A 114113-nucleotide genomic window follows, 5' to 3' on the forward strand; every position below is an offset into this window, starting at 1 on the left:
GTTTCTATCAAATGACCGATGTCAGCTATTTTTACCCCACTTTTGATAGCGCTTATGGCTTTATACAGGATGTGTTTGGAGGCATCCACAAGAGGTTGATGATTATGAATATCTTTTCCAATTACGAAAGAGCCCCCATTGTCAGCCCAAAACCCATTGAGTTCGGCAGATACATCAATATTGATCAAATCCCCTTCTTTCAGTCGTATTTTCTCTGAGGGAATTCCGTGTGCGGCCACTTCGTTCACACTGATGCAGGAGTAACCCGGAAATCCATAGGTTTCATAAGGGGCTGATTTGGCACCATAACTCTTTAAAATGCCTCCTCCATATTCGTCCAGTTCTTTGGTGGACATCCCCACTTTGGCATATTCTCTCATCAGTTTCAGGGTGGTTCCTACCACTTCACTGATGCGCTTCATTCCGATTAACTCTGATTCTTTGGTGATGGACATATTTTTTTGATTCTACTGATTTTCATTCGAGCTTCCTAAGCTCAATAACGCTGCAATTGATTCCATAAGAACAGTTTTTATTTCTACCAAGTTCTTTATATTTTATTGTCACCCGGTCTCCTGATGTATAGGAGATTACCTCTTTTAAATTGACGATTAATGTATCTCCATTATCTAGGTGTATTTGTTCGGCGCAATAATACAGGCCACCACTAAGCCAGAGTTTACCTTTTTCTGTCTTTATGATATCTTCGCTATCGGAATTGCAGGATAATAGTGCCAAAGATACAGCTAACATCAACATGATATTATTTTTCATAGTCTTCTGATCATTTAGTATCTGCATTTAAGATAGTTTATACTTCTCTTTGAAGTTCAATAAGGTGCTTATTGGCCTCCTTAAAAGATTTATTACTCATCAGTTTTGAAATATTCTCAATCATTATCCAGCTTATAATTAGGCAGGGAAATACGCTTAACGAATATTATTCCATCAAACATTTCTGAGAATTTTTTAGTAACAAGGTATTTCTTTTTAGGGTTATATCCTGGACCTCCAAGACCTAATTGTCTGCTTTCTTTATCGAAAAAGTTTGTTGGGTCGCTGCTTATTGCCTCTTTCATGTCAATAAAGTAAATGTCATTAGCTGCCTTGAAAAGTGTTTCTGCGTATGTTTTTCGATAGGGCCTGGATATAGGATATACATTCCAAACAGCTGGTTTGTTTTTTTTGAAAATATAGCCACCTAGTTCACCTGCTCCAAAATCAAAACCAACAGAATAATAGTCATTTTTAAAATACTCTTTCAAGTGCCTGCCTAGATTTATCCAAGGCATACCGTAGTAATTGAAAGTCAGGTTGTTCACATGATCATTATGAGCCCATATAAAGGCCTTTCCGTTTTTGGTTTCATTACCTACTATCCACTTCACATTCTCAAACATTTTCAAATCTCTTACTTCACTTTTCCGGGTTTTTAAATAAGTTGTGTGCTTGATTAAGTAATTTAGAGATCTTATAATCGATGAGAATTCCTGGTTGGTACTGTTTGCGGTTTTGGTTTGAAAATTTACTATGATCTGTTCAATTTCTTTAAGCTTGGGGATTTGATTTCCTGCCCAATCAGGTGTTGCACTATAGCCAACTGTTGAGCAACTGTCTGCAGTTGCAAGAAGGTTTTCGCTTACTGGGATTTTATAGGTTTTTACAAATTCACGGACTTCCAAATTGATACCATTTCCACTCTGGATATCCATCCCGTAGAATCGGATTTGTTCTGCCGCAGGTTTGTTTAAGTTATAATCCCGCATCCATTTCAAAAGATCAACTACTTCTTTACAATGCCAGGGCATTATAGTAAAATTACCAACAATTGCATTAATATTTCCTTCTCCACCGCCTATCCATTCATTTACGGGAGCTTCGGTTTGATAGGCTTCCTCCATAATAAAGGCTTTAACATCTTGATTTTCTACTAAATACTTGAAGAATTTAGCCTTTATATCAAAGAATTCCTTTCCATGATGTGAAGCTTCCCCAAACCCAAAAATACGTGCTTGAGCAAATTTGACCGGAATATTGTCAGCAAAAATAACTAGCTCACTATCAGGATTTGCATCTTCTATTTTTATAGAATTTTGATTAATCCAGGCTATAGTTTCTTCTTCTTGGGCATGAAGATAAGATGGAATAGAAATGAGAATTGATAGTAAAAGGATTTTCATAGGCATCTGATTAGGTATGATACCAAATTAGAAATCAATTTTACGTAGGCAGTTCTTAAACGGTGAATTTGGGTTACTTTAACAAAAACAATCCTAAGGAGTGGTAGGTCTTACCTTTGCATGTCGACTAGCTACTAGTAGTTTCTATGCACTTTCTTTTTCCACTCAATATATTTCCTCAAAACTTTGGAAGGGGCGTGGGTCTACCAACTATAACCGTTCCTACGTTCAAAGCCTATTTCTTCCAGTGAGTTCTTTTTGATCCCGTCCCGGTCAGAGAAGATGGGTTTTGCTGTTTCCAGGTCATAAAAGCGTGCCCACAGGGGAGGAGCGGCGGGATCAGGAACTACCACGTTGTTCTTTTTCCCATCTTCGTCTATTTCGTTTGCCAGTCTGATTCCTTCGATTTTGTGGGCTTCTAACCAGTGGACGGCACCATCTATGGAGGCAATGACCTCTTCTGAAGGATCGTCCAACTCCATTAACAACATGACAATGCCTGCAGACTCCGAGCCACTGAAAGAGGCAAGCTCATAGGAGCGGGCTTTGGCTGGTGCAAGGGTATTTTCATCATGTTGGGCACACCAGACGGTAGGGGCTCCATTCACGATAATCTGGGTTTGAAGGATACAAGCTATCCCTGCGTCAAATGATCTTTTGGATTTTGCCATAATTTCCGGAGCCAGTTTCAGTGCTGAATAAGTTTTGTCTTCTGAAATATCTCTGAGAAACCTCATGATGTTCACCATAGCATCATCATTGTAGGTGATGTGTCCGGAATAAGCGACAGATCCTGTTCGAACAGGATAGAACTGCGGCCATCCTCCATTGTCATATTGAGAGATAAAGATGTAATCCAAGCCTTTTTCAAAAGCCTCTTTATAGCGGGCATCTGGGGTCTGCCCTAATAGGTTGGCCAGAAATCTCAATTCGGTGATAGTGGCTCCATTATCAAATGTTGCTCCGGTTTTAGATTTAGCGGCTGAAATTTCAGCCTTTTCTGAGTCGGATAAGTTCTGATGATATCCTTTGTTTTTCTCCCATCCACCGATAGCCTTTTTGGCGAGTAGGACATTTTCGGCTACTGCTTTCGCCTCCTTCGAACCATACCATTCTTCAGGCATTTTGGTAGCCACCTCCTTCCAACGCATGCTGTGATAGCCGGAATCTTGTGCATGGACAGTTGAAAGTGTGATTGTTAAAAACAGTACTATAAAGCAGTTGGGCTTCATGGTTTAGGTTGATGTAAGAAATGTTTTATTTTCCTTCAATAATTATCCTACGATAGCTAGTAAGGTTTGGTGAACCATTGTCTGTCACTTCGCAGATCACATGGATAGTTTTTCCGGAGATATCTTTTGGGAGAGTTAATTTTATGGAATCTGAATTGTCATTTGGGATAGAAAAATTGCCTTCATAAGTACCTGCTTCTGGAATAATCCACCATTTAAAACTCAGCTCATCGCCCTGAGAATCATAAGATTTGGAGGCGTCAAGCATTATGTTTTTACGTTTTTTTGCTTTTACTCTGAGCAGTTCTATTCCCTCATTTTTATTTATGATCACAATGGGATTGCGGTTGCCCTTACCTTCCTTTGCCCAGTCCATACGTGCCGCGAAATTATTAAAGGTAGCGGGGTAAAAGTAGTCTGAATACTCCCTGGATTTTTCCTTCACAGGTGAGTGATGGTTATTGAATGCTGTAGTTTCCTTGTCGGCTGTGATACCTTTTGTGAAATATCCTCCCCAACCAACATGGCTTGGTACCATTGGATCATTGAGCCCATTGGGCATAAGGTGCAAAAATGCGGGAGTATCGCCTTCCACTCCAAACTTATACTTGGGATACACATTGCCTAGATTTCCATGGGTTTGGATTTGATTGGCATAGTTCTCCCAATTACTTTTTCCTGCACCGTTTTGGTATAACCAAGCTACTTCGTCCCAGATAAAAAGCAGATCATCCTCAAACTCCCTTCTCATCCATTGATGGGAGCTGATTGAATACTCAGTTTTCTGATCCCGGTCTTGATCAGTGATGGTGTAGGTCGGCAGTTTGTGAAGAAATTCCTTTAGTTGGTTTTCATTTCTATTCTGTTGAACCTGCCAGATCGCCTGTGCCAACGTATTGGCTCCTCCCCAAACAGTTACCCAAACAGGTCTTTTATCCTTTTCATCTGCAAGTTTGATGATCAAATCACTTCCTGCTGAGTCATTTCCCTCACCAATAAATTCATAGCCCCGGTTTTTACTTCCGAACACCGTGATATTTCGCAAGTATTCCGGGCTTGGCCAATAACCGATATCCTGTTGTGATTCATCAGCATGAAACTCTTTTTGAGCCGACCGCTTAAGGAGATTAGGAAGGTCTTTTTCATAGGCATCAATAGCTTTATGGACCAACCCCATAAAATCCTCACGGGTTTGGTCCAGACTCCAGCCTGTAGTGAAAATCAAACCTTCTATTTCATACAGATCCGCATGGACAAGCAGTCTTACAAGGGACTCACTATCGTCTGTTTCCCAAGTAGACACGTCCGTTAATACGACTAATCGAGGTTTTAGCTTGGATTTTTGTTTGTGTTGCTGCGCAGAAAGAGTATAGGAGAAGATTAAGAGTAGTAGGGAGAGTAATTTGATTTTCATGAATTGGAAATTTGAGTTTATGTAAATACCCAATTGTAAATTTATTCTCGTATTTGAGGAAAAACTACCTACATTTCTTTTAAAATCTATCGAAATCCTAGATGTTCAATACGTTTGATGAAAATAGAAACGAATTTAAGCCGTATGGCTTGACTTGTGAACTATGGTCACCAAGCTTGATGAAAAGGCCAGATCGTCATAACGAAATTGAAATAAATTATTTCCCCGAGGTAGGGATTACTTACCTTTTTCAAGGAAGAAAAGTAATTGTTCCACCGAAAAAGCTAACGGTATTCTGGGGACTTGTTCCACATCAGATTATAGATTTCAAGCATGCCAAGCCATATTATGTCTGTACAGTTCCATTCTCCTTGTTTTTAGAATGGCAACTTGCAGGCCCATTTGTAGAGGGTTTGTTGAAAGGGGATATAGTATTCGAAGAGGCGGAAGATCACTCGGGTTACGATGAGTTTTTACTTAAAAACTGGCTGAATGATATAAATGGGAATGGCTCCTCAGAAGTTGCCTTGCTGGAAATTCATGCGCGGATCAGCAGAATGTCTACCAGCATGTTATCATTAGCAAAAAATAAACATTCGAGCATACAAGGCAGTGGAATAAGCCATGTAGAACGTATTGCTATTTTTATAGCCCAGAATTATTCAACTCCAATTAAAGTATCGGATATAGGTCAGGCAGTGGGCCTGCATCCTGACCATGCCAATGCTATTTTTAAGAAAACCTTTGGTAGTACCTTAACTGAATATATCACCGAAGAGAGAATTGCCCACGCCCAGCGGAAATTAGTCGTAACAGATCAGAGCATTACAGATATTGTTTTCGATTGTGGATTTAATTCCATCAGCCGATTTAATGCAGCTTTCCTCAAAATAAACTCCTGTACTCCTAGAGAATACAGGAAGATGTTTAAGTGAAAAATGCCTGAAATTTCGGCGTGGCATTCTCCTAAATGCTTTTTGAAGTCACACACATCACTTCCAGAAATCAGCATTGTCAATACCTGCATCCTTAGCAATGAAAACCGGATCCTTGCCTTCCTTCTTCTGTTTTTTATAATCTGCCCAAGCCAGGAAAGCTGGTTTTCTAAGTAAGATAATGGCAATAATATTCAGCCAGGCCATCAGTCCTACCCCAATATCTCCCATGGTCCAGGCCAACTCGGCAGTTTTGATGGTTCCGTAGAAAGTGGATAACAAAATTGCAAATCTGAGAACCCATATTCCCCATCTGTTTTTGGTCTTTCGGATCAAATAACTAAGGTTGGTCTCAGCTATATAGTAGTAAGCCATAATGGTGGTAAACGCAAAAAACAGTAATGCCACAGCTACGAAGCCAGCTCCGAGAGAAGGGAATTGGGAAGCGATTGCAAACTGGGTGTATTCTGGCCCAAACGCTACGCCTGGAAGGTTTTCGGCTAAGAAGCCCCCTTCGGGATTTAATACATTGAATTGACCGGTGAATAGAATCATCAATGCCGTGGCTGTACACACAAAGAGTGTATCCACATATACAGAAAAGGATTGTACCAGACCTTGTTTTACAGGATGGCTAACCTCAGCGGCTGCGGCTGCATGTGGGGCAGTTCCCTGGCCGGCTTCGTTGGAGTAAATTCCTCTTTTGACCCCCCATGCGATCGCCATTCCAAATACGCCTGAGAAAGCTGCTTCCATATTGAATGCTGATTTGAATATCAAAGCAAACACTGCAGGTACTTCAGTGATATTGAGAGTAATAATCACAACGGCCATTAGAATATAAGCCCCCGCCATAAAAGGAATGACAACTTCGGCTACTTTACTGATTCTTTTTACACCCCCAATAATAATCAGGGCCATTAAAGCGGTGACACTGATCCCTGTCCACATGACCGGAATATCGAATGCGTTTGCCATACTGAGGGCAATACTATTGCTTTGTACACCGGGCATAAAAAGAGCTGTTGCCAGAATAGTCGCAAAGGCAAAGAGCATAGCATACCATTTTTTACCTATTCCCTTTTCGATATAATAAGCCGGGCCACCTCTATACTCCCCGTCGTTCACTTCTTTATAGATTTGTCCCAACGTTGATTCTACAAATGCAGAAGAGGCACCAAGAAATGCGATTACCCACATCCAGAAGATAGCCCCCGGTCCTCCCATGGCGATGGCAGTGGCAACACCTGCTATATTCCCGGTACCTACTCTCCCTGAGATCGCAATAGCGAATGCCTGGAAGGAGGAAACCCCTTTATCGGAAGATTCACCTTTGAATAAGAGCCGGATCATTTCTTTCAGGTAAGTGACCTGAAGAAATTTGGTGGCGAAGGAAAAATAAACTCCGGCCGCCAGGCAAAGAAAAATCAGTGCATTACTCCAAACAACCGCGTTAATAGCATCTACTATCTCTTTCATATGATTATAATTTGTCTTTTAAAAGCCATATGGAATCTTGCATGGTTGATAATCATCCCCGTGTGACTCTGGGGTATGCTCGATTTCATATAATTGGTTTAAAACTTAGAATTCTTGAAAATATGTTTAATCTGGGTTCATAATTAGCCCGAAGAAAGTAAAAATTTAGCGGTTATTGCAGAAGAATCATTTTAAATGGGCTTAATTCCTGATCGGTTGCCTTTGAATATTAGGGTATATTGGAAAAAGCTTACTTTTTATCCATATTATTAAGCCTATGATCTAATCAGTGAATTTTTCCCAACTTAACTATCAATCCCAAATGCCATCTTGCTCTATGATCAGAAAAAACATCCTACTTGTAGCAGTTTTTTTTGTGTTTGTTTTTGAAAGCCATGGACAAAAAACCATTCCTACCCTGTTTGTACCCACCATAGAGAAGCAGGTGAAGAGTGAGCTTCTCCAGGGTTTGGAAAAGAGATTTTTAGCAACTTGTGATCAAATAGCGGAATTGCCACCACCACCCCGCCAACAGGTGGGCCGAAGACTCTTGGAAGTAAGCAGAACGTACTTAAAGCGGATCACTTACCTTGCCTATGCGTATCAATTGACCGGAGATGAAAAATACCTACAGGCATCCGAGAAATATTTGCTGGCGGCAGCTGAATTTTCAGATTGGAATCCATCACATTTTCTTGATGTAGCAGAGATGACTATGGCTATGGGCCTGGGATATGATTGGACGAAGGATGATTTATCGCCTGAATCCGCTCTTAAGATTAGAGAGGCTATAGTAGAAAAGGGATTAAAGCCATCAATTGATGAGAAGATAAATTGGTGGATTAACACGACTAATAACTGGAACCAAGTCTGTCATGCATCTATGGCAGTAGGCGCTTGGGCGGTTGAAAGGGAAAACCCGGAATTTTCGAAAATGATAATTGATAGGGCTAAAGAAAAAATCCGAATTCCAGAAGGACAATATGATCCTGATGGAGTTTATCCGGAGGGCACTTCTTATTGGGAATATGGAACAAGCTTTAATGTACTGTTTGTGGATGCCTATCAAAAGAAATATCCAGACAGCATTTTAGAAACTTCCAATGGCTTGATGAAAACAGGGGAGTATTTCTTGCATGCTCATGGGCCTGCTGGCAGTTTCAATTATTCAGATTCCAGACAAAATGAGGTGATTTCTGCGGCCATGTTTTGGTTTGCCTCTAAATCCAAAGACCTCTCGCTCATATACAATCAGGTGCCCCTTGTACAAAAAATAGTTACAGGTGAGGATAGCCTTGATGCAGAAACCAGTGAAGGCCGATTTTATGCATTTTTATTGATTTGGCTTTCAGAATTGAAAAACGTGTCCGCAGTAGCTCCTGAAGTAACTTCATGGGTTGGCGGCGGTGAGAATCCGGTAAGTTTCCTAAGATCAGGCTGGAAAAGAGATGATATTTACCTAGGTAATAAGGCTGGATCCCCAAGTATTAGCCATGGGCACATGGACATAGGAAGCTTTGTGATGGATGCTGCTGGTGTCCGCTGGGCGATAGATCTTGGAATGAATAATTACAATGACCTGGAAACTTCAGGAGTGGACATATGGGATAAATCGCCTAATGGTGACCGATGGAAAGTTTTTCGCTATAATAATTTCTCACACAATACTTTAGTCGTAGATAGCTCATTTCAGGATGTGGATTCAGATGCCAAAATACTAAAAGTAATTGATCGCAAGAAGCTGAAATCGAGCAAAATGGATATCAGTTCTGCCTATAAAACTTCGCTTACCTCAGCCTTGCGTACCACAGAGATCAAAAAGAACAAGGAAGTGGAAATAAGGGATGAAATTCAAAACAATGGGCAGAGATCAAGTGTGCGCTGGGGAATGATGACCTATGACGATATTGTGCTGGTAGACAATTCCACGGCAATTATTTCTCATGATGAAAAGCGGTTGGTTATTAAAATTGTTTCACCTAAGAATTCCAAACTTAAGATTTATCCAGCTACACCAATGATGCCAGGTGAGGAAGCAAATGAGGGGTTTGCGATGATTGGATTTGAAACAGGGCTTCAGCCAAATGAGTCTGCAAAACTCGAAGTAACCATGAATGTGATACAAATTGACCTGAAATATATTCATTGATCGTATTCGATCAACTCAAATCTGTTTCCCCAAGGATCCCGGAAGAAGCAGCGATCACGACCGTCTATTTTTGATGAATAACTGATTTCTATAGTTTCTTTTTCCAAAAACACCTTAGCTTCTTCCAAGTCGGTGACCTCGAAGGCAGCGTGCCTGGCTGAAGTGCTTTGATGTCCTTCTTCTTCACGGACATGTAGTTCTATAGCACCAAGCTGGATCCAGATAGCGCCGTGGGGATGTGTTCCTGGAATTTCCTTGAGCAATAATTTTTCGATATAAAACTGTCTGGCTTCTTTTCGTGAATTGGGAGGGATGGTGATCAGCACATGGTCTAAGCGTTTAATAGCTATCATACATTTTTTTATTTAAAGGTAGGCAAATCGAATGTTCTGGTAAAACTGTTTGGGTAACAGGAAAGATTTTTAAAAATATTTGGCTATAATGACATCTTTAAATTTAATGGGCCTGCTAATGGAGGGAAGCCTGCATTTTCAAGAGCTACCTGAAATAGTGAAAATTAAAATAGGTTTATCAACTCATTTTATTAAATCATATATCCTAGCTTAATCTTTCTCTTGACTAGAACTTTAACATAACATAAACCATAAATACCTAATATCATGAGTAAAGAATCATCTAGAAGGACCTTCATTAAGAAAACGGCTATAGCCGGTTCTGCAGCAATGGTCCTGCCTACTTTTATCCCAGCTTCAGCATTCGGGGCAAATGACAGAATCAACGCGGCTGTTCTAGGCATCAATGGCCGAGGTAAAAGTCATATACAGGGGTTTATGGCACAGAAAGATGTTCAGGTTACCACGCTGTGTGATCCGGATATGAATCTTCTGACTGCAGGACAAAAAGCGTTTAAGGAGAAATACGGAAGCGAGATAGCACTGGAGCAGGATCTTAGAAAAGTATTTGACAATAAAGACATTGATGTGGTAAGTCTGGCCACGCCAAATCACTGGCATGCTTTGGCGACCATTTGGGCATGTCAGGCCGGCAAGGACGTATATGTAGAGAAACCGGGTTCACACAATATATCAGAAGGCCGTAAGATGATAGAGGCGGCGGAGAAATATGACAGAATCGTTCAGCACGGTGTACAGCTTCGCAGCTCTCCTGCAGTTCAGGAGGCAATTCAACTGATGCGGGACGGTTATATAGGAAGAGTATATATGGCTCGGGGTCTGGTGTTTAGAATGAGAGGGGATATTGGCATTAAGGGTACATCTCCCGTGCCAGAGGGATTGGATTACGACTTGTGGACAGGCCCAGCTCCCAAGGTTCCGTTTACCCATGATCTGGTGCATTACAACTGGCATTGGCATTGGGATTATGGCAATGGGGATGTAGGAAACCAGGGTATTCATGAGACAGACCTCTGCATGTGGGGGCTCGACGTGGGATTTCCTACCAAAATCACTTCCATGGGAGGTAAGTACCTGTGGAATGACAGTAAGGAGGTTCCTGAAGTTTTGACATCTATCTATAACTATCCGGAAGAAAATAAAATCATCCAATTTGAGGTGAGACCTTGGTATACCAATGCAGAAGATGGTGCCACCGTGGGTAATATATTCTATGGGGACAAGGGATACCTGGTCGTAGATGGTTATGACAAGTACAAGACCTTTTTGGGAAATGACCGTACACCTGGCAAATCAGGGGATGATGGTGGTGAAGCTGCTTCTGGCATGGACAGGGGAGCCGGCGGAACAGATGGCCACTTTACCAACTTTATTGAGGCAGTCAGGAAGCATGACAAATCCATCCTTAATGGACCTGTGGAGACAGCTCATTTATCTTCAGGATTGGCCCATCTTGGAAACATAGCCTATAGGCTTGGAAGAGTTTTGGATTTTGATCCGAAATCAGAAACTTTTGTCAATGACTCCGAAGCTGACGCGATGCTGACCCGTGACTATAGAGCGGGATTTGAGGTTCCGAAAGTGGTGTAGATAGCGGCATCCAGCAAGAAAGAGATGGTAGTAAAATTGAAAATAAACAGCTGGTCATTTCTCAATAAGAGGGACTGGATAAAATTAGATGGCATCGGGTTTCTGCCCGATGCTGTTTTTTTTAAGTTCTTGCTGACAGGGTTGTTTTTAGAACAGGTTGAGAGGCTGACTAATCGAGAAGCTTTCTTCTAAAAAGATGTCTGTTCTCCACATATTGAGTAATTTTTGACACTGATTTTTTCAGGAAAAATCTGATGTACCAGCTTAATTACAAATGTAAGCTGGTTTTTAATTTGGCGAATTTTTTGAAACTGTACCAGTATAGACTACACAAAAGGTAAGTTTTGCAAGTTCTTAAATCCAAAATTTTTGCATCAATGAAACTAGATCCAATCTCCTCAGAAACTTCTGTTTTAAAACCCGCATCGAAAAAGATCATGTGGTTTCCTGTAAGGAACAGAAAGGAAGTAAATGCTATAATCGCCAGACTTAAATCCGAACATGTGCAGTCTTTACGGGTTGGTATTGATTGCGCTGAATTTAATACCAAAAAAGGGCAAAAATGGTATGATTGGCTTTTGCCTACGTTGGCTGAGAATTTTGACCTTGAACTTTGCTTTGATAATTACCTGCTGACTCCCGGGCGTCCACTTGCTCAAAAGCATGGTTTACCTGAGATAGTTGAGCATTTTATCCATAAGCACGGGAAGTATTTTACCACGGTGGAATTATGGAGAAATCATTCTGCCAATGTTGAAAAGGAACCCCGTGAAAATATTTTTGCTGAAGACGTGGTTTTTGCAGCCACATGGGCCAAGCATCTGGGCAAAAAAGTTGTGCTTGGAAAAATACAGGTGGTAGATTTTGAATGGATTAATCAATTGGTTTCCTCCCGGTTTCTTAAAACTACTGCCTAGAAAGAAATCGACAAGGAAAGAAGATCTTTGGAACGTAGGTACTGGATTCTTTGAGTGAATCATCTTGCACCGGTTGAAGTAAAAGGGCTGAGGATCCAAGCCCGCTCATGTAATGCCTTAGTCAATTTGCAGATTTCCGACGTAGGGACTGTGTACTATGGGCTACTGCAGAGGAATGAAATAGTGATAGGATGGCGTAAAGGGTATCTCAAAAAAACGATATGATGACTAGAAAATATAAAGTTGCAAATGGGCTAAAGAAGGTCACAAATTTTTCGGAAGGGCTGACATCCTTGCTAGCAGGTTCTTATGTTTTATCACTTGCAGTGACAAAACAAAATATGGCGCTTAGGATAATTCTTGGTGTGGCGGGAGGTTACCTGATTTTAAGAAGTGGTGGCAAGCTGCACATGGGTAGCTTCGAGGATGAGGTAGTGCAGTCCGACCACTAGTACCCCAATAACTTTGAGCAAAGAAGGCATCCGGACCCGGTGAGTATGCTGTGCCCGGGAATTAAGTGAGATGCATTCCCTACTGCCCATTCCCAAAATAACAGGCAGTACGCCAAGTTCGCTACCGGGAATCTTCCGCTTTAAAAAAGGTAAAGTAAATTGTTCTGAGGTTTCCTTAGTGTATATTCCTTTGGGCAAACTTAAAAATATCACCTCTCAAAAGAAAAACAGGCTAAACTGAAAAAGCCCGGTGCGATACCGGGCCCTTGAAGGAAAAACTAATTTTTGGATACCTGTGCAATTTTTTAGGGTCACTCCATACTGACACAGCCGCTGTGTTTTGAAGGGGCCATTGAAGCAAAGTTCAACTCAGGTAACCGAACTTCCCTTCATTAAAATCCTGAAAAGCCTGGATCAATTCCTCTTTGGAATTCATTACAAAAGGGCCATGCGCCGCAATTGGTTCATGAATAGGCTGTCCACTTAGGATAAGAAAAACCGCATCATCTGTAGCCGAAACCTGAAAGTCTTCTCCTTTATTTTCGAAGAGTGCAAAATGATCGGTATCTACCGCCTGGGTAGCGTTGATCTTTACCTTTCCTTCCAGCACCAGTAGTCCCGTGTTGAAATTTTCCGGGAAGGAAAAAGAAGCTGTTCCCCCTGACTTAAGCCTTGTGTTGAATAGGTGAATAGGAGTGAAGGTGGACGCTGCTCCGGCAGCTCCTTCATAAGATCCTGCAATGATCTCAACCTGACCACGGTTAGCCGGTAATTCTACCTTCGAAATAGAATCTTTTGAAATCGCCTGATACTTAGGTGCACTCATTTTGTGTTTGGCAGGAAGATTTACCCAAAGCTGTACCATCTGAAATTCGCCGCCCGTTTTGCTGAATTCCTCTTCATGGTATTCTTTGTGAAGTACTCCGCTTGCTGCGGTCATCCATTGTACATCTCCCTCGCTGATTACACCACCGCCACCACTACTGTCGTGATGGGCTACCTTTCCCTTGTAGGCAATGGTTACCGTTTCAAATCCACGGTGGGGATGTACCCCGACACCTTTTGGGGTAGTAGAAGGGGGGAAGTGAAATTTGGGATTATAATCCATCATGATAAATGGATTCATCCTCTGCATGCTTAATCCGGAGCCACTTGGTATCAGGGTCATTACCCGAAAACCATCTCCGACGAAATGTGGGGTGCTGGGCTTTACGATTAATTCAATATTCCTGGTTGCCATACGTGATCTGTTTTAATTCATCACAAACCTATCACATACCAACTGGTCCTGCATTGACCTAGGTTAAGATCGTTCTAGTGATCGTATCTGCTAGCCATTTCTCTGCGCACCCTACTTAGTCCTTCCGGTGTGATTCCAAGGTAAGAGGCAATCATCCATTGGGGGACTCGCACGAGCAGATCCGGGTAGGTGCTGATGAACTTCAGGTAGCGCTGCTCTGCAGGGTCACTTAAAAGACTGTTGATCCGCTGCTGAAGATGACGGATATGATTATGTAATAACTTATTGTTGAATTCGGCAAAGCCGGGGAAATTATCCATGAGCTGGATAATATGTTGCTCTTCAATTAAAAATATCAAAGAATCCTCCAGTGCTTCAATATAATAGATCGACTCCTGTCCAAAATAAGATGATTCCCGATCTGTCATAAACCATTCCTCTGGCGCAAATTGTAAGACATGTTCTTTGCCTTTGTTATCTAAAGAGTATTGCCTCAAAAGACCCTTTCCCACATAAAAGGTATGTTGGCATTTTTGACCTGGAGAAAGCAATACCTGTCCTTTTGCAAATTCCTGTTGACCACAGGTTTCTAAGAGTTTTTTAATCTCAGCCTTCTCCAAATCCATATTGGAAGTAAGAAATGCCCGAAAAGGAAGGTTGTTCATCTGCTTGGGATTTTGGAGGCTGGATTGATAGGCATAGGAAGATAAGGCTTGACGATGCTGTTGGGCTATCTTATAACCCAATGCAGCACACCTATAATAAGGGCTGAGGTCAGATTTTAAGATCTTCCAGCTTTCTATTGATCTCGGCTATACCTATCCCTATTTGCTGGAGGGTGAGTGTTTCAGTAGGAAACTCTTTGATCATAGAATATTCAAATTTCCATAGCTCGCGTACTTCTTCTGCCCTGACCTGATAGGGTTCATATAATTGATTGATGGATCTGAGCAAGAAACTTCTTTTATCTTCCAGAAAGGTAACCATCTTGAAACTGATCCCTTCATTTTCGGTAATTACTACGCAGGGGGTTTCTTTTTTGAATTTCCAGTCCATCAGATAAGATCCGATGATATAGGATCCGTCAGGGATCGGGAGCATACTGTCTCCTTCTGTCTGGAACATCCTATATTTTTTATCCTTGGGCAAATTAGGTAAGTGGAACGCTGGCAGCATGCTGATAAACTCAGGATCCCCATAACCTCCCAGATACCCTGCTTTTGCTTTTATAGGCACCATTTCAATGTTTTCCTCATTGTTGTTGCTAAGGGTCGTGGCAAGGACGCGAACATTCGACCCCAGCAAAAAAATATCGTTTCCCGCCTCAAGGTCGCGTATTTTGAGCTCGCTTAGTTTGGAAAGATCTATTCTCAGCAGGGTGTCCACGCTCATTCTGAAGTAATCTGCGCAATGGACAAGGTCATCGATTGGAGGGGATTTCGTGTGTCCATTTTCATGGGCATTTAATTTTGCGCGGGTAAAACCCAACTTTGTCGCCAAGTCATCCTGGCTCAGTTTTTTCCTGTTTCTCAAAAATCTGAGATTCGAAGCCCAAAAATATTTTTGATCCCCCATTTACGATACAGTTTGCGAATAGTAATTGATACTAATGATATCAAAAGTAAAGAATGTTCTGATTGCGAAAAAGATATGTTCCCATATTCTTGACTATAAAAGCAAAGAATTTCTGAGAGCTAGTTTGCTTAATGGGATTAATTAGCTGGCCTGCCTTCCACCCAAAAATGGTTCAAAACCAGTTTAAAAAATAAAAGACTTAGACAATTGCCTAAGCCTTAAGTGCACTCGGAAGGATCACTTATCCTCATTGACTTTCAGTTATTTATGATAAAATGTTGAAACGATGTTGAAACGATGTTGAAACTTTAGGCCGTGAGAAGCTTCAAAAGGGCTTCTTTTTTTGCGGCGGGGATTTGGAAAGTCACCGAGACAGTCTCCATGTTTTTTAATTTCCGGTCTGTCGGTGGGGCATTTAGTTGTGGACGGTCATTCTTGGAAATCATAGTATGGGTACCCTCATCCGAATAGGGCGTTCCTTCCCACTCAGCTGCCAATATTTGATAGATATTAATATTAAGAGCCTTGGCGTAAGACTCTAATACAGCCATTTGCAACTCTGATTTTTTGAAATCTCCACGTACCGCCTGAGCTGTTTTGTTGATCATTTCCCCGATGTCAGCAGTACTTAACCGTTGCTTTTCAGCTTCATTTTTAAGAAAAGTGCCTATATGCATACTAATTGTTTGCTAATTGGAATCATTTAATACCGTAAAGTACGGGAGTTAAAAACCTAAACAATCACGTTTATGAGCGTAAAATGTTTGCTTTATAGGTATAAAATATTTCCTTTAGGCAAATAAAATACATATAATAGAAACAAAACATTTGCATTTTAGAAACAAAAAGCATTTCTTTGATTCATAATCAAGCAAACAAAACGTTTCGTTATGAACCGACTCAAAAAAATCCTAGACCAAAAAGGTTTTAAGGGTCTCCACCCAAGCAACTCAGTACTTGAGGAATTGGGAGTGAAGATCCACACTTGGAATAAGTGGGTGGAAGGGACGAAGGATCCCGAACTGGCGCAGCTTCCTGTGATAGCTGAATTTCTCGACTGTGATGTGTGCGATCTGATAGAACGTCCAGTCCCCGTCTCCCATGAAAAGTAATGTAAAAGTTGCGGACACCCTGATTCGCTTTGCCAACGCCCGGGAGCGCGCCTACAAATCAGTAGGTGCGCTGGGCATGGCCGAGCTAAAAGCAATCAATCATGTGAAGACTGTAGGTGGGTATTTCTCCTCCGTCGCACCAGAGAAGCAGATCAAAGCCATTCCACAGCTGGAGGAGGATCTACTGAAGATCCTTCCAAGCGAAAAAAGCAGATTCCAAAAACAGCGGAATCAGATCCTGGACCTAATAGCGAAGAGCCATGATTGAGGCGATAACATCCAAGTGGTACGATCTGGAAATCCTCAGATCCCTGGCAAGGGAGTATTATTTCCAAGCCTGTCATAATACCTGCAAGTTTTCCCGTGGCCGTGCCGGCTGGGATCTGCACAAGACGAATATGACCAAAAGGAAATTTCAGCGCCAGTTCGTCGAGCTCTGCGACATGGCCATGTCTGACAAAGAGCTCTATCAGTTGCTGAAGTCCGAAAACCTTCAAATCCTTATCAAATGACACTTTTCAAATTTTACTGCGCATTTGCGGTACTCACTCCGATAGCTCTCCTCCTGTGCAAATGGATGGGCTTGATCGGAGTCGCTTGGGGCTGGGTGATAGCGCTAGCTATCCTAATTCCTCTCCTCATGGCCTTGGCTCTAGTGGCACTGGCGGTCTACATCATCAAAACCACTCCTATAGAAGAATGGGAAAGCTAGAAGAAAAAGAGATCCGCTACATCGAGCTTCATTGTGGTTTTTTCCGACTGCGTGGTCGGGAAAGCAAGGTGCATAATATCACCATCCTTATTGGATTTGTGGTGTGCATGCTAGCCGGGATTCAGGTGGTCGCCACGGAGATCCTCCCAAACAGTCCCAAAAAAGCCCTTCGAATATTCTGTACAGCCCGTCCAGCCAGACGCAAGGGCAAAGATGCAATCCTAGATTATCAGCTATGCAACTAGAGATCATACAGTACAAAACCGAATCAGACTGGAAAGATCCGCTGATGAAGTATCTGGCCGACTATATCGAACTGATAAGTCAGAGCTATGTAGGCGATGTCTTCCCAACGCTGGATTCCGCCTTTGGATTTATCCAGAGCCGCATGGTCGAGTTCATGGAAGTAAATCCCACTTACCGCAAGCCCATAGGTCTAAGCCTTATCTATAACCGTCCCAGCTGCTGTCCGCATAAGATCCGGCTCAGCTACCTCAATCAATTTATCACGATCAAACAAAAAAGTACTCATGAAAACAACCCTAATCAAACACATCAGCAAGGTATCGGCCATCAAGGCCAAAGCAATCCTACCACTACTGATACTGCTCAGTCTGGCTAATGTCTCGCTGGCGCAAAAGAAAAGCGTAGCCAAAGTGCAGAACCCTGTGGAGTGGCCACACTACGAGCGCACCTGGTTCAAAAAAGCCAAATCCAACCTAAAGGATGCGCTCAGCGATACCCGCAAGTCCAACAAGCGCAAGAAGCGCGGAAACAAAAACGCCGACAAGCTATCCCGTATGCGGGACAAAGTCACGGAGTTGTCAGCTAAAAAAGAGGACTAATGAAATCCTACCAATGGAAAACCGACACACATGTGTTTGAAACACATGTAGAAGATGGGCATGTGATCCTATCCGCCAAGAGCCGGATATCTGACAATCCCTCCTGTAAGTTTCTACTGTCAAAAGATGATGCCGACGGATTAAGGGATATTCTTTCCGAAGCTGTTTTGGATATTCAATTTTCAAGTGCTGAAACGGAATTAGAGGAGGTTCCCAATGTCTAAGCTCAAACCCAACCAATTCGAGATCCGTCCCGGCGTGATCATAACCGAGCGTCCCATCCTCTTCAATACCGAAATGGTCCAGGCTAATCTGGAAGGAAGAAAAACCCAGACTAGGAGAACCAAAGGGCTGGATAAATACCCAGACTACAATTGGCAGAACATATCCAGTGTTAATGGAACAGATATCAAATGCGCGATGGCGGACACCCCGGATAGATTGTTACTAGTAAGATCACCTTACGGCCAGCCCGGTGATCTGATTTGGGTGAGGGAGTCTTTTACCATTTTCTTAGATGGAATTTTATTCAAGTCAAGAGAGTCCATTTTTAAAAACCCTAAATGGAGACCCTCCATCCATATGCCAAAAAGCTATGCTCAAATCTGGGCTATGGTTGAAGATATACGAGTGGAAAAGCTGCTTGATATCAGTCCAAAAGATGCTATTTCGGAAGGAATTGAAGTTTACTATACTAGGAACAAAGTGGCAGGATATAAAAACTATCTCACCACCGACCCCAAGTATTTTTCTTCCCCTCGGTTTTCGTTTTTCAGCCTCATAGACAAGGTTAACAATTGTCAGATGGCATCGATAAACCCTTGGGTTTGGGTAGTCAAATACCGCATCCTCTCAAAGGAAGGGAGACCGACTGATGAGATCATCTGGGATAATTACAGAGATATCCAGTACCGAATTTCCTGCCCGGAAAGCTATAAGGGAAAGGAGGCCTCCAATGTCTGAGATGCACTACGATGATCAGAAAGATCAGGACTATTACGATAGACAATATCAAAAGCAAGTGAAGTCCTGCCTGTTCTCCTTTAAAATGCTGGCCATTCTATTTGTACTATATATAATAGGTGTACTTCTCTTTACTTCCTGCAAAGCCATCGTCCCACCTGTCACCGTGGCCACCGGCACAGTGATCAGCGTGGACGGGGACAATGTCCTAGTAGCCTTCGAAGTCATTAATAAGGCTAAGGGATCCCAAGGCTCCAACTGGTTCTATTGCCCGAAGCACTTCTTCAAAGTTGGCGATACCTATCCCGATTCAGCCAAATACCAACCTATAGATAGATGAAATATTTCGCAGCAATTCTTGGTCTTGCCATATGGGTTATTGCCACCCTGATAATATCTCTATTAATACTCCCTCTGGCAATTATTTCAATGATAGATGAATACTGGCAAATCCCAGTCAAACTCTTAAAAACCTTCGAAAAATGAACGCCGAACCTATCCTAACAGGAATCACCGGGCTTGCCATACTCATTCTGATATGCCTGGTCACAATTCGCCACGTCAAAACGCCCAAAAATGAAAAACGATAAGCAATTACCTCCCGGATTCTCGAAGCTCTATGTGGAGCTTTCCATTATTCACACACTGATCACAGTGCATGCAATAGATCAGAAAGCATATTCCAGAAAGCACGAAATAGCCAAAGGATTCATCACTGATTTACTCTCACAGATCAAGGATGATGGTGTACTCTCCCTACTGCTGGAGAAGTGGCTTAAAGATGGCAGCACGAAACGGCTAAGGGATATTATTCTTCTCTACGTCGATTATCGCAACGATTACATCCCGCACTTCAATGCTATGGTTTTATTGGATGACATCTGCATCCAGTACAGAGAGATCAAAGCCAGAGCTGAAAGAAAGGGGGGTGAAGATGAAGGCTGAAGAAATTCCTGTGATAAGCCATTCTTCACCAGGCATTCCCAGAATTATCAAAGAACACTTCGACCCCGATCATCTGCTCAGCCGGATCGAGATCCAGCAGAGCTATAATAAACTGGAATATGACCGATCTCTCAAGCCTCAGACCAGAGAACTGATTAAGGAGCACATGGAGAAAGTAGAGCAGGATGGGTTTACTTCTATCCGTGAAGTGGGGGAAGAGGAGTGGAACCGGTTTAATTCTCGAAAAGCTGGAGAGGAGGAGGGAAATGGGTAAGAAGATACCCCTCACTATTCAGCGGATGATTGATGCTGGAGCTTTATTCCTTAGCAATGATTCTGGTGGGAAGGATAGCCAGGCCATGCGGATCTATTTGCAATCAATCATTCCTCCCTCAAAACTCATCATCATACATGCTCATTTACCTGAAGTGGAATGGAGCGGAACAATCGATTTTATCAAAATGAATAGTAAAGGCCATCGTGTTGAGGTATGCCAGGCTATCAAGACTTTTTTTGAAATGGTGGAACATAGGCAGATGTTTCCTTCAAAAGATTACCGGCAATGTACTTCTGATCTGAAACGTGGACCATTAGAAAAACTAGGAAGGGCTTTGTCAGCTGAATATGGAAATAAGCTTATAGTGAATTGCATGGGGTTACGTGCGCAGGAATCCAAATTCAGAGCAGGAAAACGGACTGTCAAAAAATCTAAAAGTAATTCAGTTGCCGGCCGTACTTGGATCGAGTGGCTCCCAATCCATAAATGGTCTGAGAAAAAGGTTTTCAAAACCATAGCAGATGCCGGAGAAAAACCTTTCTGGACGTATGCGGAAGGAATGAAGCGCAAAAGCTGCTCTTTCTGCATAATGGGTTGTCAGAATGATCTGCGGATCTCGGCCAGACTGAGGCCAGACCTATTCAAAAAGATAGTGGAGACAGAAAAAAGAATTGGCCATACGCTGATGATGCCTAATAAAGGCCAAGTTCTTACACTGGATCAATACATTGAAATGGAGGTAGCCGATGTCTAAAGACTACAAATACTCCCTCGAAGTAGGAGCTAAAAAACATCACTGTCCAAGCTGTACCAAGAAAACCTTTGTCCGATATGTTTACACCGGTACGCGGGATTATATAGGGGTTGAGTTTGGAAGATGCGATCGGGAGAACAATTGTTCTTATCATCGACTACCGGGGGCAGATACACCCGAACCCCCGCACCCCCAGACTAAAAAGAACCTTCCAGAGCCGACAGTCATTTTTCCCGATTCCGAGTATCTGAAAAATATCAGAAATACTAGGCCGGCGAATTTTTGGGATTTCTGTACCGGGAAACTTGGAATTACGGCTGAGCACTTGCAAACGTGGGGTATAGGAGGACACTGGAAGTTCACTGCTTTCATTATTGCCAATCGGGAACGGGAAATCAACGTGAAATTTGTCGCCTACACGCCCGAAGGCAAGCGGGACAAAACCGAGGGGACAGACGGCGGAGCGAAATTTACGCCTCATTATCTGGGTAGATCTTATCTGAGAAACCAGAAAATCGAAACGGATAATGCCCGACTAGAGGACTGGCAGGATTACTACAAGTTTACCCGATGCTTCTATGGTGAGCACCGTTGGGATGCGGAAAAAAATACCTGCCTGGTAGAGTCGGAGAAAACGGCCGTGATAGCTGCTTTCTTTTTCCCGGATTTCAATTGGCTGGCCACAGGTGGTAACCATGGGATGCTGTACGAGCAGTTTTCACTTTTCAACGGATACAAAGGAAGGATATGGAATATAGTTGATAACGACAGCGCGGGATATACCAAGTCCAAGACTATCCAATGGCTGGACAAACTTGCAGAAATGCGGGACAATCCGGAGGAGATCCTTTCCGTGAATATTCTCGAAGGGCGTCCCGCTGGCTATGATCTGGCGGACGCAATTATCTATGATGGATATCGGGATCCAGTGGTTTTCGCCAAAAAACTAGCCACGGCCATCGACTGCCGAAAGAAGATAGTGATCGAAGAAAGCGGAGAATGGCGCATAGAGGATAAAGTGAAAGTCAGCGAGCCAGACGCCAAGGAGCTTCGCCGAGCCAAGCAGGTAGCGGATAGGATCTATGAGGGAAAAGTGAATTTGATAATGAATTCGGAAATCAATTCCGTGGATCTCTTGGCCTCAATAGCCTATTTTGGGAAAGAGGGATTGGCCATCGCTACCAAAGTTTATGAAGCTGCAGGATCTGATAAAGAGGAGGCGGAAGCGATGTTCAATATCGCATGCCTTAAACCGCATAGTAACGGAAAGTATTTCTTCAAAGTGGCCAAAGAAGCTGGCGTGGAAGTCCGCTACATCAAAACAGCCAGATCGGAATCGGCGGAAGGAGCTGAGGGAATCGACTCGAACGAGTGGTATATCTCATGGCCAGATGGATTGGAAGATGAAGAGGATTTTGACGAGTGGAAATCACGAACACAGATATTTGCCTACAGTTTTATAGAACATAAGAATTGCATCTTTTACGCGGTATTTGATAACAATAAGCGGACTATCGGATTCTTTAAGATTTCAAACTTTGTCATCCGACCGCTCTACCTGATCCGATCCAAGACAGACGCCAAGCGATTATTTGAGATCAAAAATATCTTTGGTGTCAAATACATCATGGACATACCTGCCAAGGCTTTGGTCAGCATGACCGAGTTCCAGGTATTCTGCGAGAGTCAGGGCAACTTCATGTTTGAGGGATCCAAACAGCAATTCACCAAGGTGAAGCGCAAGCTCTACGATAATACCAAGGATGCCGAGGAAGTAAAGATGCTAGGCTGGCAGGATGAGGGATTCTATGCCTTTGCTAATGGCGCCTACGAGGACAAATTCACCAAGGTGGATGAATACGGGATAATCAAGCATGTGATAGGCAAGTCAGACGATGAGGCAGAAGAGAAATATTTCTTTATCCCGGCGATGTCCAGCATCTACAAGGATGAAAAGGATCAGTACGACACGGAAAAGAAATTTGTGTACGTGCCACGGCCGAGCGTAAAATTCTCCGATTGGTCTCAGCTCTTCTATGACACTTATGGAGAAAACGGCGTGATCGGCATGAGCTACTACATTTCGTCACTTTTCCGCGATCTCATCTACAGCCGGTTCAAATTCTTTCCGCATCTCTTCCACTTTGGCCCACCGGGTACTGGTAAGTCCACCATGTGCTGGAGCATCCAATACATGTTTGGACTAGAGCGAAAGCCCTTCATGCTGAATGCCGGAACGCCAGTCGCATTCCACAGGACATTTGCACAGTTCCGAAATGCCGTGGTCTGGTTTGATGAGTATAACAACAGCATCGAATTCAAGCGGGTGCAGGATCTGAAGTCAGCCTATGACGGTGCCGGCCATGTGAAGTCCGAATGGTCGAATACGGGTGGAACCAGCAATCGCACCACTACTACACCGGTGGAGTCTGCCTGTAATATATCCGGGCAGGAACTTCCGATCGCAGACAACGCACTTTTCAAACGCTGTATTCTCCTCCAGTACCATCAGACGAAATTCAGCGAAGCGGAAAAGGAGCGATTAGTCAAACTTCAGAAGCTTCAGGAGAAAGGGTTGAGTCATATTACGGGTGCTTTGACCCGCTTTAGGGCGAAAATGGAAGCGGATTACTTCCAGGTTTTCGATGAGGTAGAGCGGGAGCTGATCAAGGCTCTGAATGATGATACCACCATCGAAAGCCGGATAGTAAAGAACATGGCCGTGATCGCTGCCACCTTCAAAGTACTGAAGGATGATCTCCCTTGGGCGTGGAACTGGACAAAGATGCTGGAAGTGATGGTGAAGAATATCAAGTCCCAAAACGGGCTGATCTCCAATGCCAAGGAAACAAATCAATTCTGGGATGCTGTGGAATACTGCATCGCTGAGGGAGAGCTGAGGGAAGGCACTGACTTCAAGGTGGAGCATCTAAATACCGTAAAGGTGACCATCGACCGCAAGTCGGTGGATAAGAATATGGGCAATATCACCAAGGTGCTATTTATCCGGATATCTACAGCACATCCGAAATACATGGAGGCATTGCGCAAGCAGGGCGAGAAAAAGGGAATGGACAAAGGTTCCCTAGCGCATTACCTCAGCCATGCGCCTGGCTTTATCGGGATGGTGAGTAGTACACGCTGGAAGCAGGGAGAGCGGAGTTTCACGAGTTCTGCCTATGCCTTCGAATACAAATTCCTAGAAGATATGGATTACAACTTCGAGCGGGAAGATCCAGACCTGAAGCCAGAGGAAGCGGTGGAAGATGATTCCGTGGAAAAGGCTATGGTGCAAAGAGCTGGTAAAAAAGATGGGTTTTAAATAAATGGAAATGGAAAAATTAATACTTGATGCCTGCTGTGGAAGCAGGATGTTTTGGTTCGATAAGGAAAATCCCAATGCAGTTTTTATTGATATCAGAAAAGAGGAATTTATTTCCTGTGATGGAAGATCCATTAAGGTCCGACCAGATATGATTGCAGATTTCAGGAATCTCCCTTTCGATAGCCAATCATTCAAAATGGTTGTTTTTGATCCTCCTCATGATATGTATGCCGGAACAAAAAGTTTCACTGCTCAAAAATATGGGAAGCTGGATAAGGATAATTGGAGAGAGGATCTCAAGCTTGGATTTGATGAATGCATGAGAGTTTTACAAGTCCATGGATTTCTGATTTTCAAATGGAATGAGTTGAGAATCCCAGTTACAGAGCTATTAAGAGTTTTTGAAATGGAACCACTATTCGGTCACAAATCAGGAAAGGCAAGCAATACTCACTGGATGATATTTATGAAAAGTACCTGATTGTCCTGTTCGAGCACATCAGAACGAAAGCGGCTAAAAGATAGCCGTTTTTCTTGGGGAAAAAATTAAGTCCCCGCGATATAGGGAAAAGCTGACAAACGGTTCCAACGGTTCAAACAAAATCAAAAAAGTATATATAAATAAAATAAATGTTGATTCTGATTAAGAAAGAAGGCTCAGGCTGTTGGAACGTGTTGGAATCTGTTTGATCATGTTGGAACGGGTGCTAGCTGTCCAACAATGTTTGAATGGCTGTCCTCGCCAAAATCTGCGAATGGAGTCAGGTTGAAGGGATTTAGAGGTTTGTTTGACGTGTTGGAACAGTTTGACTGTAATGTGTGTACCGGAAAATTTAAAATGGAAAAATTGAGAATGTAAAATGGACTCAGAACTCACAATTAAAATAAAGCAAGCTCACAATATCACAGAGCTTCAGGAGCTGGAAGCTGGCGAATATGTGCGCCGGATTGGAATGGTATACTTCCAACTGATGGATGACGGGAAGTATCTCCCACGGTGCGTCACCGCCCACACAAACGGCAAGTGGCTACTCTCAAAACTTAAACAAAAAAGAATCTATGTCCCAGTCGAAGAAATTAGAGCGGAAGTTATTTGATATGAAACCCTCCAAGGGTTTTGAACCCTTTGAGGGTTATACCATCGAATACGACAGCTGCTATCGTGGGAAGATTGAGATCTGGAAGGATGAGAATGGGGTGGTGGTGTGGATGGGGATTATTAGGTGATATTATCCGGGGAACTCTCTCATAAAATTCTTGCTGATTAGGAAAAAAAATCTTTTCACTATTTCAATTGCTTCAAGGCAAAATTTGATATCAATGTAAACGTAATCATCATAAATTTTAATATTTGAATATTTTTTTGAAAGCTCTTTTACAGCCGAAATATTGCTTTCTCTTTGTAGCCAGAGCCTACTACCAGAATGAACAATTATATTTCTTAGAGAGGTCAGTTCCTTGAATTCTTTGTATTCTTTCCCATCGAATTTTGGAATAATCTTCAAGTAGTCTTTTGAATACTTCTTAAATGCGGTTAATACATCATTGTTGGCCGATGTGATTTTTTTTAATTCATCCTCCTCCAAAACATAATCAAAAATTTCTAAGAAGATTTTTAATTTATATTCTGATAGGGATACAAGGGAAATTATAAATTGCTCTGTAAAAATACTTTTATAACCACCTGCAAAAAAATACTCAAAAAAATCCTCTGAGTATATTTTCATGTCATCAAACTTCTTGTCAATTGAATCTAAAAAAATTGAGGAATGTTTTAAATATTCTTCCAACTGAATCAAGCTATCCTTTTTCAACCCGTAATAAAAGAAGCTTATTTCAGATCTGATGTGTCCCGGATCTAATTTTTCTTTCATGTTTTTTCTGCAAAAATACTCAAAAAATAGTTTCCAAATGACTTGATAATCAAGCTATTATTATCTTTCTTGCACATTGTTAAACAATTGAACAACAGAAACTTATGACAACCATCGACGCAGTATTTACCGGAACTCCAGACAATTTAGCTACCGTGAAAGTTTTCGCCATCAAGCATGCCAGCATAAGCCGAATTCTTGGCCACCGGCTTTATGTATCCTGGATCTGCCAGACTGAAAACTACGTGAAAGCCTTTGAAGACTGTATGGATGAAATCAGAATGGATGATCTGGGACCAGTAGAGAAGGATACCAATGGGGTAGTGGTCAAAATTGAGATGATCCGTTGATTTTTTTTAATTCATCACTAATTTTATCAAAGATATCTTTATCCCGTTGTTTTAGTTTTTCCATTTCGTTTTTAAATCTTTCTAGGGTTGATTTCTCTTTCTTGGAAACTTCAGAATATATTGTTTTAAAATCTAGATTGTTAAATTTAATTTTATTGATATCAGATTTTAAGCTTTCTATTTTGGCTAATAATATTTCTTTTTCAGGTTCATCCAAGCTTTTATTCTTTTGTTCTATCTCTTCCACGGAAACGGTTAACCTATTCAGTAACATATCTGATTGATCTTTCAAATTTTCATGAAGCTGACTTATTTCATTTTTTGCAGAATCAAGTAATTTCTTTTGATCTTCCTTAAACTCCTTACTTTGTCTCCATAGTAAATAAGCTGTTACTATTGCCCCAACCGTAAAAAGAATACCTAAAGCCCCAATCATCCAAGCGAGCGGATTTCCCACCAAAGAGAGCTGATCATTACTTCTTTCTAAAAGCTTGATATAAGCTTCATTATAAAGTGGATCCACTCTGTTGATATACAAGGTGTCCACTCTAGAAATCACTTGATTTATAGAGTCTAAATTTTGCATTTAATATGAAAAATATTGGTTGAGGAGCAATTGACAAATTAAAAGCCATTAGAATTATCTCCCACGGCTTAAAAAGTCTATTTTTCTTTTTCTAATCCATCCGCAAATATTTTCACCTCTACCAATTTTCCTTCATTAAAATAAACACAGGAAATATCAGTTCTTCCGTCTCTTTGCGTATCAATATATGCTACGGTCATTTTTGGACTACCTGATTTAAGTTTTACTATATCACCCAATTGAAAATCAGCCATTTTTTTTTATTTATAGATTTCACCTAAAATACTCACTATCAAATTCATTTTAACCGGACGAAACTTTTTATACCTCATAACGAAAGATTTTGTTTCTTTTGTGGAATAATCCGATATTGGAGAAACAAAACGTATCCGTGACAGAACCTTTCCGAGTAGCCATTCCGATCCGCCCGCACCTAAAGGCTTTTCTCCAAGACATCTACGATTTTCCTTATGTGCTCAATCAGAAAGACGATATCGGGATTTTTCTCTATCACCTGCTTCGCCGTCGCAAGTTCCGTGATCGCAAATACTACTCACTCGAAGGCTGTACAGATTCCATCGACGTGTTGATATCCAGACGCTATGTAATCCGTGAAGGCGTGATGCTCCTGAATGACTACCAGGTGCATCTATTCAATAGCTATATAGAGGATATGATGGAGCGGCACTCGATCACTTGGATACGCTCCTCCGAGAAGTCTGGCATGACGAATAAGGAAGCTATCTACCAGTGGATGGAGATGTACAATCTGGATCACGGATCCAGCGACTGGTACCACCGCATCAAAAAGCAATACTTCCGCTATAGAAAGTCGAAAATAAAGCCAAATACCGCTCCGCCCGCTGTCCCCTAATTTCTAAAGTCTAGTTCCCATATTTGGTTATGAATCTGACCTTTCCCGTGACCGGTGATAACTATGGAGGTGTAGACCGATTTTGGTTTGCACATGAGGATGATATCGCCGGAACGGATGCATCCGGACAGATCCTTCTGAAGGAAGGCAAATTCTGGAATCTTGGTAAGGCCACCAAGTACTCGATCAAGTTTTCCAATCCTGATACAACCCGGCGAGGTGGTACCACTTTCAATCCCTCGATCACTGGAAAAGTAAAGAAGTACCGCCCCGAACTGGAATCGGTTCTTTCTGCTATGCGAGGGGAGAAGTTTGCGCTGATCATCAAGGATAAGAATGGCTTCCTTATCCAAGTAGGCCGTCCGGGTGAGCTGCTGACATTCGGCACGGATCAGGACACCGGCGAACTTCCTTCTGATAATAACGAGTACCGCTTTTCTTTCCGTGGGCAGACATCCGCCAAGCCTGTGAGCTTTGCGACAGAGATCCCCGTGGATCCAAGTACTCCGGAAGAGCCTAGCACTGGCCTTCCGGTGAAGATCTATCTGAACGGCTCACTAGTGGCCACCGTGCCCACTGGCGGAAGCTTTTCAATTACTACCGAATTCACACTTGAATATCAAATCCTACCATGAGCACTTGGACAGACGTATCTACTTATATTAAAACCCAACTCAAGCCAGGTGTCTTGGGTAATACGAATGTTCAGAAGATTCTGAATTCAGTCCTGGCAATCGTAAATCAAATCAATGCAGGTTCTTTAGATCCGGAGAATGATAGTTTATGGAAGGCAGAGGTAATTTATCCGGCAGACACTACACCCGTGCTTTGGCAGGATAACTGGCTGGTATCGAATATCGCTGACAATGAGGGAAATGTTCCTATCAATACCGCTGGGGTGGTACATCCTACTTGGCGGATCATCGGCAGTTCGGTAGGATCCGGAATACGGCCGTGGCAAGCCATTGTATATCCCAATGTGCTCGAAATAATCTTTTCTGCTGGATTTCTCTACTACCTGGACAGGAACGAAGTGGGGACTGATCCGTTTGTTTCGGTGGACTTTGCTACAGAGCTAGCGGCAGGGGAATGGAAGATTTTGACGGGAGGGGAAAAAGGAGATCCAGGCGAACCAGGTGAACCAGGTGAACCAGGAGATCCAGGCGCACCAGGCGCACCCGGTGAAGATGGAAGGGAAGCAGAATTCCAAGTTTCAGGTACTGACCTGCAATGGAGACTTGTAGGTGATCCTACTTGGATCACAATTTTCGATCTGAGTACACTAGGAGGCGGGGGTTCGATGACACCTGAGCAAATCAGGGATGCGTTAGCAACTTTGACAGGGGATGATCGCTTAGATGCCAGTGCAGTCAAAGGTCTTCCAGAAGGAGGATCAGGTGGTGGCCTCACCAAAGTCCCTTTCACCACAGCCCTGAAATTCGACAAGAGTTACAAATCGGAAACATCCCAAACAGGGGTAATTGCCTTTACATTGGATAGCACGGATCTGGTACTTGCTGATCATTATTCTAACAGGTACGAAATCGAAATTGAAGCGAACGGCACAGGTGGGGTACCAACCTTCTCGACAGATTTCGAAATTCAGTATTCCGACTGGAGCAACAATACAGGGGACATTAATCAATTAGTATTCAAGCTTTCAAAGTCGGGCAAAGTAGTAGTCTGGCTTGATAACGTAATTATAGCATAATGATGGAAGAGCTAACCGAACAGGAAATTATTAATAACTGCCTTGAGTATGGTGAAATGACTGTACTGGAATTCGATGTAATTCCAAATGCAAACCGTACCCGGATCACGAAATCACGATATTCTTGGAATGGACACATAGTTGAAAATACAATCGGATATGTGAATACAGTGACTAGCAACTCGGTGTATGCAATCCTTTCAGATGTTAAGGAGGTGATTTATGAGTGAGTTTAAATTAGTAGGTGATAAGTACATAACCCAATGGAATGGAAGTTCCATAAACGATGGTTCAGAAGAAACACCATATGCACACCCTGCCGATGCCCCTTCTTCTTCAACGAATAAGATAATAATTGGGTCTGGATATTATAATGGAGTTTGGACAGGGTACAGACGTTTGATAGGTGATGGAAAGGTTGTTATTGATTTGAATGGTGGTAATTTTAATGGTGGTTCTTTAGGGTCATATACAAACCCAACCCATGAAAACATAAAGTTGCTAAGATGTGATAATCTTTGTGGTTTAGGTACTGCTCAAGATTTCTTTATAAATGACTCCTATTTACAATTTACATTTATTTCAACAGGATATAGACTTGGAGGTAATTTTGTTAGGTGCATTTTCGAAGGTTATCTGACAGATAATATTGTGAGAGTTCTTGTATCAAGTCAAAATAATGGGTTTTCAGTTAATAATTGTATTTTCTTATCTAGTATAGAATTCCCGTGGGAAAGACTTACACAGGCTTATAACCATTGTTATTTACCTTTGGGTAAAACACTCACGATAAGCTCACTCCCAACAACTACTCAGATCAATAACTCAATGATTAATGGGTATGTTAGATATTTAGGGGTTGATTATGAGTTAAAAAAGCTCTATGATGGAAGTGTAAGACCAGATGCAAATCCAGCAATACCTGATTTAGTTGATGTTTATACTACAATTTATACTTCTGGAAATTTTGCAGGTGATCCTAAATTTATTGATATAGAGAATAAGCTAGTAGAACCAGATTCGGATTTACTTAAAAGGTCTAGTACATATGGTTTCATTGGAGGCGTAAAACCTGCTCGATATATAGGAGTGAACTCAATTTCTTCAGATGTGACTATTGAAACTGCTAGGATAGATAACACTAATCCTTCAAATTACATTATAGAGTCTGGGGAGAATGATGGGGAGGTGATTATCACATATAAGACAGATACAATCACCGAAGTGCAAGCAATATTCATCGACTCCTTATTGGCTTTTGATGGTTCTGAGGTAGGCGGTACTGTGGGAAATAATAATGTGCCTGATATTTTTCCTACATCTTACATACCATTATCTACGCCTGGATTAAAACCTAATCGATTGCTTTATGCCTTCCGTACCTCACAGTCGATTGCAAAACCTACTTTGGAATCACAATGGGATAACGATAGTGTAAGTTTAGGGACGACTCCAGGCGCTTGGTATATCATGGAGTGGAATATTAAACCTACGATACATGGTAGTATGGGTAATTATTATGGTAATGGTAATCCAGAATCCATTGGAATAGCTGGAAATGGTATGAACGCACGTTGGAGACAGGTGAAAATTCGGCTGACAAACCTTAGAAGTTACGTATAATGGGTTTGGAAGGTATTTCAGAACAGAAAACTACTAGCAGAAGAATATATACTTCTCCTGTTGGGCTTCGTGGTATAGCTGAGCAGTTGCCCGACAATACCCGATACATCAGGGTAGTGAGCTATCGCCAGATCCCTTTATCTAATGTCACCGTCACGGTGCACAATATAGGAGGAAATGAAATGGCTACCACGAATGCAGAAGGGATTGCTACAATCTATCCAGACACTTCTACCGATATCACCATTGACTTGATACAGTACAACACCAAACTGAATGGAGTTGCTTACAATACCATTACTAATGATCTGGTGAAGACGATTATTCTAGACACGCTGATGCATATAATTTAGGAGTTGACTTTCATGCCTAATGCAGTTAGTTTTTCAAGATCAGTATTTAAATTCTCTTTTCGGCCTGCTTAAATATTCGAAACAGCTGAGAGTATGATCATTCTGATTTCGTGACCAATTTTCTTCCTTTCATCCCAACCTTCGGAATACTTTATTTTTTCCAGTTTGGCAACAACCCGACTTTCTAAGTCTTTAAGTCTTGCCTTGAGTAATTTTTCTTCCTCTGACAATTGGTATCTTCATTTTGAAATTATGATAATATTCCCAAAATTGATAAAATTCAATTGTTACTCAAACTATCAAAATCATGAGCGAAAATATCATAATAGCATATACAGGCGAATTAAGAACTATTGACATTCAAGCAAAAGGTACAATTCCTGCATTTAGGATTGAAGGGGTGTTTTCTAAGAAGAAGCATTTTAAGGAGTTTGCCGAACATTTTCATTTTGCTTATGAGCATACTCTGCTTTTAAGCATGAAGCTTCCGTTAAACCCTAAATATGGAGATAAAGAAAAGGGATTAAAGGCATATCAAATCAATGTCAAGCAAAATTTTCAGGTGGTTGAAGTGGAAAAAATTAAAAAACCTGCTGAGGATGACCCGAGATTTCATGGGAATCATGTTAGAATTATTTATGAAGACTCAGGCGATTATATTGTATTTTGCTGGGCAAGAGACGAGTTTGACGCTTGTAAAAGGGCTATCACAGAGGCAAGGGAAATGACAGTAAAATTTGAAGTGAATGATGAGATACTGGGTAATACTACAATCCATATGCCGACAGATCCTGAAATCACATTCAAGGTTCCCATGTTTTTTGAAATCCCTGATGATGGAGAGATCTTTAAAATTGATTTTGAACGGTTCATAACAGATCCTGATGAATGGGAAATTGCACAGAGTGTCTTGGAAAACGATGTGATGGTGGTGGATAGGATTGATGGGGATGAAGTATGGTTGAGGGAGGGAAATCCTGCCTAAGGATGTGCTATAATTACCAGATCGAAGATCCCGCCCCAAACATTGCCGGGCGCTACCGCTATCCAGATACACCGTCTAGGTTTACTCCTGGTGATCAGAATGGGTTTACTCATCCATATGTTCCAGTAGTCACTGATAAAAAACCGGAAGATGTACAATTCTACCAGTGGGGTTTGTTGCCCCACTGGGCCAAGGATAGTTCCTTTCAAAAAAACACGCTGAATGCCAGGATAGAAACCATTCATGAAAAGCCCTCATTTCGATCCTACACCAAGAACCGTTGCATTATCTTGGCTACTGGGTTCTACGAATGGAAGTGGCTGGATCCAAAAGGCAAGCAAAAGCAAAAACATAAGATATGGGAAAAAGGAGTGGATTATTTTTCATTTGCCGGTCTCTACTCTCATTGGCTTGACAAATCCACAGGTGAACTTATTCCCACCTTCACCATAATCACACGGGAAGCCGAGGGCATCATGCGTGAGATCCATAATACAAAGCTCCGCATGCCAGCCGTCTTGCTTCACGTGGAAGAATCTGCCTGGCTCTCCGGTGCGATAGAAATCCCCACCTCCCCGGAGCTTGAAGCAATCCAATTGTAGGCTCTTTTCCACTGTCCTCTAGCTCCTAAAACTCTCGAATTACCTTCATATCATCAAATAATGATAGAAGGTGAATATTCAACTCGTCCGAGCAATCTTTTCAGGTAAATGGTTTATTGAGCCGTCAGAAGCTGAGGCTCTTATTCCTATTGCACTCAATCTCCTAGAGGGAAAACCCATAGGTGGGTTACCTGGTGCGATGGGGTACCACGATGATGATGACTTCGAAGAGCGTAAAAAATGCCAAGTAGTTCTTAAGTCTGGATCCACTTATCAGGCTTCTTACTTTCGGGACTTTTCTGATCCAAATATTCCAGAAGGAGCTACGGCTCTGATCAATCTCACCGGTCCTGTTATGAAATATGGCGGATACTGTGGGGAAGCTTCATCAGAACGTATTGCCAATTTTTTCAAACAGGCAAATGCTAATCCCAATATCAAAAACATACTTTTCAAGGTAGATAGCCCGGGAGGTCAGGTAGATGGTACCGCCACCATGGCACAAGCTGTTTACAATTCCACCAAACCAGTTTTGGGTTTTGTGGATGATGGAATGGCAGCTTCTGCCGGATATTGGCCACTTGCCGGAGCAGATGAAATCTGGGCTTCTCAGAAGACGGATATCATTGGCTCTATTGGTGTATATGCGCAATGGGCTGACTACTCTAAAAGGTATGAGGAGCTAGGCATTAAGATCCACGAGGTCTATGCAGATCAAAGCTCGGAGAAAAACAAGCTTTACCACGAGGTAATTAAGGGCAATTACAAGCCTATTAAAGAGGAAGTTCTCAATAAGCTTGCTGGTGAGTTTATCAGCTCTGTCAAAGAAATGAGAGGTGCCAAAATCAATCTCAAAGCAGGAGATCCATTTAAGGGCACTACCTACATGGCCGAGCAAGCTATTGAAATTGGATTGATCGACAAGATCGGATCCTATGAGGAGGCTTTGGCCAGATTGGAAGAAATGAGCCAAGCAAAGCCTGCTCCTGAAACTGCATCAAATCAATCACAAACAACTAATACACAAACCATGAAATTCAAATCAGCATGGGCTGCCATACTCGGATCTATCGGGTTTGGAGCCGTTGCCTCTGAAGAAGAGGCGCCAATGGTGACTGAAGAAAGATTGGAGCAGCTGAATGCCAGTTTAACGACTGCCAATCAGAGCATTTCGGACTTGAAAGCCGAAATCGCTCAGCTCAAATCTGATCTCAAGACCGCACAAGATGCCCAGGCCAAGGCCGAGGGCGAAAGAGATGACTTCCAGGCTAAGGCCGACAAGTTCGGTAAACAAGCCGGTGCCGCCCATACGCCTCCTAAAAAGGATAAAGCAGAGGGTGGGAATACTGAATTATCAGCAGATGAGCAAACAGCCGCTGAGATCGCAGCATTACCGCACAATGCAGCCTTGGACTCAAATCCATTGTTCAACTAATCAACTATCTATAAATGGATATTTCAGCAATTATAGCCGAATTTGGAGCCTACTACATCAAGTCGGACTCCAATATGTCAAGACTGGTAAAGCAGCTTAATCAGAAGAGTATCACTGAGGGGGCATTTACCACGATTGTGACAGATGACACACTTTGGAGAGCTTCGGAAACTCGTATGACACGGGTTTTACAGCCGTTCCAAAAAGCATGGACACCATTATCAGCGTTGACTTTTCTCCCTGTAGCAATCCAGAACTACAAAATGAAAATCGATTACCAAGACTATCCGGATGATCTGGAAGCAACTTGGTTGGGATGGTTGACGGACAGCTCGCTTGACCGTAAAGAGTGGCCATTCGTCCGCTGGTTCATCGAAGTGGAATTGCTTCCACAGGCGAAGGAAGACTACGAGATGAATGAGATCTACAACGGTGTCTATACAGCTCCTACCCCTGGTACTCCAGGTGCCGCAGGTACCACAATGAATGGTATCAAGAAAATCATTAATGATGGGGTAGATTCTTCCAGAATCACACCGATCATCACTGGTACTGTTCCTACTGATCCTTTGGATTTCTTGGCCTACATCGAGCAGTTTGGTGATAACATCAATCAGAAGTATTGGACTATCCCGATGCAGTTGGTGATGAATCCTACGCTGGTTCGAAGATTTTTCAGGGGCTATAGAAAAGAGTATGGCAAGGATACCAACTATAGCGAAAACAAAAACGGTGCAGTGGATCTGACCAATTTGACGATTTTCTCAGCTCCTTCTCACGGAAGCTCAAATAAAATCTGGTGTACTCCTAAGAGCAACGCAATCCGTCTGGTGAAGAAAAGCCAGAACATGAATGCCGTTCGCGTGGAGAATGTGGACCGATTGGTCAAAATGTATTCTGACTGGAGTTCCGGTGTAGGTTTCGTGATACCTGAGCTGGTATTCACCAATGACCAGGATCTTACTCCTGAACCATAAAATAGAAAGGGGCTGAATAAGCCCCTATTTTCCATTATAATCTATTCCATATCATGGCAGAGAAAAAAGAACCAACTCCTGAGGAGCTTTTGAAAGCAGTTCAGGAAGATAATAAGAAGCTTTCGGCTGACTTGAAAAAGTCTCAGGAAGCCGAGAAAAAAGCGATTGATTTGTCAGATTCATTGAAAAGTGACTCGGAGGCTGATATCCAATCACTGAAGGATTCACATGCAGAGGAGATCGAAGGTCTAAACAGTCAGATTGCTTCCCTCAATGACGTGATCAAGGAACTGAATGAAGCACTAGAGGCTAAAGATTCTGAGGTGAAGAGCCTTGGGAAGCGTCCTGTATTCAAGTCAGGCAAAAAGCAAATAGAATTGAGAATCAAGAAATTCATTCACAATTTCAAGGGTGAGCGCATAGAGGTTGATCAGAAAGTTTTGGAGTCCAACCCTGAGTTGGTTACTGAGCTTCTGAATATCAATTCAGCAGCTCTTAGAGAGATAGGAGGCAAGTAATGGGCTTTGAATCACTGAAGAAAAACAAGATCCGGGACAATGCTCCCGGCTTAAGAAAAAACATCCTGATCGCCGAGCGCGATTGGTTTGTTGCAAATACAGGGCTTAAAGCTCCTGTAGCTCCATTCACTAATCCGGGCGATTCGCTTCGGATTACTGAATCTCACGAGTTTGTAGAAGGATTTGGTTTTGTGCCTTTTCATTCCACGTTGGCTACAGCTGAGCTGACTGCCGAAAATGTGGGAGAGCGTGAATCCCGAACAAATAATCCCTCGCTCGTGGCTCAACATCCGGGCTTAACCGCTGAGATTGTTGAGTTTTTCCAGTCCCGTAAAAACGGGGATTGGATCGTACTTCAGCAGACGCTTGCTGGCGAGTGGATCCAGATGGGAGAGGATGGACTGGAAGCTGAAGTAATGTTCAGCTTTGGTTCTGGTAGAGTGGATGGTGGATATCAGGGAGTGACTGCCACGATATCTAATTACGGGAAGCCGTATTTCTATGAAGGTGATATCGTGTATCACCCAGCTGTTGTACCAGATCCAGAAGTATAATGGAAAATAAACTTAAGAAACCAAGTTTGCCCGCTGATGTGGCTAAAGAATACGATTCGATCATCGTACCGACTACCGTTATGATCAGCAAGGGCAAAGCTCAAGGAACCTACGATCTAACTAAGATCAGTTTGGTTGATGCGAAAAAACTGGCGGAAGCCGGAAAGTATTTGGTAGCTAAAAAAGCTACTGACAAAAAATAACTACTAGGGTTTTTTGATTGAGGTTAAAACCAGCTCGTTAGGGCTGGTTTTTTTATGTCCTCTAGTTGGCAATTGCCATGGTGTAGGTTTGGCTTATGGAGGAAATTGCCAAGTGGCTAGAAAACCAAGATTATCAGGAGGGAATTGCGCTATACAAAAAGTACGGTGCAGATCCTGTATTGCTGACAATTTTTGCCCTTCCAGAAACCAGCTTCACCAAGTCGAAACTTGAAAAGGCTCTGAATGATCTGGTACCAAAAGAGCACTCCTCGACTCCGCTCGGAGAGACAGTCAGGCTGAGCGAAGTCGAAGTCAAAGCAATTACACCCAAACCTGTTTTGGATCTGATCCGCAAGCGGAGCCAGTTGCATGAGACACTTTTTTACCAGACATCCAAGTCGGACAGGCTTAAGATAGCCAAGGCGATTTTGGCAATTGGTACCAAGCTAGACCGCTGGTATGATCATGGGGAATTGCCAGCTGGTGAGGCTGAGAATGAACTTCCAGAAATGGACATTCCGGTTAATGCCTGGGAACTGCATCAGCAGATTAACAATAACCTGGCATACATCACCAAAAACCGCAAGCGTGAGAATAAGGCAGGGGAAGTGAAGCGAAGAGAGCGGCAGAATTTGGGTATTGAGGAAAGACTAAAATTGATGAATTATGAAGTTACAGGATAAAGTACTTAAGGCCGAGAAAGTAGATTGGCGGTCTTTAAAATGGCTACAGTCTGAAAATTTAAAAGCTCCGATCAACATAGATAAACTGGTAGAATCATTGGTAAAGAATGGGCTGATCCGTGGTTTCCATATATGGCAAGATCCATCCGGAGAAATCTGGATACTAGATGGCCATCATATGAAAATGGCTCTGGAAAAGATCGAGAAGGAAAAGCTGATAGAGATCCCAGATCTGCTCACATGCTACTTTATTGATTGTGCTGACAGGAAAGAAGCTGGCCGAATCGTACTCCTTCATTCTGCTACATATGCAAGTCTGACGGCAACTGGAGTAATGGATCATTTAGCGGATTTTGATTTGGATCTAGGAGAGCTAGGTTCCATGATCAATCTGGAAGCTTTTGATTTTGGAAAGGTGGAGCAGCTTGCTTTGGATGAAATGAACAAGGCCTTGGGACTGGATGAGGATTCTGAAGATGGATTCGAGTCGATTTTACCAAAAGAAGCCATTACCAAAGAGGGTGATTTGTATGAGCTGATTTCCGGTGTAGGAATGGTTCACCGGGTGATTTGTGGAGATAGTAGGGAAGCCGAAGTGGTAGAAAGATTGCTCAATGGAGAAAAACCAGTACTTGTCGTAACGGATCCACCGTATGGAGTGAATTATGATCCTAACTGGAGGATAAGAGCAAATGGAGGAAAAATCAAATCCACAGGTAAAGTCAAAAATGATGATATCGCGGATTGGCAAGTGGTCTATGCGCTTTTTGATGCACAGGTAATCTACGTGTGGCACGGTGGCCTCCATGCTCAGACGGTAGCTCAGAATCTTATCGATTGCGGGTATAAGTTGGTTGCCCAGATCATCTGGAATAAACAAACTCAGGCCATGAGCCGAGGTGATTATCACTGGAAGCATGAGCCGTGCTGGTACGGCGTGAAAAAAGGTAAATCTCACAATTGGCAAGGTTCGAGAGATCAAAATACAGTTTGGGATATCAAGAATCTTTCTGCCAGATCAGTCCAGGAAGAGGAGGGCCAAACAGGCCATGGTACCCAAAAGCCCATCGAATGCATGAGAAGGCCAATTGCCAACAATTCCAAAATAGGGGATATCGTGGCAGATCCGTTTCTAGGTTCTGGATCCACACTGATAGCAGGAGAGCAAATGCACCGGGTTGTATATGGGAATGAGCTGGATCCATGCTATGTGGATGTCGAAATCACCCGGTGGATCAAATGGATGGAAAAAAATGGTAAGAGGTGGTCAATCCGGCTAAACGGCATAGAACTCACTTCAGAAGAAATCAAAGAAATCACGGACAATGTCGAAAGAGCAGCTATTCCCACAGCACAAGGGGAAGATTGAAGTAAAAATGGATACTCCGGAAGATCGCATTGCGGCCTTCATGATTTCCAAGATTGAGAAGGAAGAGCTTCACAAAGGAGATGATAAAATCATGCGCCGGTGGCTGAAGATCTGGAATCTGCTTCTCAATTATCATTCTGCCTCGCAAGCGGTGACGGCTCATGTAAAAATGTGTGCAGAGGATCCAGATATAGGAGCAATTTCAGAACGTACTGCCTGGTACGACTTGAAAAATGCGACACGCATTTGGGGTAACCTGAATGAGGTGCCTTATCATGCTTCGCTCGTGCTTCTGTCTGAATATGCAATGAAAACCTTCCAGCTAGCCGCTCAGCAAAGGAATGTGAAAGAGATGAACCGGGCAATCTCTGAAATGCGTGAAATACGAAAGGATCTGCATAATATATCTGATGTGGGAGATCTGGACACACCTACCTCACGCTTTGTGCTGATCATCCAGACGGGAATAGAAGGTCAGGCACCTCGAACGATTGATTTGGACGATTATGAAGATCTGCCGGAAGATATCGCTCATGAGGTGATCGATGCGGTACAAGGTCAGGAGATTGAGACTTCGAAATTCATGCAGATCGTGGAAGAGGCTAAAAATGTGAGCGAAGACTGATGCTGAAAGCCAAACAAACGGTTTTCAATAAACCACAACAGCTCTTTCAGGTGCTCAAACCGTTCTCCTCCAAAAATGTATGGTCGAGGGGAACGGGAAAATCTTTTTTGATAGCCTGGTTAATTCACATGATCGTGAAATGGATGCCGAGATCCAGTTGGGCGATTGTCGGTAAATCCTATAAGCAATTATTGACCAGAACACTTCCAACTACTATTTCGACTCTTGAGAATGTTTTTGGCTATAAGCAGGATCGGGATTTTTTCGTCAGAAAGCGACCTCCTAAGAATTTTCGATTTGACAGCCCTATTTCGCCTCCTTTAGATTATGATCATTGCATCATTTTTAAGAATGGGGCTTTTTTTCATTTGGTTTCTCTGGATGGAGGTGGATCCACAATTAGGGGGCTTTCCATAGATGGCTATTTGGGTGATGAGGCCTTGGAGATCAATAAGGAAAAAATGGACTCCGAAGTGGCTCCTACGAATAGAGGAAATATGCGGTATTTCAAGCATATCCCTTTTCATCATGGAAGCTTCTTTTTCTCATCCATGGGCTATGGCCATGAATTCAAGTGGATGCTTGATTCTGGTAAATACTATGAGGATGATGGGTATAATTTCCGGGCTATTCGCCAGCAGATAGTAGAGAAGGAAAAGGAGTTGGTTGATTGTCCGGATAAGTCCAGAATGGCGGAATTATGGACTCAAATTCTGGAGCTTAAGCGAAAACTGCGATGGTACAAGAATAAGAATGGCTTCCTGTATATGGAGGCTGATGTTTTCGACAATATCGAGAATGTGGGTTGGGCATATATCAAGGAAATGAGAAGGACGCTTTTGGACTTCATTTTCATGGTCGAAATGCTCAATTGGTTTCCAGAAGGCATAGAATCAGGCTTTTATTTTCTGCTTAACCGTACAGATCACGGGTATTCCAATAAGTTTGACCAGGGGTTTATTAGTGCACAGCCTACTAATTCAGAGGCTATTAAGAAGCCTGATTGTAGGATGGACAGTGATTTGGTAGGAGGTCAGCCGTTAAGGATTGCAGTTGATTGGGGTAGCCATATCAATAGCCTCACAGTCACACAATATCTTCTAAGCATTAACACACTGCGTTTCCTTAAGAATCTCTATGTGAAGGGTGAGATACTGGACACTCTGGCTAATGACTTCTGTGATTACTATCACCACCATAATAAGAAGGAAGTATTCATGTCTTATGGTCATGATGGCAATGTCACGCATGCAAACAGTAAACTCACTTATGCAGATCAGTTCGCTAAGATCCTAGAGGCAAGGGGATGGATAGTTCACTTAAGTTATGAGTCTGTACCACTCAGCCAGATGGACAGATACTTACTATGGGCAAAGGTTCTGCAGAATACGAGCAATGCTAAGAAAGGTAAGCCGGTTGATCCTTCATTGCCATTAGTAGAGTTCAACCTGGACAATTGTAATGAGACCTTTATTTCTATGCAGAATGCACCAGCTAAGGAAGGGCGCAATGGTATAGAGAAGAATAAAGCATCAGAGCGTAATGCTTTGATACCACAAGAGGAGGCCACCCACCTAAGTGATACAGCTGACTACAATTTAACCGGTGTAGTTAGAGATCCTTTCTCGGTGATGCCACCATACATCGGGCACTAATAATTTTAATTGTTTGATCAATCCAAGGGATATGCGAGGCCATTCGTATATCCTTTTTTTTATGATGGCAATTGCCAATCTCCCACAGATCATGGCAGGATCGATCTTGAGATTTTGCAGTAGGTGAGGAATGAAAATTTTATAAAAATCTATAAATCAATCTGTTATTAATTTTTGGTTTGCAGATGAAAATAAGTTGAAAAAAACTGGGTTTTCACTGTCCTCTATATGCTTAGAGCCTCTGACGAAATTCGGTCATGAATGTAATCCACCTGTCAGATGCGATGAATGAAATGAAAGGAGACAAACCTTTCTCTATCGTTTTTGTGACCTGTGATCAAAGTAGAGACAGCGGTGGTGATATCATAACACTGGAAAATGTGGTGCTCAGCTTCAATCAAAATGCCGCCGACAAAGCAGGGTTTGAAATGCCTGAGCCTGCACGAACTCCATTCAACAAACGAGCAAACCACTACGAGTACGCCACACGAAATGTGAGGCTACAAAATGGAATGATACGGAAGTTTCATATCCGACTTCTCGAATATTTCAACGGTAAAAAAGTATTCTACTAATGTCAGAGACCACTATACAAGGCGTAAGTCTGGATGTGCTTTACTCCAAAGCAACTGGAAACGTTTTCCAAACCGTTGACTCGAAAGCCCACAACCCAATCAAGGTACCGGTACAAAAATCCAACGCGACTTCTGAGATTGTGCCATGGGGAATTGATAATTGCTTTCCGCAAAGAGTCCTACGTGAGATTCGAAAGAATACCATCATCGGTCCTACGCTACAGAAGAAAGCAGAGATCGCTTACGATGAAATCGTATATGGATTTGAGAAGCCGGCAGTAGAAGGAGGTGAACCAACTTTCATCCGTGCATATGATGAGAAGGTAGAAGCCTTCTTTCAGCGATCGAAGATCCATCGATATGGAATTGAATCTCTTCGGAACTTCTACCACTTTTATTTCGCAGTACCTCGCTTGATCTTCACCGCTGATCACTCCGAGGTTTATTCTATTTCCTGCTATAAGACTGCCCACTTCCGATTTCAGAAGCCTGACAAATCAGGATTCATCCAGAACGGATTTGTCTGTGCCGATTGGGAAACTATTCAATCAACCGAGTCCGAGTATGTGGAGACGATTCCACTCATAGATATTTATGCGGATCCTGAGATGTATAAGGATACTAACAAATTCAAATACATCTATCCGCTTGCATATCCCACAGAGGACGAGGTTCATTATCCATTAGTGGATTGGAACTCTGCGCGTGAGTCCGGTTGGCTCGATGTGGCTCAGTCTATTCCCAAATTCAAAAAGGCTCTTATGAAGAATCAGATCACACTGAAGAATCTGATTCAGGTTCCTTCCTGGTGGTGGGAGTGGAAGCATCCGGGCTTTGCTAAAATGACTCCAGAGAAGAGAAAGGAAATCATGGATCTGGAGATTGACAACTTTGAGAAATTCTTCAAAGGCGATGACAATGCCGGTGCATCTATGATGGTCACTTTCATTTCTGATCCTGCGCATCAAAAAGAATATCAAGGATGGAAGGTGGAAGCGGTCGACAATAAAATCAAGGATGGCATGTACATCGAAGATTCAAACGAAGCCAGCTCACATTTGCTCTATGCACTTTCAATGGATCCTGCAATCATCGGCTCGCAACCAGGCTCAAAGCTCGGAGCAGGTTCCGGATCTGACAAGCGGGTGGCTTTCAACATCTATGTGGACACCATCAAAGCACATCAGGACTTGATTCTTGAGCCGCTGACATGGATAGGACAATACAACGGCTGGCCAAACTTCAAATACAAATTCAAAAACTCACTGAATGCAAGTGGTTTTGCTGTGCCTCCTTCTAAATCTCCTATGGTCGAACCTCAACAGCAATCATCCTAATGGCAAATCTAGTAAAGACAATCTCAGAAGTTCAGGATCATATCCGTGTGGGCAACGGATTGGACATCCAAACTCTGCTTCCTTCGCTCAATGAAGTGGAGATGCAAGATCTCACCTTCTACCTAGGATCGGATTTGCTTGCTGAGATCATCGCCGCTAAGGATGCAAACAATTACACCCCACGCCTCGCCAAGATCGCTCCTTATGTGATTGCTGCCCATGCCTGTTTAGCAGTGTACAAGGCAGGACCAGAGATAGAAGTACTTGTGTCAGATTCTGGGATCATGCGAACGGAAACAACCAATGAAAAATCTGCCTACGGTGGACAGGTAATGCGATTCCGTGCTGTAGCTGCCGACCGAGGTTTCAAGGCTATCGATTCCTTCCTTCTGATTCTTGAAACCTACGAGCAGGACTATCCGGAGTGGCTTGACTCCCAATATTACGGGATCAAAGATGGCTTGATGATCCGTTCCGCAGTAGAATTCGAAGCTGCAGGCGAAGGGATCCAAGGTTCCTCACTGACATTCCAGGCACTTCGCCCGATTATGATGGACATTCAGGAGCAGACGATCAGCGCATCTCTTCCGGATTCGCTCTACACCGAGATAATGGACCAGCTGAAAGCGGACAATCTCAGTGAAGCAAACAAGACTTTGCTTGATAAATATCTCCGTCCCGCCATTGCGAAGCTTACGATTGAGGAAGCGATTACCAAACTACCAGTGGAAGTTTCGAATACCGGTGTCTCAGTAAACCAGCTGGAGCTGGCAGGAGATGCCCGGACTTCCAAGCAAGCCGATATAAGTCTCATGGAAAAGAAAGCCTGGGGACTTCGCGGTCGTGGTGGATTCTACCTCTCCAATATGAAAGAACACCTAAATGCTAATGCCTCAGCTACAGTTTATCCGCTGTGGTTTGGATCAAACAATTATTCCAAGACACTCAAGGCAAGAATAGAAGAAGAATCACTTAAACCGTGTGAGCGGAAAATATACAGAGCATAATGATGGATAAAATTGACTCTTGGGACTGGACAATGGCACTTTCTATAGTGGGTTTTGTCAGCTCAAAAATAGCACAGGCCGCAGCTGATGAATCTCAGCTGAGTATGATTTCTACCCTTTCAGCAATCATCTTTTCGCTGACTGCATTGGTGAAACTAATAGACTTAGTATTTGACAAATGTCCTAAATGGATTGAAGCTTATAGATCATGGAAAAGACCGAAAGGAGACGTCTGACCTTCTGGGCAGTATTCTTCATTATTCTTGGAATAATATCAGTAGTGGCCCTGCCTTCTGAGCAGTTCGTGGAGCTACTCTCCTTCTTCAAGGAAATCATCCAGCACTTAATTATTAGCCAATGAAAACCAACAAAGCTGGGATAGCAATCCTTCATGAATTCGAATCATGCAAACTCAAAGCCTACAAGTGTCCGGCTGGTGTCTGGACTATCGGTTGGGGCAATACATTCTATGAGGACGGATCCAAAGTCCGGGAAGGTGATATGATCACAAAGGATCGGGCGGATGCACTGTTTCAAAACATTCTTAGCCGATTTGAGGACATGGCCAGAAGATCCATTACTTCCAACGTGAACGAAAACCAGTTCTCGGCTTTCGTCTCTGCCTTGTATAATGTTGGGCACGGGTCAAAGTATAAGGATGGTTTGATTGTGCTAAAGAACGGAGAGCCGTCCACACTTTTGAAAACCATCAATCTCAATCCTGACCTTCCAGTAATCGAGAAGCTTTTCAAGGAGTGGATATCGAAAGGAACATCTTTCGAAAAGGGATTGCTACGCCGTCGTACCGCTGAAGCAAATCTCTATTTCTCATGAATCACTTCCGATTCATACTGACCGCATGCCTATTCTTCACCGTGCTTTCGTGCAAGGTGCAAAAGAACATCTCTCAGTCATCAACTCAGAGTGATTCCACAACTACATCCGTCCAAACTCATGAAACGCAAACTTCAAGTAGTAACCGCCTCACCATATCTGCCATCGAAGCCTATGGCAATAGGATTCATCGGGACGGGATTTTTGATATCAAGTTCGATAGCCTTACTAGCATTGACATCTCCCCAGACGGTGCCATCCGCGCCACCGGTTATGCACCCACTATCAGAAGCCACACTTCCGAAACCCGTACAAATACCACTGTCAACAGCTCCAATACCTCCCAACTCATCCAGAAGGACTCGACGGGAAGAGGAGAGAAACTGGAAGAACGCACAGCGTCATATTCACAATCGGAAAAGCTAAAAGATATCACCAAAACCCCATCACTCATCCCTTGGATAGGGGCAGGATTGGCAATTGCCATCGTGGTTTTGGCTGTCCTCTGGTATTTTTTCAAGAGGAAGTAACTAGGGGTTCATATTTATTCACAATCAAACTCCTTCATTATGAAAAAATTACTCTTAGTTATCGCTGTTTTTGGCTTTCTGGCCACTTCCTGCCAAGTAGGGAAAACAATTGCCGTCCGTGACACCGTCAAAAATGTAGCTACCACCACTGCTGATTTCTATCAGGGCTATGACGAAGTGCATGGAGAATTCAAGCTTAAGGACGTGAACCATACCGTGGCCATCAATTCTGACAAGCAAGATATGGAGATCACCATTATTCCTTCCTCGCTGAAGCATGATGCGGGCTATCACATTATCAAGCCTGCCATATTATCCGGCGGACAGGATAATTCATTGTCACCTTCACCTACATCCGGAGGAGAATTCAAAGTAAAACTAAAGGATCTCAAAGCCATAGCTATCCCACAGCGAGGTAACTAATCATGTCCCGAAAACTGGAAATCATATTTCCAGTCCTCTTCGGACTGACACGGCGCATCCGCGTCAATCTGCCTGCCAAATGGAACGAGCTCACACAAAAGCAGCTCATCCCGTTGGCGGGCTTACTGCATTCCAGCTTTGACAGCGTCTACGAGTTTCGCATCAAAGCTCTGATGGTGCTTACTAGACTCAACCTTATCCAGATGCTTGCACTTGGAGAACGCATCATAGACCTCTATCCATTTATACAGTTCCTAGAAGATGAAAACGAACTCACACAGAACAAAATCGAATCCATCACCATCGGATATTTCGCAGGAAAAACCCTCTATGGCCCTGTCGGAAACTTCGAAACCCTCACTGCTGACGAATGGACAGAGGCGGATGACGCATACCTTGAATTTCGCAGGGAATCCAGCGACCAGGCACTGGATAGATTTATCGCTATCCTCTTTCGTGAAAGGGTACTTCCAGTTAATGAGCTGGATAATAAGCGTGACCCTAGGATAGCATATTCCGAGGGATCGGAAAAGCACCGTCTACCACTAATTCAGAAGATCCCACGAGACACCAAACTTGCCGTCATACTCTGGTGGACTGGCTGTCGAAAAGAATGGGAAGATGTATTCGAGCGGGTATTCTCTGCCAAAGGCGAAGGACCAGAGTCTTTCGGCTGGCAGGAAACGATTCTCAAACTTAGCGGAACTGTCTTTGGTAATCACCGAGATACCCAGCGGACTTACATGTACAAGCTTATGCTTCAGATGGAAGTCACGCTGAAGGATGAGGAGTACCAGAAACAGAAAGAAGATTCAATGAAACGTAAATCAAGAATGTGATGATGATTTTAATCAGTTCACTGCTATGGGTTGATACGATAGGGATGATCGTCTGGTGGAAAAGATATTACTCCAGACCACTCTATGAGATATTTATTCCTTTCTCTTGGATTTTATTTAAATAACCATGCTAATCAACTCCCATACCACCTACACCAATTTCTTCCGGACGATGGCCACGCATCATAAGCTTATCCATCATACACCGGAGGAAGTTCACTTTGTACGGATGAATCTATCCGCACATCCGATATTGGCCAGTGAGGATATTAAGGAATTTATCAAATCCCTTAAGAATAAACTGAACTTTCCCGCGCTCCTTCTGAATGCCTACCAGGCTAAAGCCGATGCAAACGATTCTCAGGATGCCAAGCGCAAAGTGATCCAAGGTGAGTTCTTTATTTTGGAGCGTATGCAAAAGGAAAACTGGGATCAGCAGGATGAAATATTCGACCGTACCGAAGCCATCGGAACCGATATCGTTTCTTTTCTGGCTGCCTACTATGACGATGCACCACAGGAAGGCTGGTTTGAATGGAATGATACCATGATGGAGAAAATCTCTAATCTCGGAGTGGATAGCCTCGCAGGCACCAAGTTCTATTTTACCATCAGCATCCCAAATGAAGTCGCTTTCCAACTCAATACAGATGCTTTTGACCCTGAACTGTTTGACTGATGGCTGTTAAAACTTACAACTATATATATGGAGGTATCCCGGGAAGCGTTGATGTAGATGCATCAATGGGATCTTGTGTTATTACTTCTGTTGGCGACGAGTCCGGACATCAGGTTGGGGTTAAAACGATCACCGTAGAGCTTTCAGAAGCACTCCCGTTTGAGCTTAATATTCGGTTTCTGGTAGACATAGAAATCGTCACTGCGTACGGAACGGATGGCAATACCTTCCCTATCAACCTGGTAATGCCAATAGGAACATCCAACCATGTATTCTATGATAATCCCTGCTTCGAGCAAATTGCGGAGCCTTTTTCAAGAGAAACTAGAAATTACAGTCTTTCGGATCAGGCAGAGACTCAGGTTATAGGGGGTTCACTCACAGCATCAGTCACCGATATTGTGAATGTGTCATGTTTTGGATTGCCTACTGGAGCTATTACTATTGAGGCATTGGGAGGATCTGGTGGACATACCTACGAATGGTCAGACGGAGGCCCCGATTCCCCTTACAGGTCAGGCCTTCCTGCGGGGACGTACTCAGTCACGGTCAGAGATGGAGCAATGGCTGAAGTGGTACTTTCCGGTATTGTACTAAGTCAGCCATCGCAGATCCAGCTGAATCCTACCATAACTCCTATCGCCTGCTTCGGCGGATCTTCCGGCGCTATTGCCACAGCTCCTTCAGGAGGTTCCGGATCCGGCTATTCTTTTTCATGGTCTGATGGATCCAGCGCACAGAACAGAACCAGCCTCACAGCGGGATCTTATCAGGTCACTGTTACGGATTCTGCCGGATGCTCCAGGCTATTCACCATAGAGGTTACTTCACCTGCCCAGATCACAATTACGGTGAATAAGACAGGGAAAAACATTACTAACGTAATCACGGGCGGCACGGCTCCCTTTACTTACCTCTGGTCTGACGGTGTAGTGCTTAAGGATCGGACGAACATTCCAAACGGTGTCTATTCTTTCACTGTCACCGATGCGAACGGATGCCAGCAGATAACTACCATAGTCATTCAGGATTTCAAATTCTTCTTATCCAAAAATCCGATCTGGCTTAAGCTTGCCACGTCCAGCATGGTAGGGAAGGACAATCTTTCTTTTGTATGCCAAGTCTATCTTGAAGATATATATCAGTCCGATTCTTTCAATCTGAAATACAGTGCTGAGCAGCCTTCCCGCGTGGATGGTACCACGGATTTCAATGTGGAGCAGGTTTTGAATTCCTTTCTGGACTCCTATGTCCCTGAATTTGGCCATACCAATGTCGTTCAGGTAGCCGAAGCATTCAAGCGATTCTATCTTTCCTATTTTGAAAAGTACGGCACCCCCCCGGAGCCAGACGACACCACCACGAATGAAACTTTCTATGTGCTATTTGGCGGGCTTTCAGAGCAGGAATTTGCAAAGCAAACCTTCTTTGACTCCTATCTCGATGTCCAAAAGCCATTCCTAAGTTGGGTGCCGCATACCGCTCCGATCGCCACAGATCAGCATAGCTATCTTCATTTTGTTGTAAACAATCAGGTATATCCTAATCTCACTTTAAAAGCCACTGTCTATTATACTGACAATACCAGTACATCCGAAGATGTCAAATCAGTGCTTTCTACAGAACCTTTCGAGGTCTATCGCTTTCCTGCGGGTATTGCCCAGCTTGGATTGCAGACGCTGAATCCTACCAAGACTATTGCTAAATATGACCTTCAGCTTTTCTCAGGAGAAACAGAACTTTCAGAAAAGCGAACCTTCGAAGTCTATGGAGCCAAGAGGTATTATCGAAAACTCTTATTTCTGAATTCCCTCGGTGGATGGGATCACGTCCTTTGCTTTGGCAGGGGCAAACAATCCCTGCGTACCTCAGAGGATTCTATTGCCAGAGATCTTCCGGTGGGCTACCTGTATTCAGATCGGGAGGAGGAGACCGTGACGAAGATGGGACAGCTCACCGGTCAGCTGGTGATAGCTACACTGAACGGGTACCAGAGAAAGTACTTGATCGATCTGGCTATCTCCGAGAAAGTCTATGAGCAGACAGCCACAGGTTATTTGCCTGTGAAGGTGAAGTTTGACTTCGACCCGCAGGATGATTTTGAGAATCTGGACGAAATAGGATTGGATATTATCTATCCGCCGATTCGCCGCTACACACCAGAGCTATGATCAGCATTACGGTAGATGAGGAATTGATTGATATCAACGATTCCGCCAGCTTCAGCATTGGCGGCAAATCTCCCTTTGTCACACCAGGCGAATTGTATGGACCAAAGGTCTATAATGTATCTGCACTAGATAGCAGGAGTAATGCAAGGATATTCCAATTTGCAAGCTTACTTCCCAATACTGGACGGGTGAAGAGCTACGGAAACGTTCAGATTCGTTTTGCAGATCTCCTTTGGAAGATCGGTACGCTGAAGCTCCGGGACTTTTCCGGCGCGTACAATTTCAGCTTTCATTCTGATGCTGGAGACATCGAATCCCGTATCAAGAATAGAACCCTTCCCGCAGTGGATCTGGGAACGGATGTCTCCAACATGAATGTCGGGGACATCTATCCAGCGGCTAATCATGTGTATTTCACAGTCAAGAATCCGAACTTCTACGGGGATAAGAATCCGGGCTTTTCCGGCTATGTCAATCTTTACAATGAAGGAGCCGGCCGACTCTATAATCCAACGGATGACGGCGATGCCTACACCATCACACCATTTCCTTTTCTGCTATATGTGCTGGATACTATTTTTAAGGATCTGGGCTATTTCGGCATCTCTGGCGAATGGACTCAAGATGAAAATATCCGTCGCGTATGTATCCCAAACAATTACGATCACCGCACCGGTACCATCACGTATAACAGTCACGTCCCGCCCGTGTCCGTCGGTTCATTTCTGATCGACGTGGCTATTTCTTTTGGGATTACTTATAAAGTGAATCCAATCACCCGACTGGTAGAGATCGTCCGGATATCCGACTGGCTCAACGATCAGAGCTATACCAACTTTAATAATCGGGCAAACAAAGGCTTCAAACTCGAACCCAACCAAAACGACGGCTTCCGATTCTGGATGCGTGAGGATGGGGCTGACGAACTCACCCAGAATAATCCTGCATGGATGGATATCCGTGTGGGCAATGGCTCCGAACTTGTGGAGACCAACGCATCACCGCTGACGATGATCACGGAAGATAGCCCTATGGGAGGAGAATGGACTATTCCCCAGATGGATCAGGCGGGATCTGGTCCAGCCTTCGAGCTTGACTTGGATAGCAGGGGTGGGCTTAGATTTATGCTATTTGATGGGATGCAGACAGACAGCCTGGGCAATGCCTATCCCCAAGGCCACTACATGCGCACAGGGGTTTCCCTGCGCTGGTCTGGCACAGATGGGATTATCAACCGGTGCTATCAGGAGTGGATGGACTGGAAGTCCTACACCGAGTACATGGAGCGTACCGTGGATCTCAACCTGGTAGAACTCCTACAGCTCGACACCGAGCGAAAAGTAATGATCGATAACCTCAAGTGGGTGGTCGATGAATACGACGCTTCCATTTCCGTCAAAGGAAACGGCGATCGAATCAAGACAAATTTGAAATTGTATTCAGTGAAATTGTAATGGAAGCAGCTCTTAATATCCACCAGAAAATTGCTATCCGTGCTCTTGCCAAGGAGTTTCCTGAGATAGGCAGGAAGGAAATGGGCGAGCGATTTCTGAAACTCAGGATAGGTGTGACTGGTGACCTACTCGGGCAGATGGATTTCAGAGGAAAGGTTCTGGTAAACGGTCTGATGATCGAGGTGGAACATCTCTACTATGGGATTTTCCCAGATCTGGCAGTCGGCCGTGGTCAGGGCATGGATGATGGCGCTATCGCCAAGCTGGTAGGAGGAGGGAGGAAAAAAAAGAACTGGACTCGTGGACTGGCTTCTATGCGTCACCGCCTCGGTGAATTATACGCTAGCGTCGCCGCTGATGAGATCTCACAACACGTCAATAAGAGCTATGACCGGACGCTGAGGTTTAGGTTTTAAGAATTAAATACTGATAATGCCACTTTTGTAGCTTTTTTCAAGGGTATCAATTAATTCAACTTCAATTTGATAATTTTTAAAATCCGACATTTGATAGTTATTATTTAAGGATGCATCAACTGAAAATGAGTGTTGTTTTTCAGGTTCTAAAGTGAAATTTTCTTTTTTTTCAAACTTATAAATAGGGGTTTTCTCTCCTTTATCAAAAACAAAAACCTTAAGAAATTGAAAAATAATTACCTTACTGGGAGATTCATTAATTACATTGATTTCAATAATAGGAGATTTAAGAATTTTTTCATTAATAAGAGCTAAGAATCTTTCCTTAAGTTCTACTTGAAATTTTATTCTTTTTCTAGATCTATACCATTTAATTAAAATAACTATTGCTGAAATTAATGTAGGAATAGTTACATATTTTAGAATAAAGTCAATAATTGGATTTTGGGTAAAATTTTGTAATTCCATCTATTTTTTTTCTAAACCAATTTTTATTAACTCTAGATAAATTTCCTCCAATGTCTTCCGGATTCCGTTGTCCTCATAGTCCAACTGCATTCGCTTTACTTTTCTATGCAGTTCATCCGGGATATTTCTTAAAGTAATTGCTGCCATTTTTACATCCTTTGTATCAAATATAATATTCATTGCAGCTCGTCTGAGATTTGCAATATTTGTAGCAAACACTATCTTTATTGCATGGAAGATGAAAAAAAATCAGATATTCAATTATTAAGAGCTGATATCGCGGCCTCCTGTCCTAATCTTCCAGACTTTAAGATCATTGAGATGTGTATGGATTACGGAATACAGTTCGAAATTCCCGATACCAATACACTTAGGTTATTTATGCTTTTGGCGTCAGCTGAGCGAAAATTGATGAACAATATGAATTACTGATAATTAACCATAGCCAGCTGGATTTAACTGTCCTCCGAAAGCCCCTTGATTGGGGCTTTTTTTATGCCAAATCCAGCAAATCATGGCATCCAAGACAGAACAGCGCAAAATACAGATCATCGCCGACGGCTCCTCGGTCAATGCCTCTATGGAGCAAATGACCAAAGCATCCCGTGTGCTCTGGCAGGAAATGAAAAAGCTGGATCCTACTTCTGAAGCATTCGCAGAGAAATCAAAGAAGTTCCAGGAAGTGAAAGGGCGTCTGGATGACACCACCAAAACAGCTAAAGGTACCACCGCAGCTCTGGGAGATATGACCAAGCAAGCCATGGCCATGAGTCCATTTGGTGGTATCATCACCACGATCACATCTTCTCTTGGCAAAGCTAATACTATGATTAAGGTGGTGACAGCGTCTACAAACCTCTTCAAGCTTGCACTTGCCAGTACTGGAATTGGCTTGGTTGTGATTGCACTCGGAGCATTGATTAACTACCTCACAACTACTCAGGCGGGTATTGACAAGGTGAATAAGGTGCTCACACCTATGCGGGTGATTTTTGAGAAACTTCAGGGCGTAGTGCAGAATCTTGGTGGGAATGTATTTAAAGGCCTCAGCGAAATGCTTCATGGCAATGTGATGTCTGGTTTCAAGACTATTGGTAAGGGAGCACTTCAGGCAGGTGAGGAGATAGGTTCAGCTTTCAAAGATGGAATAGAGCAGGGCGGACAGCTGGCAGATATGAATATCCGGATAGAGGAGACAGAAATTGAACTCACTAAATCGAGAGCAGAACTGAATAAGAAGTACCAAGAGGCCAAAGAAATCGCACAGGATCAGTCGCTTTCTGAAGCAGAAAGATTGCAAGCTGCTCGAGATGCTCAGGATGCGCAGAATGAATTATTAGATCAAGAGCAAAACTTCATGGATCTGAAGATTGAGCGAATGAAGCTGGAGCAGACTTTCAATGACACTAGCCGTGAAGGTTATCAGGAGTTAGCAAATCTAGAAGCAGAAAGAACGCAGTTTGAAGCCACCGCAGCTAAGAAAAGAGCATCTGCAAAGGCTTTGGAGAATACTGTTTCCAAGGAAATCCACGCCGAAAACATGAAGCGATCTGATGAGGCTCGCAAGAAAGAAGAGGAAAATATAAAACGCCTTGACGCACTTCGAAAAGAATATTTGAAAGCTACTCTTGATCTGGAAAAACAGATTGAAGATGTCCGTATCGCGCTGATGGATGAGGGATTGGCAAAGAAAGAAGCCAAGATGGAAGTGGAATTGGAGCGGGAATTGGCGAAAATGGAAGAGCGTAGAGTGAAGCTTCTGGAGAATGAGACCTTGACCGAGGAAGAGCGACAGGCTGTACGGGATCAGTTTGCAGAATTGGAGGAGCTGAAGCGGCAGGAAAACAGGGAGGCTCTAGCTGAGCTGAAGGAGGCTGAGCGAGAAGAGGATATCGAAAAAGAATTGGAGCAGTTTGAGGAGGATCAAGAGCGTGAAACCTTGCTTTTGGAAAATGCTTTTATCGGTGCGGTGGATGCTGAAATGAGGAAAAAGGAAGCCTTACTTCAGATCCAGCGTGAGTATGCAGCTGAAAAACTGGCTTTGCTCGAAGCTACAGGTCAGGGAGAATCTATTCAGGCTCTGAAGCTCAAAAACACAATAGCCCAGATCGATAAGGATATCGCTGATAATAAAATTGCCGAAGCCCAGCGGGCGGAAGATTTCAAAAACCAGATTCAAATGCTCGGTTTTGAAAATGCTCGTACTTGGATGCAGTTGGGTTTGGACTTGTTAGGTGAGGAGTCGAAAGCACGAAAAGTTTTTGCAAATGCCATGAAGGCCGTGGAAATCGGTCAGATTACTATGATGGCTATCAAGGAAGTGCAAGCAATATGGGCTGGAGCTTCCACACTTGGTCCCATAGCTGGTCCTATTGTCGGAGCATTGCAAACAGGGATAGCAGTAGGCAGAGCAGCTATCGCCGTAAATAAGGTACGTACTACGAAATACGCCACAGGTGGAGCTACTGGATCTGGAAAAGTAATCGATATGGTGATGGGTGCCGGTGGTTCTTGGTTTATGCCAAACGGTCAATCAGCTCGGAATGTAGGGAGTTTTGCCCGTGGTGGACACGTGGGTACTGCTTCCTTTGGGGTGATAGGAGAAGCAGGATCTGAGTGGGTGGGTCCTAACTGGATGATGAGATCTCCCAAGTATGCAAATATCTTCGGTTACCTAGAGGCCGAGCGGCGCAAGGCCACGCCATTTGCCACCGGTGGTGCCACTGCCCCAGCTCCACAACTCCCTCAAAACAGCTCAGCCACGGCTGACCTTCAGCAGACTTTAGCGATGATCGAGCAGTTTGGAGAGATGAATATGAAATTAGACATGATGATCACGGTTCTTCAGGAGTGGCCACAGCGATTGCGAGTTTATAATGATCCTAGGGATATCATGGATGGAATTAAGGTATTGAATGAGATCGAGAACGACAGTAAGATCAATCGATAATGAGTGAGGTGATTTTTCGGTTTAACCCGGCTGTGAAAGCAGTCGGGATTTTTTATGTCCAACAGATTCAAACGCTATTTGAAGTCTTTTTTACTTCAGTCCCCTCGCACATCGATTAAAGCCCATGTTTGAACCGTTTGATAGGTTTGTGGGATTAATCTCTCACCATAAATCTACTGATTCGCATTCCTTCGGCTTTGCTTCGCTGATCCATGATCTTCACATATTTCTCCGACATCTTGGTGGATGTGTGTCCCATAAAGCTGGCAAGTACTTCTAGTTTACCGTCATGCTCCATGTATAAGGTTGCGAAGGTTTCCCGTCCGATCTGGAAGCAGATCTTCTGTTTGATTTCCAGCAGATCCGAAATCTCATTGATGAAATCATTCTGCTTCTGCTCGCTGGGATATCGGAACATCTTGGTGTCTCCGATTTCGTCGATCTCATCCGCAATCAGATCCAGTGCCTCTTTGGTGATTGGCATCCGGACACGGGTTCCCCATCGCCTGGTCTTATGCGGGATAAAATCAAAAAACTCCCCATCGATCCAGTCCAGACTAAACCTCCGGACATCTCCATGTCGCATCCCCGTCACACAGCAGAAAAGGAATGCTCTGAGTACCGCCCGATGAGTAGGGTGGATCAATGGATCCTGATAATAATCCCAGAATTGAAGGAATTGATCTTTAGTGAGCGGCTGAAACCTGCCCATTTCCGTTTTTGCTTTGAAAAAATGGTAAGGATTGATGCATTGGATTTCATCCTGCTGAATAGCAGCTCTTACATAGCTTTTAAAATTTTTATGGTGGCATGCACGGCCATTAAGAGATTTGCAGGGAGTTTTTCGAAGCATCCAGCTATCGAAGTTCTGTGCCGTCTTGGCATCCAATTCAAAAAAGGAAAGTTTGGGTTTCCACTGCTTTAATTTTCGCAATGTGCCGAGGTGATTATTCCGGGTGGGTTCAGCTATTTCTCCAGCCCGATATCTTAGGTTTACTTTTTTCTTGTAGTACTTATAAAAATCCTCTGTGCTGATCTGGGAATGATATTCTCTTAAAAATAAGTCAAGCGTAAGGTCTAGCCTCCTAAGCCTGAATTTCACAAAAATCTCAGTTGCTTTAGCCAGTTCATTTTTTATAATGAGGTTGTAATCCTCACATAGTTGGTCATTTTTTTCACGGGGCAGACATTTTTGGTTTTTCACATCGAATCGCTCGCATGGCCACAGTATTTTCAGATCAATATCTTTTTTCTCCCGATTAATGATTACCCGCAAATAGAGAAGTACCGTCCCATCCTTCCGGATGCGCTGGGGATTGTAGATTATTTTCGAACTAGCTTTAACCATGTTGAAACAATGTTGAAACCAAGATGTCAATAAAGCCTAGAAGCCGTATGCTTCTAAAAGCTCCAAACCCGCTTTTTGGGCAGGTTTGGAAGGGAGTCATTCCCAAAGTGCACTCGGAAGGATTCGAACCCTCAACCCTCAGAGCCGAAATCTGATATTCTATCCAGTTGAACTACGAGTGCAGAAAGTAATGGGAATTGCTCACCATTACCAGTTTAAATTTATGATTCCACTACAGCCTGAACTTTTTCAGCTGCTTCTTTCAATGTGATTGCTGAGAATACTTTCAATCCGGATTCGTCAATGATTTTTGCTCCCTCTGTAGCATTTGTTCCCTGCAGTCTTACGATGATAGGAACTCTGATGTCTCCGATAGATTTGTAAGCTTCAACCACACCGCTGGCTATTCTGTCACATCTCACGATACCACCGAATACGTTGATCAGAATAGCTTTTACATTAGGATCCTGAAGGATGATTCTGAAGCCGGCCTCTACTGTAGTAGCATTTGCTCCTCCTCCCACATCCAGGAAGTTGGCAGGTTCGCCGCCTACCAATTTGATCATGTCCATAGTAGCCATCGCAAGACCGGCGCCATTTACCATGCAACCTACGTTTCCGTCAAGCTTTACGTAATTAAGCCCTGATTCTCCAGCTTCTACTTCCAACGGATCTTCTTCAGCCACATCTCTCAACGCTGCCAATCCTTTTTGTCTGTAAAGTGCATTATCATCGATGTTTACTTTAGCATCCACTGCCAAGATCTTATCGTCAGATGTTTTCAATACCGGGTTGATTTCAAACTGGGAAGAATCAGTCCCTTCGTATGCATTGTAAAGAGCAGTGATGAATTTCACCATTTCTTTGAATGCATTACCGGAAAGCCCCAAACCAAATGCTACTTTTCTAGCCTGGAAAGGCTGAAGACCAACTTTAGGATCGATCCACTCTTTCATGATCTTCTCTGGGGTGTGTTCTGCAACTTCCTCTATATCCATTCCACCTTCGGTAGAGGCCATGATTACATTGCTTCCTGTAGCTCTATCCAAAAGGATAGACAGGTAATATTCTTTTGGCTCGGAATCACCTGGATAATAAACGTCCTCAGCGATCAAAACCTTGTTTACTACTTTTCCTTCTGGACCAGTCTGGTGCGTCACCAACGTTCCACCAAGTATATTTTTAGCCTTTTCAGCGACATCTTCCAATTTTTTTGCAAGTACTACGCCGTTAGAACCGGTTTCGTTGACTTTGCCTTTTCCACGTCCACCTGCGTGAATCTGGGCTTTGATCACATACCAGCTAGTCCCGGTTTGCTCGTTCAACTTAACGGCTGCTTCATGAGCTGCTTCAGGAGTGTCGGCGACTATACCTTCCTGAATACGGACCCCGTAACCTTTTAATACTTCTTTAGCCTGATATTCGTGAATATTCATCCTTTGGAAATTTTTGCCCGAAGTTAAGCCCTAAGACTCGATAAATCAAACCTACCTTTTTCCTTTTTCAGGAAAAAAAGCCGTTAATTTCCCGTCGGGATAGGCATTTGTCCTATTTTTGACTCGATAAAAAATGATAGCATGCTGAAAGCCAATGGAATCCATAAATCCTATGGAACCCTCCAAGTATTAAAAGGTGTAGATCTAGAAATTTTAACTTCTGAAATTGTTTCGATAGTCGGTTCCTCGGGAGCTGGTAAAAGTACGTTACTTCATATTCTCGGGACATTGGACCAGCCTGACCGGGGATCTTTGGAGATGGATGGCAAAAAACTTCTTAATCTAAAAGGGGATGAATTGGCCAAATTCCGAAATGAGCGCATTGGTTTTATTTTTCAGTTTCATAACCTGCTGCCCGAATTCACCGCTCAGGAAAATATCATGATTCCAGGATTGATTGGAAAAACACCTCCTGAAAAACTTGCTAAAAAGTCAGGTGAACTGGCAGAGTTACTTGGTATTTCACATAGATTGGATCATAAACCTTCCACGCTATCCGGCGGAGAGCAGCAGAGAGTGGCCGTTGCAAGGGCTTTAATCAACAGTCCTGCAGTTGTGTTTGCAGATGAGCCAAGTGGCAATTTGGACACTCAAAATGCCAAAGGACTCCATGAGTTGTTTTTCACGCTCCGCAAAGAATTGGGACAGGCTTTCGTTATTGTCACACATAACGAGGAGCTTGCTGAAATGGCTGATCGTAAAGTGGTAATGCAGGACGGGTTGATTCTTTAAAGAAAAAAACCTGGAAAGGGATGGCCGCAGTAGCCATACTGCTGGTTTTGGGCGAGTCCTAGCACGCACTTACGGGAGATTTTCGCTACTTCTCTAGACTCTTCAGCATTGCTTCTATATGTCCTTTTGACTCAAACATCTCCGAGAAGACCGCTTTTATCCTGTGTTCTTTATCAATCAGATAGGTAATACGCTTGGGCATTTTGATCAAAGGAATGAGTGCATCATAAGCTTTGCAGACTTCCCCCGATGGGTCAGAAAGAAGATCAAATGGAAGCCCGTGTTCTTTTTTGAAACGCTCGTGAGTAGGTATATCGTCTTTGCTGATTCCGAACACAGGAATGTCCAGGTTCCGGAAAGCTTCAAACTGGTCTCTGAACTCGCAGGCTTCCGCTGTGCATCCCCTGGTAAAATCCTTGGGATAAAAATAGAGGATGAAGGGTTTTTCCTTAAGATCCTTTGATGAATCGATTGATTTTGCACCGGTGGATTTTAGATTAAATTCCGGTGCTGTAGTTCCTGTTTTCAATGCCATAGCTACTAAAACCCAAGCCGTACCTAATGGTTCGCATGTGAGATTAGATTTTGTAAATTATTTTTGAACTAATGCGCTGGCAAATTCCTTAGAAAAGCATCACTCTGAACCTTATTATTTTGAAGATTAACAGTGTCCAGGCCATGCTTTTGGCAGGAATATTTTTCGCTCTGATGAATGTCTCAGTCAAATTCATTCCCCATATTCCTGCCATAGAAATAATAGTTTTCAGGTCAATATTCTCATTGGTTTTTAGCTATTTGGTCTTAAAAAAGCAAAAAGTAAATGTCTTTGGGAACAACAAAAAATGGCTGATCATCCGGGGTGTGGTAGGCTCGATCGGGTTGATTTCTTTTTTTTATACACTTCAGAATATACCCTTGGCCAGTGCGGTCACGATTCAGTATCTGTCTCCGATTTTCACCACGATCTTCGGTGTTTTTCTGTTGAAGGAAAAAGTAAAGCCAATTCAGTTCTTTTTCTTTGCGATTTCTTTTGGAGGGGTATTGGTCATCCAGGGAGTTGATACACGGGTAGATATGTTCTGGGCTACCATAGGGATTATTTCAGCTGTTTTCTCCGGGTTGGCCTACAACGTGATCCGTAAGCTCAAGAACACAGAACATCCCTTGGTCATTATATTCTATTTTCCCTTGGTTACGCTGCCGTTTGCACTCATTGTCTCAGCCTTTGGATGGGTAAATCCTGTGGGACTGGACTGGGGGATTTTACTGTTCATAGGTTTCTGCACACAGACTGCACAGTATTTCCTGACAATTGCCTACCAAAACGCAAACGTATCTAAAATTGCCAGCCTTACTTACATAGGGATAGTATATGCATTGATTTTTGGTTTCTTCTTCTTTGAGGAGACTTTCAATGCCTTGGTTTATATCGGGATGGGATTGGTGTTGCTAGGAATTTTACTGAATATGCGGGTAAAGCAAGTTTCACAACAAATTGGACAGGAATCTAAATCAGGTTAATTTAGAATCAGGCTACAAACGAAAAATGAAAATCACTAAAGACTTATACAAAGGATCATTGGCTCTTCTTACAGATTTTTATCAGCTGACGATGGCTTATGCGTACTGGAAATCAGGAAAAGGCGAGCAGGAAGCCGTGTTCAATCTGTTCTTCCGCAAGCATCCTTTTCAGGGCGGTTTTACCCTGGCCGCAGGTTTGGATTATATAGTGGATTATTGCAAAAACTTCAAATTCAGCGAAGGAGATATAGGCTATTTGGCTACCATGAAGGGGAAAGATGGCCTGCCGGTTTTTGCAAAGGGATTTTTGGATTACCTCCGGGACATGAAGTTCAGCTGCGACATAGACGCTGTGGAGGAAGGAACCGTGGTTTTTCCCAATACTCCCCTGGTGCGTGTGAAGGGGCCTTTGATCCAGTGCCAGTTGCTGGAGACACCACTTCTGAATAGCATCAATTTTCAAAGTCTGATTGCTACTAAGGCTGCCCGGATCAACATAGCCGCGCAGGGTGAGCCTATATTGGAATTCGGACTTCGCCGTGCGCAGGGAATTGATGGCGGACTGGCAGCCTCAAGAGCCGCATATATTGGAGGATGCACTTCTACCAGTAATGTCATGGCAGGAAAGCTTTTTGGAATACCAGTATCAGGCACGCATGCACATAGCTGGATTATGTCCTTCGAGACAGAAATTGAGGCCTTCGAGGCCTACGCTGATGCTTTCCCGGATCAATCCATTTTCCTGGTCGATACGTACGATACCATCAATGGGATTAAGAATGCCATTACGGTAGGAAATGCACTGCGGAGCAAGGGAAAGGAAATGGCAGGTATCCGGATAGACTCGGGAGATTTGGCCTATTACAGTAATGTGGCCAGAGAGATGCTGGATGAAGCAGGCTTTCCTGATGCTAAAATTGTAGCCTCGAATGATCTGGATGAGCATATTATTACTTCGTTGAAAGGTCAGGAGGCATCTATCAATGTATGGGGAGTAGGGACAAAGCTGGTGACAGCATTTGATCAGCCGGCACTCGGAGGAGTATATAAATTGTCTGCTATCCGGGATGGAAATGGAAATTGGGTACCAAAGATCAAGCTTTCCCAGCAATCCCTGAAAATCAATATTCCCGGATTGCATACGGTAAAAAGATATTTCTCCAAAGGCAAAGCTATTGCAGATATGATTTATCTTGAATCCCAAGAATTAAATCCCCATGCAGCATTGATCATAGACCCAAATGACCCTACCAGAAGGAAGCGCATGATGCCGGCATACTATCAGGAAGAGATTTTATTGAAACCTATTTTTAAAAAGGGGAAGCTGATATACAAGTTACCTACGCTTGTTGAGATCAGAGAGCGGGTGCAAAATCAGCTGAATAGCTTGGATAAAACACATAAGAGACTGGTGAACCCCCATCTGTATCCAATCGGTTTGGAAGAAAATCTTCATCATCTAAGAATGGAGTTAGTACTCAAATCAAAACCTTCTTACAATGGCAATGAATCTGAAAAATAGTGCACTACTGATAGTAGACGTCCAAAATGACTTTCTTCCAAGAGGTGCTTTGGCAGTGGATCATGGAGAGGAAATAATTCCGGTCATCAATGACTTGCAGGAGAAATTTGATTTTATAGTTGCTACGCAGGATTTTCATCCATCAGCTCACGGAAGCTTTGCAGCGAATCACGAAGGGAAAACCCCGGGTGAGGTAATTGAATGGAATGGTTTAGCTCAAATTCTCTGGCCTGTTCACTGCGTGCAGGGATCCGAAGGCGCTGAATTCCATGAGGAACTGAATCCAATCAAGTGGAAGGCAATTTTCCAAAAAGGGAAAAACCCTGAAGTGGACTCGTACTCGGGTTTCTTCGATAATGCCCGGAGAGAAGACACAGGACTTGGGGATTTTCTCCAAAACGAGGGAATAAAAAATGTCTTCGTTACGGGGCTTGCCCAGGATTATTGTGTGAAATTCACCGCCTTGGATTCTGTAAGTTTAGGATTCCAAACCTACCTGATCACGGATGCTACCAAAGCGGTGAATGTGAAAACGGAAGACGGTGAAAAGTCATTGGAAGAAATGCATAGTGCCGGAGTGATACTAATTGAAAGTTCAGCTATACTTGACTGACCATGTTTGAATACAATTCAGAAAGGAATTATCCGACCGAAACTGAAAGTAGAGTTCTGATCAGGTTTCAGGATTGTGATCCACTTAGGCACCTGAACAACGCGAAGTATTTCGATTACTTTTTCAATGCCAGAGAAGATCAGGTGCCCAAGCTTTATGGGGTAGAGATGATGGATTTCATCAAAAAGTACCAAGCCGCCTGGGTGATTTATAACCACAACATTTCCTACGTCAAACCAGCTATGGTGGGAGAGTGGGTACGGATCAAGAGCCGGATCATCTGGCACAATCACAACACGGTGGTTATTGAGTATTACATGACCGATGATAATGAGACCCAATTGAAAACCCTGCTATGGTCCACCATGCGCTATGTGACACTTGCTGAAGGAAAATCTACATACCATACCGGAGCTGTAGATGAATTTCTGAGAGCGACATCGCTGAATCTTGATATTTCCGATGTCCAGGTGAAAGATCGGGTAAAATCACTTATCCAAGCACTTAAGAAGAGTTGACATAAATCAAATTTATGTATCTCAGCGAACAAGACCTGTACAAAACCGTACAGATTTTTTATTCTTAAATTATTTGTTTCCAGGTACTTACAAAAAGTTGAAAAATTAATTTTTACTAACATTCATACTAAAGTGTAACCTGCACTTTCTATACATTCGCTCAAAACTGTTCGCACGTAATACAATTTTTCGGTAAACCGACCATTTTTCGAACAGATCTGCCTGGTAAACCGGGTAGGGTGCCAAATTATATTTTGTGTCAATGTTAATTTTTGTGAATTAAGAAATCCCACAAGGGACCTTGAAATGGCCTTTTGGGCACACTTGGTACATGCTTAGCAAGAGGGGAAAGCATAACTCTAAACCAACAAATGTTATGAAAACCTTATTCACTTTCGCACTGGCTGGACTTTTAGCGACCAGTACATTTGCATCCGTCGGACCAGAAGACTTGAAAGAAATGTCTACCGTACATGCTTCCTATAAAAAAATAAGCGTACATCTTAAAGAAGGTGTCGGCAAGGCAAAAATTGCCATTTATGATATGAACGGGAAAAGACTCCACCAAAGATCAGTAAAGGCTAAAGAAGATATCCGCGTCCCCTATGATCTAAACAGCCTTCCTTGTGGTGAATACCAAGTCATGATTACAACAGATGAGGAGGAAGTAAGCTATATCGTAGAAACAGTCGAAAAAGTGGAGCCAGCTCCAGTAGTGTTGCCACTGATGGCTTATGGTAAAAAAATTGACAGCAATACTATTAATCTTCTGGTTGTAGGATTGGAGGAAGCTGGGGTAGAAGTCAAAATCAGAAAAGTTGCAGATGATAAACTTGTACATAAGGAAATGGTTGACCAGCCCGAAGGATTCCGCAAAAACTACAGATTGAATGGAATCCAGGCAGAGGATGTTTATTTCGAAGTAACAGATGCAAAAGGCAGAAAGCGCACGATTTACATTTGAATTCTAAACCTATCTATTGCGCGAAAGCCCTGAATCGAATGATTTGGGGCTTTTTTACGTAGAGAGCTATGTTATTTCCCAAGCATATGGGCTGTCAGGTCGTTGGCGAGTTGTTCCAGATCTATGCCAAGCAGCGCTTTGTTTACGACGATAACTTTCTCCCTTTCCCTTATGGGCAATTGCTCAAATCCATAAAAAGCGCCCAGGATTGCACCAGCCACTGCTGCTGTGGTATCGTTGTCCCTCCCGTAATTGACCAGAAAAATGAGGGAGCCCATAAAGTCAAAATCAGAGTAAATCATAGCTGTGAGCGTCTGAAGCCATATCTCACCGGAATGAAACGGCATATCTTGCAGCTGCAGGTCCAGTTGCCCATAGGCAAACCTTAGTGCTTTACTATCAACTTGAAGTTGGTTTCCCAGGCTATCTTGTTTTGCTGATTCAGCAGAAATCCACAATGCATTTTTGAGAATAGTATGGGCAGTCCTTCCTACCAACCGACTTTCAAAGTAATTGGCCGGATCTAATCTCAGGGATGCAAGTAAATCCTCTTTGGAGGCATTTGGTTTCATTCCAGCCGCTGTCATAGCTGCGGACTGAGCGGAAATATCTTTCGCATAGCCCAGATCATAAATTGAAAGCTTATAGGCTTCAGCATATGCCTTTTCGGGATTTCCGGGAAAATATGAACCCAAAGAAGGTGAGTACAATAATCCTGCACACACCATTTCTCCACCATAAAATTTCCCCAGAGAATCTGCATATCCTGTCAGGTTATTGTCAATATAAGGACGACTTACCTTAGCCCATTCCTGTAACCAGCCCATCTTAAGTGCCACTTGTTCAAAAGGTTTTGGGTCAGTGCTTTTTATCTCCTTAAATTCCTTCGTATAAGATTCATAGGTTTCAAAAACCTGCTCTGCAAAATCTCTTGGATTCAATCCCTTGCTGGTTTGACTCAGTAGATAATTGGTAGTCAGTACCTTCCAGCGTGTATCGTCTGTAGTGCCTCCGCCAGGTAGATTGGCAGTCCAGATTCCTTCAGGGGATACTTCGCGGATCATGGAATCCAGGCTTTCCACAAACCCATATTCCAGTTTGATTGCTTCTCTAGACCACATCTCGGTAGGGGCTCCCATCGCGTCACCTATGGCAGACCCTACCAGCATGCCTAATAATTTGTCGTGGAGTTGTTTTTCTGTGAGCCCTAGTTCGGGGATTTCCTGATCTGAAAAGTCGCTTGGAGAGGCAGGTTCTTTCGTGCTGCAAGCAGTATACATAAGCAGGATAAGCGCAAATAGATCGAGGTTTCTCATTGTGATAAGATAAGCTTGCTGGCTTTATCCAGAAGTAATTCCTTCTCCTCCAAGGAGAGTGATACAGGAAGCTGTGCTATCCCAATTAGTCTCCTCATGATTTCCATTCCCTGATATGCCTTTACTAAACTCTCAGAATAGCTATATTTATACTGCTGCAAGAAATTGTCACGATTACTTGAATCTATTTTGGCCAAATCAAAATGGGCGAAAAGCACCCCCAAATCAAATTCACACTCACCCATATAGGAGAATTCCGTATCGATGATTTTTACTCCATCTTTAGTTCTGAGCCAGGCAGCAGGATGAAAATCCCCGTGCAATAAAGTAGTACCATGTGATAAATACCGCTTGCCTAACAACTTTAAAGCTGATTTCAACGCTGGATTTGTTTTATACTTCAGACTTTTTTCTTGTAGACCAGGCTGAATAGCGTCTAAGTCAATTCCATTTTCTTCCATAAAGGGAAAGTGAAAAAGATGCTCATGGTTTAGCCTTTTCATTTCCTGATTGAGAGGAAAGTTACTTACTTCCAATTCATGCAAAGCATTTAAGTAACTGCTAATAGATTGAAGATCATTGGGATTCCACCTGCAGCCATGCGTATAAATGTCCGTGAAATCTGTTCCGTTTCCCAGGTCCTCTATAAGCAGGATGTGATGTTGCTGATCATAAAGAATCACCTTTGGGCTGTAGCTGCTGAGTATGTCGTCATCTTCAATAAGCTGGTAGTAACATAGTTCAATTTCTATTCTCTCGATGGGAGCTGGGATATGCGGGAATTTTCTAACAAAGGGTTTGGATTGCTTCAGGATGACTGACCTTAAGCTTGTCTTTACACGTAAAACCAGATTCATGTTACTTTCTCCCGCAGGTCCCATCGAAAGCACCTTTTCATTTTCTTCCCAGAACGGGAGAGAATTGAGGGTGTCGAGGCTGGAATGCTCACTTAGATCAATCATATTGTTGAATTTAGGGATTGATTACCGAAACTGGAAATAAGTTCAAAGCTTAGGGCAGCTTTTGACATAAGTTTTGATGATGGGTAAGAAAAAGTCTTTTCGTCGATAAAATGAAAATGTAGCTGGTAAAAACACCTATTTTTGATTTGAATTAAACCTTAAAATATAAGAACATGTTTGGACTACCCCGGACTTTTTTTACCGAAGAACACGAGCTTTTCAGAGCCAGTGTAAAGGATTTTATCGCAAAGGAAATAACGCCTTATAACTCACAATGGGAAAAAAATAAGATGGTATCCCGGGAAAGTTGGCTCAAACTCGGAGAAAAAGGATTTTTGGGGATACAGGCCCCAGAACATCTCGGCGGCCTGAATATACAGGATTTCCGTTATAATGCTGTTTTTATAGAAGAGCTTGGTCTGAGTGGTTGCTCCGGCCCAGCCATAGGATACCCGCTTCATAATGATATAGTGATGCCTTATATCCTGCACTATGGGACAGAAAAAGCGTTGGGAAAATATATCCCAAAGATGATCTCAGGGGAATATATAGGAGCTGTAGCCATGACGGAACCAGGTGCTGGCAGCGATCTGCAGGGTATCCGCACGAGTGCGGTTGATCAGGGAGACCATTACTTGGTTAATGGAAGTAAAACGTTTATTTCGAATGGGTATTTATCTGATGTGGTGGTGGTTGCTGTGAAAACAGACCCTATGAAAGGTGCAAAGGGAATCAGTTTGCTTCTGCTGGATAATAGCATGAAGGGTTTCACCAAAGGTCATCCGTTTGAAAAAGTGGGGCTGCATGCACAGGATACCTGTGAACTGTTTTTTGAAGACGTGAAAGTCCCTAAGGAAAACCTGCTTGGACAAGCAGGTGAAGGCTTTACCTACCTGATGAAGGAGTTAGCCCAGGAGCGGTTGGTGGTGGCGCTGGCCGCAGTAGCATTGGGAGAGTATATGCTTCAGGAGACTATCCAGTACGTGAAACAGCGAAAAGCTTTTAACCAGACGATTTCAGATTTTCAGAATACCCGGTTCAAACTGGCCGAAATGTGTGCTGCGCTTGAGCAAGGCAGAATTTATTGTGATTATTTGGTACAGCTTCATAATGAAGGCAAATTGGATTCGGCCATGGCATCGGCTGCAAAATACAATATGACCGAACTGCAATGTAAAGTAGCTGATGAGTGTGTGCAGCTGCATGGTGGATATGGCTATATGTGGGATTATGGTGTGGCCAGAGCATACGCAGATGCCAGAGTTCAGCGGATTTATGCAGGTACTAATGAAATAATGAAAGAACTGATTGCAAGAAAAATTTTGAAATAGAAAAGAAAACTTTTGACCTAAGCCAGGATTTTGATTAATTCAATAAAATTAAGCTGATACTCGCTTTTCTGGCGGTAATGAAATAAAACAGTATAAAATTTGATGAATAAGAACATTTAGACTGCTTCGGTCTTTCAGCCATTAAATCAAAGAAGATACGGCTGTTGGCATCATTGCGGACAATCATAAAAATCAATACACCCAACAATAACTCACATCATGAAGGATTTCCCCTGGTTTAAGCATTACCCGGATTCTGTACCAAAGGAAGTAGATTATACCGCCTACGGTAGTGTAGCAGAACTTTTTGAGGAAAGTGTAACCAAATATGGCGATGCAGTGGCATATGAATGTATGGGAAAGACTATGTCATTCAATCAGCTAAACAAGCTTAGTGAGGATTTTGCATGCTACCTGACACAGGTGCTGCGGTTAAAAAAAGGCAACAGAGTGGCAATTCAGATGCCGAATACCTTACAGTACCCCGTGGTGATGTTTGGGGCACTCCGTGCCGGAATGATCGTAGTAAATACCAACCCGCTCTATACGCCTTCCGAGATGCAGCATCAGTTCAAAGATTCCGGCGCCGATCTGATTATCATCGTGGCAAATTTTGCCAGTAACCTGGAAAAAATCCTGACCAAAATTCCGGCGAAACACATCATCGTAACTGAATTAGGGGATTTACTTGGAGGGGTTAAGGGAACGATAGTCAACCTGGTGGTGAAGTATATCAAGAAGATGGTGCCGGCATTTTCCATACCCAACGCTATTTCCTTAAAATCAGCTTTGGCCAAGGGGGCAAACCATAAATTCAAGCCTATTGAAATCTCACTGGAGGATACTGCTTTTCTCCAGTATACTGGAGGGACTACAGGTGTGTCCAAAGGGGCGGAGCTTTCCCACGGAAATATTGTGGCAAATATGCAGCAAATATCCGCCTGGATGAAGCCAAAATTGAAGGAGCGGGAAGAGATTGTTATTACAGCATTACCGCTTTATCACATTTTTGCCCTGACTGTAAATTGCCTTGCCATGCTTAAAATCGGGGCACATAATCTATTGGTTACCAATCCGAGAGACATGCCTGCTTTTTGTAAAGATTTGTCCAAGAAGAAGTTTACTGTAATCACTGGTGTGAATACCCTGTTTAATGGATTGCTAAATCAAGAAGCATTTAGATCGCTTGATTTTAGTGCATTAAAAATAACTGTAGGAGGGGGGATGGCTGTACAGAAAGCAACCGCTGAAAAGTGGATGGCAGTGACTGGTACTCCGCTGGCCGAGGGCTATGGGCTTACCGAAACTTCTCCTGTAGCTTCCTGCAACCCCATCGATGGCACGGAAAGAAATGGTACAATTGGGCTCCCTCTTCCGAATACAGAGTTTATGGTGATTGATGAGCAAGGCAATACACTCCCCGTAGGTGAGCGAGGAGAACTATGCATCAGGGGTCCCCAGGTGATGAAAGGCTACTGGCATAAACCCAAAGAAACAGCGGAAGTCATGATGGGCGACTGGTTTAAGTCAGGCGATATAGCCGTCATGGATGAAGATGGCTTTACCAAAATAGTGGATAGAAAAAAGGAGATGATTCTGGTTTCAGGGTTTAATGTATATCCCAATGAAGTAGAGGACGTGATCGCTTCTTATCCAGGAGTTTTGGAGGTGGGTGTGATTGGCATTCCGGACGAGAAATCCACTGAACGGGTTGTGGCTTACGTGGTGGTAAAAGACAAGACTATTACCCAAGATCAAATCATAGCCCATTGCCACGTATCACTTACTAATTACAAATGTCCAAAGGAGATTTATTTTGTAGATGAACTGCCAAAGTCAAATGTGGGCAAGATCCTAAGAAGAAAGATCAAGGAGGCGCATATGGAAAAGGCGGGAAAATAGGATCAGGTTGTCTATGTCATCACCTGGAGTATTAGGTATTTCAGGGACAGGCTCAGAAGGAAGGGGGAAAGCAGATTTATGATTGCATTCTGCGCGACGATGGCTATTTGCTGCTGGTTTATCGTACTGACACATGCTATTCAAAATCTTTCCGTAGAAAGGCGTCTTTCTCCCATACTATTTCCTGTGAATTCAACTACGTTTTTAATACCTTCTATTCTGACCAACTTGGATTTTCTACCAACAATAACACCTATGCTTAAGAAACTTATTCCAGTGGCTGGACTTATGTGTCTTGTTTTTCAAGCTATTGGCCAAACCACCGACCAGCCTAACATCGTATTTATTCTCGTGGATGATTTAGGGTATTATGACTTGGGAGCTACCGGAAGTTCATTCTATGAAACTCCGAATATTGATGAGTTGGCTTCTATGTCTTTTCAGTTTACCCAGGGATATACAGCTTCTCCGGTTTGTAGCCCGGCCCGGGCAAGTATTATGACAGGGCTTACACCGGCGGTTCATGGTGTGACAGACTGGATAGGAGCTGCCTATGGGGAGGGCTGGAGAAAAGCCGGGCGTCATACCAAGCTTCTTCCTCCCGACTATGAGCACGAGCTGAAAGCCTCGTATGTGACACTTCCAGAAGCAATGGTAGATGCAGGTTATGAAACATTCTTTGCAGGAAAATGGCATTTGGGAGGAGAAGGTTCCTTTCCGGAAGACCATGGCTTTGAGATTAATATTGGAGGATATGCTGCCGGCAGTCCTATGGGGGGATATTTTGCACCCTATGAAAACCCAAAACTTCCACAAGGACCGGACGGTGAAAACCTGAGTATGCGATTGGCAGAAGAGACAGCCAAATTCATCGGGAGAGAACATGTTAAGCCCTTTTTTGCGATGCTTTCCTTTTATGCGGTACATGGTCCCATTCAGACTACTGAAGAAAAATGGGAGAAATATCGCCTAAAAGCTACCAGTAATGGACTAGCGGATCACGCCTATGCAATGGAGCGAAGACTTCCTATCAGGCAAGTACAGGACAACCCTGTTTATGCAGGTTTGGTTGAGTCAATGGATGATGCTGTTGGGGTGGTGTTGAACTCACTTAAGGAACAGGGTCTGGAAGAAAATACCCTAATCGTTTTCACTTCAGATCATGGCGGTGTGGCTTCCGGAGATGCGTATTCTACCTCTAATTTGCCATTAAGAGGAGGTAAAGGCTATCAGTGGGAAGGTGGGTTGCGCGTTCCATACTTTATCAAAATTCCCGGGCAAAAAGAATTGATTATGCTTTCGACCCCCGCCAGTGGAATAGATCTATATCCTACATTGATAGAGCTGGCTGGACTGAAAATGCCTGAGAATACGCGTGTGGAGGGAATAAGTTTGGCACCGGCTATGCAAGGTAAGAAAATGGCGGAAAGGGCACTGTACTGGCACTATCCACATTATGGCAATCAAGGCGGAGATCCCAGCTCCATAATCAGGAAGGGAGATTGGAAACTGATCTATTATTGGGAGGATGAGGGAGTGGAATTATATAACCTCAAGAATGACCCGCAAGAGCAGTATAATCTTTCCTCTAAATATCCTGGAGAAACCGAGAGACTAACTGAAAAACTAATGGGCTGGCTTGCAAAAACCAACGCCAATAAACCGACAATTGATCCTCAATACAGTGAGGTGTTGCATCAGGAAGTATTGGATAAAAACAAAAATCTGAAAATGCCTGCGCTTGAAGCGGATCGTATCAATATGCTTTCTGAGGACTGGCGTCCGAACGCAGACTGGTGGGGAAGTAACGTGCTTAAGGATTAAGGGAAGCCCAGAATATACAGGTTCGTTAATCCTGCCTTAGAGCTTATTTATGACTTAAATTCCAATTTTTAGGGATATCCCGTTATTCCCTGGCTTTGGGAAAGTTTGATTTTACCGGCGATAAATACCGGCAATAAAAAGCCATCCGAAGATGGCCTTTTCGGAAAGTATTTAACCCATTAGATGACTGATTCGAAGTACGCTATAGTTTTAATTAATCCTTCTCTAAGCTGAACAGTAGGTTCCCAGTCCAGCTCTTTTTTCGCCAAGTCAATCAGAGGTTTCCTCTGCATAGGATCATCCTGAGGCAATGGTAAAAAGACCATTTTACTGGAGCTATTAGTGAGCTCAATGATTTGCTGGGCAAGTTCCAGCATGGTGAATTCTCCCGGGTTTCCAATGTTTACAGGGCCGGTAAAACCATCGCGGCTATTCATAAGCCTGTACATTCCTTCAATATTATCATCTACATAGCAGAAGGAACGCGTTTGTTTCCCGTCCCCATACATGGTAATATCTTTTCCCTGAAGCGCCTGTACAATGAAATTGCTCACTACTCGTCCATCATTTGGATGCATTCTAGGGCCATAAGTATTAAAAATCCGCATTACTTTAATAGCCACTTTATGCTGGCGGTGGTAGTCGAAAAAGAGCGTTTCTGCGCATCTTTTGCCTTCATCGTAACAAGCTCTAGGGCCGAGCGTGTTTACGCTCCCTTTATAGGATTCTGGTTGTGGATGGACTTCAGGATCTCCATAGATTTCAGAGGTACTCGCTTGTAAGATTTTGATTTTTAATCTTTTTGCTAGGCCAAGCATATTCATGGCTCCGATCACAGACGTTTTGGTGGTCTGCACTGGATCAAATTGATAATGAATAGGTGAGGCAGGGCATGCCAAATTATAGATTTCATCCACCTCGACATAGAGCGGGTGGGTGACATCGTGACGAAGCAATTCAAAATTCTTATTGTCAAGAAGATGGTGGATATTTCTTCTGTTACCCGTAAAAAAATTATCTACACATAGAACTTCATTCCCTTCTTTTAGAAGGCGGTCACAAAGGTGACTGCCAAGAAATCCGCCGCCACCACTTACTAATATTCGTTTCATTCAATTAAGGAAAAGGTTCAAAAATTATTGCGGCCAAAAATAAGCAAATGTTTTTCAAATTCAGGAAATCCCAAGGCGGAAAGGTAGAATGGTTTTCCCGTTACACCAGATGTTTGATCACTGTGGCAGGATTGCCCCCGATGACTACATCAGCCGGGAAACTTTTTGTTACCACAGCTCCGGCAGCTACCACAGTTCTAGCTCCGATAGTCACTCCGGGACATAACACAGCAGATCCGCCTATCCAGACATCAGAACCTATGGAGATGGGTTTTCCGTACTCCCACATTTCTCCCCGTTTTACCGGATCAAGTGGGTGAGTGGCAGGATAAAACTGAACATTGGGAGCTACAAAAACGCGATCGCCAAGGATGACCTTGCAGACATCTAGCACCACGCAGTTGAAGTTGAAGAATACATCATCTCCAACTTCTATATTTGAGCCGTAGTCGCAGTAGAAAGGAGGCTCTACCCAGAAATTCTTTCCGGCTTTGCCGAAGATTTTCCGGGCAAGGGAAATTCTAAATTCAATATCCCCGGGATCTGAATCATTGAATAATTTTATCAGCCTTCGAACGTGCAGGCGCTCAGCTACCAATTCCGGATCAGCAGCTTGGTAGAGCTCACCTGCAAGCATTTTTTCCTTTTCGGTCACTTTTTTTGGCTGTAAAGCAAAGCAGCTTCCACTCCCCGGATTTCTGCAAGTCCTTTTAATCTGCCGATTGCTGAATAGCCAGGATTGGTTTTTTTGTTTAAATCATCCAGCATCAGATGGCCATGGTCAGGCCGCATTGGCAGGCTTTTGCCCCGCTTCTGCTGCACCTGGATGATTTCATCGATTACCGCTACCATCGGTACGTTTCCTTCCAGGTGATTGTCTTCAAAGAAATTGCCTTCCTCATCCCGTTTGGTGCTGCGTAAATGGATGAAATGGATATTATTGCCAAATTCCCTTACCATCGCAGGGAGATCATTGTCCGCTCTTACTCCAAAAGATCCGGTACAGAATGTTAAGCCATTATTGGGACTAGGCTGATCCCTCAGAATTCTGCGCGCATCTTCCGCTGTGCTCATAATCCGTGGCAACCCGAATAATGGAAATGGAGGATCATCTGGATGAATAGCCACTGAGACCCCATTTTCTTCGGCTACGGGCACGATAGCATCCAAAAATAACCTCAAATGCTCCGCGAGTTTTGTGGCATCGATTCCATCATAAGTTGCGAGCATGGTCTTGAATTCTTCCAATGTATATCCAATCTCGGAGCCTGGAAGTCCTTTCAGGATATTGTCAAAGATCATTTGGTGCTTTGCTGGGGTAAGCGCTTCGTAATACGCTTTCACTTCAGCATATTCCTGTTCAGAGTATTCATCTTTTGCGCCAGCTCTTTGTAGAATAAAAAGGTCAAATGCCTGAACGGCTTTTTTCTCGTACAGTAAAGCTTTTGCACCGTTTGGGAGCTCGTATTCTAAGTCTGTCCTAGTCCAATCAAGAATAGGCATAAAATTATAGCAAACAGTGAAAATGCCTTCTGCTGCAAGATTTCGGAGGGTCTCCTTATAGTTTTCGATTACTTCCAGATAATTTCCGGAGCGTGTTTTGATGACTTCATGGACAGGGACAGATTCCACAACTGACCAGGTCAGTCCTGCAGCCTCAATGACGTTTTTGCGTTTTTTGATTTCCTCCCTGGACCAGGTTTCCCCATTGGGAATATGGTGAAGCGCAGTCACAATTCCCGTTGCTCCTGACTGAAGTATATCTCTTAGGCTTACTGGGTCATTTGGGCCATACCATCTCATGGTTTGCTCCATTGTATAGGTCATAGTATTTTGAGTTTAAGATCGACTTATTTGAAATTTGAGATGTCAAATAATTAATTTTTTATACTCCTGAATAGGCGCTAAATCCACCGTCAACAGCGACGATAGTTCCTGTTACAAAATCGGAGGCATCAGCGCAAAGCCAGTGAAGTGTACCATGAAGATCCTCAGGTTTGCCAAATTTTGCCATAGGTGTATGGCTCATTATCTGATTACCCCTTCCGGTAAGGCTTCCGTCAGGTTCGGTTAGAAGAGCCCTGTTTTGATCAGTCAGAAAGAAACCAGGTGCGATTGCATTTACCCGGAAGGATGGGCCATGTTTGGAGCAAAGTTCTACAGAAAGGAATTTGGTCAGATTATCGATAGCGGCTTTGGCAGAAGCATAACCCATCACCCGGGTCATCGGTCGTGAGGCGGCCATGGAGCTGATGTTGATGATATTGCCTTTGCCGTTTTTGAGCATCAGCGGAAAAAGGATTTTGGAGGGAATTGCCGTTCCCAAGTAGTTAAGATCCATGACTTTGCGCAAGCTGTCCAAGTCCAAATCCTTCAAAGTTTTGTCCGGTGTGATCACTGCACCGGGCATGTTTCCGCCTGCGGCATTGATTAAAATATCGATATAGCCATGTTCTTTTTCTATAGCGGAATAGGTACTTTCTACACTTTTTTCATCTGTGACATCACAGATATAGCCAGAGGCAGTACCTCCTGCGGATTGGATTTGTCTGACCAGTTCATCTACTTTTGCAGGGGTGCGTCCTAGGATAAGGACTTCAGCACCTTCCCTGCCTAGGTACAAACTCATCGATGTGCCCAGTACACCGGTGGCACCGGAAAATGCTATTTTTTTCCCCTGCAGGGAAAATAGGAAATTACTCATAATTACACGTGAAAGTTTTTTTGGTCAAAGTCAAAATAGTTTTTTGCATTGTAATAGCAAATATCGGAAATGATACCGCCCAACCATTTTTCATCCCAAGGAAGTTCGCCATTGGCTACATCCTGTCCAAATAGATTACATAGAATTCTACGGAAATATTCATGACGGGGGAAAGAAAGGAAACTACGGGAATCCGTAAGCATCCCTATGAAGCAACTGATCAGCCCCATATTGGATAGGGTATTGAGCTGCTTCTCCATGCCGTCTTTCTGGTCTAGGTACCACCATCCTGAACCAAATTGGATTTTACCTTTTACAGATCCATCGTTATAATTACCGATCATGGTAGCAAAAACTTCGTTATCACGGGGATTGAGGTTGTAAATTACTGTTTTGCTTAATTGATCTTCTGAATTCAGCTCATTGAAAAACCCGGACATAGCAGTTGCCTGATCAAAATCGCCTATGGAATCATAACCGGTATCTGGACCCAATAATCGCAGAGAACGCTCATTGGTATTCCTCAAGGCCCCCAGGTGGAACTGCTGCACCCACCCCTTCGCATGATACATTTTGCAAAGGGCAAGTAGGGTAGTGTATTTGAAGAAACTAACCTCTTGTTTGGAAAGTGATTTGCCCATGATGACATCAGCAAAAAGGGAATCTATGGAAAAGGCGTCTTCCTTAAAGAAATACAACTGCTCCTGTCCATGATCAGATAGCCTGCAGCCACGTTCGTGGAAGTATTCTATCCTGTTTTGTAGGGCCTCCAACAGCTTGTCGTATGAGGTGATTTCGAAACCGGCACTTTTTCCCAGTTTCGAGATATAAGTCTTATATTCTGCCGGGTTATCTACCGCAAAAGACTTATCTGGCCTAAATGCCGGATACATCCCCAGCTCGTTTCCCTTATTGTGAAAGGAAATATGCTGGTCCAAGGAATCTGCCGGGTCGTCAGTAGAACACACAACTTCAACCTTCATTTTTGCCAATAGCCCTTGGGTGGAATAAGAATCCTGCGTTAAGATCTGATTGCATTGGTTGTAAACTTCAGACGCATTTTTTTCTGAGAGCAACTCCTCGACCCCGAAATACCTTTTCAGTTCTAAGTGAGACCAGTGATATAGCGGGTTCCTTAGCGTATAAGGTAGTGTTTTTGCCCAATTTTTAAATTTGTCCTCGTCGGAGCCATTTCCGGTAATAAACTTTTCATCGATCCCGTAAGTCCGCATTGCCCTCCATTTGTAATGGTCACCTGCAAGCCAGATTTTAGAGATATTTTCAAACTTTTTGTTGGCATTTATTTCAGCAGGCGGAAGGTGATTATGATAATCTATGATCGGCAGATCCTTGGCGTACTGATGATAAAGTATCTTGGCAAAATCATTCTGCAATAAAAAATCATCAGATAAGAATGACGCTTTCGTCGATGAATAAGGCATTGGTTATTTAGGCTAAATTTCTACAACTTAATATTGACCTAAAAATACCCTGAATCGACTTCATTTGAGCAATAAAATGCGGAAACGATTTCGAAATTATGCAGGCGGTATAGGCATAATACGGGTAATGATTTGTATTTTGCACATCATAATTAACCCAGAATTCCCCTAATACCATGGCCTCAGGAATTAGTTTAAAAGAGTTGGCCGCTGAACTAAAGCTTGCCCCATCCACAGTCTCAAGAGCTTTAAACGACAGTTACGAGATATCTGAAGCAACTAAGAAAAAGGTGATCAGCATGGCTGAAAAGCTGAATTACCATGCCAATCCGTTTGCACGGAGTTTGCGCGAAAACAAGAGCAAAACCATTGCTGTAATCATTCCAGAGCGCATCAACAACTTCTTTGCCCAAGTGATGGATGGGATAGAAGAAATTGCGCAGGAGCATGGCTATCATTTGTTGGTATACAATACCCATGAGGATGTGGAGCGGGAAAAGAAAATTGTCAATCTCTTGCTGAACGGCCGTGCCGATGCGATTGTCATGTCAGTGTCAAGCCAGACCAGCGACATATCCCATTTAATGAAATTGCATGAGAGGGGTCTTCCGATCATATTTTTTGACAGGGTAAGGTCTGAAATTCCGACGACCAAATTTATTACCAATGATTATGAAAGCGCTTTTGAAGGCACCAAGCATTTGATTAATCAAGGTTGTAAAAAAATAGCCTTACTTACCCTTGGTAAAGACCTATCAACAACGAAAGAACGGCAGCGTGGATATAATGATGCAATCTTAAGTGAAGGCTGGGAACTGGATCCTGCATTGACATTATACTGCAGCCATGAGGAAGATAGTAATGTTGAATTGATCGAAAAACTGTTAAAATCTTCCGATAAGCCTGACGGAATTTTGGCATCCGTGGAGAAATTGGCATTTGCGACATATCAAACCGTAAAGAAAACTACGCTAAGTATCCCTTCCGATTTAAAATTGATCAGTTTCTCCAATGCTTCTGTGGCCAATCTGCTAAATCCCTCTCTGACAACGATTACCCAGCCGGCAGTGTCTATTGGGAATGAATGTGCAAAGTTGCTCATCAAGAAACTGACCAAGCCAAAACACTATGAGCTTTTGGATCAGGTGATTACAATCCCATCGAAGATCACAGTTAGGGAATCGACGTTGGTAGAGTAACAAAGACGGTTGAAAAAATGTATGCGCTGCTCCAATTAGTTGGGCAGCTTTTTTTAGTCATTCCCTTAGCTACGGCCATTCCCCGGGATCAAAATTGATGCAGTTAGGTGCCTATCTCCGCATGTCCGATGCGAGCAGAAGAGAAGTAATTTATTGTATTGTTAAAACAGTTTTCCAAGGAATAGATAGGCTTCCAGATGATAAAAAATAGGGAGACCAATCCATTGAATTGATCTCCCTGACTTAAGCTCTCCAGTACAGTTTATGAATTATCGGTTATAATTTGTCCTGCAAGCTATCCATTGCTTAATCTTCTCCTTCTTCGATTGTAGTAAGGGGAGGAATATTGTTTTCAAATCCATAGTAACCCTCATTTTGGTTTAGGTGACCTTTGGTATTTGAGTTAATTGCATTCTGGGGAACAGGCCACAGCACATGGTAAGGACTCATCGTATAGGTGTCTCCATGTCTTGTTGATACGCCTTTATTATAGAAGTCAGTTTTCTCCATAATTCTATCGTAGTAGAAGTTATCTTGAGAGAAATTAGCTTCATTATAGCTTTTACCATTGTAAGCAGTTTTACCTGTCATGGCAAAAATCCTTGCCATTCTGGTCAGTTCAGTTTTTCGTGGCTCTTCATAGTATAGCTCTCTTGCTCTTTCGTCTAGGATGGTGCCAATGTTGATGTCTGCTGCTGTGTAGGGTGCGGCACCTGCCCTGGTTCTTACCGCATTAATATCAGATGCTGCTCCTGCAAGGTCACCTAGCCAAAATTTGGCTTCAGCTCTTAACAAATAGGACTCTGCCAGACGGAAAATGTACCAGTCTGTAGGCCCTCCTTGGGGCTGTACCCGCTGGGGATCTGGGACGTACAACTTGTAGTGTGGCCATGAAAACCAGCTTCTAATGGTATCCACGGATAGAACTACCCCGTCGCTATTCCTAAATTCAAGATTTTTTCCATAGTAAGGGTCATCATCGGCTATGTCTGGATTATTATAAACCAGATCAGTCATGTCCATCCAGTTGCCCGGTGCATGTCTCAGATCATTTTCATCATCCCAGATCATGCTTTGATGATACCAGGTCCCTCTTAATCTGCCAATCCCTCTTCCATATTCAGTCACCAGGTTGATTGGGGCAGTTGCTAGATCAGAAGTCCCTTTGTTCCCAGCAGGTGTATTGATATTTACCGACCAAAAAGGGATTGCATTTCTCATGGTGATGATACCATCCGAATTTCCATCTACGTTTACTCTATCCATTACCAGAAGAATTGTTTCGGTATTAGATACAGGTGACTTATTCTCGGCTCGATGAAGATCCCAAATTACATTTTTGGTGGGATCGTTTGCATCCACACCAAATCTCTCAGTCATCAACGCATAAGGACCTCCGTCAATTAGTCTATTAGCTACATCCAATGCGTCTTGAAATTCACCTAATGCCAAATTTACTTTAATAAGGAGATGCTGCAGGGCACCTTTGGGAACCCTTCCTCGATCCATTACTTCCGGAATCCATTCTTCCCCCCAGTCAAGGTCTTCTTTCATTTTTCGAAGAATAACCATTCGATCAGTCGAGTAGAAGTCAAGTTTTGGTTCAATGATTTCTTCCAGAATCAATGGTACGTCACCAAATTGTTGGGTCAATCTGTAGTAGCGTAGTGATCTATGGAAATAGGCAGTGGCAAGAAGATGGTTTCTTTCTGCCTCAGAATCATAATCCTGCGGCTCATCAATTCTAGAAATTACTGTATTGGCATACTTGATTCCTTTGAAGCCTTCGTACCAATACCAACCGATTCTGTTATAATTGACATCATTCAATTGGGCATCAGGAGTAATCTGCAAATTCAAATCCTGTGCAGGGCCTGACTTATCGGTAGTACCTTCAACCGCTACTTCAGAGAAGATATGCTCAGTAAGGATAGGAGAGCCGTCACCTGTATATTCATGACGCATATTACGCTCACACGCTACTAGTGAGGCCCACAAACCACTTGCTTCATTGTAGGTGTTATCGGGATAATAAAAAGACAAGGGTTTAGGTTCTAACCAATCTTCATTACACCCAGAAGTGCCTGCTAAAATCAATCCTGTCAATAGGATCTTTAATGCGTTTGTTTTACTTCGTATATTCATTTTAATGTTTTTTTAGGCTTACAGTGTGACGTCTATTCCAAGGGTGAAATATCTTGGGATTGGGCCTGAATTTTCAGGATCCCAGAAGTCCCATTGCGGAGCGTAGTATCCCACATTTCTGATATTACCATACACACGTAAGTTTGTGATATTGGCTTTCTCTGTCAGTTGCTTAGGGAAGTTGTAGCCCATGGAAATGTTTTCCAGTCTGATAAATGATTTCTTTCTATAGACATTGAATCCACCTGCGCCGCCTTCACTCGAATTCAGCCTTGCCCATTCATTATTTGGATTTTCTTCGGTCCAGTAGGGAGTTACATAGGAGCTGGTTCTATCCAGGAAGCCGTCTCTGTTTTTCATCTGATTGAAGGTGTTGGTATGCCCCCAATAGGAATAGAGCATAAATGAAACATCTAAGTTCTTAAAGAGTGTAAATTCATTTCTCAAGCTCCAGCGAAACCGAGGTTCTTTATAGCCCTGGAATTGTCTGTCTGCATTGGTAAATTTTCCATCACCATCTACATCTTCAATTTTAAAATCACCGGGTTTCACCCCATATTCATCTGCAGCCTCGGCTTCATCGGATTGCCAAATCCCCAACGTTTTAAAATCCCAGATCTGGTCGATTGCATGCCCGATAAACCATTTGTTTGCCGGATCATCCAGTTCTTGTCCATTTTCGTCTAGATCACCGTAAAGACTCACAATCTCGTTTCTGTTCAGTTGGAAATTAGCAGTTGATCTCCAGGCGAAGTTGTTTCTCTCAAAGTTGGTGGAATTCAATGTGAGTTCGAACCCCTTGTTATCCACTTGGCCTAAGTTGTCCCATACAAAGCTGAAACCAAGGAAATCCGGAAGGCTTCTCTTCACCAACAGATCCCGGGTTGACATTTTATACATCTCTAGGGTACCGGTTAATCTGGTTTTGAGAACAGAGAAATCAATACCTAGGTTGAATGATTCTGTTCTTTCCCATTTAAGGTTGAAATTTTGCATTCGGTTGACATAAAGCTGGTTAACCAGGTAAAGCTCCCCGCTAGGTCTTTCGTAGAAATATTTTCCTGAATTCAAATCCGATAGAGCCACATATCTTCCAATATCCCTGTTGCCATTACTTCCCCAGGAGAACCTCATTTTTCCGAAGTCTAGCCAATCAATGTTGATGAAGTTTTCATCCGAGAATACCCAACCTACAGCAGCCGAGTAGAACAATGCCCTAGGATTGCTTTGGCCAAATGCTGAATAGCCATCTCTTCTTACCGATAGGGTTGTGGAGTATTTTCCATCATAGGAGTAAATCAAACGACCCATCAGCGCATCCCCTGTGCTGTATTGGTCATTGCTGGAAATAATGGGATTGATTCCTGCGCCAATGTTGTGATATCCCAGTTTATCGTGTGGTTCAAAACCATTGTTTTCCGACGTGTTTTCCCAGGACTGGAATTTCTCAGCATTGATCAAGAAAGTACCGTTGAAATCGTGCTTTTCAGCAAATGTCTTTTGCCAAGTCAGGATATTGTCAATCTGCCAGTAGTATTCTTTCCGGTTTCGCCTGTTGGCTATACCTCCCTCAGCTCCCCAGTCTACATGGGCAGCTGATTTGTGATAAAATCTATCACTGTACACAAATCGGGGGCTGAAATTGGTTCTGAAATTAAACCCAAAAGGCAATTTAACCGAGGCATAAATTGTAGAGTTTAGGGTTGCTCCCTTCTCATACCTGTCGGTTAGGCTTTGATTATATAGGGGATGGGTTCCTCCACTTTGTTCCTCATTTGGTCTCCATTTGTAAGAGCCATCTTCATTATATTCTGATCCCCATGGTGAAAGGGTGCGGTACAAGCCCCAATCGGTGTACATGGGAGCCGGATCCTCATCAATTGGAACATGACTGTCATCACTAAGGGCAAATTGAGTATTTATACCAACAGAAAGCCACTTGTTTACTTTTCCTTCCAGGTTAATGCGGCTACGGACGGTGGAATACTCATCACCGATTCTGATACTTTCATTGTCTAAGTAGCCCAATGACCAGTAGTAATTGAAGGTTTCACTTCTTCCCGATAAACTTACTGTGTAATCCTGTCTGAATCCTGTCTGGAAAATCTTGTCCCTCCAGTCCACAGACCTGCCTGCTTTGTAATTCTCAATTTCAACAGGCTGCATATTTAATCGCTGCAGCCACACGCTCACAGGGTCCCCTTTGGATCCATCATACGCCATCCATTCTTCAAGAGAAATATCACTAGGAAGCGTTCTGGGATCAGAAAATTCATACGGATCATAGCCGCCTGCATTGATACTTTTAAGGACATCTTCTCTCCAGCTGATAAACTCATCCGGTCCATATACATCAGGGAAAGTTGCCATGGTGGCCAATCCTGCATTCATATTAAATTTGATAGTAGGTTTTCCTAATGCTCCTTTTTTGGTAGTAATCAAGATTACCCCGTTAGCAGCTTTCGCCCCGAATACAGCCGCCGCACTGGCGTCCTTTAGTACCTCCAGGTTATCGATGTCATTGGGGTTGATATCGGCCAGCTGACCATAATAGATAGCCCCATCCAGTACCAATAAGGGAGAATTGCCGGCGTTTAAAGAGGTTTGCCCTCTAATCTGAAGTGATCCACCTCCTTTTGCAGAGGTGCTCATGCCTACATTAAGACCGGCAGCATTTCCCCTTAGAATATCCTGGACTGAATTGGGATTTTCATTTTCCAGTTTGCCGGGATTTACAGAGGAAACTGCTCCGGTAATGTCTCGTTTCTTAGCCGAGCCATATCCGATAACGACTACCTCTTCAAGATCAGAGGTATTCGGGTTCATCCGAAGGTCTATAACCGATTGATTTCCTATTGCCATTTCTATCGGATCATAACCGATAAATGAGAATACCAATACGCCATCTTGTGGTGCATTAATGGAATACTTCCCATCCAGATCGGTAGTAACGCCTGTGGTCGTTCCTTTTAGGATGATTGTTACACCAGGCAGGGGCATGTCTGTTTCGTCTAAAACAGTACCTGTGATTTGTACTTCTTGAGCATGCGTCACTGTGACGCTTATGCATAGGAGAAATACAATTAACCAAAGGTTTTTGTAAAATTTGTACCGCATAAGTAGAGGGTAATTGTTAATGAATTAATAGACTTAAATGTTAACTAATTGAATTATGGATAATTAACATTCTAATGTAAATGAAAATGAAAACTATATATCAAATAGTGATCTATTAATCTGCGCAATCGTTTTCGAGGTCCTTCTAAGGCGGTTTTTATTTTTTTATTTATATTATTTTTAATTTAATTTCTTTGCTAATACTTAGTATTAAAATGTGTTTAAGTGATGTTGTTATATGTTTAGTGGCGTAATAAATAGATGGATGGTTGTTTTGTTATTGTTGTAGTTAGATTTTAAACAAAATAAAAAGAGCTGTTCCGGTTTTTGGAACAGCTCTTTAAGTATTATTAAGTACTATATTTTGTATATCAGTACATTACTTAATATCCTGGGTTTTGAGGGAAGGCACTGGCATTTCCTTCTGCCCGATCTATTTGGTTCTGGGGAATTGGTCTCAGTGTATGGTAGTCTTGGATGTTGGTTTTAGCTTCCGAAGGGTTGTGTGCCCTAACTCGCTCCACTAGAATTCCCCATCTTTTTAGATCCAACCATCTGGTCTGCTCACCGATCAATTCTCTTGCTCTTTCTTCAGTTATAAATTCAAAGGTCAGATCAGCTTCAGAGATTTCCATTTCAGCTTCCTTGCCGGGGAAGGCGGCCCTCCTTCGTACTGCATTAATGTTTTCGGTGGCATCACCGATTTTCCCCTGGCGAAACTGTGACTCTGCAAGTAACAGGTAGGTATCGGCGAGACGCATCGCGATGTAGTCTCTACCTCCTTCAAACTGAGTTCGGTCAACCCTTCCTGGATCCTTATGCTTTTTCATAGGAGGAAATAACCTTTCGGTATAGAGTTCCGGAGTAAGGACCTGATACGGATATTTAGCTCTTTCTGCCTCAGACATATTATAGCCAGGTAGCCAGATAGTGGTATCTCCCTGAGCATATGTTACAGTCGCTTTTGATTTATCAAAGGTAGTATTGAATGTGCCAGGGTTGTTGGATAGGAAATGGTCCACATAGGTGTTTTTATACCTAGAATCATTCACTCGGTCTGCAAAGATAGTATTCAGCGTGTAATCAGTAGACTTGTACCGTTTGAATGGACGGCCATTTTCTGTGTCCCGTTGCATACCTGGCTGCACATCGTATTCCATAAGGAAGAAAACGTGTGAGTTATTTCCCCCACCATTGGTCAATGGATCCCGGGTATATTGAACTGACCAGATTACCTCATCATTTATTTCATTCCCAAACGCATGGACATCTGCAAAGTCCGGCAATAAAACGAGGCCGTAATTATCAATCACACTCTGTAATAACGGCTCGGCATTGGCATAATCAGATGCTTCAGCGGCCTCTGAAGTGGCCTTGGTGATATATACCCTTCCCAACAGGTGCTCTGCCGCAGGACGGGTAGCTCTTCCATAATCGTCTGACTTAGCCTCGGCTTCCAGATTTGGAATAGCCTCTTCCAGATCTTTGATAATAGCTGCATATATATCTGCTACTGAGGATCTAGTTACCTCTTTTGTTGGTAGTATTGTTTCAGAGAGCTGAAGATCAACTCCTCCGAACAACTGCACCAAGATGAAATAGTGGTGAGCTCGGATGAATTTTGCTTCTGCAACTCGCTGATCTATGAGTTCTTGGGAAATTCCTGTAAGATTAACAGACCTATCTATCACTGCATTACACGTATTGATTCCTCTGTAAAATTCATCCCAGAGCTCTTGTAAGTGGTTAACTCTGGAATCAAACTGGTTGGTATAGGTATTCATATATTTATATGAACCATCTGCACCATTGGTAAAGATGTCTGTTCCGAAAATAGTCAAATTATTTCCGCGCTCGGTGCCGTACCATGCTCTCATCGAGCTGTAAGCGGAGTTTATACCGTCATTCATACCTTTTGGTGTATTGAGGTAGTCATCCCCGATATTGGAAATTACATCTTCCTCTAGAAAACCATCACAGGATACAGCTGCTGAAAGTCCAAGGATCAGGGCTGTTGACTTTGCCCAGTAGTTTATATTTTTTGCTAGTTTTTTCATGATTGATTAGAATTTAGCATTAATACCAAAGGTGTAGGAAGTGATTGCGGGAGTGACATTTGAATTGACAGCTCCAGCGCCGACACCTTGCTCACCGTCCAGATAGACCTCAGGATCAATCCCTTTGTGCTCAGATCGATAGTTGGCAAAAATAAATGGCTGTTGAATACTTGAGTAAAGTCTCAAGCTGGTCATACCTATTTTTTTTGCTACTTCTGGAGAGAATGTATATCCGAAATTTATGTTTCTTACCTTGATGAAAGTACCGTCAAAATATTCCATGGAACTTGCATACTTCGCACTTTCCTGATTTACGTTTGGTCTAGGGTAAGCATTGGTAGGATTGTTTGGAGTCCAATAATCAATATCCAAATTATTGTATCTGCCTGCTAGCGTGTTATTTCCAGTATGGAACTGAGATCTGATCATGTAGCCAAATCTTCCATATAGGAAAAAAGATAAATCAAATCCTTTAAAATTGAATCGGTTAGTCAAGCCCAATGCAAAATCAGGGACTGCGGAACCTAGAAACTGTCTATCGTCGGAATTAATTACTCCATCGTTGTTGATGTCTTCGATTTTGATTTCACCTGGTACACTGCCATAGGATGTTGCTTCATCTAATTCAGAAGTCTGCCAGATTCCGATTTTTTTCAAATCATAGAATATAGTCAAAGGCTGACCAACAAATCTACCTGCGGCAATATCATCTCCATTCGGCAGAGAAATAATTTCTTCCGTATTTTTGGTGAAAACGATGTCAGAAGACCAAATGAAACTTCCCTTTTCTATATTTAGTGTGGAAAGGGTAAGTTCAATTCCTCTATTTTGAGTTTCACCAATGTTAGTTGTGAACCCGCCAAAACCAATAGAGTTTGGAAGTGGTTGTGGAGCTAGCAAATCACTTGTGTTCGTAATATAATATTCAAGAGAACCAAATATTCTGCTTTTCCATAGTGCAAAGTCCAAACCTATATTTAAAGTAGTTGAAGTTTCCCATTTCAAATCAGGATTTCCGATAGAACCAGGTCTATATCCAAACGCAGCATTGTTGTCATATGCATAGCTAGTTCTGCCCAATAATGCTTGGGTTTGATAGGGATCGATCGCCTGGCTTCCGATAGAACCATAAGAAGCTCTCAGCTTCAACTGATCTATAGTTGAGGAGTTTTGCATAAATGCTTCGGAGTGAATATTCCAGCCAAGAGCTACAGAAGGGAAATATGCAAATCGATTATTTGCACCAAATCTAGAACTACCATCAGCTCTTAAAGTTGCTGTAACCAGATATTTGCCTTTATAATCATAATTTGCTCTTGCCATGAAGGACAAAAGTGACCATTGTTCCAAGTAAGTATTCGCACCTGTGATTTGAGATGCGTCTCCTAGTCTGTGGAATAACTGAGATTCAGCTGGAATTCCCAGAACACTTATTCCGGTCTCTTCAAGATTATCTTCTTGAATGGATTGGAGCGCAGTGATATTCAGATTATGTATTTCATTGAATGTTTTGGTATAGTTTACAATGTTTTCAAGTGTGTAATTGAATCTGAATTCTTCAAAAATGCTACCTGTAGGGGCACCACCACGTCTAGCATTAGTCTGAGAACCAGTGAATCTCCCGTTTCTGCTAATGGTGAAATCAGGCCCAAATACCATTCTATAGCTAAGACCTGGTAAGATGTCCCATTGTGCGAAGATGCTGTTGAAAATTCTATATTTTTTTGTCAAGTCCATTTGTGCACCATCCACAACTTCTGCAAATGGATTGGTTCTTAATCCATCTTGAGTAGGAAGGAAGATTAGATTACCTTCGTCATCATATGGCTTACCGAGCGGGTTTTCAGCCAAGGCTCCCCCAAGTGGATTGAAGTTTTCCCCATTTCGCTCACTATATGAAACGAGTGTCGAAGTTCCGAATTTGATGTTTTTAGCGATCTTGTGGTCAATATTCGCTCTGAAGGTGTAACGGGTATAGTCTTGATTGATAATTACTCCCTCGTCTTTGAAGTAGTTGCCGGATACGAAGAAGGTGGTTTTATCACTACCTCCACTGACTCCTAATTGATAACTTTGAATAGAACCGTTTCTTAAAAGACCAGCAGGATAATCTGTGCTTCTTCCCAAAGCAATACTTTCAAGCTCTACTGGTTCAAATATAGATTCATCAATGGCTGGAGTGGTGGGGCCTTCTGGAATCTCTCCACCTGCTCTCCTTGATTCTCTTTTGTATTCAGCAAACTCAGGACCGTTGAATACATCAATTCTTCCCAGTTCTTTATTGATTCCATAATAGGCGTCCAGAGAAACAACCGTTTTACCGACAGTTCCTCTTTTGGTAGTAATCAAGACAACACCGTTTGATCCCCTGGATCCATAAATAGCTGTGGCAGAAGCATCTTTTAATACCTCCATAGAAGTAATGTCCTGCGGGTTGATATCATCAATTCCACCAACAAGCGGAATTCCATCAACCACGTAAAGGGGCTCATTTGATGCGGTTATAGATCTTCTACCTCTGATTCTTACTTGAGGAGAGGCACCTGGCTTTGAACCTGGCTGTGTCACATCGACACCAGCTGCCCGTCCCTGAAGTGCTTGTCTAGCATCCTTAATTGGGAGTTCAGTGATTTCTTTAGAGCCTACTGAGGAGATTGCCCCTGTCAGTTGAGACTTTTTGGCTGTACCGTATCCGACGACTACTACTTCCTCCAGATCAGCTAAGTCTGGGGTTAAATTGACATCGATACTAGATTGATTTCCTACTACTATTTCAGTTGGATTGTATCCAATGAAAGAGAAAACGAGTGTGCCATCAGACGGGCTCGAAATACTGTACTTTCCATCTAGGTCCGATGTAGTTCCTACGGTGGTTCCTTTGACTAGAATTGTTGCCCCTGGCAAAGGCTGGCCAGTTTCGTCGTAAACGGTTCCGCTTACTTGTGTCTCTTGTGCCCAGCTGTATGAGACGCTGAACAGCAAGAATAACACTACTCGCAGATGCGTGTAGATTTTTGATTGCATAGTAAAATGGGTTTGTTGTTAAGTATAAATTTTTACCAAAGTGTGGGTGTATTTTATTTTTTTTACCAAATACACAGATTACCACACTATGATGAAGTGAATATAGCTTGTTTAAATGCTGTTTTCAAGGGGATGGACGGTTGAGTTACGCAATCGATTGCGCTTTTTTTGTGCAATAAGGATTATTTCCTGTTGGTGTTAAATTTTTAAAGCTTTCCTGATCAGTTCAAATCGGAAGACATGGTGCTCCTTATCCTCTTAAAGGTGGATAAGTTTCTGGTTTTTATCTAAAGAGTACCCTAGGGTTGACTGTTAAAAAATCGAGCCCCAATCGGCATTGATATATGATCACTTATTTACGGGAACACACAGATGCTTTAGTCTATAGGGAGCAGAGTCGCACGCCTTCTCCTAAAAAGCCTATCCGACCAACGGGGAGGAAGGAATGAAGTAGGTAGACTTTTATCGTTCTCAATCTATTTATACTATTTATACCTGAATTTGAAGTGTACTTCATGTGAAACAAAAATGGTAAATACTGGTAAAAGCTAATTCATATTACCATATTTGTAATAATATCACAAATAGTTAATTAAGACATGATTGAGGAATTCAGCTTTGGTAACTTTTGGTCCTTCAAGGATGTGCAGACCTTGAATATGACCGCAGCTAAGATCAAATCCAAAAACAGCCGTCTTGATACCGTGAACCTTATTCCTGTAGAGGAAGATTTGAACTTGCTGAAGTCTAAAGCTATCTATGGCGCAAATGCAAGTGGGAAAAGCAATGTCATCAAGGCTCTGGTAACTTTTATCAGGATTATCAAGGAGTCAGTAAAGGATGAGAAGGTTTTGGAAATGATTGATACTTTTCAACTTTCAACTGAAACTTCAGATAAACCCACTTTTTTTCAGATGACTTTTAGATTGGATAACCTTCGTTATCGATACGGCTTCGAGTCTGATCATAAATCCATTAAAAGTGAATGGCTTTTTTCTACTCCAAATTTGAGAGAGCAGCCTCTTTTTATTAGAGAAGAAGATCAGATTATTGAAATAAATCTGAAACATTTTGCTGAGGGTCAAAAGGCCATAGATCTTTCAGGCGGGGAAGGGCAGATTTTTAGAAGTAATTCCTTATTTCTTTCATCCTTAGCATCCTTTGGATTTGGAAAAGTTTCCAAGCGTATTATTGAAGTTGTTTCAACCATTTCAGTAATCAGTGGGCTTGGGCATCATGGCATGTATGGTTATGCTGGTGAATCACTGAAAGATTCTTTAAAAAAGAAATTTATTTTGGAATTTTTGAAAAAAGCCGATTTGGGTATTGAGGATCTTTTTACTCTTGAATTGAAGGGGGAAGATTTACCAGAAGGAATGGATGAGGAAGCTAAGGAAGATTTGAAAAAAGGGAAAATGATCATTTCTAGTAGGACCAAATATGACAAAAGCCAAAATGCTGTTGGAAAAAGTGATTTTTCATTCGGATTTCAAGAATCAGAGGGCACTCAAAAAATGTTTGAGCTTAGCCCTTTTATTTATAATGCAATAAAAGATGGTACTCCATTGGTAATAGATGAATTTGATGCTCGATTTCATCCCTTATTGACCAAAAAAATTGTAGAGCTTTTTAATTCGGGAGCCAATGAAGATTCCCAATTAATTTTCACGACACATGATACCAATCTATTGTCGGCAGATCTGCTGAGAAGAGATCAAATCGATTTCGTTGAAAAGGATAAATTTGGAGCCAGCCATTTATACACCTTGGTTGAGATCAAAGGGGTCAGAAATGACGCCTCCTTTCGGAAAGATTACATCCAGGGAAAATATGGGGCTATTCCATTTTTAGGTGACTTTACTAACCTTAATGTCTTGGACTAATGCCTAAAAAGACCAAATCTATCAAAGTTACGGATAAGGGTAAGGCTTGGAATAAAAAGTCCAGCCCGACTGGGTACCGGGTTGAGAGGATTCCCATGAACAAAACGATTTTGATTGTTTGTGAAGGTCAGACAGAAAAGCTGTATTTCGAGTCATTTCCGGTACTAGGTGTTAGAGTTGATGCAATTAATTTGCAGGGACAGTCCAAATTGAAAATGGTGGAATCTACTCAGGAATTAATAGCTTCCACTGATGTAGCCTATGATGAAACTTGGTGTGTATTTGATATGGATGTCAGAAAAGGCGAAGTTGAATACAGTGATTTCGATAATGCCATCCTTCAAGCAATTAACCTTGGTTACAAAGTGGCCTATTCCAATGACGCATTTGAACTTTGGTTTTATCTCCACTTCAATTATTCGGATGCTGAAAATCTTCGGACCTTCTACTATGATGAGCTTAGCAAGAGATTCGGATTGAACTATCAAAAGGATGGCAAAAGATATGACTTTTGTTTGAAGATTTATTTTTTATTAAATGAGCATGAGCATTCATCACAGGCCAATGCAATTGAATCGGCAAAATCTCTATTTAAAATAAAAGAGGATTTGCCTTACCATCAGCAAAATCCGGTTACCAAAGTATTTGAGTTAGTTGAGGAGCTAAATCGTAATTTGAGGAGATAGAATATTAGATTTCAGTAAATCTATTGGTTGACAAACCTATAAGCCAGATAAAGCAAGTGTTACTACTCCACAGATAGGGCAGGGGTGCCAAACCGATCAACCGCATTGTAGATCTGGAAAAGGATCATGTGCCCCCCCCCTTGTTTTCGTCTGGAAAAGGGCGCAGAGGCAGGTAGATAATTCTGTGGACAGATCTGAAAACACTGCACTTCCATCGTACTTCAAGGCATTGAAACGGGAACTAATCCCGTTTCTCTTACCCGATAGGAGGATGGTTTTTAATTAAAATGGATCGCTGCTTTTGTGCCATTAATAAAACTAAAATAGAATTTGTCTATCTGGTTATAGGGACTGGCTAAATGCGGATTTTTACCTGGTATGTTTATACTTTTGGTGGTTCCCAGCCCTTCTCATATTCTCTGGTCCAAAGCGCAGCTGCTTTCTTAGAGTTTTTGATATGCCCGTTGGTTGGATCGCAGATTAGATTTTCACCCGTTCTGGAGCTGATATTTGCCAAATGGCAGAGCAAAGTACTCACAGCGCCTTCCTCTATGTTTGAGTTTTGCTTTTCCAGCCCCCGTACTGCATTGAAGAAATTAACGATGTGCGTGGTGCTCATATCGCCGCCACCGCCGAGGGCTGTGCCTGCTTCATTGCTCGAAGACATGCTGCTTTTGACCTCTTTCCCAGCTCTGTCAAATTGCTTGTACCCACCTCGGTCTACATAGACGGATCCTTCTGTTCCATAGATAATAGTTCCCCGATCAGATCCATAGGTTTTATAGCTGTTTCTGCTCTTGCCATCCCATTGGATCACTGAACCATTCCCAAATTTGAAAGTGGCATCCATCGTGTCATACATCACCCATCCGTCCTCTGGAAAATGTCTTTTCCCGGCAGTAACCAACACTTCACTTGGGTAGTCCACCTGAAGCGCCCAGCGGGCTACATCTAGCTCATGGGTTGCGTTATTGCCTGTCTCGGCTGTGCCATATTCCCAGCCATACCAGTGCCAGTTGTAATCCCAGGTATCGTGGGTGTAGGCTCTTCTCGGGGCGGGTCCCTGGAACATTTCCCAGTCTAATCCAGCTGGGGGAGGAGCCTGCGTCGGATTTGGAACCGCACCACGGCTGTTGCTGTAAAAAGCCTTTGCCATATATGCTTTGCCTATGGCGCCATTATGAATAGCGGCTATGATTTCGCGGCTTTCGGGAGCTGAGCGTTGCTGGTTCCCCATCTGCACCACTTTATTGTACTTCTTTTGCAATGCAATCAGCAACTCACCTTCCCGGGGATTATGTGAACATGGTTTTTCTACGTAGACATGTTTGCCTCTTTCCAAGGCCAACCAGGTCCCAGGGGCATGCCAGTGATCGGGTGTCGCGATGATAATGGTGTCAAGATCTTTGTCATCCATCACTTTCATGACATTTTGCTCCAGCTTGGGAGCGTAGTCTATGTGCTTGGCAAAATTCTTGGCGGCTTTCGGCATCTGGGATTCCATGGCATCGCATAAGTACATGAGATTCACATTGCTGGATTTTAGTCCTATCGGCTCATAATATGCTCCCAATCTTCTTCCCAACCCTGCAATCGCCACATTCAGGCGTTCATTTGCCCCTATGATTCTTCCGTAAGATTTTGCAGAAAGGGCGGCTGTACCCAATGCTGACAAGCCTATAGTAGCAGCGGCAGATTTCTTGATAAAGTCTCTTCTGTTGTTCATGATTGATATTGTTTAACTAATTATCCGCTCATCCATTGATAACCTATTTAAAGCATCAAAAACTTCGGATAACACCAGGATGGAGGCTATCTCGGGCTTCGCTCATCGGTCTTCAAGCCGATAAAATAAAGAACATCCGACTACTCAGATCCTTTAGATAATATTATTTCAGCTCTTTGATCTTGATGTTTTTGAAACTCACTTCATTGCCATGGTCTTGGAGAAGAATGTGTCCCTCTTTAGCCTCGCCGAAGTTTTCCCATTTCGCATATTTACTGATAGCCACCAAATCACGGAATTCCTGTGAACCTCGCTCATATTCCACAACTTTCACACCATTGAGGTAGTGGGCAACTTTATTGTCAGGGGTCACGACCACTCGGCCTTTGTTCCATTCCCCTACAGGCTTGATGAACCTGCCGTTTTTATCAGCTTTGATAAGGTCATACAGAGATGCCATGGTACGGTTTCCATCTTTCCCCATTTTCGCATCTGGGTGCTTGTCATCATCCAGGACCTGATATTCAAGCCCTATCGCCGAGCCTTTATTCCCTTCAGACAGGGTCACAAAATATTTGACACCGGAATTGGCACCCTCTGTAAGCCTGAACTCAAAAGCCAGGTCAAATGCTGAAAACTGTTCCTTGGTCACGATATCACCGGCATTGGTGGATTCACCTCCGTCAGAGGCAGCAATAGTGAGAATTCCATCATTCACCGACCAGCCTGATTCAGGGAATGTTTCCTTGTATGCCCCTTTCCATCCATCAGAATTCTGGCCGTTGAAAAGCAATTTCCAGCCCTTGTTTTTTTCGTATTCTGTCAAGGTGTTCAAGGTGTTGTTGACTACGAATATATCCTTGTTAAATGCTTTGGGCTCAAGGTTTTCAGTTTGGATTTTCACATTTTTAAATGTAGTCTTTCTGCCCGCATCTTCAGGCTTCTGGATACTATGTACCTGTAGGCCGATGAAACCAGTCTTATCCATGTCATCCACCACGTAGGCTACTTCCTGTCCATTTATCCAGGTTTTGATTTCATTGCCGATCGCTTCTATTCTGTAATGGTTGAATTCGCCCATCTTAAATGCAGATTTTGCTTCGGGGTTCAGATCAAGTGGATACAGCCAGCCTCTTCTTGCTTCATCATATACCCCGCCGGACCAGGCTCTTTCTGAAGGATCGGCTTCGATTTGATACCCATAAACCAGGCCTTTGCCATCTCTGGCGGCAGGGTCATATTGCCCTCTGGTCATCACACCGGAATTGCTGGAAAGGTGTTCAATTTTAAGATCAAGCTCCAGGATATAATCCCCATAGGTCTCTTCGGTGATCAGAAAAGTATTGGGTGATCCGGCTACGGCTGATCCTTCGATGGTTCCATCTACTACTTCAAAGGTGGCCGTTCCGGCTACAGGCTTCCAGCCGGTCAGATCTTTCCCATTGAATAGATTGGTCCAGCCATCATCCGTTTGTTGTCCGCCTGCACAGCTTACAAGCGCCATAGAAGTGATTAAGGCCGAGAGTATGTTTCGGGTGTATTTCATAAAATTGAGGTATTGTTGTTCAATATAAAATTCAAGATTTAGGTGCATTGCACCAAGTAGTATCGGTTATAAGTTACGCAATCGTTTGCGAGTAATCATTGGGAAAATGACCAATCACAACGTCTGGGAGATGAGCGGACAAGAATCCGGTGATCTTTGTTACTTTTGCGCATGCTTGATTTTAATCTCAAAGGAAAAGTTTTTGTTACCTGTAAGGACCGTTCGGTTTCTTATCTGGAGAAGGAGGTCCGTGAACTTGGTTTTGTGCCGGAAGCTGTCACCCGGACCGGAATAGAGTTGAGGGCTACCATGGAAGAATGCATGGATCTCAACCTACATCTACGTACGGCTTCCCAGGTACTGTACGAGATCAAATCTTTTTACCTGAGGAATGCGGATGATATCTATCGAAGATTCAAGGCCATTCCCTGGGAAGATTACCTGGATGTGGACGGTTATTTTTCGGTAAACTCAGTAGCGGAAAATGAAAGCATCACCACCCCGCTAATTGTAAATGTAAAAGTGAAGGATGCAATTGTGGATCGTTTTCGAGAGTTGAAAGGAAGAAGACCTGATTCGGGATCTGATTTTGACGGGTTGGTTTTTCAGGTGTACTGGAAAGACACCCAATGCTCGGTTTATATCAATACCTCAGGGGACACACTTGCCAAGCATGGCTATCGCAAGATTCCGGGCAAAGCACCGATGATGGAGGCACTGGCTGCAGCAACTATTTATGCTACTGAGTGGAACACACGTGTTCCCTTTATCAATCCAATGTGCGGATCAGGTACCTTGGCTATAGAAGCCGCGCTGATGGCAACCAGGCGTTACCCGGGACTCTATAGAGACCATTATTCATTCCAGCATATTTTAGGATATGATAAGGAGGCATTTTTAGCTAAAAAGAAAAAGTTGGAGAGTAAGATCATGGAGCTTCCTGATCTAAAGATCATAGCTTCCGATATTTCCTTGCAGGCTATTTCTTTTGCCCAGGAAAATGCGATCACCGCTGGTGTAGACCATATGATCGAATTCCAGGTGTGCGATTTTGCCGAAACAGAGATCCCTGAAAGACCCCGTGGGGTGATCATGTTCAATCCGGAATATGGCGAGAGGCTAGGAGAGAACGATGAGTTGGAGGTAACTTACAAGCGCATGGGTGATTTTCTAAAGCAGAAATGTGCCGGATATAGAGGGTATATTTTTACAGGCAATCTGGAATTGGCAAAGAAAATCGGACTGAAGGCCAATCGAAGAATAGAATTCTGGAACGGAACGATTGATTGCCGTTTGCTGAAATATGAGCTATACGAAGGGAAAAAAGAGGAATAGTGTGACGTAAGGGGAAGGGATGGTTTTCTTGTAGAGTAGCGCTGAAAGCCTCTGTAGATAAGCTAAGATATAACTTATCTCAACTATAATGTAGTAGCGTGAACTTTACGAGAGGAAATTTAGAAGCAATGAACTATAACCTTGTGTGAAGTTATTGGTAATTATTAAAATTTTTCCTTTCGTTTTTTCGATAGAATTAGCTGTCTAAAATACAGCGTATTTGTCGTGTCTTTTATTTCGGCCGTTTTCCACTCGCTGATTTCATCTTCGCTAAACTGACTTTTATAGCAATCTAGAGTTTTCAAGGCTTCATTTTCTTCATCTTGAGAATATTTAATTGAAACATTTAAATAGTCAGGATGCACGGTATTTAAACCACCTATCATTTTAAATTTCTCGCTATCCGCTTTGGTCCATCCAAGATAGTATAAAGGATAAGTGCTTGCCCATTTATTACTCAAGATGATTTCAGTAGTCATATCGCTTATCATTCTATGGTCGGAATGCCCCGTATCGCCATCTGGGCCAAAAGTCAAAATAAATTCAGGGTTAATATCCTTAATTTTCTCTGTGATTTTTTCTTTGAGTAGTTTTGAACGTTTGAAATATTCAGGAATTCCTAAACTCGAATCAAAACCATCAGTAAATCCTAAAAAGACGGGTGTCTCCAGGCCAAGGATGTTACAGGCACATCTGGTTTCATTTTTTCTTAACTCAATTAAGGAATCGACTGAAATAGCCTTTATGGGTTGTCCATATCTGCCGTCTGTAGCAATTAAAAGATGTATTTTATGCGTCTTACTATATTTTTTCAGGACGGGTGAGAATGCAGTTTCATCATCTGGGTGTGCTAAAACCACTAAAATGTTTTCTTTTTTAATGTGACTTGCTTTGAATGAAAAAAGAAAAATCATAAAGAATAAAATTGAGAATAGTCTTTTCATTTCTAGAATTGTTTTTTCATTTGCACACTACTCCCAGATAAGCGTAGCTTATGTTTACCTAAGAAAATATATGTGAATTTTGTAGAATAAGTTCATCTTAGATATAGTCAGCTAAAGCCCGCAGAAAGCCGTAGACCTTTTTTGGATAGATCTTCGACAATCAGCGTTTCTTTTCGGTGGAACCCGAAATCCTCAATCCGGTCTTATTGATGTTCGTCTCTCAACAGGTCATTAACCGTTTTTACCGGGTTGAAAGTAATTAGCGGCACTTCTACGAATAAAGTATTCCAGCCTGCCATGGCGCCATTCCACAGTCCGGGCAACTCCAGCGCTTTTAAATCCCGCCCACCTTTGGACTTTTCTGTGATGAATCCGGTCATCATGTCCCGGTACTTGAGGAGGTCAAAATCATTGCCTTCAAAATCTTTTGTACCACAGACCAGATCTACGGGGTTGAAGTGGGTTGAGCCCTTGAAGTGCTCTCTAGTAGAAGGATCAGCTACGTCAATCTGGGCAGTTTCGGCAATTTGAAGAGAAAGAGAACCATCAGATTCCTTTACCCAAAAAGGCCCGCCGCCCGGCTCACCGGTATTTTTCACCATCCCGCAAACCCGTATTGGTCTGTTCAATTTTTCTTTCAGGTATTCACCTTTTACAGAATTTGGCTTTTCAGAGAAACCCTCCGGTAGCTTTGCTCCCAAGTCTTGCGTAAAGACGTGCTCAGCCAGACTGACTGAAGCTTCATCTACTGTGTCGCTGAGTGTTTTCAAGGCTTCAAAAACTTTCGCCTGAATTTCCAGCAGCAAACCACCGATAGCCATTTTATAATCTTTGGTTTCAGACTTTAGCCTATCGGGCACGACATTATCGATGTTTTTGATAAAAATGAGATCTGCGGAGATATCATTCAGGTTTTCCAGCAAAGCCCCGTGTCCGGCCGGTCTAAAGAGCAGGCTGCCATCATCTTCCAAAAAAGGGGTGTTGTCCATGTTTACAGCGATCGTATCGGTGGACTTTTTCTGTTGGGAATAGCTGATTTCGAAATTGATTCCATATTCTTTCTCCAGCTTAGGGAGAGCGGAAGCTATTTCTGCCCGGAATTTCGATTCGTGCTCAGGAGAGACAGTGAAATGGATTTTAACTGTGTTTCCTTCGCCTGTAGCATATTGTATCCCCTCGATCAGATGCTCATACGCCGGGGTCCTCCTGCCATCGGGATAGCTATGAAACCGTAATAAACCTTTGGGCAGGCTCCCGTAACCCAGCCCTTCATCTAAAAGCAGTGCCGCTAATATTCCCTTGTAGTCTTTGGTGTCCAGCTTCAAATTGATACTGCTTCCATCTGCTACCAGTACTTCATTGAGATCATCGTAAAAAGCAAATTTCTCGATGTTGTCCATGAATTTTTGCACAAAGGGAGATTTGGTGATATCCCCGTCGCCGTCAAGAAAGGCAAATAAGTCTTTGAACATCCTGGATGCAGCTCCACTTGCCGGTACAAACTTTACCACTTGTACCTGAGAAGCTTTTTCCGGGTAGGTTTTAGTGAAGTACGCCAGTTCCTTATCGCTCAGTACTTTAATACCATTCTCAGGTGTGGCAGGAGCTACAATTTGTAAAAAAGGGAAGCCGTTCTTAAAATGGCCAATTTGTTGATTTACAACTTCAGGGTTCATCCCCTGTGACAAAATCTTTGATTCTAAGCCTGTATCCATGTTTTTTGGGTTGCAATAGTAATATGTTAAGATAGCAGGCTATTTGAGTTTGCTCAAATTTGAGTTGTACTTTTTGGGATTTATTTTCAAAATATATCTGCTTAACATCTCGAATGTGTTTTGAATCGATTGCCTGGCCTATCATACCTTTTACCAGCACAAAAGAATTCATATGTAACACTTTTTTTAGTTTGAAAGAGGAAGGGGCTGCAATAGCGGAGAAGGCTTTATAATGTCTGAAAGGAACACAGGCCTCGGGAAATCAGAGTTTTTTTAGTTTAAAGACAAGTTGATCTTTTGGGCGTTTTTGGGAAATCAGAGCGATAGATTTTTCATCCAGCTGCAGTATTCGGGGATAGCCTCCCGTCACCTGGGCATCTTTGAGCAACACTAACAGCTTTCCACCGGATGTCAATTGTACGGTGCCGGGGAAAACCGGTGCTGTAGCCAATTCAGGGATGGAATTTGGAAGTAATTCCATAAGTTGAATAGCCATTCTGTTTTTAAGACTGGAAACCGTAAATTTTCCGGTCTCAATAAGGGATTTGTTTTGCTTGTCCAGCAATCCCCATTCAGGTCCAGGATACGCTTCTATGACCGGCTCCTCCATCCAGTTGAAATCCAATCTGATTTTGGATGCGGTGTAGACGGATTCTTCCTCATGTGGGAAATAGGAAATACGGTCGTCTTTTTTTAGGTAAGAGGAAGCGGTGATTCCGGGATACCAGCTTCGGGAATTCATGATCTTTTCAGACTGGAACCCATTTTTGATCCCCAGATAAAGTATAGCACCCTGATGAATCGCTCCGATTTGCAATTGATCATTTTTACGGATTTCCAGTACGCAGTAGCTGGATGTGGCTTTGCCGTTTAGCTGGACCGCTGCATTTGCTCCTGCAAGGCAAATTAGTGTAGGTGAATCAAAATGAAGGCTTAACCCAGGTTGACTGATCTCCAGAGCCGCATCAGTTTCCTTGTTTTGTAACAGATGATTAACCCATAAATAAGAGCGCATGTCCAGCGCACCGGATACCGGAACTCCATAGGCAGTGTAGCCAAACCTTCCTGTATCCTGGATGCAGGTTCCAATTCCGGTTTTCACTAGTTGTAAATTCCCCATAGCCCTGATTATTTGCATAGCGGCGGGTGTGGATGTCTTTGCAAGCGTGTGAATTGCTGAATAGTAATCGGGGTAAACTCAATCCGCTCTCCTGCAGAAGCAAATACAGGAGGAATATGGCCGGGATCGAAAAGCGGAACCGGCGTCTGTCCGATCAAATGCCAGCCTCCGGGGCTAACAGAAGGATAGATCCCCGTTTGAGATGCACCAATAGCCACTGAACCAGCGGGAACAACCCGGTCCGGAACGCTTTTTCTTGCCGTGTACAGCCGGTTCGGCAACCCATTCAAATACATGAACCCGGGTAAAAAGCCATAGAAATGCAGTCTATACTGACCTTGGGAATGCAGTGAGATCAACTCATCCTGTTCCATGTTTTTTGATTTTGCCAAAGCCTGCAGATCCCTTCCGGTTTCAGGGGAATAGCAGACTGGGATTTGCCAGATTTTTGAGGGCAGGGGATTGAGTGACCCCTGAGTACTGTTTGATCTCAACCATTGCTTGATTATCCGGGCCTCTAAGGGGGTTGAGAGCACCAGGGCAAGGGTTTTGAATCCCATTCGTAATTCTGCTAACTCAGTTGTAAATTCTTTTTGGAGCCTGTCTTTGAAAGTCAATTGATGCTGGAGAAGCTCATCTGATACCTCCGAGATCCATTCGAACTCGAAGAGCAGGGGGGAGATTTGTGTAAGCTTGGGAGTCATGACCAGAATTTTTCCCGGATGCTGGGCAAAAAGTCACTGATACCGGGATTGTCACCATGAAAGCAAATTGTATCGGCTTTAAGGTGAAGTTTTTTCCCCGACTCTGAGATTAAGAAACCCTTCTCCAGTAAAGACTCGAGTTGGGGCGATATTTCAGCTTCAGAGATCATGTGGGAGCCAAAAACCGATCTGGGAACGAGCTGGAAATTTTCCTGATATCTCCGGTCTCCAAAGACTTCGGTTTTGAGCTTCAACCCTTTCTGGATGGCAAATTTTTGAAGTTGGGAATGTGGGGATGTGAACAATGTTGTGTTGTGAAAGTAACTTGCGATAAAATCGCTGAGGCTGTCTGCCAGTTCAGGATTTGCTGCGGCGTCATTATAAAGGGCTCCATGGAATTTGATGTGATCCATAGGTAACCCTGATTTTTCTGCCAGTTGCTCAAATTTCAGGATTTGGATCAAAATGGACTTCTGGAGATCCTTTTCAGGAATTTTCATTGATTTTCTCCCAAAATTTTTTAGATCAGGATAGGAGGGGTGTGCCCCGACTTTTGTCTTGTATTCCAAAGCCAGTGTTAAACTCTCATTTATTGTATTTTCATCTCCGTAATGTCCACCGCAGGCAATACTGGCTGCATCGATGAGAGGAAAGATGATTTTTTCATGTGGCATGCCTTCACCTAAATCACAATTTATGTCTGGCAGTTTTTTCATTATAAGGGGAAAAAGCGGATAAATCCTAAAATACAAAATGTCATCTAAGGCTTCGAATATTTCCTATAACTTATTATAATATTTGATCACCTCATTGAGTTGTTTATAATCCAGTTTTCCTTTTGCTGCTTTGAGGTGGTGGATGATGGCTAGGGCTTTTTTCATCCTGCTATCCGGATTCTTTACTTTGGTTACTGTATAGACCATCATTCTTTGTTTTCCCGGAGTCAATTCATTAAAAAACCGGGCTCCTTCTTCGTCTTGATCCATAAGGACCTGCAATTCTTCTGGCATTTCATGGCCATATTGGCTAGGATCTTTTTCCATCCCAATTGTGAAAAGCTGCTTTTGATCCATCCGAAACTTCTTTCTCAATTCCTGATTGATCAACACGTACCAATAATCTTTGGCCTTCATCAAGGCCATATGAAATGGTCCTTCACCAGCTATCCAGATCAAAACTCTTCGATGATTGCCATCAATCATCTGGGTGGCCATTTCCTCGGGAACTGGAAAGTGATATTGCCAGTGATTAAATTCGAAGGCAGCTAATTTCCCTTGAAATTCCAGCATTTTAAAGATTTGATTGAAGAGGTATAGTTAAAGCTATGAAACGTAGGATTGAATTCAAAAAAACACAAGCATTCAGTTTTACCATTTGAAGGGCCTGATAATGCAGTTACCTGGGATTGCTAGCTCTGTAAATTGAAAGAAATCAGGAATGAGGTTCCTTTACCTACCTCGCTTTTTACCCGGATAGCACCTCCGTGGCTTAAAATAATGTTCTGGGTATTGGTAAGTCCAAGCCCCGATCCTGTAGCTTTACTGGTAAAGAATGGCTCAAACAGACGTTCCAGATTCTCTTTGGGTATCCCTTCGCCATTATCTCTGATTTCGATTCTGCATAGATTTCCTTTGATAGAAGTTTTTAACAAGAGCCTTCCCGTTTTCTCCGGCATTGCCTCTATTGCATTTACGATCAGGTTAATAAGCGCTATTTTTACCTTTTCACCATCCACCTGAATATCGCAGATGTCCTTTTGATATTGTTTTTGGATGGTTATTTCTTTAAGATCTATTCTATCGTTTACCTGCTCCAGCGCTTCATCGAGCAAGGCATTAATGGAATGTATTTTGGGATCCAGTTCTGTGAACCTGGTGCTGTCTAACAGCTGAGTAACAAGATGATTGATTCTGTCGCAATTTCTGCGGATTACATCTATCAGATCTCCGCTTTCTGAAAGAACTGATTCAGGGAGTTCCATATGTAACTGATCTGCAGATAGCAGAATTGTAGTTAATGGATTTTTTACTTCATGTGCCAAAAGCCTGGCTATCCTACCTGTAGAGGAGAATTTTTTGAGATTGAGCTCTTCCTCTTCCTTGGCTTTGATCGCACTGAGATCTTTTATCAAGACCTGAAAAATTCCCACCTCCTGTTTTACTATACTCAATAAGCTATTGATCTTATGTTCCTGGTCTACTGTCATCAGGGATTCCATATCATAGATGTCCAGATTTTTGAGGAAAAAATCTTCAAGTTCTTGCTGAGAGGAATCTTCTGACAATAGATCTTTAAAGTAGAAATTTTTTGATGAGGCCGGATCGTAGGCCTCCGGGCCAAACTTCTTAAGAAACGCGGGATTCACTTCCAATATCTTGCCCTCATCGTCCATTAAAAGGAAGGGATCACTTGCCAGCTCAAAAATTGACCGGAATTTTACAGCAGCATGGGCCAGTGATTCCATCAACTGGGCATCGCGGATAGCATACCTGAGAGTTCTGTCAAGTGTATGCGCGTCGAATTCGCCTTTAATTAAGTAATCAGATGCTCCAAGGGTAAGTGCTTCCCGGTCTATATGACCGGTACTCATGCCTGTAAGCATGATTACCGGAGCATGTTTTCTACGTGTTTTTATCTCCCGGATCAGTTCTAACCCCGTATCTTTTCCGAGTCTGTAATCAACCAGGAACACATCGAATTTTTTTTCCAGCTTCGGGATGGCTTCTTCGAGGCTGGCTGCACTCTCTAATTCATAGCTGGTATCAGAAATCCCTTTTAGTAACGTAGAGACTAAGAAAAGATCATCTGGATCATCATCTACATATAATATTTTTATTGTCTCTGAAGGTGTCATATTTTTCTCTATGCTGGCAGCAGAACTATTTTTGACCAGTAATTCTCGATTTCTTCTGTGACTTTGACTAATTCCTCAAAGGATCCCGGCTTTGTTATATAACTGCTGGAGCCCATTTTGTAGGTAACCTTAATATCATCAGCACTGTTTGAAGTTGTAAAGATGATTACCGGAATAGACTTGAGGTCTTCACAGCCTTTTATTTCTGCCAAGGCTTCTCTACCATCTTTACGGGGCATATTGAGGTCAAGGAGAATAATGTCCGGTTTAGGGTATTTTTCCGGATCATCATAGGGAGCGGCATGCTTCAGATATTTCAGAAGTGCCTCACCATCTTCCACGCAGGCAATTTTCTCCTTGGGCAATGTTCTCTCAAAGGCTTTTAGTATCAGTAATTTGTCATCCTCATCGTCTTCGGCGACTAGGATTTGGATAGGTTTCTCGAAGGACATGAGCATAAGGTCTTTGACGAACACAGGTTGATTTTGGACAAAAGGTAAGCACGATTTCGCTAATTACATACTTCCCCAAATTTTTGGAATAAAGGACAATTATCCTTCAATAAATGGCAAAAGTATGTTAAAAGTAGCTCCTTTTCCGGGATTACTATCAGCAAATATAACCCCGCCGTTTTTTTCAATAATTTTCCGGGTGATAGAAAGGCCTATACCTGTGCCTTCATATTCTTTCTTTCCATGTAACCTCTGGAAGATGGAAAAGATTCGGTCAGCATACTCTTTTTCAAACCCTATTCCATTGTCTACCAATTTGATCAAATGGTAGTTTACTTTTTTATCGAGCGTCGGAAACTCACTGATTAACGCTTGGTCTGCTTTCTGTGAAGTGATGGATATATCGGGATTTATGTCCGATTTGGCGAACTTGAGCGAATTTGAAATCAGATTTTGGAATACCTGACGATATTCCGTATCCGTACCTTTTACCTTAGGTAATTTACCTGTGGTGATTTTAGCCGATTTGTCTTTTATGACGAGTTCGAAGTCTTCAAGTAATTCGGAAATTACTTTGGAAAGCTTCACTGGTTTTACCTGTTCTATACTTACTCTTCCTGCCCTGCTGTATTCCAAAAGATCTGTGATCAATCTTCTCATCCGAACTGCCGCCGCGGTGATCCTTTCCAGGTAAAGGTTTCCATCGCCTTGCAATTTGTCTGCGTACTGCTCATTCAGCAAATCTGAAAATGCTGTTATTTTGCGCAAAGGCTCCTGCAAATCATGTGAGGCTACATATGCGAATTGTTCCAGTTCCTTATTGGAGTCATCGAGGAGTTTGATCTGATCTCTAAGTTTTTCCTGAAACAGCGTAATCTCCCTATTCGCTGTAATCTGCGCTTTGTTGTATTGATAGATAGAGAAAAAGGTAACTAAACCTATTGTAATAGAAAAAAGGGAAATGAGAGCGACAATTAAAGGCAAGGCGTTGATATTATTGATCAACACCTGGTTTCTTTCCCGGAACAGGTCGTTTTCCACCTCGTTGATCCGTAATACGATATCTTTGATCATTTTATAACCTATTAACGCATCGTTGACCTTGGATGGGTTTAAGAAGCCGTTCAAGTTTCCGTTTTTATCGATATGCTCGATGGCGGCCTCAAAAGTCCTGACTCTTGAATTGATGAGTCCTCTAAGTTCTTCAATGTTGTTTTGCTGGGACTGATGGTCCATAGTCAATCCCTGAAGCTGGTTCAACAGCAACTCAGCGTCAACCTTAGATTGTTTATAGAGAGACAGGAAATCCTCGTTTCCCGTCAATACATACCCTCTGATATTGGTTTCTCTTTCGAGAATATTTGCGTACAGTTGATCTGTGCGCTGTAGAACCTCTGAAGTGTGCATTACCGCATGGGTATAGAATTCTATCCGGTCAGCGGTCCAATAAGAAATCCCACTTCCGATAATAATTAGAATAAGTGTCACAATTGAGTAAATTTTGACCTGACGGATAGATGGATTTTGGTTGTTTTTCATTGGAATAGTTCTCTGAATGGGGAATTAATTACTCAATAAGCCTGAGTTAGCTTCAAATGATACGGTGTCAATTCATGGTTTAATGTCTAAATGACCCATTCAACTTAGTTTTATAGGGTCTTGCAAATTTCAGGCATACCAGTTGAACTGTCATGGATAAATAAATCGATAACCTAAACACCAAAACTATGAGTTCTTTATTGTATTTCATCGCAGTAATTCTTCTGATCGGCTGGCTAGTCGGAGTATTTGCCTATAGCGCAGGGGGATTGATCCATGTATTGTTGGTATTGGCAATTATTGCCGTGTTATTCAGGTTGATTTCAGGCCGGCCCGTATAACTTTTGCTAAGCATAATCTGTTAATATATCTAAGCAACGGAATTTGAAAATCTAAACCAACCAACCCATGAATTCTACAGAAATTAAAGGAAATTGGAATATCCTAAAAGGTAAACTAAAACAACAATATGGAGATCTTACTGATGATGATCTGGCATTCGCTGAAGGTAAGGAAGATGAACTATGGGGACGACTACAAAAAAAGATAGGTAAAACCAAAGAAGAAATTATTGACCAAATCAAAGCAATCTGAAAGTCCTAATCAATTATAACTATAACCATTAAAATAAAGCACAATGAACAAATCAACAATAAATAAAACACTTTGGCTAAGCGGACTGATTACCGGTGCATTTGTAGGAGCCTATCTTTATAAAAACAAGGATGATTTTGGTCCTCAAAAGGAAAAGTTGAATAGCCTACTTGGTGATTTTCAATCCATCATCGGCGATTTGAAGACCAGACTATTGGAAGCGAAGTCAGAAGGACTGGAGGCTACTAAATCTGCTTTGCAGTCTGCGAAAGATAAAGTAGAAAAAGTGAAGTGAAATAGGTTTAGAATTTTGAAAAGGTGTAGCCAATAGCTTCACCTTTTCTTTAAGTTCGCCTATTTTATCAGAAATACTCTAGTAATAGTATGAATGTGCCCCAGCGTATAGAGAACAGAGCATGATGTAATGAAGAATAAACTAATTCTAGTAATAGATGATGAACCGGAAATCAGAACCCTTTTGATCAGGTTTTTGGTTAGAAAAGGTTTTTCGGTATTAGCTGCAGGTACGCTTAAAGAAGGAAGACAATTGTTTGATCAATCGAAACCTGAATTGGTTTTTTTGGATGTAAACCTCCCCGATGGAAATGGGTTAGACGAACTTAAGCATATAAATTCAGGGATGACCCAACACAAAGTAATAATGATGAGTGCCTTTGATCATAATGAAGTAAAAACGGAAGCAATCGAGTATGGTGCATTGGACTTCCTTAGTAAACCATTTAATATAGCTCGGCTGGAGCAAGTTGTTCAGAGTCAATTATTTAATACCTATAATTCCAAGTAAAATCATGGCTAAGATTCTCGTAATTGATGATAATATAGATATCTGTCAACTTTTAGATCGATTTCTCACCAAGAAAGGCTACGACGTAGAAACTACAATTTCAGGAAAGAACGGGCTGGATATGGTCAAGAAAACATTTTTCGATCTGATTTTCTGTGATTTTAAGCTGCGTGATATGGAAGGACGTGATGTGCTGATGAAGGTCAGAGAGATTTCCCCAGGTACACAGGTGGCCATCATTACTGGCTATGCTGATGTGAAAATCGCTGTTGAAGTAATCAAGAATGGCGCATTTGATTATGTCACCAAGCCATTGATACCGGATGAAATTATCAATTTGATAGAGCGGGCACTAGCAGCTTCTAAAGCCAGCAAATCAAATTCACAAACGTTTATCAAAGCCACTGAGCTAAAGAAAGCATCTGAGTCCAAGACCCAGAATCCTGATTCTAAGTTTCTGAAAGGTACCGGGCCAGAATCCAAGAAGTTGTACAAAGAAGTGGCCTTAGTAGCACCTACTAGTCTTAGTGTGGTGATTTACGGAGAAAGTGGGGCAGGCAAGGAGAACATAGCGCGTACTATTCATGAACAAAGCGAACGTGCTGGAAAGCCATTCATCGCTGTAGACTGTGGGGCACTCACCAAAGAACTAGCAGGGAGTGAGCTATGGGGGCATGAAAAAGGAGCCTTTACAGGCGCATTAGCTGAAAAACCCGGACAATTTGAATTGGCAGATGGAGGGACGATTTTTTTGGATGAGATAGCAAACCTCTCGTATGAAACGCAGGTAGGGCTGCTTAGATTAGTTCAGGAACGAAAGCTAAGAAGAATAGGGGGGACGAAGGATAAATCTATAGACGTGCGGATTTTGGTGGCTTCCAATGAGGACTTAAGGAAGTCCGTCTCAGCAGGTAAGTTTAGAGAGGATCTCTATTTTAGGTTCAATGAGTTTAGCATAATAGTGCCGCCGCTACGGAATAGGAAAGCCGACATAGAGGCCTTTGCCTACCATTTCTTAGAGCTTTCCAATACTGAGTTAAATAAAAAAGTCTTTGGTTTTGATGAGCAGGTGATGGATGTGTTTAAAGAATACCCTTGGCCCGGTAATTTACGGGAGATGCTCAATGTAATCCGCCGGGCTACCTTACTGACAGATGGAGGCAAAATGTCTGTTTCTGCTCTTCCTCCAGAAATTGTTTATTCCCAGAAATTTAATTTCACAGATTCAGATTCGGACAAAACTGAAAATAATGTCGGCAAAATGCCGCTGAATCTAAAAGATGCTGCTGCCGAGGCTGAAGCTGAAGTGCTGAAAAGAGTGCTGGAAGAAGTGAAGTACAATAGAACCCAAGCCGCAAAGCAATTGGGGATAGACCGCAAAACGCTTTTCAATAAAATGAAGCAATACGATTTATAGCTAAAGTTGCCCAGCTGGTCCGGAATTAATCCCGGACTTTTTTGTGCCCGTTCTTCAACAGATTGGGGATATTTTTTCATACCTCTTTCCGCTTCTAAATGCCAATAGAAACCGGATTCTGCTGTTTTATTCCCCCAATATCGCCTAATTCCAAAGTAGTATTGCTCAAAGAGCTCTTTCTTAACTGATTCTTTTGTAAGCTGCTTCATGGCATAGGCATTGGATATATAAGACTAGTATTCTAAAATTTAAAATTCAAACTACTATGACTACCGCTAAAGCAACGCTCGCCAATCATTTGAAACTTGATAACAAGGCAATGAAGAATGTGTCGGATAAGCTCAATGACCTGCTTTCTGATTATCATATTTTCTATCAAAATGTAAGAGGGTTTCACTGGAATGTGAAAGGAGAGAACTTCTTTGACCTTCACATCAAATTCGAAGAGCTATATACCCAGCTTTACGAAAATATAGATGAACTGGCAGAGAGAATCGTAACCATCGGTTTCAAACCATTACACGCTTATTCTGATTATCTCAAAAACACGATCCATAAGGAAATCACCGATGTTTCCAACGGCGATGAATGCGTGAAGCACGTCATTGATGGGTTGGGTGTTTTAGCCCAGTCCCACCGAAAAGCAGCGAAGGCTGCAGAAGAGGCAGATGACATCGCAACGGCAGACTTGCTTACTAAATTTGTCGGCGATATAGAGAAAAGAATGTGGATGTTCACCATGTTTTCCAAATAAGCTCAAAACAAAAGCACCTAAAGAAAACCGCAGTGAAAGCTGCGGTTTTTTTAGTGTGTGCCGTGCATGGTAATCAACTAGGCAGTGAAAGTTTACTGTGGAGGTTTGTAAGCGCCAAGCACTGGCCAAGCGCAGGAGTGTCCACCGCCAGGTGGAATCTGAAGGAAGCCTGCGGCAAATTCTCGGCCTGACGAACAGAAACTGCATATAAGGCCTATGGAGACTGGATGTGATTTCCCCACAAACTACAGCTTAGTTTTGATTTTCAGGTGAGAATTCCAAAAAATCCCAAATTAAAAGTTTAATACCTAAAAATAGTCTCTATAGGTGATGCCACTAATGAACATCCCTGCCTAAGCAGGCAAAGGTTCCGGATTTCAACCCTGATTCTATTTTTGATTTTTCACAATTACGCGTCCCTTCATTCTCATAAACCTGTGTGGTTGGCAATAGTAATCAAATTCACCTGTTTTTTTAAAAGGATGTTCATACCTATCACCTTTTGCAAAAAGTATACTTTCGAAACTCTTATCCTTGGCCATAACATTATGTGACTGATCCTACTCATTTATCCAACGGACCGTATCTCCAATATTGACCTCAACGGTTTCGGGAACAAACTTCATCCCATTCATTCTCACAATTTTAATTGTAGGTTCAAAGACCTTTGTTGCTTTCATTTTTTTATTGAATTGTTGTTTTATGCTTTTAACTTAATGGATATTATAGTGAGTACAAAACTGATAATGGCTGCTATCGTACGGATCAAATTCAATTTGTTCCAAGGGGTTTCAAACATTTCTCTCAGCGAAAATAGGTCCTTTGGGGTAGCGGTTTCTATAGGAAAATGCTCAAGCATATTATTTAAAGGAACATTGCCAAAGATGGTTACCCCAAACACACCCACCACATACATCATGGTGGCCGACAGTAACAAGTAAAATGAAAAGTACATGTCATACCGGTAGGAAAGCCAGGTGGTCATAGGAAGGACAATAAGGCTGCCCATAAAACCTGCAAAGAACCAAGCGTTCAATATCACGGTGTTGATTGACTGAAAAGCCATAACATATTCCTTGTCTGGAAGTCTGCCCAATGCGCCAGTGACCGAACAGGCATAGCTGTAAAACAGTCCCGCCATCAATCCGGTCAACAACAACGTGATGATTTGAGCACCCTGATAAAAAGCCATATCCTTTAATGTTGAATGTCCCAGACCCCAGTTCGATTAGCTTTGACCACGTACTCGGCAAAAGTAACCGGTTTGCGGCCGATTACTTTTTCAATATCATTGGTAATCGATTCGTTTCTTCCGTCCAGTACTTCAGTGAATAAATATTGCATAAGCCAGATAATATCTTCGGGGATTTGATAGTCACCAAGGATTTTTATATAGCCATTCATATCCACTTCTTCATACACAATAGGCCTGTTTATGGCTTCCGAAATTAGGCGGGTTGTATCTTTAAAAGATAGTAATTCAGGTCCCGTTAGTTCGTATATTTTTCCATTGTGTCGCGCATCCGTCAATGCTTCAACTACTACCTCAGCTAGGTCGTCAAGATCGACGAAAGGCTCGAAAGCTTTTGGTTTCGGGATCACGAAATAGCCCTCCAAAATATTATCAAGAAAAAAGAATTCGCTGAAATTCTGCATGAACCAACTGGATCTCACAATCGTCCAGCAGAGTCCCGAATCTATCACAATCCTTTCAGCTTCCTCAGCCTCTTTCTCACCCCTCCCGGAAAGGAATACCAGTTGTTGAACACCGGATTTTTTTGCTGTATTAACAAAGCCTTGGATTTTTTCCAGCGCACCGGGGGCCATAAAGTCGGGGTAGTAGGTGAGGTAAACTTTTTGGATACCGTCTACCACTGATGCCCAGCCCTCACTTCTATCCCAGTCAAAGGGAGGGGTGCCATTCCTGGAGCCAGCGCGGACAGGGATTCCCATTTTTTGGAGTTTTTCCATCACCCGTTTCCCTGTTTTCCCGGTTGCTCCCAATACCAAAATTTCGTTTGTCATAATTTTTTCATTTCTTGATTAAAATAATTTCAGACAAAAATAGAGGGGAGGGATAGCCGGAAATTGAACAAATCGGACAAAGAACCTATTACAGATTTTTTAGCTGCAAAGGCCTTTTTCCCGTGAATTTCTTGATGTTTCGGATAAAATGCGATTGGTCGGTATATCCGTTATCATAGACCACATCGGTTAGTTGTGAAAAGCCACCAGTGGAGATCTGATCCAACGAGGTTTGGAACTGTATGATTTTCGCAAACTTTTTAGGAGGTATTCCGATGTAATGGTTGAACTTTCTTCGTAACGTCCTTTGGGTTGTATCCATGCGTTTTGCAAGCTCATTTACAGTAATCAGGCCCTTATGATCCTGAATAATTTGAATGGCGCGCTGTATTTTTGGATATTCCGCCATTCCTTTTTCCCGGGCAAGTTTAGAGAGAAAGTTGGCGATGATCTCTGTTTTCAGGTTTATTTCGGAAGGGGAGGCTAATGTCTCCAAAGTATTCTCAATGGCTACCCCTTTGATCTTTGAGATATCGGCACAATCGTCGTTAAGTTTTTTGGTGTTGACATCAAACAACAATTTGGCAGCGAAAGGGTATAGCTGAAAGACGATTATTAAATATGGTGTCTGTATAGAAAGCTCGTAAGGTGCGATCATTTGGCCATAAAGGAAAAGAGTGCTAAGCGTTTTCTTTCGGGGAAGAAGAATCCCTCTTTCCGACTGCAGGTATACGACTCCAGGATAACCATCCGCATAAAACGTCATCGTAGCGCATTGACGGGCATTCTGTTCTTCCAAAACAAAAATTTCCTTAACAAACAATTCCAAGTTGTTATTGGCTATTATTTTTGTGGTATCTATCAAATTCCAAATCGTTTTGTTTCGTGGGATTTATTCCCTGTTTGACTAGTTAAGAGGCTTTATTGTCAAATTTGATCTTTATTTAGGTTTGTTCCTAAAATAGTCCTTTAAACGCTTTCTTTCGGTAATATTTTCCTTATCCATATAGGCTGCATCCTGAATTGTAGCTACCAAACGGGAATATCCAGCGAAGAAAACTCCTGAAATTTTCAGGAACTTTAATGTTTGCTTAACATCTGGATTGTAAACACTAATCGGCGAAAAATTATCATAGTTGCGTCGATTCCCTCAATTGAATTTAACTATAAAACATGCCCGGTCATCGGCAATTTTTTACCTCTTCAACCATTTGTTCAAAAATGATTGGAGAGGCTACTGTTATCTGACAAGGGGACTCGACTATGCAGCTGATGGCAAGGAAAACCACCAAGCAGATCCTGGGCAACAAGGGATTGAAGGAATGGAGGACGATTAAATAATTCTTCTGCAAAAATAAGTTTATAGTTGTAAAGACCAACCCCGATGGCTTCCTACTAATTCTTTGGAAAATATCCCATTGACTCAATCTGAGGGAGCATATAACCCATCCATCGAAACGTGGATGGGATGTAAGCGCCAACACCAACCTTGTGAAAAATATATTGACGGATAGTCTCTGGACCTGCTTCATCTATTGATCAGAAGGAATATCCATCGCTCCAACGTTTTTTACGATTCTCCAATTGTTTACAAAGTATAGCATGAAGTAATAGCCGTGACAGACAAGTAGATTCTTCTTTTTACCTACGTACAATTTGAGTAACCGGCAAACAATCAATGTGAGGGATAAGGAAATTACATTGGTTTTTTTCAAAATCTGAATGTCCCATAGTGGTATGATATAGGGTATTAATTCCTGAACTGAAGGATATAAATTCAAACAGGAATCCTATAAAACCTATAATTCCTATTAAAATGATAGGAAATAAAACAGATGTAAATTATTTTTGGCGCAGATACACAGACTTTAACTTATTCTAAATGCATAAAATCCTTCTTAGACTTAAGAATGAGCCTTTTTGGGCGATGTTTTTCGGATTTTCTTTGATGATATTTGGTTTGATAGTCACACAGACTTTTTCCCAGGCTATTGATAGCTGGGCCTTGGATGTGGAATCTTTCCTATGGTTTTTGCTTGTAGGGTTTGTTGCCCAGAGCATAGATGGGGCATTGGGGATGGCCTATGGGGTAAGTTGTAATTCGATTTTATTAGGGATTGGAATTCCTCCTGCTGCAGCATCTGCATGGGTTCACTTCGCCCAGGTTTTTACCAGTTTGGCATCAGGGATTTCACACTGGAAAATGGGGAATGTAGATTGGAAACTGGCCAAGAAGCTTTTAATTCCGGGTGTATTAGGTTCTATAGCGGGAGCATTCTTACTTTCCAATATTGATGGCAATATGGTAAAACCGGTGATTGCTGTTTACCTATTCGTGATGGGCATTGTACTATTGAGTAAGGTCTTCAAGAAGAAAAAACCAAAATTTGACCCCAATAGCAGAAGTCTGCCTATCCTGGCAACTACAGGAGGTTTTGCTGATGCTGTCGGTGGGGGCGGATGGGGACCTATTGTGAACAGTACGCTGCTTAGCAAAGGCAAAATCCCAAGATATGCAATCGGTACAGGCAACTTTGTAGAGTTTTTCGTGTCCTTGGCCAGTGCGAGTACCTTTTTGTATTTTGTAAAAGAGCTGAGTTTGGCACCTGTATTGGGGCTGATTTTAGGTGGAGTGGTAGCCGCGCCCTTTGCAGCCTATATCTGCAAACTTGTTAAACCCAAATACCTGATGATCGGGGTCGGACTCCTTATTATTTTTTTAAGCATCCGGACGATGTATCTCACGCTTAGTTAAAGAATACGTACAGTCTATGTAGACCGTGCGGCTAAGGAAACATGTGTGCAGGGCAGGAATGGTTTTCCAAGCTTTGAAATGAACACCACCTAATCCGGAAGAATTCGTTTCTACTCTTTCAGTGGATGGGAAGATTTTGCTGAAAATTCCCCAGCCGGAAAATTCAAAGCTCCCACCTCATTTGAGGTGGGTTATTCTTGAGGTGTACATTAAGAATTGCATAAAATCAAAAAGCGGCGGTTTGTTCGGTTGCCGCTCAAAAAAACAGAAAAGCTTTACGGTGCATAGTACTAGGAAGCTAAGGCCTTTTGGCAAAACTCAACACATTTTTGTACTTCTTTTACAGCATCCGAACCTTCAGGTATTTGGTATTCCAACTCTATGGTAGCGGGGAACTTATACTTGTTTTTTGAAATCAGGTTAAGCAGCTCTGGGATTGGTGTGTCCCCTGTACCCCATGGCAAATTACCTTTTCCGTTTGCCGGTGTCTGGCGGTCCTTGGTGTGCATACTCAGGATGCGGCTATGCTGCTTTTCTATCAATGGAATCAGATCGGTATTACCCGCCGCTATGTAATGTCCTGCATCAAGGTTCAGCGCATTTTTCTTGCTTTGTTCCAGCGCAGTATCCCAAAAGGTAAACGTCTCCTGTTCATGTCCATGATATCCCACGGACATCTTGTATCGCTCCCCAAGCTTACCCAAACGAAGTGTATGGGCATCATTGGAGGGATGCTCTAGCGTGACATGCGTAGCACCTAGAGCCTTGGCAGCAGTCATTCCATAGGCGATTTCTTCATCAGTAGCATTCCTTCCGAATGCATTGGGTTTGAACGCATAGATACTTACGCCCGCATCGTTGTACATTTTCCGCATTTTTTCAAATGGGGCAGTGCCCACTTTACTTCGCCAGGCAGCAGCTTCTTTGGCATAGGATTCAGCCTGTGCACCCATATCCGCCAATTTTGCTTTCTCCTCGGCAGTAAGTTCCTCCCCTTTTCGTTGTTTTGACAAAAGCGAATTCATTTCCCGCATATTAACCGGGTTTGATGGTTTTCCTGCAAAAGATTCGGCAGGATCGCCCATGAGTTCTATGGCGGAGAGACCTGAATCCAGCACATATTGTAGTGTGGCTTCGGCGCTTTGATCAGGCATGGAGCGGAATGAATAGGTAATACATCCAATCTGCACGCCATTGATCAATGAGTTTGGTTTGTCAAGAGACCTGATCAATGCCGGAGCACCTTGCAGCCAGGAGGGAGTCATAGCAAGTCCGCTCAC

121 protein-coding genes and 1 tRNA gene (2 of these 122 cut by a window edge) are annotated in these 114113 nt (G+C 42.6%); 74 read left to right on the forward strand and 48 right to left on the reverse strand.

The features are described from left to right. From map to AS141_RS01345, 5 genes are all read right to left on the reverse strand, one after another. Positions 1-455: the 5' portion of a type I methionyl aminopeptidase gene (map, locus tag AS141_RS01325; protein WP_057935811.1), read on the reverse strand. 310 nt of this gene lie to the left of the window's left edge; only the first 455 of its 765 coding nucleotides appear in the window; the start codon lies at positions 453-455; the stop codon falls past the left edge of the window. A 22-nt stretch (positions 456-477) separates the two neighbouring features. Continuing rightward, the gene (locus tag AS141_RS01330) at positions 478-774 is read right to left on the reverse strand and encodes a hypothetical protein (RefSeq protein ID WP_157243349.1); all 297 of its coding nucleotides are present in this window, start codon (positions 772-774) and stop codon (positions 478-480) included. Between the two features lie 116 nt (positions 775-890). Continuing rightward, the gene (locus AS141_RS01335; RefSeq protein ID WP_198293476.1) at positions 891-2180 is read right to left on the reverse strand and encodes an erythromycin esterase family protein; all 1290 of its coding nucleotides are present in this window, start codon (positions 2178-2180) and stop codon (positions 891-893) included. A 203-nt stretch (positions 2181-2383) separates the two neighbouring features. Then, complete coding sequence (gene pelA, locus AS141_RS01340) at positions 2384-3412, reverse strand: pectate lyase (RefSeq protein ID WP_057935814.1); 1029 nt, start codon at positions 3410-3412, stop codon at positions 2384-2386. 25 nt (positions 3413-3437) lie between these two features. Continuing rightward, positions 3438-4826: a DUF1593 domain-containing protein gene (locus AS141_RS01345; protein WP_057935815.1), complete on the reverse strand. Its 1389-nt coding sequence runs from the start codon at positions 4824-4826 to the stop codon at positions 3438-3440. Positions 4827-4927: 101 nt separating this feature from the next. Between AS141_RS01345 and AS141_RS01350 the strand changes: the two genes are divergently transcribed. Then, positions 4928-5761, forward strand: a complete 834-nt coding sequence (locus tag AS141_RS01350; protein ID WP_057935816.1) for a helix-turn-helix domain-containing protein — start codon at positions 4928-4930, stop codon at positions 5759-5761. A gap of 57 nt (positions 5762-5818) precedes the next feature. On the opposite strand, the gene AS141_RS01355 is transcribed toward AS141_RS01350, so the two are convergent. Beyond that, complete coding sequence (locus tag AS141_RS01355) at positions 5819-7240, reverse strand: alanine/glycine:cation symporter family protein (RefSeq protein WP_057935817.1); 1422 nt, start codon at positions 7238-7240, stop codon at positions 5819-5821. A gap of 337 nt (positions 7241-7577) precedes the next feature. Between AS141_RS01355 and AS141_RS01360 the strand changes: the two genes are divergently transcribed. Further along, complete coding sequence (locus tag AS141_RS01360) at positions 7578-9389, forward strand: heparinase II/III domain-containing protein (protein ID WP_057935818.1); 1812 nt, start codon at positions 7578-7580, stop codon at positions 9387-9389. On the opposite strand, the gene AS141_RS01365 is transcribed toward AS141_RS01360, so the two are convergent. Further along, positions 9383-9742, reverse strand: coding sequence for a VOC family protein (locus AS141_RS01365; RefSeq protein ID WP_057935819.1), 360 nt, complete (start codon positions 9740-9742; stop codon positions 9383-9385). The two genes, AS141_RS01360 and AS141_RS01365, sit on opposite strands and share 7 nt — an antisense overlap. A gap of 267 nt (positions 9743-10009) precedes the next feature. On the opposite strand from AS141_RS01365, the gene AS141_RS01370 reads away from it, so the two are divergent. The 3 genes from AS141_RS01370 (at position 10010) to AS141_RS26450 (ending at position 12722) form a co-directional block, all read left to right on the forward strand. Continuing rightward, a complete protein-coding gene (locus tag AS141_RS01370) occupies positions 10010-11353 on the forward strand; it encodes a Gfo/Idh/MocA family protein (RefSeq protein WP_057935820.1) in 1344 nt (447 codons plus the stop codon). Between the two features lie 377 nt (positions 11354-11730). Continuing rightward, positions 11731-12270: a hypothetical protein gene (locus tag AS141_RS01375; RefSeq protein WP_157243350.1), complete on the forward strand. Its 540-nt coding sequence runs from the start codon at positions 11731-11733 to the stop codon at positions 12268-12270. 221 nt (positions 12271-12491) lie between these two features. Then, the gene (locus tag AS141_RS26450; RefSeq protein WP_157243351.1) at positions 12492-12722 is read left to right on the forward strand and encodes a hypothetical protein; all 231 of its coding nucleotides are present in this window, start codon (positions 12492-12494) and stop codon (positions 12720-12722) included. A gap of 364 nt (positions 12723-13086) precedes the next feature. Here the strand turns inward: AS141_RS26450 and AS141_RS01385 are convergent, their stop codons facing one another. The 4 genes from AS141_RS01385 to AS141_RS01400 form a co-directional block, all read right to left on the reverse strand. After that, the gene (locus AS141_RS01385) at positions 13087-13962 is read right to left on the reverse strand and encodes a pirin family protein (protein ID WP_057935823.1); all 876 of its coding nucleotides are present in this window, start codon (positions 13960-13962) and stop codon (positions 13087-13089) included. 74 nt (positions 13963-14036) lie between these two features. Then, positions 14037-14627: a Crp/Fnr family transcriptional regulator gene (locus AS141_RS01390; RefSeq protein WP_057936199.1), complete on the reverse strand. Its 591-nt coding sequence runs from the start codon at positions 14625-14627 to the stop codon at positions 14037-14039. Positions 14628-14736: 109 nt separating this feature from the next. Beyond that, entirely contained in the window at positions 14737-15537 is an 801-nt protein-coding gene (locus AS141_RS01395; protein WP_057935824.1) for an XRE family transcriptional regulator, read from the reverse strand. A 308-nt stretch (positions 15538-15845) separates the two neighbouring features. Further along, positions 15846-16214: a hypothetical protein gene (locus tag AS141_RS01400; protein WP_057935825.1), complete on the reverse strand. Its 369-nt coding sequence runs from the start codon at positions 16212-16214 to the stop codon at positions 15846-15848. A gap of 213 nt (positions 16215-16427) precedes the next feature. On the opposite strand from AS141_RS01400, the gene AS141_RS01405 reads away from it, so the two are divergent. The 17 genes from AS141_RS01405 (at position 16428) to AS141_RS27200 (ending at position 25697) form a co-directional block, all read left to right on the forward strand. After that, positions 16428-16649: a helix-turn-helix domain-containing protein gene (locus AS141_RS01405; protein WP_057935826.1), complete on the forward strand. Its 222-nt coding sequence runs from the start codon at positions 16428-16430 to the stop codon at positions 16647-16649. Next, the gene (locus tag AS141_RS01410; RefSeq protein WP_057935827.1) at positions 16639-16917 is read left to right on the forward strand and encodes a hypothetical protein; all 279 of its coding nucleotides are present in this window, start codon (positions 16639-16641) and stop codon (positions 16915-16917) included. Before AS141_RS01405 ends, AS141_RS01410 begins: the two co-directional genes overlap by 11 nt. Next, the gene (locus AS141_RS01415) at positions 16910-17161 is read left to right on the forward strand and encodes a hypothetical protein (protein ID WP_057935828.1); all 252 of its coding nucleotides are present in this window, start codon (positions 16910-16912) and stop codon (positions 17159-17161) included. The genes AS141_RS01410 and AS141_RS01415 overlap by 8 nt, the downstream gene beginning before the upstream one ends. After that, complete coding sequence (locus AS141_RS26455; RefSeq protein ID WP_157243352.1) at positions 17158-17361, forward strand: hypothetical protein; 204 nt, start codon at positions 17158-17160, stop codon at positions 17359-17361. The genes AS141_RS01415 and AS141_RS26455 overlap by 4 nt, the downstream gene beginning before the upstream one ends. Continuing rightward, complete coding sequence (locus tag AS141_RS01420) at positions 17349-17606, forward strand: hypothetical protein (RefSeq protein ID WP_157243353.1); 258 nt, start codon at positions 17349-17351, stop codon at positions 17604-17606. Before AS141_RS26455 ends, AS141_RS01420 begins: the two co-directional genes overlap by 13 nt. Then, a complete protein-coding gene (locus AS141_RS26460; protein ID WP_157243354.1) occupies positions 17597-17983 on the forward strand; it encodes a hypothetical protein in 387 nt (128 codons plus the stop codon). Before AS141_RS01420 ends, AS141_RS26460 begins: the two co-directional genes overlap by 10 nt. A gap of 46 nt (positions 17984-18029) precedes the next feature. Next, on the forward strand, positions 18030-18206 hold the full coding sequence (locus tag AS141_RS26465; protein ID WP_157243355.1) for a hypothetical protein: 177 nt from the start codon (positions 18030-18032) through the stop codon (positions 18204-18206). Next, a complete protein-coding gene (locus tag AS141_RS01430) occupies positions 18206-18430 on the forward strand; it encodes a hypothetical protein (RefSeq protein ID WP_057935831.1) in 225 nt (74 codons plus the stop codon). Before AS141_RS26465 ends, AS141_RS01430 begins: the two co-directional genes overlap by 1 nt. Next, positions 18423-19169, forward strand: a complete 747-nt coding sequence (locus tag AS141_RS01435; protein WP_057935832.1) for a hypothetical protein — start codon at positions 18423-18425, stop codon at positions 19167-19169. Before AS141_RS01430 ends, AS141_RS01435 begins: the two co-directional genes overlap by 8 nt. After that, a complete protein-coding gene (locus AS141_RS01440; protein ID WP_057935833.1) occupies positions 19162-19509 on the forward strand; it encodes a hypothetical protein in 348 nt (115 codons plus the stop codon). Before AS141_RS01435 ends, AS141_RS01440 begins: the two co-directional genes overlap by 8 nt. Before the next feature lie 236 nt (positions 19510-19745). After that, the gene (locus tag AS141_RS01445; RefSeq protein WP_057935834.1) at positions 19746-20114 is read left to right on the forward strand and encodes a hypothetical protein; all 369 of its coding nucleotides are present in this window, start codon (positions 19746-19748) and stop codon (positions 20112-20114) included. Next, positions 20104-20388 (forward strand): hypothetical protein, encoded by a 285-nt coding sequence (locus AS141_RS01450; protein WP_057935835.1) that lies wholly within the window; start codon positions 20104-20106, stop codon positions 20386-20388. The genes AS141_RS01445 and AS141_RS01450 overlap by 11 nt, the downstream gene beginning before the upstream one ends. Next, positions 20381-21145: a phosphoadenosine phosphosulfate reductase domain-containing protein gene (locus AS141_RS01455; protein ID WP_082632125.1), complete on the forward strand. Its 765-nt coding sequence runs from the start codon at positions 20381-20383 to the stop codon at positions 21143-21145. The genes AS141_RS01450 and AS141_RS01455 overlap by 8 nt, the downstream gene beginning before the upstream one ends. Next, positions 21138-24467 (forward strand): DUF6371 domain-containing protein, encoded by a 3330-nt coding sequence (locus AS141_RS01460; RefSeq protein ID WP_057935836.1) that lies wholly within the window; start codon positions 21138-21140, stop codon positions 24465-24467. The genes AS141_RS01455 and AS141_RS01460 overlap by 8 nt, the downstream gene beginning before the upstream one ends. Before the next feature lie 10 nt (positions 24468-24477). After that, entirely contained in the window at positions 24478-24951 is a 474-nt protein-coding gene (locus AS141_RS01465) for a TRM11 family methyltransferase (protein ID WP_082632155.1), read from the forward strand. Positions 24952-25330: 379 nt separating this feature from the next. Beyond that, the gene (locus AS141_RS01470) at positions 25331-25567 is read left to right on the forward strand and encodes a hypothetical protein (protein ID WP_057935838.1); all 237 of its coding nucleotides are present in this window, start codon (positions 25331-25333) and stop codon (positions 25565-25567) included. Between the two features lies 1 nt (position 25568). Beyond that, a complete protein-coding gene (locus AS141_RS27200) occupies positions 25569-25697 on the forward strand; it encodes a hypothetical protein (RefSeq protein ID WP_262480988.1) in 129 nt (42 codons plus the stop codon). Between the two features lie 2 nt (positions 25698-25699). Here AS141_RS27200 and AS141_RS01475 read toward each other — a convergent pair whose 3' ends face one another. Next, entirely contained in the window at positions 25700-26344 is a 645-nt protein-coding gene (locus tag AS141_RS01475; RefSeq protein WP_057935839.1) for a hypothetical protein, read from the reverse strand. Between the two features lie 104 nt (positions 26345-26448). On the opposite strand from AS141_RS01475, the gene AS141_RS01480 reads away from it, so the two are divergent. After that, positions 26449-26694, forward strand: a complete 246-nt coding sequence (locus AS141_RS01480) for a hypothetical protein (RefSeq protein ID WP_057935840.1) — start codon at positions 26449-26451, stop codon at positions 26692-26694. On the opposite strand, the gene AS141_RS01485 is transcribed toward AS141_RS01480, so the two are convergent. Together AS141_RS01485 and AS141_RS25855 are read right to left on the reverse strand one after the other, a co-directional pair. Further along, complete coding sequence (locus AS141_RS01485; protein ID WP_057935841.1) at positions 26672-27280, reverse strand: hypothetical protein; 609 nt, start codon at positions 27278-27280, stop codon at positions 26672-26674. The two genes, AS141_RS01480 and AS141_RS01485, sit on opposite strands and share 23 nt — an antisense overlap. A 77-nt stretch (positions 27281-27357) precedes the next feature. After that, a complete protein-coding gene (locus AS141_RS25855) occupies positions 27358-27534 on the reverse strand; it encodes a DUF2158 domain-containing protein (protein ID WP_082632126.1) in 177 nt (58 codons plus the stop codon). Positions 27535-27671: 137 nt separating this feature from the next. Between AS141_RS25855 and AS141_RS01490 the strand changes: the two genes are divergently transcribed. From AS141_RS01490 to AS141_RS01630, 29 genes are all read left to right on the forward strand, one after another. Then, on the forward strand, positions 27672-28154 hold the full coding sequence (locus AS141_RS01490) for a hypothetical protein (protein ID WP_157243357.1): 483 nt from the start codon (positions 27672-27674) through the stop codon (positions 28152-28154). 29 nt (positions 28155-28183) lie between these two features. Continuing rightward, a complete protein-coding gene (locus AS141_RS01495) occupies positions 28184-28789 on the forward strand; it encodes a hypothetical protein (protein WP_057935843.1) in 606 nt (201 codons plus the stop codon). Next, positions 28786-29865: a hypothetical protein gene (locus AS141_RS26405; RefSeq protein ID WP_057935844.1), complete on the forward strand. Its 1080-nt coding sequence runs from the start codon at positions 28786-28788 to the stop codon at positions 29863-29865. Before AS141_RS01495 ends, AS141_RS26405 begins: the two co-directional genes overlap by 4 nt. Continuing rightward, a complete protein-coding gene (locus tag AS141_RS01505; protein WP_057935845.1) occupies positions 29865-30095 on the forward strand; it encodes a hypothetical protein in 231 nt (76 codons plus the stop codon). Before AS141_RS26405 ends, AS141_RS01505 begins: the two co-directional genes overlap by 1 nt. After that, positions 30088-31488, forward strand: a complete 1401-nt coding sequence (locus AS141_RS01510; RefSeq protein ID WP_057935846.1) for a hypothetical protein — start codon at positions 30088-30090, stop codon at positions 31486-31488. Before AS141_RS01505 ends, AS141_RS01510 begins: the two co-directional genes overlap by 8 nt. Beyond that, on the forward strand, positions 31488-31841 hold the full coding sequence (locus AS141_RS01515; RefSeq protein ID WP_057935847.1) for a hypothetical protein: 354 nt from the start codon (positions 31488-31490) through the stop codon (positions 31839-31841). The genes AS141_RS01510 and AS141_RS01515 overlap by 1 nt, the downstream gene beginning before the upstream one ends. Before the next feature lie 307 nt (positions 31842-32148). Further along, entirely contained in the window at positions 32149-32826 is a 678-nt protein-coding gene (locus AS141_RS01520; protein WP_057935848.1) for a hypothetical protein, read from the forward strand. A 2-nt stretch (positions 32827-32828) separates the two neighbouring features. Continuing rightward, positions 32829-33428, forward strand: a complete 600-nt coding sequence (locus tag AS141_RS01525) for an SOS response-associated peptidase (RefSeq protein ID WP_057935849.1) — start codon at positions 32829-32831, stop codon at positions 33426-33428. Positions 33429-33498: 70 nt separating this feature from the next. Beyond that, on the forward strand, positions 33499-34863 hold the full coding sequence (locus AS141_RS01530; RefSeq protein ID WP_057935850.1) for a S49 family peptidase: 1365 nt from the start codon (positions 33499-33501) through the stop codon (positions 34861-34863). 14 nt (positions 34864-34877) lie between these two features. After that, positions 34878-35840, forward strand: coding sequence for a hypothetical protein (locus AS141_RS01535; protein ID WP_057935851.1), 963 nt, complete (start codon positions 34878-34880; stop codon positions 35838-35840). 53 nt (positions 35841-35893) lie between these two features. After that, positions 35894-36358 (forward strand): hypothetical protein, encoded by a 465-nt coding sequence (locus AS141_RS01540; protein WP_057935852.1) that lies wholly within the window; start codon positions 35894-35896, stop codon positions 36356-36358. Beyond that, a complete protein-coding gene (locus AS141_RS01545) occupies positions 36358-36912 on the forward strand; it encodes a hypothetical protein (protein ID WP_057935853.1) in 555 nt (184 codons plus the stop codon). The genes AS141_RS01540 and AS141_RS01545 overlap by 1 nt, the downstream gene beginning before the upstream one ends. Continuing rightward, positions 36912-37115, forward strand: coding sequence for a hypothetical protein (locus AS141_RS01550; RefSeq protein WP_057935854.1), 204 nt, complete (start codon positions 36912-36914; stop codon positions 37113-37115). Before AS141_RS01545 ends, AS141_RS01550 begins: the two co-directional genes overlap by 1 nt. 95 nt (positions 37116-37210) lie before the next feature. After that, entirely contained in the window at positions 37211-37798 is a 588-nt protein-coding gene (locus AS141_RS01555; protein WP_057935855.1) for a hypothetical protein, read from the forward strand. Then, positions 37782-39167 carry a DNA-methyltransferase gene (locus tag AS141_RS01560; protein ID WP_057935856.1) on the forward strand — a complete coding sequence of 462 codons (1386 nt, stop codon included), beginning with the start codon at positions 37782-37784 and terminating at the stop codon, positions 39165-39167. The genes AS141_RS01555 and AS141_RS01560 overlap by 17 nt, the downstream gene beginning before the upstream one ends. Then, complete coding sequence (locus AS141_RS01565; RefSeq protein WP_157243358.1) at positions 39124-39792, forward strand: hypothetical protein; 669 nt, start codon at positions 39124-39126, stop codon at positions 39790-39792. The genes AS141_RS01560 and AS141_RS01565 overlap by 44 nt, the downstream gene beginning before the upstream one ends. After that, on the forward strand, positions 39792-41447 hold the full coding sequence (locus tag AS141_RS01570) for a hypothetical protein (RefSeq protein ID WP_057935858.1): 1656 nt from the start codon (positions 39792-39794) through the stop codon (positions 41445-41447). Before AS141_RS01565 ends, AS141_RS01570 begins: the two co-directional genes overlap by 1 nt. Positions 41448-41704: 257 nt before the next feature. Continuing rightward, positions 41705-42022, forward strand: coding sequence for a hypothetical protein (locus tag AS141_RS01575; protein ID WP_057935859.1), 318 nt, complete (start codon positions 41705-41707; stop codon positions 42020-42022). Then, complete coding sequence (locus tag AS141_RS01580; protein ID WP_057935860.1) at positions 42022-43359, forward strand: hypothetical protein; 1338 nt, start codon at positions 42022-42024, stop codon at positions 43357-43359. The genes AS141_RS01575 and AS141_RS01580 overlap by 1 nt, the downstream gene beginning before the upstream one ends. Beyond that, positions 43359-44366 (forward strand): DUF6712 family protein, encoded by a 1008-nt coding sequence (locus AS141_RS01585; RefSeq protein WP_057935861.1) that lies wholly within the window; start codon positions 43359-43361, stop codon positions 44364-44366. The genes AS141_RS01580 and AS141_RS01585 overlap by 1 nt, the downstream gene beginning before the upstream one ends. After that, positions 44366-44602, forward strand: a complete 237-nt coding sequence (locus tag AS141_RS01590; protein WP_057935862.1) for a hypothetical protein — start codon at positions 44366-44368, stop codon at positions 44600-44602. Before AS141_RS01585 ends, AS141_RS01590 begins: the two co-directional genes overlap by 1 nt. Before the next feature lie 121 nt (positions 44603-44723). Beyond that, the gene (locus AS141_RS01595; RefSeq protein ID WP_057935863.1) at positions 44724-45200 is read left to right on the forward strand and encodes a lysozyme; all 477 of its coding nucleotides are present in this window, start codon (positions 44724-44726) and stop codon (positions 45198-45200) included. Then, a complete protein-coding gene (locus tag AS141_RS01600; RefSeq protein ID WP_057935864.1) occupies positions 45197-45730 on the forward strand; it encodes a hypothetical protein in 534 nt (177 codons plus the stop codon). Before AS141_RS01595 ends, AS141_RS01600 begins: the two co-directional genes overlap by 4 nt. 39 nt (positions 45731-45769) lie before the next feature. Continuing rightward, complete coding sequence (locus AS141_RS01605) at positions 45770-46153, forward strand: hypothetical protein (protein WP_057935865.1); 384 nt, start codon at positions 45770-45772, stop codon at positions 46151-46153. A 2-nt stretch (positions 46154-46155) separates the two neighbouring features. After that, on the forward strand, positions 46156-46992 hold the full coding sequence (locus AS141_RS01610) for a hypothetical protein (RefSeq protein WP_057935866.1): 837 nt from the start codon (positions 46156-46158) through the stop codon (positions 46990-46992). A 127-nt stretch (positions 46993-47119) separates the two neighbouring features. After that, the gene (locus AS141_RS01615) at positions 47120-47671 is read left to right on the forward strand and encodes a hypothetical protein (protein ID WP_057935867.1); all 552 of its coding nucleotides are present in this window, start codon (positions 47120-47122) and stop codon (positions 47669-47671) included. After that, entirely contained in the window at positions 47671-49842 is a 2172-nt protein-coding gene (locus tag AS141_RS01620; RefSeq protein ID WP_057935868.1) for a SprB repeat-containing protein, read from the forward strand. Before AS141_RS01615 ends, AS141_RS01620 begins: the two co-directional genes overlap by 1 nt. Then, positions 49839-51296: a hypothetical protein gene (locus tag AS141_RS01625; RefSeq protein ID WP_057935869.1), complete on the forward strand. Its 1458-nt coding sequence runs from the start codon at positions 49839-49841 to the stop codon at positions 51294-51296. The genes AS141_RS01620 and AS141_RS01625 overlap by 4 nt, the downstream gene beginning before the upstream one ends. After that, entirely contained in the window at positions 51296-51712 is a 417-nt protein-coding gene (locus tag AS141_RS01630) for a hypothetical protein (protein ID WP_057935870.1), read from the forward strand. Before AS141_RS01625 ends, AS141_RS01630 begins: the two co-directional genes overlap by 1 nt. Before the next feature lie 3 nt (positions 51713-51715). Here AS141_RS01630 and AS141_RS01635 read toward each other — a convergent pair whose 3' ends face one another. Together AS141_RS01635 and AS141_RS01640 are read right to left on the reverse strand one after the other, a co-directional pair. After that, on the reverse strand, positions 51716-52180 hold the full coding sequence (locus AS141_RS01635; protein WP_057935871.1) for a hypothetical protein: 465 nt from the start codon (positions 52178-52180) through the stop codon (positions 51716-51718). Further along, positions 52181-52360: a hypothetical protein gene (locus AS141_RS01640; RefSeq protein WP_157243359.1), complete on the reverse strand. Its 180-nt coding sequence runs from the start codon at positions 52358-52360 to the stop codon at positions 52181-52183. A 51-nt stretch (positions 52361-52411) separates the two neighbouring features. Between AS141_RS01640 and AS141_RS01645 the strand changes: the two genes are divergently transcribed. Then, positions 52412-52612 (forward strand): hypothetical protein, encoded by a 201-nt coding sequence (locus AS141_RS01645; RefSeq protein ID WP_057935873.1) that lies wholly within the window; start codon positions 52412-52414, stop codon positions 52610-52612. An 82-nt stretch (positions 52613-52694) separates the two neighbouring features. After that, positions 52695-55130, forward strand: a complete 2436-nt coding sequence (locus tag AS141_RS01650) for a coiled-coil domain-containing protein (protein ID WP_057935874.1) — start codon at positions 52695-52697, stop codon at positions 55128-55130. 154 nt (positions 55131-55284) lie between these two features. Here AS141_RS01650 and AS141_RS01655 read toward each other — a convergent pair whose 3' ends face one another. From AS141_RS01655 to sucC, 3 genes are all read right to left on the reverse strand, one after another. Further along, the gene (locus AS141_RS01655; RefSeq protein ID WP_057935875.1) at positions 55285-56478 is read right to left on the reverse strand and encodes a site-specific integrase; all 1194 of its coding nucleotides are present in this window, start codon (positions 56476-56478) and stop codon (positions 55285-55287) included. Positions 56479-56586: 108 nt separating this feature from the next. Then, a tRNA-Arg gene (locus AS141_RS01660) sits at positions 56587-56660 on the reverse strand. A 39-nt stretch (positions 56661-56699) separates the two neighbouring features. Then, complete coding sequence (sucC, locus tag AS141_RS01665; protein ID WP_057935876.1) at positions 56700-57914, reverse strand: ADP-forming succinate--CoA ligase subunit beta; 1215 nt, start codon at positions 57912-57914, stop codon at positions 56700-56702. Between the two features lie 141 nt (positions 57915-58055). Between sucC and AS141_RS01670 the strand changes: the two genes are divergently transcribed. Beyond that, complete coding sequence (locus AS141_RS01670; RefSeq protein ID WP_057935877.1) at positions 58056-58706, forward strand: ABC transporter ATP-binding protein; 651 nt, start codon at positions 58056-58058, stop codon at positions 58704-58706. Between the two features lie 85 nt (positions 58707-58791). Here the strand turns inward: AS141_RS01670 and AS141_RS01675 are convergent, their stop codons facing one another. Further along, positions 58792-59241, reverse strand: a complete 450-nt coding sequence (locus tag AS141_RS01675) for a peroxiredoxin (protein ID WP_057935878.1) — start codon at positions 59239-59241, stop codon at positions 58792-58794. 143 nt (positions 59242-59384) lie between these two features. Here AS141_RS01675 and AS141_RS01680 point away from each other — a divergent pair, with 143 nt between their 5' ends. The 5 genes from AS141_RS01680 (at position 59385) to AS141_RS01700 (ending at position 63844) form a co-directional block, all read left to right on the forward strand. Then, positions 59385-60227 carry a DMT family transporter gene (locus AS141_RS01680; protein WP_057935879.1) on the forward strand — a complete coding sequence of 281 codons (843 nt, stop codon included), beginning with the start codon at positions 59385-59387 and terminating at the stop codon, positions 60225-60227. A gap of 25 nt (positions 60228-60252) precedes the next feature. Then, entirely contained in the window at positions 60253-61749 is a 1497-nt protein-coding gene (locus tag AS141_RS01685; protein ID WP_057935880.1) for a nicotinate phosphoribosyltransferase, read from the forward strand. Continuing rightward, positions 61727-62362, forward strand: coding sequence for a bifunctional nicotinamidase/pyrazinamidase (pncA, locus tag AS141_RS01690; protein ID WP_057935881.1), 636 nt, complete (start codon positions 61727-61729; stop codon positions 62360-62362). Before AS141_RS01685 ends, pncA begins: the two co-directional genes overlap by 23 nt. A 2-nt stretch (positions 62363-62364) precedes the next feature. Beyond that, the gene (locus AS141_RS01695; RefSeq protein ID WP_057935882.1) at positions 62365-62880 is read left to right on the forward strand and encodes an acyl-CoA thioesterase; all 516 of its coding nucleotides are present in this window, start codon (positions 62365-62367) and stop codon (positions 62878-62880) included. A 376-nt stretch (positions 62881-63256) separates the two neighbouring features. Beyond that, positions 63257-63844 carry a hypothetical protein gene (locus tag AS141_RS01700; RefSeq protein ID WP_082632157.1) on the forward strand — a complete coding sequence of 196 codons (588 nt, stop codon included), beginning with the start codon at positions 63257-63259 and terminating at the stop codon, positions 63842-63844. Positions 63845-63915: 71 nt separating this feature from the next. Here the strand turns inward: AS141_RS01700 and AS141_RS01705 are convergent, their stop codons facing one another. Then, complete coding sequence (locus AS141_RS01705) at positions 63916-65160, reverse strand: ADP-ribosylglycohydrolase family protein (protein WP_057935884.1); 1245 nt, start codon at positions 65158-65160, stop codon at positions 63916-63918. Further along, the gene (locus AS141_RS01710; protein ID WP_057935885.1) at positions 65157-66122 is read right to left on the reverse strand and encodes a phosphotransferase; all 966 of its coding nucleotides are present in this window, start codon (positions 66120-66122) and stop codon (positions 65157-65159) included. Before AS141_RS01710 ends, AS141_RS01705 begins: the two co-directional genes overlap by 4 nt. Positions 66123-66295: 173 nt before the next feature. Here AS141_RS01710 and AS141_RS01715 point away from each other — a divergent pair, with 173 nt between their 5' ends. The 3 genes from AS141_RS01715 to AS141_RS01725 all read left to right on the forward strand — a co-directional run bounded on the left by AS141_RS01715 (position 66296) and on the right by AS141_RS01725 (position 71179). Beyond that, positions 66296-67453: an acyl-CoA dehydrogenase family protein gene (locus AS141_RS01715; RefSeq protein ID WP_057935886.1), complete on the forward strand. Its 1158-nt coding sequence runs from the start codon at positions 66296-66298 to the stop codon at positions 67451-67453. A 219-nt stretch (positions 67454-67672) separates the two neighbouring features. Then, positions 67673-69355, forward strand: a complete 1683-nt coding sequence (locus tag AS141_RS01720) for an AMP-binding protein (RefSeq protein WP_057935887.1) — start codon at positions 67673-67675, stop codon at positions 69353-69355. A 255-nt stretch (positions 69356-69610) separates the two neighbouring features. Continuing rightward, the gene (locus tag AS141_RS01725; protein WP_082632130.1) at positions 69611-71179 is read left to right on the forward strand and encodes a sulfatase; all 1569 of its coding nucleotides are present in this window, start codon (positions 69611-69613) and stop codon (positions 71177-71179) included. Between the two features lie 179 nt (positions 71180-71358). Here the strand turns inward: AS141_RS01725 and AS141_RS01730 are convergent, their stop codons facing one another. The 5 genes from AS141_RS01730 to uxaC form a co-directional block, all read right to left on the reverse strand. Continuing rightward, a complete protein-coding gene (locus tag AS141_RS01730; RefSeq protein WP_057935888.1) occupies positions 71359-72291 on the reverse strand; it encodes a UDP-glucuronic acid decarboxylase family protein in 933 nt (310 codons plus the stop codon). A 100-nt stretch (positions 72292-72391) separates the two neighbouring features. Further along, the gene (locus AS141_RS01735; RefSeq protein WP_317043009.1) at positions 72392-72946 is read right to left on the reverse strand and encodes a sugar O-acetyltransferase; all 555 of its coding nucleotides are present in this window, start codon (positions 72944-72946) and stop codon (positions 72392-72394) included. Next, the gene (gene uxuA, locus AS141_RS01740; protein WP_057935889.1) at positions 72943-74118 is read right to left on the reverse strand and encodes a mannonate dehydratase; all 1176 of its coding nucleotides are present in this window, start codon (positions 74116-74118) and stop codon (positions 72943-72945) included. Before uxuA ends, AS141_RS01735 begins: the two co-directional genes overlap by 4 nt. A 58-nt stretch (positions 74119-74176) precedes the next feature. Next, positions 74177-74995 carry an SDR family oxidoreductase gene (locus AS141_RS01745; protein WP_057935890.1) on the reverse strand — a complete coding sequence of 273 codons (819 nt, stop codon included), beginning with the start codon at positions 74993-74995 and terminating at the stop codon, positions 74177-74179. A gap of 2 nt (positions 74996-74997) precedes the next feature. Next, the gene (gene uxaC / locus AS141_RS01750) at positions 74998-76437 is read right to left on the reverse strand and encodes a glucuronate isomerase (protein WP_057935891.1); all 1440 of its coding nucleotides are present in this window, start codon (positions 76435-76437) and stop codon (positions 74998-75000) included. Positions 76438-76613: 176 nt separating this feature from the next. Here uxaC and AS141_RS01755 point away from each other — a divergent pair, with 176 nt between their 5' ends. Continuing rightward, positions 76614-77636 carry a LacI family DNA-binding transcriptional regulator gene (locus tag AS141_RS01755; RefSeq protein ID WP_057935892.1) on the forward strand — a complete coding sequence of 341 codons (1023 nt, stop codon included), beginning with the start codon at positions 76614-76616 and terminating at the stop codon, positions 77634-77636. Between the two features lie 306 nt (positions 77637-77942). Here the strand turns inward: AS141_RS01755 and AS141_RS01760 are convergent, their stop codons facing one another. The 4 genes from AS141_RS01760 to AS141_RS01775 all read right to left on the reverse strand — a co-directional run bounded on the left by AS141_RS01760 (position 77943) and on the right by AS141_RS01775 (position 87979). Further along, entirely contained in the window at positions 77943-79781 is a 1839-nt protein-coding gene (locus AS141_RS01760) for a RagB/SusD family nutrient uptake outer membrane protein (protein WP_057935893.1), read from the reverse strand. A gap of 18 nt (positions 79782-79799) precedes the next feature. Continuing rightward, the gene (locus AS141_RS01765) at positions 79800-82898 is read right to left on the reverse strand and encodes a SusC/RagA family TonB-linked outer membrane protein (RefSeq protein ID WP_057935894.1); all 3099 of its coding nucleotides are present in this window, start codon (positions 82896-82898) and stop codon (positions 79800-79802) included. A gap of 383 nt (positions 82899-83281) precedes the next feature. Next, a complete protein-coding gene (locus AS141_RS01770; RefSeq protein WP_057935895.1) occupies positions 83282-84955 on the reverse strand; it encodes a RagB/SusD family nutrient uptake outer membrane protein in 1674 nt (557 codons plus the stop codon). A gap of 6 nt (positions 84956-84961) precedes the next feature. Further along, complete coding sequence (locus tag AS141_RS01775; protein WP_057935896.1) at positions 84962-87979, reverse strand: SusC/RagA family TonB-linked outer membrane protein; 3018 nt, start codon at positions 87977-87979, stop codon at positions 84962-84964. A gap of 599 nt (positions 87980-88578) precedes the next feature. On the opposite strand from AS141_RS01775, the gene AS141_RS01780 reads away from it, so the two are divergent. Continuing rightward, positions 88579-89862 carry an AAA family ATPase gene (locus AS141_RS01780; RefSeq protein ID WP_057935897.1) on the forward strand — a complete coding sequence of 428 codons (1284 nt, stop codon included), beginning with the start codon at positions 88579-88581 and terminating at the stop codon, positions 89860-89862. Next, positions 89862-90548, forward strand: coding sequence for an RloB family protein (locus tag AS141_RS01785; protein ID WP_057935898.1), 687 nt, complete (start codon positions 89862-89864; stop codon positions 90546-90548). Before AS141_RS01780 ends, AS141_RS01785 begins: the two co-directional genes overlap by 1 nt. Before the next feature lie 382 nt (positions 90549-90930). On the opposite strand, the gene AS141_RS01790 is transcribed toward AS141_RS01785, so the two are convergent. Both AS141_RS01790 and AS141_RS01795 read right to left on the reverse strand, forming a co-directional pair. Beyond that, positions 90931-92274 (reverse strand): Gfo/Idh/MocA family protein, encoded by a 1344-nt coding sequence (locus AS141_RS01790; protein ID WP_057935899.1) that lies wholly within the window; start codon positions 92272-92274, stop codon positions 90931-90933. A 163-nt stretch (positions 92275-92437) separates the two neighbouring features. Beyond that, a complete protein-coding gene (locus AS141_RS01795; protein WP_394331070.1) occupies positions 92438-93778 on the reverse strand; it encodes a 3-keto-disaccharide hydrolase in 1341 nt (446 codons plus the stop codon). Between the two features lie 213 nt (positions 93779-93991). Here AS141_RS01795 and AS141_RS01800 point away from each other — a divergent pair, with 213 nt between their 5' ends. Continuing rightward, a complete protein-coding gene (locus AS141_RS01800) occupies positions 93992-95155 on the forward strand; it encodes a THUMP domain-containing class I SAM-dependent RNA methyltransferase (RefSeq protein ID WP_057935900.1) in 1164 nt (387 codons plus the stop codon). 164 nt (positions 95156-95319) lie between these two features. On the opposite strand, the gene AS141_RS01805 is transcribed toward AS141_RS01800, so the two are convergent. From AS141_RS01805 to AS141_RS01845, 9 genes are all read right to left on the reverse strand, one after another. Then, on the reverse strand, positions 95320-96099 hold the full coding sequence (locus AS141_RS01805) for a PIG-L family deacetylase (protein ID WP_082632131.1): 780 nt from the start codon (positions 96097-96099) through the stop codon (positions 95320-95322). A gap of 203 nt (positions 96100-96302) precedes the next feature. After that, entirely contained in the window at positions 96303-97814 is a 1512-nt protein-coding gene (locus tag AS141_RS01810) for a DUF4301 family protein (RefSeq protein ID WP_057935902.1), read from the reverse strand. A gap of 262 nt (positions 97815-98076) precedes the next feature. Then, positions 98077-98934, reverse strand: coding sequence for a 5-oxoprolinase subunit C family protein (locus AS141_RS01815; protein ID WP_157243360.1), 858 nt, complete (start codon positions 98932-98934; stop codon positions 98077-98079). Between the two features lie 8 nt (positions 98935-98942). Beyond that, on the reverse strand, positions 98943-99638 hold the full coding sequence (gene pxpB, locus AS141_RS01820; RefSeq protein ID WP_057935904.1) for a 5-oxoprolinase subunit PxpB: 696 nt from the start codon (positions 99636-99638) through the stop codon (positions 98943-98945). Further along, the gene (locus AS141_RS01825) at positions 99635-100354 is read right to left on the reverse strand and encodes a LamB/YcsF family protein (protein ID WP_057935905.1); all 720 of its coding nucleotides are present in this window, start codon (positions 100352-100354) and stop codon (positions 99635-99637) included. The genes pxpB and AS141_RS01825 overlap by 4 nt, the downstream gene beginning before the upstream one ends. Before the next feature lie 63 nt (positions 100355-100417). Next, positions 100418-100927, reverse strand: coding sequence for a YdeI/OmpD-associated family protein (locus AS141_RS01830; protein ID WP_057935906.1), 510 nt, complete (start codon positions 100925-100927; stop codon positions 100418-100420). A 119-nt stretch (positions 100928-101046) separates the two neighbouring features. Beyond that, positions 101047-102492: a hybrid sensor histidine kinase/response regulator gene (locus tag AS141_RS01835; protein WP_057935907.1), complete on the reverse strand. Its 1446-nt coding sequence runs from the start codon at positions 102490-102492 to the stop codon at positions 101047-101049. A gap of 8 nt (positions 102493-102500) precedes the next feature. Next, the gene (locus AS141_RS01840) at positions 102501-102944 is read right to left on the reverse strand and encodes a response regulator (RefSeq protein WP_082632158.1); all 444 of its coding nucleotides are present in this window, start codon (positions 102942-102944) and stop codon (positions 102501-102503) included. Between the two features lie 99 nt (positions 102945-103043). Continuing rightward, on the reverse strand, positions 103044-104483 hold the full coding sequence (locus AS141_RS01845) for a sensor histidine kinase (RefSeq protein WP_057935909.1): 1440 nt from the start codon (positions 104481-104483) through the stop codon (positions 103044-103046). A gap of 188 nt (positions 104484-104671) precedes the next feature. Between AS141_RS01845 and AS141_RS26475 the strand changes: the two genes are divergently transcribed. The 6 genes from AS141_RS26475 to AS141_RS01870 all read left to right on the forward strand — a co-directional run bounded on the left by AS141_RS26475 (position 104672) and on the right by AS141_RS01870 (position 108053). Continuing rightward, complete coding sequence (locus tag AS141_RS26475; RefSeq protein WP_157243361.1) at positions 104672-104824, forward strand: lmo0937 family membrane protein; 153 nt, start codon at positions 104672-104674, stop codon at positions 104822-104824. A 67-nt stretch (positions 104825-104891) separates the two neighbouring features. Further along, positions 104892-105077 carry a CsbD family protein gene (locus tag AS141_RS01850; protein WP_057935910.1) on the forward strand — a complete coding sequence of 62 codons (186 nt, stop codon included), beginning with the start codon at positions 104892-104894 and terminating at the stop codon, positions 105075-105077. Positions 105078-105120: 43 nt separating this feature from the next. Further along, positions 105121-105372: a hypothetical protein gene (locus AS141_RS01855; RefSeq protein ID WP_057935911.1), complete on the forward strand. Its 252-nt coding sequence runs from the start codon at positions 105121-105123 to the stop codon at positions 105370-105372. Between the two features lie 129 nt (positions 105373-105501). Continuing rightward, positions 105502-105882: a response regulator gene (locus AS141_RS01860; RefSeq protein ID WP_057935912.1), complete on the forward strand. Its 381-nt coding sequence runs from the start codon at positions 105502-105504 to the stop codon at positions 105880-105882. A gap of 4 nt (positions 105883-105886) precedes the next feature. Beyond that, entirely contained in the window at positions 105887-107299 is a 1413-nt protein-coding gene (locus AS141_RS01865) for a sigma-54-dependent transcriptional regulator (protein WP_057935913.1), read from the forward strand. 265 nt (positions 107300-107564) lie between these two features. Further along, complete coding sequence (locus tag AS141_RS01870) at positions 107565-108053, forward strand: Dps family protein (RefSeq protein WP_057935914.1); 489 nt, start codon at positions 107565-107567, stop codon at positions 108051-108053. Positions 108054-108442: 389 nt separating this feature from the next. On the opposite strand, the gene AS141_RS27325 is transcribed toward AS141_RS01870, so the two are convergent. From AS141_RS27325 to AS141_RS01885, 5 genes are all read right to left on the reverse strand, one after another. Further along, entirely contained in the window at positions 108443-108595 is a 153-nt protein-coding gene (locus AS141_RS27325) for a cupredoxin domain-containing protein (protein WP_082632132.1), read from the reverse strand. Positions 108596-108613: 18 nt separating this feature from the next. Continuing rightward, entirely contained in the window at positions 108614-108733 is a 120-nt protein-coding gene (locus AS141_RS27520) for a cupredoxin domain-containing protein (protein ID WP_449353807.1), read from the reverse strand. Between the two features lie 20 nt (positions 108734-108753). Then, positions 108754-109245, reverse strand: coding sequence for an anthrone oxygenase family protein (locus AS141_RS01875; protein ID WP_057935915.1), 492 nt, complete (start codon positions 109243-109245; stop codon positions 108754-108756). A 5-nt stretch (positions 109246-109250) separates the two neighbouring features. After that, positions 109251-110078, reverse strand: coding sequence for an NmrA family NAD(P)-binding protein (locus AS141_RS01880; protein ID WP_057935916.1), 828 nt, complete (start codon positions 110076-110078; stop codon positions 109251-109253). Between the two features lie 88 nt (positions 110079-110166). Next, positions 110167-110943, reverse strand: coding sequence for a helix-turn-helix domain-containing protein (locus tag AS141_RS01885; RefSeq protein WP_057935917.1), 777 nt, complete (start codon positions 110941-110943; stop codon positions 110167-110169). 1017 nt (positions 110944-111960) lie between these two features. On the opposite strand from AS141_RS01885, the gene AS141_RS01890 reads away from it, so the two are divergent. Beyond that, positions 111961-112833, forward strand: a complete 873-nt coding sequence (locus tag AS141_RS01890; protein ID WP_082632133.1) for a sulfite exporter TauE/SafE family protein — start codon at positions 111961-111963, stop codon at positions 112831-112833. Between the two features lie 290 nt (positions 112834-113123). Here the strand turns inward: AS141_RS01890 and AS141_RS01895 are convergent, their stop codons facing one another. Beyond that, positions 113124-114113, reverse strand: partial view of a sugar phosphate isomerase/epimerase family protein gene (locus AS141_RS01895; protein ID WP_057935918.1) — the 3' portion only. Its footprint extends 42 nt past the window's final position; only the last 990 of its 1032 coding nucleotides appear in the window; its start codon lies beyond the right edge, outside the window — the gene reads right to left on this strand; it ends in the stop codon at positions 113124-113126.

Source organism: Algoriphagus resistens (assembly GCF_001442615.1).
Taxonomy (GTDB): Bacteria; Bacteroidota; Bacteroidia; order Cytophagales; family Cyclobacteriaceae; genus Algoriphagus; species Algoriphagus resistens.

What these genes read in the sequence shown, in the direction of transcription:
- AS141_RS01600 (WP_057935864.1), top strand. Translation starts at nt 45,197, where the DNA reads ATGAATCACTTCCGATTCATACTGACCGCATGCCTATTCTTCACCGTG.
- AS141_RS01635 (WP_057935871.1), bottom strand. Translation starts at nt 52,180, where the DNA reads ATGGAATTACAAAATTTTACCCAAAATCCAATTATTGACTTTATTCTA.
- AS141_RS01795 (WP_394331070.1), bottom strand. Translation starts at nt 93,778, where the DNA reads ATGGCGCTTGTAAGCTGTGCAGGCGGACAACAAACGGATGATGGCTGG.
- AS141_RS01375 (WP_157243350.1), top strand. Translation starts at nt 11,731, where the DNA reads ATGAAACTAGATCCAATCTCCTCAGAAACTTCTGTTTTAAAACCCGCA.
- AS141_RS01470 (WP_057935838.1), top strand. Translation starts at nt 25,331, where the DNA reads ATGGACTCAGAACTCACAATTAAAATAAAGCAAGCTCACAATATCACA.
- AS141_RS01855 (WP_057935911.1), top strand. Translation starts at nt 105,121, where the DNA reads ATGAACAAATCAACAATAAATAAAACACTTTGGCTAAGCGGACTGATT.
- AS141_RS01360 (WP_057935818.1), top strand. Translation starts at nt 7,578, where the DNA reads ATGATCAGAAAAAACATCCTACTTGTAGCAGTTTTTTTTGTGTTTGTT.
- AS141_RS01685 (WP_057935880.1), top strand. Translation starts at nt 60,253, where the DNA reads ATGAAAATCACTAAAGACTTATACAAAGGATCATTGGCTCTTCTTACA.
- AS141_RS01680 (WP_057935879.1), top strand. Translation starts at nt 59,385, where the DNA reads ATGCTTTTGGCAGGAATATTTTTCGCTCTGATGAATGTCTCAGTCAAA.
- AS141_RS01575 (WP_057935859.1), top strand. Translation starts at nt 41,705, where the DNA reads ATGAATGTAATCCACCTGTCAGATGCGATGAATGAAATGAAAGGAGAC.
- AS141_RS01670 (WP_057935877.1), top strand. Translation starts at nt 58,056, where the DNA reads ATGCTGAAAGCCAATGGAATCCATAAATCCTATGGAACCCTCCAAGTA.
- AS141_RS01655 (WP_057935875.1), bottom strand. Translation starts at nt 56,478, where the DNA reads ATGGTTAAAGCTAGTTCGAAAATAATCTACAATCCCCAGCGCATCCGG.
- AS141_RS01415 (WP_057935828.1), top strand. Translation starts at nt 16,910, where the DNA reads ATGATTGAGGCGATAACATCCAAGTGGTACGATCTGGAAATCCTCAGA.
- AS141_RS01440 (WP_057935833.1), top strand. Translation starts at nt 19,162, where the DNA reads ATGTCTGAGATGCACTACGATGATCAGAAAGATCAGGACTATTACGAT.
- AS141_RS01720 (WP_057935887.1), top strand. Translation starts at nt 67,673, where the DNA reads ATGAAGGATTTCCCCTGGTTTAAGCATTACCCGGATTCTGTACCAAAG.
- pxpB (WP_057935904.1), bottom strand. Translation starts at nt 99,638, where the DNA reads ATGACTCCCAAGCTTACACAAATCTCCCCCCTGCTCTTCGAGTTCGAA.
- AS141_RS01455 (WP_082632125.1), top strand. Translation starts at nt 20,381, where the DNA reads ATGGGTAAGAAGATACCCCTCACTATTCAGCGGATGATTGATGCTGGA.
- AS141_RS01520 (WP_057935848.1), top strand. Translation starts at nt 32,149, where the DNA reads ATGAGCGAAAATATCATAATAGCATATACAGGCGAATTAAGAACTATT.
- AS141_RS01400 (WP_057935825.1), bottom strand. Translation starts at nt 16,214, where the DNA reads ATGCATATAGGCACTTTTCTTAAAAATGAAGCTGAAAAGCAACGGTTA.
- AS141_RS01535 (WP_057935851.1), top strand. Translation starts at nt 34,878, where the DNA reads ATGGATATTTCAGCAATTATAGCCGAATTTGGAGCCTACTACATCAAG.
- AS141_RS01715 (WP_057935886.1), top strand. Translation starts at nt 66,296, where the DNA reads ATGTTTGGACTACCCCGGACTTTTTTTACCGAAGAACACGAGCTTTTC.
- AS141_RS01890 (WP_082632133.1), top strand. Translation starts at nt 111,961, where the DNA reads ATGCATAAAATCCTTCTTAGACTTAAGAATGAGCCTTTTTGGGCGATG.
- AS141_RS26475 (WP_157243361.1), top strand. Translation starts at nt 104,672, where the DNA reads ATGAGTTCTTTATTGTATTTCATCGCAGTAATTCTTCTGATCGGCTGG.
- AS141_RS01645 (WP_057935873.1), top strand. Translation starts at nt 52,412, where the DNA reads ATGGAAGATGAAAAAAAATCAGATATTCAATTATTAAGAGCTGATATC.
- AS141_RS01370 (WP_057935820.1), top strand. Translation starts at nt 10,010, where the DNA reads ATGAGTAAAGAATCATCTAGAAGGACCTTCATTAAGAAAACGGCTATA.
- AS141_RS01810 (WP_057935902.1), bottom strand. Translation starts at nt 97,814, where the DNA reads ATGGATACAGGCTTAGAATCAAAGATTTTGTCACAGGGGATGAACCCT.
- AS141_RS01550 (WP_057935854.1), top strand. Translation starts at nt 36,912, where the DNA reads ATGGAAAATAAACTTAAGAAACCAAGTTTGCCCGCTGATGTGGCTAAA.
- AS141_RS01475 (WP_057935839.1), bottom strand. Translation starts at nt 26,344, where the DNA reads ATGAAAGAAAAATTAGATCCGGGACACATCAGATCTGAAATAAGCTTC.
- AS141_RS01405 (WP_057935826.1), top strand. Translation starts at nt 16,428, where the DNA reads ATGAACCGACTCAAAAAAATCCTAGACCAAAAAGGTTTTAAGGGTCTC.
- AS141_RS01870 (WP_057935914.1), top strand. Translation starts at nt 107,565, where the DNA reads ATGACTACCGCTAAAGCAACGCTCGCCAATCATTTGAAACTTGATAAC.
- AS141_RS01835 (WP_057935907.1), bottom strand. Translation starts at nt 102,492, where the DNA reads ATGACACCTTCAGAGACAATAAAAATATTATATGTAGATGATGATCCA.
- AS141_RS01845 (WP_057935909.1), bottom strand. Translation starts at nt 104,483, where the DNA reads ATGAAAAACAACCAAAATCCATCTATCCGTCAGGTCAAAATTTACTCA.
- AS141_RS01725 (WP_082632130.1), top strand. Translation starts at nt 69,611, where the DNA reads ATGCTTAAGAAACTTATTCCAGTGGCTGGACTTATGTGTCTTGTTTTT.
- AS141_RS01730 (WP_057935888.1), bottom strand. Translation starts at nt 72,291, where the DNA reads ATGAAACGAATATTAGTAAGTGGTGGCGGCGGATTTCTTGGCAGTCAC.
- AS141_RS01825 (WP_057935905.1), bottom strand. Translation starts at nt 100,354, where the DNA reads ATGAAAAAACTGCCAGACATAAATTGTGATTTAGGTGAAGGCATGCCA.
- AS141_RS01330 (WP_157243349.1), bottom strand. Translation starts at nt 774, where the DNA reads ATGAAAAATAATATCATGTTGATGTTAGCTGTATCTTTGGCACTATTA.
- AS141_RS01545 (WP_057935853.1), top strand. Translation starts at nt 36,358, where the DNA reads ATGGGCTTTGAATCACTGAAGAAAAACAAGATCCGGGACAATGCTCCC.
- AS141_RS01850 (WP_057935910.1), top strand. Translation starts at nt 104,892, where the DNA reads ATGAATTCTACAGAAATTAAAGGAAATTGGAATATCCTAAAAGGTAAA.
- AS141_RS01420 (WP_157243353.1), top strand. Translation starts at nt 17,349, where the DNA reads ATGGGAAAGCTAGAAGAAAAAGAGATCCGCTACATCGAGCTTCATTGT.
- AS141_RS01460 (WP_057935836.1), top strand. Translation starts at nt 21,138, where the DNA reads ATGTCTAAAGACTACAAATACTCCCTCGAAGTAGGAGCTAAAAAACAT.
- AS141_RS01540 (WP_057935852.1), top strand. Translation starts at nt 35,894, where the DNA reads ATGGCAGAGAAAAAAGAACCAACTCCTGAGGAGCTTTTGAAAGCAGTT.
- AS141_RS01590 (WP_057935862.1), top strand. Translation starts at nt 44,366, where the DNA reads ATGATGGATAAAATTGACTCTTGGGACTGGACAATGGCACTTTCTATA.
- AS141_RS01595 (WP_057935863.1), top strand. Translation starts at nt 44,724, where the DNA reads ATGAAAACCAACAAAGCTGGGATAGCAATCCTTCATGAATTCGAATCA.
- AS141_RS01335 (WP_198293476.1), bottom strand. Translation starts at nt 2,180, where the DNA reads ATGAAAATCCTTTTACTATCAATTCTCATTTCTATTCCATCTTATCTT.
- AS141_RS25855 (WP_082632126.1), bottom strand. Translation starts at nt 27,534, where the DNA reads ATGGCTGATTTTCAATTGGGTGATATAGTAAAACTTAAATCAGGTAGT.
- AS141_RS01510 (WP_057935846.1), top strand. Translation starts at nt 30,088, where the DNA reads ATGAGTGAGTTTAAATTAGTAGGTGATAAGTACATAACCCAATGGAAT.
- AS141_RS01800 (WP_057935900.1), top strand. Translation starts at nt 93,992, where the DNA reads ATGCTTGATTTTAATCTCAAAGGAAAAGTTTTTGTTACCTGTAAGGAC.
- AS141_RS01570 (WP_057935858.1), top strand. Translation starts at nt 39,792, where the DNA reads ATGCTGAAAGCCAAACAAACGGTTTTCAATAAACCACAACAGCTCTTT.
- AS141_RS01610 (WP_057935866.1), top strand. Translation starts at nt 46,156, where the DNA reads ATGTCCCGAAAACTGGAAATCATATTTCCAGTCCTCTTCGGACTGACA.
- AS141_RS01395 (WP_057935824.1), bottom strand. Translation starts at nt 15,537, where the DNA reads ATGGGGGATCAAAAATATTTTTGGGCTTCGAATCTCAGATTTTTGAGA.
- AS141_RS01525 (WP_057935849.1), top strand. Translation starts at nt 32,829, where the DNA reads ATGTGCTATAATTACCAGATCGAAGATCCCGCCCCAAACATTGCCGGG.
- uxaC (WP_057935891.1), bottom strand. Translation starts at nt 76,437, where the DNA reads ATGCCTTATTCATCGACGAAAGCGTCATTCTTATCTGATGATTTTTTA.
- AS141_RS01390 (WP_057936199.1), bottom strand. Translation starts at nt 14,627, where the DNA reads ATGAACAACCTTCCTTTTCGGGCATTTCTTACTTCCAATATGGATTTG.
- AS141_RS01780 (WP_057935897.1), top strand. Translation starts at nt 88,579, where the DNA reads ATGATTGAGGAATTCAGCTTTGGTAACTTTTGGTCCTTCAAGGATGTG.
- AS141_RS01765 (WP_057935894.1), bottom strand. Translation starts at nt 82,898, where the DNA reads ATGCGGTACAAATTTTACAAAAACCTTTGGTTAATTGTATTTCTCCTA.
- AS141_RS27200 (WP_262480988.1), top strand. Translation starts at nt 25,569, where the DNA reads ATGAAACCCTCCAAGGGTTTTGAACCCTTTGAGGGTTATACCATCGAA.
- AS141_RS01555 (WP_057935855.1), top strand. Translation starts at nt 37,211, where the DNA reads ATGGAGGAAATTGCCAAGTGGCTAGAAAACCAAGATTATCAGGAGGGA.
- AS141_RS01515 (WP_057935847.1), top strand. Translation starts at nt 31,488, where the DNA reads ATGGGTTTGGAAGGTATTTCAGAACAGAAAACTACTAGCAGAAGAATA.
- AS141_RS01775 (WP_057935896.1), bottom strand. Translation starts at nt 87,979, where the DNA reads ATGCAATCAAAAATCTACACGCATCTGCGAGTAGTGTTATTCTTGCTG.
- AS141_RS01355 (WP_057935817.1), bottom strand. Translation starts at nt 7,240, where the DNA reads ATGAAAGAGATAGTAGATGCTATTAACGCGGTTGTTTGGAGTAATGCA.
- AS141_RS26460 (WP_157243354.1), top strand. Translation starts at nt 17,597, where the DNA reads ATGCAACTAGAGATCATACAGTACAAAACCGAATCAGACTGGAAAGAT.
- AS141_RS01435 (WP_057935832.1), top strand. Translation starts at nt 18,423, where the DNA reads ATGTCTAAGCTCAAACCCAACCAATTCGAGATCCGTCCCGGCGTGATC.
- AS141_RS01805 (WP_082632131.1), bottom strand. Translation starts at nt 96,099, where the DNA reads ATGAAAAGACTATTCTCAATTTTATTCTTTATGATTTTTCTTTTTTCA.
- AS141_RS26450 (WP_157243351.1), top strand. Translation starts at nt 12,492, where the DNA reads ATGATGACTAGAAAATATAAAGTTGCAAATGGGCTAAAGAAGGTCACA.
- AS141_RS01345 (WP_057935815.1), bottom strand. Translation starts at nt 4,826, where the DNA reads ATGAAAATCAAATTACTCTCCCTACTACTCTTAATCTTCTCCTATACT.
- AS141_RS26405 (WP_057935844.1), top strand. Translation starts at nt 28,786, where the DNA reads ATGAGCACTTGGACAGACGTATCTACTTATATTAAAACCCAACTCAAG.
- AS141_RS01830 (WP_057935906.1), bottom strand. Translation starts at nt 100,927, where the DNA reads ATGCTGGAATTTCAAGGGAAATTAGCTGCCTTCGAATTTAATCACTGG.
- uxuA (WP_057935889.1), bottom strand. Translation starts at nt 74,118, where the DNA reads ATGACCTATACAATGGAGCAAACCATGAGATGGTATGGCCCAAATGAC.
- AS141_RS01630 (WP_057935870.1), top strand. Translation starts at nt 51,296, where the DNA reads ATGGAAGCAGCTCTTAATATCCACCAGAAAATTGCTATCCGTGCTCTT.
- AS141_RS01675 (WP_057935878.1), bottom strand. Translation starts at nt 59,241, where the DNA reads ATGGCATTGAAAACAGGAACTACAGCACCGGAATTTAATCTAAAATCC.
- AS141_RS01430 (WP_057935831.1), top strand. Translation starts at nt 18,206, where the DNA reads ATGAAATCCTACCAATGGAAAACCGACACACATGTGTTTGAAACACAT.
- AS141_RS01365 (WP_057935819.1), bottom strand. Translation starts at nt 9,742, where the DNA reads ATGATAGCTATTAAACGCTTAGACCATGTGCTGATCACCATCCCTCCC.
- AS141_RS01860 (WP_057935912.1), top strand. Translation starts at nt 105,502, where the DNA reads ATGAAGAATAAACTAATTCTAGTAATAGATGATGAACCGGAAATCAGA.
- AS141_RS01620 (WP_057935868.1), top strand. Translation starts at nt 47,671, where the DNA reads ATGGCTGTTAAAACTTACAACTATATATATGGAGGTATCCCGGGAAGC.
- AS141_RS01495 (WP_057935843.1), top strand. Translation starts at nt 28,184, where the DNA reads ATGAATCTGACCTTTCCCGTGACCGGTGATAACTATGGAGGTGTAGAC.
- AS141_RS27520 (WP_449353807.1), bottom strand. Translation starts at nt 108,733, where the DNA reads ATGAAAGCAACAAAGGTCTTTGAACCTACAATTAAAATTGTGAGAATG.
- pncA (WP_057935881.1), top strand. Translation starts at nt 61,727, where the DNA reads ATGGCAATGAATCTGAAAAATAGTGCACTACTGATAGTAGACGTCCAA.
- AS141_RS01485 (WP_057935841.1), bottom strand. Translation starts at nt 27,280, where the DNA reads ATGCAAAATTTAGACTCTATAAATCAAGTGATTTCTAGAGTGGACACC.
- AS141_RS01385 (WP_057935823.1), bottom strand. Translation starts at nt 13,962, where the DNA reads ATGGCAACCAGGAATATTGAATTAATCGTAAAGCCCAGCACCCCACAT.
- AS141_RS01585 (WP_057935861.1), top strand. Translation starts at nt 43,359, where the DNA reads ATGGCAAATCTAGTAAAGACAATCTCAGAAGTTCAGGATCATATCCGT.
- AS141_RS01790 (WP_057935899.1), bottom strand. Translation starts at nt 92,274, where the DNA reads ATGAACAACAGAAGAGACTTTATCAAGAAATCTGCCGCTGCTACTATA.
- AS141_RS01480 (WP_057935840.1), top strand. Translation starts at nt 26,449, where the DNA reads ATGACAACCATCGACGCAGTATTTACCGGAACTCCAGACAATTTAGCT.
- AS141_RS01695 (WP_057935882.1), top strand. Translation starts at nt 62,365, where the DNA reads ATGTTTGAATACAATTCAGAAAGGAATTATCCGACCGAAACTGAAAGT.
- AS141_RS01875 (WP_057935915.1), bottom strand. Translation starts at nt 109,245, where the DNA reads ATGGCTTTTTATCAGGGTGCTCAAATCATCACGTTGTTGTTGACCGGA.
- AS141_RS01640 (WP_157243359.1), bottom strand. Translation starts at nt 52,360, where the DNA reads ATGAATATTATATTTGATACAAAGGATGTAAAAATGGCAGCAATTACT.
- AS141_RS01350 (WP_057935816.1), top strand. Translation starts at nt 4,928, where the DNA reads ATGTTCAATACGTTTGATGAAAATAGAAACGAATTTAAGCCGTATGGC.
- AS141_RS01445 (WP_057935834.1), top strand. Translation starts at nt 19,746, where the DNA reads ATGAAAAACGATAAGCAATTACCTCCCGGATTCTCGAAGCTCTATGTG.
- AS141_RS27325 (WP_082632132.1), bottom strand. Translation starts at nt 108,595, where the DNA reads ATGGCCAAGGATAAGAGTTTCGAAAGTATACTTTTTGCAAAAGGTGAT.
- AS141_RS01840 (WP_082632158.1), bottom strand. Translation starts at nt 102,944, where the DNA reads ATGTCCTTCGAGAAACCTATCCAAATCCTAGTCGCCGAAGACGATGAG.
- AS141_RS01505 (WP_057935845.1), top strand. Translation starts at nt 29,865, where the DNA reads ATGATGGAAGAGCTAACCGAACAGGAAATTATTAATAACTGCCTTGAG.
- AS141_RS01450 (WP_057935835.1), top strand. Translation starts at nt 20,104, where the DNA reads ATGAAGGCTGAAGAAATTCCTGTGATAAGCCATTCTTCACCAGGCATT.
- AS141_RS01410 (WP_057935827.1), top strand. Translation starts at nt 16,639, where the DNA reads ATGAAAAGTAATGTAAAAGTTGCGGACACCCTGATTCGCTTTGCCAAC.
- AS141_RS01580 (WP_057935860.1), top strand. Translation starts at nt 42,022, where the DNA reads ATGTCAGAGACCACTATACAAGGCGTAAGTCTGGATGTGCTTTACTCC.
- pelA (WP_057935814.1), bottom strand. Translation starts at nt 3,412, where the DNA reads ATGAAGCCCAACTGCTTTATAGTACTGTTTTTAACAATCACACTTTCA.
- AS141_RS01770 (WP_057935895.1), bottom strand. Translation starts at nt 84,955, where the DNA reads ATGAAAAAACTAGCAAAAAATATAAACTACTGGGCAAAGTCAACAGCC.
- AS141_RS01815 (WP_157243360.1), bottom strand. Translation starts at nt 98,934, where the DNA reads ATGGGGAATTTACAACTAGTGAAAACCGGAATTGGAACCTGCATCCAG.
- AS141_RS01560 (WP_057935856.1), top strand. Translation starts at nt 37,782, where the DNA reads ATGAAGTTACAGGATAAAGTACTTAAGGCCGAGAAAGTAGATTGGCGG.
- AS141_RS01710 (WP_057935885.1), bottom strand. Translation starts at nt 66,122, where the DNA reads ATGATTGATCTAAGTGAGCATTCCAGCCTCGACACCCTCAATTCTCTC.
- AS141_RS01705 (WP_057935884.1), bottom strand. Translation starts at nt 65,160, where the DNA reads ATGAGAAACCTCGATCTATTTGCGCTTATCCTGCTTATGTATACTGCT.
- AS141_RS01755 (WP_057935892.1), top strand. Translation starts at nt 76,614, where the DNA reads ATGGCCTCAGGAATTAGTTTAAAAGAGTTGGCCGCTGAACTAAAGCTT.
- AS141_RS26455 (WP_157243352.1), top strand. Translation starts at nt 17,158, where the DNA reads ATGACACTTTTCAAATTTTACTGCGCATTTGCGGTACTCACTCCGATA.
- AS141_RS01865 (WP_057935913.1), top strand. Translation starts at nt 105,887, where the DNA reads ATGGCTAAGATTCTCGTAATTGATGATAATATAGATATCTGTCAACTT.
- AS141_RS01465 (WP_082632155.1), top strand. Translation starts at nt 24,478, where the DNA reads ATGGAAAAATTAATACTTGATGCCTGCTGTGGAAGCAGGATGTTTTGG.
- AS141_RS01605 (WP_057935865.1), top strand. Translation starts at nt 45,770, where the DNA reads ATGAAAAAATTACTCTTAGTTATCGCTGTTTTTGGCTTTCTGGCCACT.
- AS141_RS01880 (WP_057935916.1), bottom strand. Translation starts at nt 110,078, where the DNA reads ATGACAAACGAAATTTTGGTATTGGGAGCAACCGGGAAAACAGGGAAA.
- sucC (WP_057935876.1), bottom strand. Translation starts at nt 57,914, where the DNA reads ATGAATATTCACGAATATCAGGCTAAAGAAGTATTAAAAGGTTACGGG.
- AS141_RS01700 (WP_082632157.1), top strand. Translation starts at nt 63,257, where the DNA reads ATGAAAACCTTATTCACTTTCGCACTGGCTGGACTTTTAGCGACCAGT.
- AS141_RS01615 (WP_057935867.1), top strand. Translation starts at nt 47,120, where the DNA reads ATGCTAATCAACTCCCATACCACCTACACCAATTTCTTCCGGACGATG.
- AS141_RS01650 (WP_057935874.1), top strand. Translation starts at nt 52,695, where the DNA reads ATGGCATCCAAGACAGAACAGCGCAAAATACAGATCATCGCCGACGGC.
- AS141_RS01625 (WP_057935869.1), top strand. Translation starts at nt 49,839, where the DNA reads ATGATCAGCATTACGGTAGATGAGGAATTGATTGATATCAACGATTCC.
- AS141_RS01565 (WP_157243358.1), top strand. Translation starts at nt 39,124, where the DNA reads ATGTCGAAAGAGCAGCTATTCCCACAGCACAAGGGGAAGATTGAAGTA.
- AS141_RS01785 (WP_057935898.1), top strand. Translation starts at nt 89,862, where the DNA reads ATGCCTAAAAAGACCAAATCTATCAAAGTTACGGATAAGGGTAAGGCT.
- AS141_RS01760 (WP_057935893.1), bottom strand. Translation starts at nt 79,781, where the DNA reads ATGAATATACGAAGTAAAACAAACGCATTAAAGATCCTATTGACAGGA.
- AS141_RS01745 (WP_057935890.1), bottom strand. Translation starts at nt 74,995, where the DNA reads ATGAGTAATTTCCTATTTTCCCTGCAGGGGAAAAAAATAGCATTTTCC.